Raw genomic sequence first — 115,343 nt, 5'->3', positions numbered from 1 at the left:
TTGAAAAATGACCCCTCCGTATTTCTACGGCGGGGTCTGATAAGATCGCTGGATACGAAGGCGGTTTATCATCAACCGTCCTTCAATATCCGTATTACTTTATCGGCCGTAAGGGCTTTCTAAAAAAACTCTTCCACCATACTCTGGCTCCAATGAAGCCTCCATTCAGAGAACCCTTGAATTACCAACATAATGGATCGTTCTTTGATCACTGGTTAATTCAGTAAACCCAGCAGATCAATTTCAGCCAGAGTAAGCACCCGGTCGTAAATCAGCAGTTCGTCCATTTTACTTTCGTCAGACAAGTGATTCCAGTTGGCAAACCTTGGCGCACCCGACATAATCGACAGCATATCACAACCTGTCCAGTCTACTCCGCTAAATGTATCTTCTTTCACCAATACTCCGTCAATGTACACTTTGGCTCCGGTAGCTGAAATCGTGAACACAAAATGAACCCATTCAGTAGTTGCCGGATTAACCCGTGCAGCAGCACCTCCGTCAAACCATTTATCAGATGTTCCGTTTCCTGCATTCAGCTTAAATTGCTGCAGTCCGCCTCCATTTTCCCTAAAGAATCGGAAACCGAACTTCCGACTGTTGTCGAAATTGGGGTTTTCCGGGCTCATCACCAGAACACCAGCTCTGTCAGTCGCCTGTGTAGCAGTAACATTCAGGAAAAAGCTTGCGCTAAATTCCGGGAACTGAAGTCCTGTGCCATCAAAAGTCAGGTACGAATCGGGCGCACCCACATAGCATCCGCCATCAACACCACCGGTACCCAGTGAAGGCGTACCAACAACCGTTGCTGCAACAGAACTCACTTCGTCCACATAGTTGCCATTGAAAGCCATGTGGAACACTGCTTCGTTCATCAAGTCCCTGATGGTATTGATTTTCTTGAAATTTATGGTTTGAGTGGTTGACTTTCCGGCCATATCCGTGGCCACAATCTCAAGAACGTGATCTCCCAGGCCCAATTCTTCCGCATAAGCACCAATAAACCTTCTGTAATCTTTAAATTGATCGTACGATCCAAGCAATGTGCCATTCAACTGAACACTAACCGATTTCAGTTCGATATCGTCCGCCACTTCGAATTGAATGCTCACTTCTGATACATCAGACGGTGCATTTACATCACCTGCCGGTGAAGTTACCGTAACCACAGGACCGGACTCATCCGTTCCCGGGTCAACTTTTGATATCTCGTCGATATAACTCTGTTCACATGCATTGAGCACGAATAAGCTCAACACAACTATTACTATTTTACTATATGTCTTCATTTTCAGTTCGTTTTATTGGATTCCGTCGGCTAATTGAGGCAACTCAGCAACCTGGTCGGCCGGGAAAGGCAGATAGGCTTTGTCCATCGTAAAGGTTTTCCCTTCGTGTGTCAGTTCAGCAGTATTTTTGGTTCTCACCATATCGTAATAGCGAATGCCCCACTCCATTGCCAGCTCTGCAAACTTCTCATCCAAAACAACTTCGGTGGTAACATTTGACAAACTTCCCATTCCGGCGCGGTTTCTTACCAGGTTAACCGCATCTGCTGCGCTCAACGATAAACTGCTGGTAGCTCCACGGGTTAAGGCCTCGGAGTACATCAACAACATTTCGGCATACCTGATCACAATAAAGTTCTTGTTACTGCCAAACTCCAGGCGCCCTTCAATAAGTTCGGTTGACGGTTGAATGTGTTTGCCACTGGCAAATTTCAAACGGGCATTGTTGTTGAAAATATCACCTTCCCGGTTTTTATTACTGATCCATGCCGGCAAGGTACCATGTTCGTTCTGAAGCTGGGTAATACCGTCGGGCGTGAAAACAACACTGGTTTCCAAACGCACGGTTTCACCTCTGTCGAGCATGAATTCGATGTACTTTTTGGTAGGCGCGTAAAATCCCCAACCATCTTTGGCACCGGTAACAACCGGAGTCCAGCCACCAATGCCAAACGGAGCAAACAAGAAAGAAAAACGCTCTCCTTCTCCCTGATTAAAATCGGAATACTGGAATTCCATGATGATCTCGTCATCCAGCTTGCCGGCCTTTTTAAAGAGGTGATAATAGTCGTTGGCCAATTCATATTCGCCCGAACCAATTATTTCAGACGTAGCATCTGCCACTCCCTGGTAGTTTTCCATTTCCTGGTAAGCCAATGCCATTAAAGCATAAGCAGTATAGCGCGTCATACCACCTTTAACATCGGTTCTTTTGTTCGGATTTACTGCCGGCAAATTGGGAATAACAGCATTCATTTCATCCACAATGTACTGCATTACGGCAGCTTTGTTACTTACCGGTGTATTTTGAATATTGTCCAATTCGTCAATTACAATACAGCCACCAAAAGTTCTGGCTACGTCTAAATACAGGTAAGCCCTGATCACACGACATTCTGCCAAATACTGATCTGTCAGCGCATCGTTGTTGGCTGCTGCTCTGTATTTTTCAATTTCAGTCATGGCTGAAAAAGTGTTTACAATATCATCGTAATGCCCCTTCCAGACAGAGTTCGGATTCCAGTGACTGGGCAGGTATTTGAATGCATCTTGCTCCTGCATGGCTACCTGGTCGCCGGCTGCATCAACATCATCGCCCCTGATACCAAGAGTAATTGGTTCTTCCCAGCCACGTGTGTACAATCCGTGGTACGCCCCTAACAAAGGCTTTATCATATCAGCACCAACGGTATAATCCACATCACTGGTAAACGCTTCGTCTTCAAACGGTTTGTCCAGATTATCCAAACAACTGGTTACCGAAATCATCACCAGCCCGCCCATTACAAAGGGCAAATAGTTTTTTATTATTTGTTTTAGTCTCATCGCTGTGGAATTTAAAATTTAAGATTAAGTCCCACTGTATAAACTGCGGGAACCGGGTAAAACTGACGGTCTATACCGTTCGGAACTTCCGGGTTAAAGCCATTGTACTTAAATATTGTCAAAGGCCTTTCGGCTGTGAAATAAACTCTTGCATCCGGCATTCCTTGTCCAAACAGTTCAGCTCCTTTAATATTATAAGCTACCTGAACGTTTTGGATGCGGAAGAAAGAACCGTCTTCTACCAGGAAGTCGCTGAAATTCTGGTTCCATCCGCGTCTCAATCCCGAAGCAGAAGGATATTTGTTCGATGTTCCTTCACCGTTCCACAAGCCTGTTGCAAGATCGGCATCAATGTTTGTATCGTTTGTCCAGATGATTTCACCTCTTTTTCTGTTGAGGATCTTATTTCCGCCCTGGCCCATGATGTTCATCGAGAAATCGAAATTTTTATACGACAATCCTACAAATCCACCATAAGTGAAGGTCGGAATGTAAGACCCGAGAAATACTTTGTCTTTATCGTCCAGCACCTCATCGTTGTTCTGGTTTTTAAATTTCAAATCGCCGGGAACAAGGTTATTGGCCACCGCAATCGGGTCAGCATCAATCTCGGCCTGGTTTTGGTACACACCTTCCACCTCGTAGCCATAGAAAGAAAGCAAGGGCTCACCCACCTGCGAGCGCTGACGAAACTCTGCACTACCACCATTTATGTAGGATTGTCCGTAAAGGTCGCGCACTTCGTTTTTCATGGTGGCAAAGTTTCCACCAATAGTATATTTAAGATCTTTGGAAATCTCTCCGTTCCACGTTAAAGCCATTTCAAAACCTGAATTCCGAATGGTACCAACATTTCGCAAAACACTTCCCGACTGCAATTTCAGACTTACAGGAATAGCTGCATTTTCGGTATCACGGATATAAAAGTCTGATTCGATACTCAAACGGTTGTTAAACAGCTCGGCATTAAATCCAATGTTTGTCCCCGTTACGGTTTCCCATCCCAGATAACCAAAGGTACTGGTAGTAACGGCGCCGTTTAACTGTGCATCGCCAATGGCAATGTAAACCGGGTTGGTTGTATTGGCTCCGTCCTGACGGGTAATCCTGTCGTTTCCAAGTTTACCCCAACCACCACGTAACTTGAGGTAGTTGATAAACCGTACGTCCTGGAAGAAATCTTCTTCCGACACTACCCAACCCAAGCCAAAGGCCGGGAAGGTTCCCCATTTTTCCTGGTACTTCGAAGTTCCTTCACGACGAAGCGTAAAATAAGCAATGTAGCGGTTATCGTAGTTGTAAGATGCCCTTCCGAAGAAAGAAAGACCATAAATTCTTTCAGCAGCATCGTCTACCTGTTTCGACGATTCGGACTGAGATTGCCCGATATACCACGAATTCTCGTTTAACGGAATATCCTGTGCTGAGCCCCCCAGGTAATCATGCCATTCATCGCGGTACGAAGTTCCGGCCATTACCGAGAAATTATGTTTTCCCAAGCTTTCGTTGTAAGTCAGCGTATTGTCAAGAAACTGGTTCACGTCAGTTGTTCTGGAAGAAGAAATACTGGAAAGACTTACGCTGGAGGAATTGGTGATGTAATACGGCAAGCCAACATTTCGGGCTTTGAGAAACATCATCGATACATTGTAGTTCGACTTAAACGACAATTTACCGGGGATCAGGTCAATCTGTGCGTAAATTCCTGAAAGCACTTTCCGGATATCCTGCCTGTTATTGTTATAAGCCAGACTCAAAAATGGATTTTGTGAGCCTCTGTAACCCAACAACTGAGCACTTGAATAATGGCTTGCATTCGACTGCCCCATTTCAAGCAAGCTTTCGTAATTCTGGTCGTCATAAACCGGCAGAATCGGAACGGCATGGTAGGCACTGAACCAGGCGGCATCGTTCCCAATGTAGCGGATTCCGTTGCTTAAGCTGAAATTCGTTCCTACTTTTAACCAGTCGTTTGCCTGATGATCAATCTTTGAACGAATATTCATTCTCTGGTAGGAATTTTCTGTCTCAAGCAAACCTTCCTGCTCAAAATAGTTAATACCCATCGAGTAACTCGTTTTATTATTCCCGCCAAACACCGTTAACGAATGGTTCTGCTGAATGGCATGAGATTTCATGATTTCGGCATACCAGTCAGTATTTACATCCGGTACATTCGGGTTAATCCGGCTTCTGCCGTAGCGTTGCATCGCATTGGCAACAAAACTTATGTCAGCCGGGTCTCCGGTTTGATTCACATAGTTAACAAATTGCTCGGCATTGGCCATCTTCATCACATTCTGCGGAACCTGAACACCAAAATACCCTTCGTAAGTAACGGTTGATTTAGAGTTTAAGGAACCTTGCTTGGTGGTGATAAGTACAACTCCGTTGGCTGCCCGAACACCATAGATGGCAGAAGCTGAAGCATCTTTTAAAACCGATAATGTTTCGATGTCTGAAGGATTCAGAAAATCAATGTTATCGAAATATATTCCATCTACTACGTATAACGGAGACGAATTACTGCTGCCGGGAAATGATCCGACACCCCTGATCCGAACCGTTGGTTCGCCACCGGGAGCTCCGGCACTTACAATTTGTACTCCGGCAACTTTCCCCTGCAAAGCCTGCATGGCCTGTCCTGCCGGTGTTTTTACCAGTTCGTCTGATTTAATGGTTGTAATGGACGATGTGAGGTCTTTTACTTTAAGCTCTCCATAACCAACTACAACCACTTCTTCCAGCCCGATAACATCCTCTTTCATCTCCAGGTTAATTACCGTGGATTGAGTGACAGCAAATTCCTGTGGAAGGAATCCGATAAAGCTGAATATTACTTTTGCTCCTGTAGAGACTTGTAACGTATAGTTACCATCGATATCGGTTACAGTACCATTGGTGGTTCCTTTTTCCAATACCGATACACCCGGTAGCGCTAATCCTGTATCATCAACAACCTTCCCCGAAATCGAAAGTTTTTCCTGGGCGAACAAGGTTGTAAACGAAAACAGAAGGATTAAAATGAATAATGGTTTTCGCATAACTATAAAATTTGAATTAGTTTGAACTCAAAAATATGGCAGATGGAATGCAATAACGGGTTTTTGGATACACTTTCCATACTCTTACAAAAGTGAAGCTAATTTTTCACCTCATCACTACCTCATCCTAATAAAACTACGCCGACATAAGCAACTATGTTACAATTATTTAATTTCTCGCCTCGCCTCTCATTTCGAAGAAATAAAAACGTATGATAAACAACACAAATTCCGACTTTGAGGGGAAATAAATATCTTTGACAACCAAATTATACGTAATATTACGCCCGGGTTAGGGACAACAACAGACAAAAAACATGTGCGGAACAGACTCTTTTTTCTCCTCAAACGACAAAAGCCTGAATGGGAGAAATACCGGCCTCTTTTCGGGAAAAAGATCCTTTGAAGCGCTTTACGTCGTTCTTTCATGTGCCGCATTCGTGTTTTTATCCGTGCATCCTTTAACAGTCCTGGGAGAACATGAAGGTGTTCTTTCGTTTGACCAATCAGTTTACGGCGGCGCACGCCAAAACTGGAGTGTCAGCACAGCCAGGAACGGACAAATATATTTTGCCAATCACACAGGGCTGCTAGCATTCGACGGAACTAACTGGGAACTAAACAGTTTACCCAACGAAACCATTCTGCGATCGGTTGAAGTTAGTCGTGACTCTATTATTTATACAGGTGGCTACGAAGAGTTAGGCTTCTGGAAAACTGACAAGTATGGAAAGTTGAACTATACATCATTGACACCAATTGCCGAAAAGTATTTCCTCGACAACATCGAGTTCTGGAACATTGCCGTTCAGGATAACTATGTCTATTTTCAGGCCTTCCCCCGGATTTTTTGTTACCATGCCGACTCCATCACCTCCATCGATTTTTCAGGCCATATTCATGTAATGAACAAGGTGAATGATAAGGTATTGGTGGCCATAAGAGACAAAGGGATTTTTGAGTTGAAAGACGGAAAATTCAATGCCTTTATTGAAGATGAGAGACTCAGGGATAAAAACATAAAATTCCTGCTTCCCTACAAACAGCATCAGATTCTGATTGGCACTGCCACTCATGGAATATTCCTGTGGGACGGACAAGCGCTCAGCACTTGGAATGCTCCATGGACCGATTATTTTATTCAGAGCGAATTAAACAGGGCTTGTGTTTTAAACGACAACAAAATTGCCATCGGAACATTGGTAGACGGGATTTCGGTATTTAGTGCGGATGGTGAACGTTTAATGCATGCCAACACACAAAACGGGCTACTCAGCAATACCATTCTCGGCGTGGAAACCGATGAGTGGAACAACATTTGGCTGGCGCTTGACGTTGGAATTGGGTTTCTGACCGAAAATGAAAACCAGGGTTTTGTAATTGAAAAACTACCCGGAACCGGCGCCATTTACTCTACTGCTATTTTCAATGACAAGCTATACCTGGGAACCAACCAGGGACTTTTTGTAAAGGATATTAATATTGACAGCCCCGATATCACACTGGTGCCAGAATCACAGGACCAAATATGGAACCTGAAAATATTTGACAACCAACTTTTGGTGGGGCACAACCAGGGAACTTATGTTTTGAACGGAGAAAAATGGGTTCAACTCTCGTCTGAATCGGGAGCCTTTAATTTTGTACAGGATCCCTTTCATCCGAACCTCCTGCTTCAATCGACCTACAACAGCCTTATCGTTTTCGAGAAAACAGAGAATGGCATAAAGTTTCGAAACCGGATCACAGGCTTTGTAGACTTAATCCGGTACATTGAATTTGACCATTTCGGAAACCTTTGGGCCAGCCACATGCACCGTGATATTTACAAGCTTACCATTGACGACGACAGGCGGACAATTCTTGGAATAAAAGAATACGGGAAAGATATCTTTAATAAAGATTTTGGAATCCACGTATTCCAGGTCGAAAACCGTGTGGTTTTTACCACGGGCGAACAGCTTTTTACCTACGACGACCTGAGCGATACCATACTTGCTTACGGATCGCTAAATACAGCGCTGGGCGACTATTCAAAAGCGCACCGGATTATAGAAGCTCCCAACCACCATTACTGGTTTATCAGCAAAGAGAAGATCGGCTTGTTCTATATTTTTCAGGACAGCGTAAAGCAAATCCGGGAATTTCCAACCTCGCTTTTTAACAACCCAATGCTGGTAGAAGGCTTTGAAAATCTTCTACCGCTTTCGGAATACGCGGCTATTTTGTGCCTGCAAAACGGAATCGCTTACCTGGATGCATCGGTTGCCAATCCAACCGAAAAACTTATTAAAAACTATGCCCCCACCATCCGGGAAATTCAGCTGAGTAACAACCGCGACAAAACCTTCTTACTGCCCCTGGATACCGCCGATGTAAAAATCAGGCACACTTTTAATAACGTGTCATTCAGGGTTTCATTTCCTTTGCTGAACGAACTTCCGGTATCGTATCAATACTACCTGCAAGGACTGCAACCGGAATGGTCGGAGAAAACCAACACTCCCGAGTTCAACTTTGAGAGATTACCCAAAGGAAGCTATGAACTGCTGGTAAAAGCAGTGGACCTTTGGGGTAACGAAAGTAAAACCTACTCGTTTTCGTTTGAAGTAAAACCACCCTTAACAGCTTCCCGCGGAGCCATCTTCGTCTACATTATTCTGATGATCTCTGCGCTTCTTATTTTCAGAAGTTGGGGAATCAGGCAAACGCGGAAGAAAGAACAGATGCAAAGCGAAGCCCGGGAAAAAGAGCTGATCAGGTTGCGAAATGAGAAACTGCGAAGCGAGGTACAACATAAAAGTAAAGAGCTGGCCAGTTCAACCATGTCCATTATTAAAAAGAACGAATTTCTGCTCGATCTTAAAAACATCATCAACCGGCAAAAAACAGAGCTGGGGTCGCGCTATCCGGATAAGTACTACAATTATTTGAACAATAAAATTGACGAGAATATTTCGAGCCAGGATGACTGGAAAATATTTGAAAACAATTTTGAGCGTGCCCACGAACAGTTTTTCAATAAAATGAAAGAGCAATATCCGGATCTGACAGCAAGCGACTTGCAGCTTTGTGCCTATTTACGCATGAATTTATCGTCGAAGGAAATCGCCCCCCTGCTGGGAATATCGGTTCGCGGGGTGGAAAACCACCGCTACCGCCTGCGTAAAAAAATGAACCTTGAGCACGACGTGAGTCTTACCGATACCATTTTGAGCATTTAGGAAATATCCCTGTTTTATTTGTCGAGCCAAAGCTTAAAATCGCGGACCCGTTCGCGGCTTACAATAATGTCTTCGTCGGGTTTGGGTTCAATCTCCAGTTTTAGCCGGCTGTTAAACCAGGTATGTATGTTTTTTATACTCTCAATGTTGATGATGTATTTTCGGTTTACCTGGAAAAACAAGTCGCTATCCAGCAAGGCAGAAAGCTGATCGATCGAAAAATTTACCGGGAAACGCGCATTACCGAAAGTAACGGCAAAAGTCAGTCCGTCGTCGTAAATCAACCAGGCTATTTCCTCACTCTTTACCGAGCGGTAACGGTCTCCCACTTTTACCAGGAAACGCTTTTTAACCCCGGGCCGCTCCGAAAAAAGAATCTTTTTCAACAGCTCGTTCTCAGGCACCAGAAACATTTCCCTGAACTGGTTAAACTTATCCAGGGCCGCCTTAATGTCTTCGTAATCGTAAGGTTTCAGCACATAATCGATGCTGTTTACCTGAAACGAGCGAAGCGCAAACTCGTTGTAAGCCGTGGTAAAAATTAGCGGCACATTTACTTTCACCTGCTCAAAAATATCGAAGCAGTTCCCGTCGTTTAGCAAAATATCCTGAAAAACGAGATCAGGAGCCGGGTTATTCCGGTACCACTCTACCCCGTCCTTCACAGAACTTATTATGTCGAGCACATTAATTTCGGGGTCATACTTTTTTAAGAGTTGCACCAAACGCCGCGCGGTATGGTTTTCGTCTTCAAATATTAAAACGTTCATAATCGGTAGTATTTAAAACCGGGATTCTGACGACAAATTCATCGGCCGTTGCTTCGGCTTCCACATTCTGACCACACAGCAGTTCGTATCTCCGCGACAGGTTCTTTAATCCTGTTTGGGTAGATGTTTCCTTGTCGCTACGTAGGTTTAGGTTGTTACTTACAATCATGTGATTTTCTTCTTTCCTAATCGAGATTTTTAAAGGATCGTCCGGATTGTATTTGTTGTGAACCACTGCATTTTCGACCAGCAACTGAAGGGTAACAGGAGGAATAAAAGTAGATTCAACAAACGATTTCTCAAGTTCCACATCCAGGAAAACCCCTTCTCCCAACCGGATTTTTATCAGAAAAAAATAGGCCTTTAAAAACTCCAGTTCTTCAGAAAGCTTTACCAGGTGAAACTCATTTTTCTCAATAATGTAGCGAAGGGTTTTCGACATTTTCACAATAAAATCAGCCGAAAGATCGGCATCCTCATAAACCAGTGAGGATAACACACTCAGGCTGTTAAACAAAAAGTGTGGTTCTATCTGTGCTTTCAGCGCTTTGTACTGTGCCAGAATGTTTTCTTTCTCCAGCTCTTTGGCCCGCAGCAATTGCTCCTGCAGGCGTTTCTGGGTTTGGAAATAGCCATCGAAACCCAATACAATCAGGTAAATACACAAAAGAGAAATCGTCAGCTCCGGGTTCAAAAACAAAACACTCTCCCACACTTTATGATTGTTGAACAATACAATGTCGCCCAACCGGTACAGATGGTTTAGCGAAAGCAGGAACACAAATCCAAAAACTGCATGCAAGAGTGTAAGCAGGGCTATTCTTTTCCTTTCGCTGCCCTGGTTACGAACCAGGTGCTGAAAAAAACAGTTGACCCGATCGGCGCAATACCACATAAGCAGGCCGTACACGATAAAAAACAGTGAAAACAACAGGCTTCTCAACGAGAGTTCAAAGGGTCCGTTCGGAAACGACAGATCGAAACTTTTAATCATCAGGTGAATCAAAAAGACCACCCACAACCGGAACCATATTTGCCTTCTTTTCATCGGAACTTTACAGGTAATTGTTTTTTTGGAACCACAAAATAGCTTTTTCCACCGACTCCTGAACCGGAAGTTCGCGAAACCCAAGTTCGTTTGCCGCTTTTTCAGAAGTAAAGTAATTCCCTAAACACAACATTCCGGCATTTACGCCGGTTAAACGTACCGGCAACTTAAGGTACTTCTCAAGTAAATCGCCTGCAAAACCGGCGCATTTAAGCAGCCACGAAGGAATGGGCACAAAAACAGATCGCTGTTGCGTCACTAACATCACTTTCTCAAAAAACTCAGGGTACGAAAGATTCTCGCCTGTTAACAAATAGCATTCTCCTGATCTTCCTTTCTCCAGGGCTGCGACTACTCCTTCGGCCGCCAGGGCTGCATCCACAAAGTTTTTGCCTCCCGGAGGATAAAAAACAAGCCGTTTGTTAATCACGTGCAAAAACACCTCGCCGCTGCTGGGCTTTACATCGTTTTCGCCAATCAGAAAAGTGGGGTTGACAATCACAGCATTAACTTTCTTTTGCCGCACACTTTCCAGCACCAGCTGCTGCGCAAGCAACTTACTGTAAGCATAGCCCGACTTTTTTAACCAGGGAATAAAAGGGGTGTTCTCGTTTCCAGGATGTTCTTTTGAACCATTTCCAAAACAGTTGGCAGTACTCACATAAACCATGCGTTGGATTCCAAATTTTTCGGCGGCCTCAACCAGGTACTTTGTACTATTGATGTTTGCCTCGCGGTAAGCTTCGAGCGATGACGGTGATTGGGTTGTACGCGCCGCGGCATGTATGATAAAATCACTTTGTTTTACGGCCTGCTCCACATCCTTTTTATCGGTAACATTCCCCTCAAACCAGTCCACACTCAGGCCTTCCAGGGCCTTGAGGTTGCTGCCTTTCCGAACCAGGACCAACACCCGATAACCCTTGCTGAGCAAACAACGCACCACATGGGCGCCCAACAATCCGTTGGCCCCGGTTACCAAAACCCGCGTATTTTTTTGTTCTTTCACCTAGGCTCTTTTCGCAGTTTGTGTGGTATTTCTGATTTCATTCTGAAGCGTTGACCGCATAATTTTCAAACGTAGCCAAACCGGCACTATTTTCAAAACCAGCCAGCTTAGTTTGTTCATAAATCCAGGAATGATCAGTTCATCATCCTTCAACAATTGCCGGATGCAAATGCGGGCCACCGTTGAAACGGGCAGCGCCGTGCTTCTTACCAGGCGGTTGTGACTTTCGATGCGGCTTGTTACCTCGGGATTTGTTCGCATTCCACCCGGATGGGCGACGCTAACCGTTATTCCTGTACCTTTTAACTCGGCCCCCAACCCGCGCGAAAAAGAATACACAAAAGCTTTTGACGCAGGATACACCGTTTTAAAAGGCATCGGTCCGAACGAAGCCATGCTGGCGATGTTGAGGATGTAAGCGCGCCCCTGCTTTTTCAGAACCGGCAACAACAACCGTGTCAGCAAAACCAGCGCACGCATATTCAGCAAAACAATGCGGTCGATGTACTCGGCCGTCGCTTCTAAAAAAGCTTTGGTTCCGCCTGTTCCGGCATTGTTGATCAACACGTCGATGGGATAGTAGCTGACCTGATCCACCAAACATTCCACCGCGCCGGATTCGGTCAGATCAAATTCAAACGTATTCACCCGAACTTGATACCTAAGCGAAAGATTAAGCCCCGTGCGGAATATATCCTCGCCGGGAAGCGCCACCAAAAGCAGGTTTTGCCCCAGGCGCGCACATTCTTCGGCGAGCTCTTTTCCCAAACCGGCACTTGCCCCGGTAATCAATGTGTACTTTTCTGTTTTCATTTCTGCTGTTTTCGGTTAAGGATGAAAAGCGACAGGTAATATCCGCCAACCATGGCAACTAAACCCGTAATTACTCCGCCCAGCAGCAACGATAGAAACACTTCGCGGCCCGCCGAAATAACTGTCCGGGCAAAGCTTAGATTGATTTTTTCGGGCATCGTAAATGACGATTCAAATCCCAAAATTTCTTTCCCCAGCCAGAAATTAAAAGCAAAAACAAAGGCTCCGGTAAACAAGTTGGTATTAAAAACTCCGGCAATGGCCGCCACTTTGTTCCAACGAAAACAGCTTGCCAGCCCTGCCGAAATAAACATTTGGAATCCAGGGAAAGGCAGCATTCCGATAAAAGAACCAAGGGCAAACCCACGCGCCACCTTTTCAGGCTCCTCCTGAAGGCTAAAAATTTTTCTTATCCCCCACTGATGTTTGTTCCTTTTCATTGCTTTTCTGCCAGTTGTTTTAATTCGGTACAAGACTCGATGAATAGTTTCTGAATAACCGGATCCTGCATAAACCGCGGAAACAGCGGCTTTGTATACGAGATCATTCGATAGTCAACCGAGGTAGCCTGGTCATTTAACGAGGAAAACGTCCACTCTCCCCAATAATTCTCCATACGTTCAATCCCTTCCTTTTCGGCGAAAAAAGCAGGTTCGGCCGAGATGGAAATCACGGTTTCCGAATCCACCCGGGAAACCAGGTGACGGGCCACCAGATCCTGCTGCTTAAAAGGCCACGGGTAATTCATCCGCGAATAAGTAACCCAGTTACTGTCGCTGAAAGTTTCAATTTTGCACTCTTTTACGCCAACCGCCCATGCGCCATAATTCTCGGCACACGAAAACAGCGGCAGGATTTTGGAAACCCCGGCATTGATCTGAAACAGGGCGCGCATTTCGCGAATTTTCATGGAGTCGGTGGTAAGCCATCGGTAATAAAGCGACACTCCCTCCGCTTTTCGGGCCAGTTCCCACGCTGATTTGTTCTTTTCGGCAGGTTCTTTTGCCTGCACAAATCCGTCGATCAGCAGCAAAAAACAAGCTGTTAAAAGAATAATTTTCCTCTTAAGCATTCTTTATTGTTTTCAGGTTTGTGGCAAAACTAACTCACCGGATATTTCCATTGAACCAAACAAATCTGAGTTGGCGGATTTTCCTGTTGGCTGTCGAAATACACCTGTGAACGGATGTATTGCCTCTTTTAAGGACAAAAGATTTTGCCGGGGGTGCGTTAAAGGACGTTAAAAGAATAAGTCCCTGAAATTAAATAGGCTAAATACTGATTGAAAGGTAACGATTTTAGATTTCAGAGGCTGGGAACACCAAGATGTGTTTGAAAACCTGTTAGTTGAAATTTCGTTGAATCCACCTGACCGCCAATCCGGTGTCAATGTCATTCATGCATTTGAAGTGTTTTTTCGGACATTTTTGATAGCCCAGTTTGGAACAGGGGCGGCATTCTAAATCCTTCACTTCAAGTTGCAGCGACGCATTGTTGGTTCGGTAGGGCACCATTCCGAACTCGGAAATCGTATTTCCCCAAAACGAAAGAATTTTCTTTTTGAAAGCAGCCGCGATGTGCATCAACCCGGTATCGTTCGACAAAACAATATTGGCATCGCGCACGAGTGAAGCCGACTGGTTGAGCGATATTTTTCCGGTATAATTCAGCACATTCCCGTTCGATTGCGCCAACACCTGCTCTCCGGCTTCCTTTTCGCACCGGCCACCCAAAAGAATTACAGGATAAGAAATGTTACGGCAGATTTCCACCACCTTTTCTACCGGGAGTTTTTTCGTGGAAAAGGTGCCTGCAATTACAAAAGCCACGTAGCCGTTTCTGAACATTTCAGGAAGTTCTTCGCGATTGAAAGCCTCTTCTTCCGGAATAAAATAATCCAGGCCTTCTCCATCGTCTTTTACATCAAAAACAGAAGTGGCGGCCAGGTAACGATCCACAATGTGGCGGTGCGGCAAGCGGTTGATTTTAAACTGCACCATCAGCCATTTCTGAAAATTGAGTTTATCAACCGAAAACGACGGTGCCTTTAAACTGCGTTTTATCCGGTTGCTTCTGAAATTCTGGTGAAGATCGATGATGTAATCAAAGTCTTCCTGTTCCAGCTGCGTAATCAGTTCGTTGATGTTCTCGTCCAGTAAATGGACCTTATCGATGTAGGGATTGGAAGTTACCAACCCGGCATGTTTTTGCTTGGTTACAAAATGAACTTCGGAATCGGGCACCTGTTGTTTAAGACCCCGCACAACCGGCGATGTCAAAACAATATCGCCAATGGAACTAAAACGTATAACCAGGAATTTTACCTTCATAAAAACAGCTTTGTCTTCCTTTCTTCCGAAGTGTTCAAATATATCTTAATCTGCCGGATTCTTTAGCATCACAAAATAAAAATCCCCGCAGAAAACTCTGCGGGGCCTATGTTTTGATGTATCTTTTTAAACCGATTCAACCAACACTATAATTTTATTTGCTTTGTTCTCGATTACACCTCCGCTCACTTCAAACATGTGCTCGGTGTTGTTTTCCTCCTGAATCCGGATGATTCCTTTCCCCAGCGTGGAAATAATCGGTGCGTGGTTCTTCAGAATCTCAAATGTTCCCTTACTTCCGGGAAGCTGGATCAGTTTCACTTCTCCTTCAAAAACTTTTTTGTCGGGTGTAATTATTTCAAGATACATGATCAGTCCTTTCCGAATTAATTTTCAGCCAACATTTTTTCACCTTTCGTAATGGCTTCTTCGATGGTTCCCACCAGGTTGAATGCCGCTTCCGGGTACTTATCCACTTCCCCGTTCATGATCATTCTAAAACCTTTAATGGTGTCTTCAATCGATACCAGTTTTCCTTCCAGCCCGGTAAATGCCGAAGCCACAAAGAAAGGCTGCGAAAGGAAACGCTGTACACGACGTGCCCGGTGTACCACCAGTTTGTCTTCTTCCGACAGTTCGTCCATACCCAGAATAGCGATAATATCCTGCAGCTCGGTATAACGTTGCAGCAGCATAATCACATCCTGCGCACAAGAATAATGCTCCTCACCAACAATATCGGGCGTAAGAATACGCGAGCTTGAATCCAGCGGGTCAACAGCCGGATAAATACCCAGCTCGGCAATTTTACGGCTAAGTACGGTGGTTGCATCCAGGTGGGCAAAGGTTGTTGCAGGTGCCGGGTCGGTCAAGTCATCGGCAGGCACATAAACCGCCTGAACCGAAGTGATCGATCCGTTTTTGGTCGAAGTGATTCGTTCCTGCATAACCCCCATTTCGGTGGCCAGCGTTGGTTGATAACCTACCGCCGAAGGCATACGGCCCAACAATGCCGAAACCTCTGAACCGGCTTGTGTAAAACGGAAAATATTGTCGACAAAGAACAGGATGTCGCGGCCACCGCCGGCAGAACCGTCACCATCGCGCAAACTTTCGGCAATGGTCAAACCCGAAAGGGCTACGCGTGCACGTGCACCCGGAGGTTCGTTCATCTGCCCAAACACCATCGCCAGTTTTGATTTCTTCAGCCGCTCGGGATCTACTTTCGACAAGTCCCAGCTTCCTTTTTCCATCGATTCTTTGAATTCATCGCCGTAGTCAACAATGTTGGCCTCAATCATTTCGCGCAGCAGGTCGTTCCCTTCACGGGTACGTTCTCCAACACCGGCGAATACCGACAAGCCCGAGTGTGCCAAAGCAATGTTATTGATAAGCTCCTGGATCAGTACGGTTTTTCCTACACCGGCACCGCCAAACAATCCGATTTTACCTCCTTTGGCATAGGGCTCAATCAGGTCGATTACCTTGATACCTGTATACAACACTTCGGTTTCGGTGGTAAGGTCTTCGTACTTGGGAGGTTCGTTGTGGATTTTCAATCCCTCTTTGGGCAATTGTTCCAAACCATCTACAGCGTCACCAACAACGTTTAGTAAACGTCCCAGGGCAATTTCGCCTTTGGGCATTTTGATCGGGCTACCCAATGTTCTCACATCGGTACCTCTTTTCAAACCATCGGTAGAATCCATCGAAATACAACGAATGGTATTCTCTCCAACGTGCTGCTGACATTCAACGATCAAACTTTCCTTGCCTTCGCGAAGAATCTCAAGTGCGTCGTAAATAGCGGGTAATTCACCGCCTTCTTTTTCGAAACTAACATCCACAACAGGACCAATGACCTGTACTATTTTCCCTGTATTTTGAGCCATATTGGATTTGATTTTAAAATCGGATCTAACTTATTGTCAAAAAAATTTTAAACGCTAACAAATTTAACATTGTTTTAGTTCTATCCAACGCATTTTTCTTTTTTAGAAAGTTCGCTTCCAGCCCTTAAAACACATCAATTCTTTCGGGTCAGCATATTCAGGGCAAATCCGCGTAAGGGTTGTTTTACAACATCTTCCAGTTCCATTTCATCCAGGATCGCAATGGCCCGGTTAAAATAAGCATCCACTTTCTGTTCAGCCATTTCTTTCACTCCGATGTGCCGGTAAATTTCAGTCACCGCCCCGATCTTTTCCTCCGGATTGAAATCCGTTTTTTTGATCCATTCCATCAGCGAAGCGTGTTGTTCCGGATTGGCATGTTCCAGTGCATTGATCAGCAAAAGTGTTTTTTTGTTCGACAGAATGTCGCCGCCAATTTTCTTACCGAAAGTTTGCTGGTCGCCAAAGGTATCAAGCAAATCGTCCTGCAGCTGAAAAGCCAGCCCCAGGTTAATTCCAAATTCGTACAGCTGATCTGCGGCCTTTTCGGGACTGTTGGCCAGAATGGCGCCCGATTTCAGGCTGCAAGCCAGCAATACAGCCGTTTTCAGCCGGATCATGTTCAGGTACTCTTCCTCTTTTACATCGAGCCGTTTTTCAAAGTCCATGTCAAACTGCTGTCCTTCGCAAACTTCGATGGCCGTATCGGTAAAAAGCTTCATCGCTTCAGGCAAACGCGGAGACCCGCTTTCGAGGAAGTATTTATAGGCTTTGAAGGCCATGGCATCGCCCGAAAGGATGGCGTGGTTTTCACTAAATTTTATGTGGACGGTAGGCCGGTTTCTGCGAACATCGGCCTTGTCCATAATATCGTCGTGAAGCAGGGTAAAATTGTGAAACACCTCGATTCCCAGTGCCGCCGGAACCGCCTTTTGAACGTCTTTGTCAAAAAGATTATAAGCTAGCAGCACCAGCACCGGACGCAGCCGTTTCCCGCCCATTTCGAGCGAATAATGAATGGGCGCATACAATTCAACCGGTGTTTTATCCAACAGTTGTTTGGAACGCAAAGCGACTGCTTCGCTCACTATTTTTTGTAAATCTTCTACAGAATACATCAGTTACCTAATTTAAGTTCGTCATCCGAAACGATTTCCAGTTCGTCCAGCTCAATGTCTTCTTCCTCGTCGTAAATATGCAGCAAAGGTTCTTTGAAAGCCTCGGTAGTGGTAAGCCTTTCAAGCCCGGTAAGCAACGATGGAAGCAATATCAGGTTGGAAGTAACGGCAACCAAAAGTGTCAGCGACACCAGGATACCCATTGCCTGCGTTCCGCCAAAATTTGAAATGCTAAAAATTCCAAAGCCAAAAAACAGCACCACCGAAGTATAAAGCATACTGACGCCGGTCTCTTTTAAAGCCATTTGTACCGATTTGCTGATGTCCCAGTTGGTAAGATTCAGTTCCTGCCGGTATTTGGCCAAAAAGTGAATGGTGTTATCCACCGAAATACCAAAGGCGATACTAAATACCAGGATGGTGGAAGCCTTGATCGGAATTCCCGTGAATCCCATCACCGCTGCCGTAAAAATAAGCGGAATCACGTTCGGAGTTAACGACATGATGACCATTCTCCAGGACGAAAACATAATGGCCATGAATGTTGAAATCAGCAAAATGGCCAGCCCCAGACTGCTAAAAAGATTTTTCAGTAAATATTGTGTGCCACGGAAAGCCGTGATGCTCGAGCCGGTGACGGTTACATCGTATTTATCGGCCGGAAAAACGGTGTCGATCTCCTGCATAAAATCCGTGTAAAGCTGCTCCATACGTTTGGTACCCACATCTTTTACCCGAATGCTGATGCGTGTTGACTGCCGCGTGCTGTCCATAAACGAATGCAGCATATTGGCGTTGTCTTCACCGGTTTGGGCATATTGTAAAATAAAGTTTTTTTCGCGGTTGTTCGGAATGCTGTAGTAACGCTCGTTTCCGTTGTAAAAAGCCTGCTTCGAGAATTTCAGCAGGTTTAGTAACGAAGTGGATGCCGACAACTCAGGGTATTCTGCCAGCCGGTTTTCCAACTCATCAATCTTATTAAAAGTGCTCAGCTGCATCACTCCCTGTGGCCGTTTGGTATCGACCATGATTTCGAGCGGCATCAGTCCGTTAAAGTTGTCTTCAAAAAACTTCAGATCGATATAAACAGGATCGTCCTTCGGAATATCATCCACCATGTAGCCCGAACTCTTGATCAGCGTGATACCCAAAATACCCAGCGATACGATCCCAATTGTAACCATGTAAACCACTCGGCGGTAATGTTGTGTTATATGAATCAGTCCTTCGATGATCCAATTCACCCGTTTGTTGTCGAGGTGTCCTACGTGGCGCGAAGAAGGCGGACCGATAAAGCTGAAAATGATCGGTATTAACAACAATGACAGGATGAAAAGCGCCAGAATATTCAAGGATGCGATGATCCCGAACTGGCGTAAAATATCACTTTTTACGATTATGAAAGTAGCAAATCCGGAAGCGGTTGTGAGGTTGGTCAGGAAAGTGGCATTTCCGATTTTAATGATCACCCGTTGCAGGGCTTTCACCTTGTTGCCGTGGCTTACAAACTCGTGGTGAAATTTGTTCAGCATGTAAATACTGTTCGGAATCCCGATCACAATCAGCAAAGGAGGAATCATTCCCGAAAGAAGTGTAATCTTATACCCGAAAAGCGACAACATCCCCATGGCCCAGATCACCCCGGTGATCACAATCAGTACCGGCACCAGCACGGCTTTTAGCGAACGGAAAAACAAAAACAAAACAACAACGCAAATGGCCAGCGCCAACACGCTGAACATGTACAGTTCGCCTCTGATTTTCACCGAATTCACCACCCGAATATAAGGCAGACCTGAGTAATGAAGCTGAACGTTTTCGTCCTGCTCAAAAGCACGGCAAACAGCCTGGATATTCCGGACAAGATCTTCGCGCTCTTTGGTGGCCATTTTATCCTTGTTGACCGTAATGGCCAGAATGTATGCCTTGGTTTCATCGTTGTAAACCAGCTTTCGGTAAAAAGGCAGTTCGTGAAATTTCTCTACGTATCCATCCAAATCTGCCTGCGTGGCAATGGAATCGGGAAAGGTTTTAACTACTTCAAATTTCTTTTCGTCGCGGTTGGCAACCAGGTTGTAGGTGTTGGTAACCGACAGGAGGTTTTCAACTCCTTCAATCCCCGAAAGCTCGGTGGAAAGTCTTTCCCAACGGTTAAAATGATCGAGACGAAAAAAGCTGGAATCCTGTATTCCAACAATGATCAGGTTCCCTTCTTCGCCAAAAACCTCTACAAACTTCTGATAATCTTTATATGCGGGATCCTTTTTGGGAAGCAACGAGGCGTACTCGTATGACATTTCCACCTTACGTGCGTGATACCCAAAAAAAACGGTTATTACCGCCAGGATAGAGAGTAGTAAAATTCTATTTCGAAGGATGACCCGGGATACCTTAATCCACATGCTTTCTGATCTAAATAACCCGACGAAAGTAGTACAAATTCTCCGATTTATAAAAAGCGGAGACCTGTGAACCCGCCAATTTAAAGTCTTTTTACAAAAGCTTATTTTTCGCTGGATGAAACCGCAATTACGTGTCGTGAAGTACGAAAAAACAGGTAACCTTCTGCTATGGCCGGAGTTGACATACAAACCTCGTGCAGTTTGTTTTTGCCCAGCAGCTCATATTCGGGCCCTGCTTTAACGCGGTAAACCACCCCATCGTTGTCAGCAATATACAGCACCCCGTCGGCAGCTACAGGCGAAGAAGTATAACTGTTTCCAGTCCCCACTTTTTCAGAGTAGATTTCCTCCCCGGTTAATGCATTGTAACAGCTTAGTCTTCCGTTCCAGCGCGCATTGTACAAATAGCCACCGTACAAAAGCATGGTACCCATGTAAGCGCCACCTCTTAGTTTAGCCCATTGCACATGGTCGCTTGCAATGCCTTTTTCGTTCAACATCATATCGCCCGAAGCTGTCTTTTTTACTGCCAGTATTGGCGACAATTTTCCGTGAGCGCTGTTAAAATAAACCAATTCGTCACCAACAACCGGAGTGGGAATCGGAATATCTCCGCCGCCAGCCATGCGCCACACTTGTTCCCCGGTCTCAAAATCATATCCGCCCCGGTGCTTGTATCCGTTTACGGCCACAATCTCCCGGTTTCCGTCAGAATAAACATTGGGTGTGCTCCAACCCGGAAATTCATCCCGGTCCTTTTTCCAGACCTCGTCACCGGTTTTTATATCGTAAGCGGCCACAAACGAGTTGGTATCCACATCACACTGAATGATCACCCGGTTTTTATGAATAAGCGGTGAACTCGAAAATTCCCATTCAGCATCAGGAACCAGAAAGAAGTTTGATTTCAGTACGCCAAAATCCTTTCTCCACTGCAGCTGCCCCTCCATGTTGTAACAAAACAAACCTTCTGACCCAAAAAAAGCAAGCACATATTCGCCGTTGGTGGCAGGTGTGCAATTGGCATGCGACGACATCGGGTGCCGCTTTTGTTCAGGAACTCCGGTGCAGGCAGTTTGTTCCCAGTTTACTTTCCCGGTTTCTTTGTCCAGGCAATAAACCTTCCACTCATGAACCGAAGAATCGGCTACTGAACCAATGGAGCCATAAATACCGGTTTTAATATCGCCGCCATCGTTTTCACTCACGGCAGTAGTCACAAAAATTTTATCCCCCCAAACAACCGGACACGAATGCCCCAGTCCAGGTATCTCTGTTTTCCAGGCAATGTTCTCGCCCGATTTAACATCCCATGTTTCAGGCAGGCTGGCCTCATCCAGCCAACCGGAAGCATAATTTCCCCGGTACATGTTCCACTGACGTTCAGAATCGGATTTTTGGGCCGGCGACAAAAACGAAAAGCCTGCCACCAGCAGGACAGAAATAAAGGTTGATTTTAACATGTATTGATTTTTGGTAGCACCAAAATACGCATTTTTTCGGTTTTTCAGTATTTGCCTTTATCCTCGTCGAGCATGGGGACAAAGCGGACCGGCAGTACACTTTTTTGCCGAATCTTGCCATTTTGCTTCTGAAGCAAGACCAGGTGCTGTACCTTTCCTTCGCCGACCGGGATGATCATTCTGCCGCCATCGGCCAGCTGATCCTGAAGCGGTTTGGGAATATGACTCGGAGCACAGGTAACGATAATGGCATCAAAAGGAGCTTTCTCCTCCCACCCCAGGTAACCATCGCCGATTCTAGAGGCAATGTTGCGATAGTGCAGTTTTTCAAACAGAGTGTAAGCTTTGTTTCCGAGCGATTCAAAAAGCTCTACCGTAAATACCGAATCGCAAAGCTGAGAAAGAATGGCAGCCTGGTAGCCCGAACCGGTTCCGATCTCCAAAACGCGGTCGGACCGCTTTAGCTGTAAAACATCGGTCATGTAAGCCACAATAAATGGTTGCGAAATGGTTTGCCCTTCTTCAATCGGCAGGGGCTGATCGCTGTATGCATAACGCTGGTATTCGGGCAATACAAACTCGTGGCGCGGCACTTTTCTGAAAGCATTTAAAATTCGGTTGTCAGTGATACCCCGGGCTTCCAATTGCGTTTCAATCATCTTATAACGCTCTCTACTATAGTTATTTTCCTGCCCCCAAACGGTCATTGTTAAGAAAATGGTAACGCATTGAATATAAATAACAGAAATCGTACACTTCATTTCCTGATGGCTCTTTGGAAGGATAAACGAATTTAATTTCAAAATGTTCCTGCACAATAAACTGTTATACAGCCTCCAACAGGGAGCAAAAACAAAACATTTCTACCAGAACAAGGACTGAACAATAACTTATTTTTATTTAAACTACCCAGAATCATGACTTTTTTCAGTATTCCAAATCAAATTTCACAACATCTTTATCCTACCATTTCGATAGGATTAATAGGAGGATTAACATTATGAAAAAAGTAAATTTTAAATACCTGATCTTTAGCATACTACTACTAAGCGTTCAGGCTATTTCAACGGCCAGCACTCCGTTTTATTTAGACAAAACAACGAGTAAGATCACCATTTTAGGTACCTCATCGGTACACGACTGGGAAATCAAGGTTTCGGATTTTAATTGCGACGCCGCGATTCAACTGGGCGAAAACAAGCAGGCATCTGTTTCGGATGTGCATGTGGTGTGCGAAGTAAAAAACATTGAAAGCGACAACCGGATTATGACCAACAAAACGTACAAAGCGCTTGACGGGGACAAACATCCGCAAATTCAATTCAAAGCAAGTGAAACAACCACCGTTTCGCCGGGCTCTGAGGCCAGCATCAAAGGAAAACTGACTATTGCCGGGCAAACCCGGGAAATTTCGCTGCCATTTACGCTGGTTGCCGAAAACGGCCAGATGGTCAAAATCGCCGGAAAAGTACCGCTAAAAATGAGCGATTTCAAGATTGAGCCGCCAACAGCCATGATGGGAGCCCTGAAAACCGGCGATGCCATTGAAATTGCCTACGAGATAATTCTGAAAACAAAATAAAAAGCCCGCTGAGCTTAATCAGTCATTACCAAGTAAAAACATCTAATTCAATTTAAAATGAAAAGATTTATTGTTTTAATCACCGCTGCATTTCTTAGCATAGTCTCTTTTGGTCAGCAGTTTGAGCAAGCCAAAATAGATCCGGTCACTTTCGATAAAGTGAAAGTTAAAGTTGGAGCCGACTTTGCCATTCAGTTGCAAATGTTGGATCACGAAGCTGACGTAGAGTTAATTGATCTGAAAAAAAACTTCAATCTGCCCACTGCGAACTTAAGTCTTACCACGGATTTAGCTCCCGGTATTCAGCTGTACATGAACACCTATTTATCTTCCCGCCACCACAACGAAGCGTGGGTAGAAGGTGGTTACCTGATTATCGACAACATGCCGTTTTTGCCGGCTGCCAATAACATTATGAAATACCTGACGATTAAAGCGGGTGTTATGATGCCGGATTACGGCGATGCCCACTATTTCCGCAGCAACAACGCAGCAGTACTCAACAACCCCTTTGTTGGCAACTGGGTTATGGATGCATTTACCACCAACCCCGGACTGGAAGTTATGTTCCGCAACAATGGTTTTCTGGCCCTTGTTGGTGCCAACAACGGACGTATGAACTACGGCCGTGGCGGCGACCTGGGAGAAGACCTTGTTTTTAACTGGAAACTGGGTTACGACAAAAACATCAACGAAGACCTTCGCGTAAGAGCCACTCTTTCGGGATACCATGTAGGAGAAGGGCACAGCGGATCATACTTGTGGGCCGGCGACCGTGCTGGCGCCCGCTACTACAACGTAATGCAAACAGCTGCTGCCGAAGCCGACAATTTCCGTTCAGGCCGTTGGGATCCCAACAGTGGTCAATCGGAAATGAACAGCTACATGGCCAACGTTTTTGTTCAGTTTCACGGATTGGAAGTATTCGGAATTTACGAAAACATGAAAGGTGTACGCAGAGATGTCGACCAGCATTTTACCCAAACAGCGGTACAGGCACTTTACCGCCTCGGAAGTTTCTATTTGGGAACCCGTTACAACCATGTTAGCGATAACGACGGGTCGGAAGTTAACCGCACCAACATTGGCGGCGGATGGTTTATGACCAACAATGTGTTGGTAAAACTCGACTACGTCAACCAAAAATACGATGGACCAGCTCATGGAGAGATTGATGGAGGAAAATTCAATGGAGTAGTTCTCGAAGCAGCTATTTCATTCTAATGAATTGATTTTAAGAAAAAAGATTGTCCGGCAAGATGCCGGGCAATCTTCAACACCTGATAAAATGCAAAAAAGGCTCACATTCAGTTCACGCTATTATTTTTTGCTTCTGCTCTGCGCACTGTTTTTTCAAACACCGGCGCGGGACAAAGGAAAATCAGGAAAGCTGGACGAATGCCAAAACTATGTATTGATCCAGGGTTCTTCAAACATCAATAGATTCGAATTTATCAACCTCAACCCCAACCTTTCTGACCCGCAAAATAATTCCCCTCAAAACAAACTGTCTCAGAATATCCGTATTCCGGTTCGCGACTTCTCGGGCCCCAACAAATTAATGCTCAACGATTTTTACAAAATGCTGAATGCCGATCAGTTTCCTTTCATAAAAATAAAGGTAGAGGCATATAACGCAGCAGAATTCGACGAGGAATCAGGGAGCACCCTGCTGGACACACGGATAACCATTGCGGGAAAAACGCGCGACTACATTATACCCTGCGAAGTTATTTATTGCGAACATGCAGGGACGATCTTAAAAGGCAACCTGGAAGTAGAGTTGTCAGCATTTGATATTGATCCGCCCAAAAAGATACTTGGAACCGTAAAAGTTGACAACGAGGTTTTCATTACTTTTGCATTTAGTTATCTTTAGAAAAATTTTCAACTAACCACTGTGAAATTCAGTACGAAAACCAGGTATGGCGTTCGTGCTATTCTTGAAATAGCCATGAGCGAATGCGAGAATGGTATTTACCAAAAAGAGATTGCTCAAAACCAGCAAATCTCTTATAAATACCTCGACCACATTATGACTTCTTTAAAAGTTGCCGGCCTGGTCACCAAGGCTTCGGGCCGGAAGAGCGGATATATTCTCACCCGCAAGCCTTCTGAAATTACCATTAACGACATACACAACGCCTTTGAACCTGGCATTTGCGTGGTCGATTGTCTTTCGAATCACCATACGTGTAAGCGCGAAGACACATGTGCCTCCAAGGGTTTTTGGGGCGAACTGAACAACCGCATCATCGATTACCTGAAAGCGACCACCCTCCAGGACTTACTCGACAAACAGGTAAAGCTCGATGATTTTGTTGCTTAATTTGCAGGCTTTTTACGCCTCAACGCCCTTTTTTCCATCCAATGATAAATAATGGGCAAAACCATCAGCGTTAACAAGGTAGATGTTACCAAACCTCCAATCACCACGGTTGCCAGCGGGCGTTGCACTTCCGATCCCGGACCAGTGTTAAAAGCCATCGGGATGAAACCAAGGCTCGCTACCAAAGCGGTCATCAGCACGGGTCGTAAACGGTCGGCCGAACCATCCACAATCAGCTGTTTCAGGTCTCCCTTCCGCTCTTTTCGCAATTCGTTAATATGATCGATCAACACAATCCCGTTGAGTACCGCCACCCCAAACAAGGCTACAAAACCAATACTTGCTGAAACGGAAAGATACATTCCGCGCACCCACAGCAGAAAAATTCCACCGGATAAAGCAAAAGGAAGGTTTAGCAAAATAAGAATGGCATATTTCATTTTACCAAAGTTGAGGTACAACAGGCCAATGATGATAAAAATCGAGAGCGGCACTACCAACAGCAAATGCCGCATTGCACGGCGCTGATTTTCAAATGTACCGCCATAATCGATAAAATATCCGGCAGGTATCTCGGCTTTCTCCCGAATCTGGGCTTCCAGACTGGCAACATAACTCCCCAGGTCAATGTCCTTGATATTGATGCCCACAATCAGGCGCCTCCAGCCGTTCTCGCGCTGTATCTCGCGCGGGCCTTCCTGCAAAACAATTTTGGCCACCCGCTTTAAAGGAACATAACCACCGTTTGACAAATGTACCGGCACATCCTGAATCTTATGCAGCTCGTCGCGCACATCTTCGGGATAACGAACAGCAATGCCAAACCTCCGTTGTCCCTCGTAAACCTGGCCCACTTCCTGGCCACCAATTCCAGCCTCGATCACCTGCTGCACATTGTCCACATTTAAACCAAACGAGGCAACTGCTTCGCGGTCAATTTCGATGGTGATATAAGGCTGTCCAACGGTTTGCTCCACGTAAAAATTATCTGTTCCTTTTAATTGAGGAAGCAGCGTGGAAATGTTTTCACCGATCTTGCTCAGCACATCCAGGTCTTCGCCGTAGATCTTCACCGCCAGGTCAGATTTTACACCGCTGGTCAGCTCATCAACCCGCATCGCAATAGGTTGTGTGAAATTGTAAACCAGCCCCGGCTCTGTTTGCAGGTATGGCTCAATTTCGGTAATAATATCTTCTTTGGTGAGGCCTTTTCGCCACTCGTCGGCAGGCTTCAATATCACCCACACATCCGTTTGATGAACCCCCATCCAGTCGTTGGCCAAATCAGAACGGCCTGTTTTCGGCACCACCGTTTGAATTTCGGGGATATTCTGAACCAGTTTTCCCGCCAGCCAGTTGGCATTTTCGATGGATTCATCCAAGGTTACCGAAGGCATTCTCACCTGCTCAATCAAAATGGAGCCTTCATCCAACTCGGGAATAAACTCGGTTCCCAAGCGGGTCATCAGAAATAACGAAGCCGCAAAGATGACACCTGCCACCGAAACCACAAACCACTTGCGGTCCATGTATTTGGTAAGCGAACTCGTGTACCTGGGCTTTAAGAAGTTGATCAGGTAATTTTTCCGCACTTTCACCCCTTTTCGAAAAACAATGGATGAAATGGCCGGCACAAAAATGAGCGCCAACAGCAATGATCCCAAAACCGCCGCAGCCACCGTAATCGCCATCGGACGAAACATAATGCCTTCCATTCCACTGAAAGTCATGATCGGAACATACACCATCAGAATGATCAGAACCCCAAAAAAGATGGGGCGCACCACTTGGTGTGCCGATTTCCGGATAATTTCATCCTTGTTTTTGCCTTTATCTTTTTGAAGGCCGTGAACGATGTTTTCCACCATTACAACCGAACCATCCACTACCATCCCGAAGTCGATTGCACCCAAACTCATCAGGTTAGCTGCCAGACCAAACTCGCGCATCCCGATGAACGCAAACAACATCGAAAACGGGATCACCATCGCCACGATCAAAGCTCCTGAAATTTCCCCAAGCAAAAGCAACAACACCACAATTACCAGGAAACCACCTTCTATCAGGTTGGTGGAGATGGTGGCCGTTGTCCGGCTGATCAGGTCCGACTGGTCGTAAAACTTTTCAATGCTTACTCCTTCCGGCAGGTTTTGGTTGATGTTGTCGATCTTATCTTCAATATCCGCAATCACGTTTCTTCCGTTTCCGCCGCGCAACATCATCACAATTCCGGTTACCACTTCCCCTTTTCCATCCTGCGTAACACCGCCTTGCCTGATCTGCGTACCAATTTCAACCGAAGCCACATCTTTGATAAAAACAGGTTTGTTATCGATATTGGTAACAACAATATTTTCCAGGTCAGCAACTTTGTTGATCTGCCCAACACCGCGAATGATAAACTGCTCGCCGTTGTGTTCGAGGTAATTCCCTCCCGAAACACTGTTGTTGGCCGAAATGGCCGTGATCACTTCCGAGATGCCGATGCCAAACATCCGTAAGCGCCCGGGCTGAACCACCACATTGTATTGTTTTACAAAGCCACCGAAAGAGTTGATCTCTGTAACGCCTTTTACCACTTTCAACTGCGGGGCAATCAACCAGTCCTGAATTTCGCGCAGTTCGGTCAGCGAATAGTTTTCGCCGCTTACCACGTATTGATAAATTTCCCCCAAAGCCGTGGTAATCGGCCCCAGCTGCGGGCTGGAAACATCGGGTGGAAGCTCGTCGCTGATCGACTGCAAACGCTGGCTTACCATCTGCCGGGCAAAATAAATATCTGTTTTTTCTTCAAACTCCACGGTTACAGCCGACAAACCAAACTGTGAAATGGAACGCACTTCTGCCACATCGGGCAAGCCGTTCATGGCGGTTTCAATCGGGTAACTCACCAGTTTCTCCACATCGTAAGGCGAATACCTGCCGGCCTTGGTAATGACCAGCACCTGCACCGGCGTCACATCCGGAAGCGAATTGATCGGCAACTGTATCAGCGAAAAATACCCCGCCACAGCCATCAGAATAACCAACGAAAGGGCTACAAACTTCTGCCGTACACTAAAAGTGATGATTTCTTTTAACATGATTTTTCCTTTCTTGATTATTCTTCAGCGATGATATCGAAACGGGAAAGAGCCTTGAGGCTGAATACATTCGAAATGGCCACTTCTTCGCCATTGCTAAGCCCGCTATCCACAAAAACATACTGGTCGCGAATTTCGGAAACACCAATAAAGCGCTTTTCATAAATGCCGTTTCCTTTTTTCACAAAAACCACCGGGTTATTCCCGTCGTATGTAAGCGATTGCACCGGAAGTGCTATGATTTCTTTTTTTGAAGAAGTAGCAATCGAGAGCCGTACATTTTCCCCCGGTTTGGGCCAGCCATCGCGTGCCGGAACCAGGATGTTGGCAATCACCGACCGGGTATCTTCATCCAGCCCCGGATTGACCGAAGAAACCGTCGCCGACAGAATGGTTTCTTCCTTTTCGCGTTTGGAAACAACTACCGAATCGCCGGTATTGATCAGCCTGGCATCGTCGGGAGACAGATAAGCGCGGATCAGCACATCCCGTGTATCCAGCACACGCGAAAGGTTTTCCAGCGCATTTACCGACTGTCCCAGTTCCACAAAGTTCTTCTCGATAATTCCATCGATGGGTGAATGAATTTTCAGCACCGGATCGATGTTTTCGCCGTCGGTGAAAGATTTTATTTCTTCCACCGAAACTCCTACGGCCCGTAACCTGGAGTAGGCTGCACGCGAACTGGCCGATGCGTGATCGTATTCAGCCGTTGCCCGCTCCAACTCACTCGCCGAAGAGATGGTTTCTTCCACCAACTGTTTAATTCTTTTCAAACGGCTGGTTTGGTAACGCTCTTCGGCAAAGGCTTGCAAATACTCCGACACCAGCGTTCCGAACTCAAGGCTTTGAATCTCAAACAACACTTCGCCCTTTTTCACCCAAGCTCCTTCAAACTTGTTCATTTTGCTGATTCGCCCGTTGATGGGCGTACTGATGATGCTACCGTGATTCGGTGCCGGAAACACCACTCCGGGCGCAGTTACCGTATAGTCAATAAAATTATTGGCTACTTTCTGCACCTGGATGCTTAACTCGTTTTGCTCCTTTTCACTTAACTGAATCAACTTTCCGGTTGATGCACCTTCGGGTTGCAAAGAAGGCGGGAGTTCGGTTTGTTCCTTTGTTTCTGACTGCCCCGGTTGCTTTTCCGATCCACAGGAAAACAGTATCGCGGCCAATCCCACTAGAACTGCTAAGGATAAAATATTCTTCATGTTATATGCTTTTACTTTCGGTTCGATAATTCATTAATACACTAATTCACGGTCAAGGTATTTTTCGAGTGTTACAAGCTGAAGGTAATAATCGCGCAAGGCAAGCAAGTACCTTTCTTCACTCATCAGATAGGTTTGCTGGGCATTCAGAAGATTAAGCAGATCTACTTCTCCCAGTTGGTAAGCTCTCAAAGAAAGACTGCGCAAATGCTCGGCTTTCTCTTTCATAGTAGTATTGTATCTTTTTATAATCGACTGGCTTACCGAGTAATTGTGCCAGGCATATTCAATCTGTTTTTTGGTGTTGAGCCTTATTTCCTGCTGTTTCCACCGAATCTCTTCCTGTTTGGCCTGTGCCATATTTATCTTTCCTTTCTGATCAAACGGATACCAGACCGGAATTTTCAAACCCACTTCAAATCCTTTAAAATCATAGCCAGTACCGTAATCCTGGGTATAAAGATTCAGGCGAATATCGGGCAGAATGTTGCTTTTGGCTTCCTTAATATAGAAGTCGGAAGCTTCCAGTTCGTGCTGCGACGCCAGAAAGGCAGGTTGGCTTTCCTGAACCGAAAGTGTCAGTATCTGGGAAACTTCAATATCGGTGGCACGCAGGGTATCCGAAAACTGAATGCTGTATTTCTGGTCTTCCACCGGCAAACCCATGGCATAAAACAAACCATAACGTGCCTGGTGCAACACCCACTCTGTTTGGTCCAAATCGTTTTTTGCCTGTTCGAGCCGCAGTTCGGCATTCGCCAGATCGATGCCATTGCCCATTCCCATCTCAAACCGGGTGTACACGGCCTTGTAAAGTTCCTCGGCCAGTTTTACCTGGTTTTGCCGCGACCGCTGAAGATACTGGGCATACAAAACCTCCACGTACTTGCTTTTTACTTCCGCTTTGATCTCGTTTTCCCGGGCTTTTACCAGCAAGGCAACCGCCTCCACTTCCTGCGACAGGCCTTTTAACCTGTACGACGTGGTGAGCGGAAAATCAAATTCCTGCGAAATCGTAATCCGCTGCTCATCAAAGGCATCTCCCGGGCCCGAGCTGATCCCTTCCTTAAAATAACTGATTTCGGGAGCAGAAACGCCTGTTTCTGTTCGCCACTGGTTCTCTTTTTGCCGCAACTGCGCACGCATTTGCTGCAACTCGGTGTTACGGTTGTAGGCCGACTCTACGGCTTGTTCTATCGTAATCAAACTTTCCTGTCCGGAGCTCTGAAAAAATAAAAAGGCGAACAGGATCATGAATAAATCCCGGATCTGCATGGTTAGAATTTTGTTTTCTGTAAAGTTATGTATAGTAAATGTAAATTGTAACTATTTGGTTATTAAAATATACACGATCAAAACGTATCTTATTTCAGCTTTTTTAGTGTGAAATTTCAGCATCCCTTTTTAATCTTGCCTTTAGCTTTGACACCCCAAAATCAAAATACTTGCGTTGGAAACAACCTTTTAAGAGTAAAAAGTATTTTTCAGTAAAGCTTTGAATTGAAATCTATCCGCGAGTCATTCCCCTGTTTCTTGACCCGTCAAAGCTTAAACAATAAGTTAACATTTAAAAAGAATCGCTCCGTACTTCTGAAAACTTATCTACTTTCGCATCGAAATATATAGATGTATCGATATTTGATATTTACAGAAAGTCATAAAGACCAAGGATAAAACAGGAATATGGAAAAGCTATTGATTATTGGAGGTGTTGCCGCCGGAGCAACTGCCGCAGCCAAAGCCCGCCGCTTATCACCCAATGCACAAATAACCATGCTGGAAGCAGGCCCTGATGTTTCGTTCGCCAATTGTGGCTTGCCCTACTACATTGCCGGCGATATCGACAGCCGCTCGAAGCTGATTCTGCAAAGCCCCGAAAGTTTTAACGAACAGTACCAGGTAGAGGTGCACGTTAATACACTGGTTGAAAGCATTGACAAGGACAAAAAACAGGTTCACATGTCCAACAGCCAAAACGGACAGAAAAGAACTTTTGAATATACCAAACTGATTCTGGCCCAAGGAGGACGCCCGATTCAACCCGATGTACCGGGAGCCGGTGCTGACCATGTCTTTAGTCTTTGGACACTGGAGGACATGGATAAAATTGACTATCACCTGAAAAACAACAATCCAAAAACAGCAGTAGTTGTGGGTGGCGGTTTTATCGGCCTCGAAATGGTGGAAGCGTTGGTAAAAAGAGGACTAAAAGTTCATGTGGTGGAAAAAATGCAGCATGTAATGCCATTGATGGAAGCCGAAACCGCCGGATTTCTGACCCGCGAACTGCTTGCCTTTGGTGTTGGTATTCATACTGAAACGGCGGTCATAAAAATAAACAGCAATTCAGTTGAACTGGACAATGGCAAAACGCTGGAAGCCGATATGGTACTACTTTCTGTTGGCGTTCGCCCCACTTTGCAACTGGCAAAAGACGCCGGACTTGAAATGGGTGAAGCCGGAGGTTTGCTGGTGAACGACCAATTGCAGACTTCCGCGCCCGATATTTTTGCCGCAGGCGATATGGTGGAAATCGAACACCGCGTGAACGGCAAAAAAGTACGCATCCCGCTGGCAGGGCCGGCTAACCGTCAGGGAAGAATTGCAGCAGAAAATGCACTGGGCGGAAATCACAGCTACAAGGGCTCGATCGGCACTTCGGTGGTTCGTGTTTTTGATGCGGTTGCAGGCAGCACCGGACTTTCACTTCAACAAGCCCGCGCGGCTGGAATTGATGCCGATGCGGTGGTGGTGCACAAAGAACACCATACCTCCTATTATCCCGGAGCAGAAACAGTGAGTGTAATGCTTGTATTCGATAAAAATACCGGAGTGGTACTGGGCGGACAAACGGCCGGCTACAAAGGCGCCGACAAACGTCTGGACGTGATTGCAACAGCCTGTGCGGGCAAACTTACCGTGAGCGATCTTGCAGACGTTGATTTTGCCTATTCTCCGCCAATCGGCACGGCCAACGATGCCATGAACATGGCGGCTTATGCAGCCGAAAACAAAATGTCGGGCTATGGGCCAAGTATACTGGTTTCGGAGCTTGATGCCTACCTCGAAACAAAAGAACGGCTGATCGTACTTGACATCCGCGATGTGTTTGCCCACCAAAAAAGCAAGATGAACGGCGCACATCATTTACCGCTCGAAATGTTGCAGCCCAATCTCGACAGAATTCCAAAAGATATTGCTATTCTGGTTTATGACGAGACCGGAAAAAAAGGCCATCAGGCAGTTCGCACACTTATTGGTGCAGGCTGTAAAGAAGTAATGAACATCTCGGGAGGACACACCTCTTTGCAACGTCATGCAGCAGCAGCCGGTTTCCGCAATATCAACATGCTTCCATTGCCAATCGAGAAAAAAAGCATTGGCGAAAAAGTAATGGAAGAAACCGAAACCAACAAAAATGTAAGTGCATCAGAACTCAAAAAACTGGTGATTGATGTGCGTACGCCGGGAGAATTCCGAAGCGGGGCCTTTCCCGATGCTGTTAATATTCCACTCGACGATATCATGACAGGAAAAGGCGAACTGGGAGAAAACATGGACCGCGAAATCATTGTTTACTGTGCCACAGGAGCCCGCTCGGCTTATGCCCAACAAGTGCTGATGAGCCGCGGATTTTCAAACGTCACCAACGGTGGCGGCATCTCAGCCATGATGTCAAGGTATTGATCCAATTAGCTTATACATATTCGCACAAGAGCCGGTTCGTCGTTTACAAACCGGCTCTTTGTATTTTAATCCATGCATTCAGCCAATCACCTGGCAAACAGGGCAATCACTTTCAAAAAACATCTAATAAGTCACACTTATTGAAACAGTTACCCGGAGAAAAAGTGATTCGTTATCGATTTCAGTCTGAGGTTGCGATGCAGCCGGCCTCGGCCGGTGAGCCGAAAAATCAGTGAGAGCGGCGTTAAAAATCGTCCTTGTTTGAGTGAGGAACGAGCGAGTTTGGACGATTTAGACGTTCGAACGCCAATTTTTCGTGCGAAGCGGGCGCAGCCTTGAACTTTTTTGCTTCGTTTTTTGGTTCAAGCCAAAAAATGAAGTGGGGTTGGGGGCAAAGCCCCTAAGTTCGTAGTATCGGAACATCATGTCTATGATTATTTTCCGACATTCTCAGGCAAGTACAAACCACGTGAAACAAGAATAAAAGTTCAACGCGATTTCCCTTACCTACCAAAAATATTTTCATCAATTTCATATCTGAATTGTTACTTTAGATGTTTGTTAGCGATTTGAGAAATGATTCTGCACATTAAAAACATGGTTTGTCCCCGCTGTATTGAAACAGTCAGGAGCGTATTGGAAGAACAAGGATTCAAGGTTTTGTCAATCAAACTGGGAGAAGTGGAAACCGACCCGGCGCCTTCTGAAATTCAAACATTGCAGCTTTCGGAAGCCTTAACATCAAAAGGCTTTGAACTCCTTCAGGATAAAAAAAGCCAGACCCTTGAGCAAATAAAAGCCGCCATTATTCAGTGGGTTCATTATTCGGAAGAACACCCGGTACAAAACCTGAATCTATCGGAATACCTTGTTCGGGAAATAGGTGCCGATTATTCATCGCTAAGCCATTTGTTTTCAGCTTCCGAAGAAGTCACCATCGAGAAATTTGCCATTTTGCAAAAAATTGAACGCGTAAAAGAACTACTCTCATACGGCGAACTTACCACCAGCGAAATCGCCTTTAAAACAGGCTACAGCAGTGCCGCGCATCTTTCAGCACAATTTAAAAAGGAGACCGGAATGACTCCCGGCGATTTTAAAAAACTCAAAGATAAAGACCGCCGTTCGCTTGACAGCATCGGATAAACGCCTCCCTTTCTCTCAAAATCCTGTAAACATTTTCCAAAATTGTATAAAAACAGGTCCATTCCGGCGCCTTATCTTTGCTAAGATTGGTGAGTATGAAACCCAAAAGAGCAATCATCTCATCGCTCAATGCCAAAAAATAAACATTTAAAGGGCACAACTGTTTTAGAAAAAGAATGCTGAAAAAGATCGTACATATTGTTTTTGCGACACTGCTCCTGCTCACCACAATGGGCTTGATGGTGTCGAAGCATTACTGTGGCGGTCACATGGTCTCAGTTTCGGTATTTCACCAGGCAGACTCCTGCTGCGGCGATTCCGGTTGCTGCAACGATGAGACCCGGTTTTTCCAGGTAAAAGACGATTTTTCAGCACCGGCTGTTTTCTCGGTACCGGTTACTGCTGAGTTTGACCTTTTCACCCAGTTGATCTGGCAAGCCGGAGTTCTGCTACCTTACGAAACAGAAGAAGAACATTCCTTTATCGGCCAAACTCCGCCACCGCTCACGGTGATGGAAAAGCTTGCTGAACAACAAGTATATCTTTTATGAAATTATTATGATAAACAACTAGGCATTGTCTCGACAAATGCCTGATTCTTTATTGTATTAATCTCATAGATAAAAGAATATGCTCAATAAAATCATTCGTTTTTTTCTTGAAAATAAACTGGTCACTATGCTGGTTTTAATCCTCTTTGTTAGCTGGGGGATTATCACTTCGCCTTTTGGCTGGGACACTAAAATCTTACCCAACGACCCGGTACCGGTCGATGCGATCCCCGATATTGGGGAAAACCAGCAAATTGTTTTTACAGAATGGGCTGGGCGCTCACCACAGGATATTGAAGACCAGGTCTCTTATCCGCTAACAACCTACCTTTTAGGTATTCCGGGCGTTAAGTCGATCCGAAGCTCGTCTATTTTCGGCTTCTCCAGTATTTACATCATTTTTGATGATGATATCGAATTTTACTGGTCGCGGTCACGTATATTGGAAAAGCTCAATTCATTGCCGTCCGGTTTATTGCCGGAAGGCGTTCAGCCCGCGCTTGGCCCCGATGCCACTGCACTTGGCCAGGTTTACTGGTACACCATCGAAGGGCGCGACAAAGAAGGTAATCCCACCGGAGGATGGGACCTGCACGAAATACGCACTGTACAGGATTTCTTTGTAAAATATGCGCTCAACGCTGCCGAAGGTGTTTCTGAAGTTGCTTCCATCGGCGGGTTTGTACAGGAATACCAGGTAGATGTAAATCCCGATGCACTGAAAGCATACAACATTCCACTGAGTAAGGTAATGCAGGCGGTTCTGAAATCGAACCGCGATGTGGGAGCCAAAACCATCGAGATCAACCAGGCAGAATACCTGGTTCGCGGATTGGGTTACATCAAAAACGTGGGCGACCTGGAAAAGGCCGTGGTGGCGGTTCAGGACAATGTTCCGGTTCGCGTAAAAGACATTGGAGTAGTAACTCTTGGCCCGGCCAACCGGCGTGGGGCGCTCGACAAAGACGGCGCCGAAGTGGTAGGTGGCGTAGTGGTGGCCCGCTACGGTGCCAATCCGCTGGAAGTCATCAACAATGTAAAAGCAAAAATGGCAGACATTGCACCCGGGTTGCCTTCAAAAGTATTACCCGACGGAGTGGAAAGCCAGCTTACCATTGTACCCTTTTATGACCGATCAGGCTTGATCTACGAAACCCTGGGAACGCTCGAAGAGGCACTCTCTCTCGAAGTCCTGATCGTCATCCTGGTGGTAATCATCATGGTATACAACCTGAGGGCATCGCTGCTTATTTCGAGCTTACTGCCAATCGCCGTTTTAATGGTGTTTATTGCCATGCGTTATTTTAACGTGGATGCCAACATTGTAGCACTTTCAGGTATCGCCATCGCCATCGGGACCATGGTCGATCTCGGGGTGATTCTTTCGGAGAACATAATCAAACACACCAAAGAAGCACCCCCCGGACAAAAGCTCATCACCACGATATACAACGGTTCTACAGAAGTAAGTTCCGCTATCCTGACAGCCGTTTCAACTACCATTGTCAGTTTTATCCCGGTATTTACCATGCAGGCTGCCGAAGGAAAACTATTTATACCGCTGGCCTTTACCAAAACCTTTGCACTGATTGCAGCATTGATTGTTTCGCTGTTTATTATGCCGGCACTGGCACACTGGTTTTTTGGCGCGCGCATCAACAGCAAAATCATCCGTAAATGGGTGAACATCATCCTCATCCCACTTGGCATCGTTCTGCTGATAACCGGACAAATTTGGGGAGGAATAATGATACTGGCATTTGCAATAGCCGGAACCGCCAAACAATTCAAGAAGGAACAAACAAGAGACAAAAAACAAGAGACTGAAAACAAGAGCCTGTCACATCGTATTCAAAAAGCCGGAAACTGGCTCCTGGAGTACATCGAAATCGTTATTGTACTCATCGGGGTTACCTGGCTGCTGGCAAGATACTGGCTGCCACTCGGACCAACCAAAAGCCTGGTGATGAATGTCGTGTTTGTGGCCATTCTGCTGACCATTATCCTGGGGGCTTTTTCATTGCTTGAATATTTCTACAAGAAAATACTGACCTGGTGTCTCGATCATAAAGTTGCATTTCTTTCCATCCCAACCTTCCTGATTATTATGGGAGTAACCACCTGGATGGGCTTTAGCAATCTTTTTGGATTTGCCGCCCGCGGTTTTGACAAGCTTGGATGGAACATCCGCACAACCAGTGTCTGGTCTACCTTAACCCATGAATTTCCGGGAATAGGGAAAGAATTTATGCCGTCACTGGATGAAGGAAGTTTCCTGCTGATGCCCACTTCAATGCCACATTCGGGCATTGCTTATAACAGGGAAGTTTTGGGTCAGCTCGACATGCTCATTTCCAATATCCCGGAAGTTGAACTCACCGTCGGTAAGCTCGGCCGCGTAGAATCGGCGCTTGACCCGGCTCCCATTTCCATGTATGAAAATGTGATCAACTACAAACCGGAATACATGCTCAATGAACGCGGCCACCGGGTACGTTTCAAAACCGACCATGAAGGGCGTTTCATTCTGACATCGGGAGACAAACTTTCGAACCAGGAAGCCCTGGAACAGGGTATTTCGCAAGAGCATCTAATTCCCGACGAACACGGAAATTATTTCCGCAACTGGCGTGAAAACATCCATTCTCCCGACGACATTTGGGACGAGATTGTACGTGTTTCCAAAATTCCGGGCGTTACGTCGGCTCCGAAACTACAGCCCATTGAAACTCGTTTGGTGATGTTGCAAACCGGGATGCGCGCCCCCATGGGAATTAAAGTGTACGGGCCCGATTTACAGACCATCGAAGACTTTGGGATAAAGTTGGAAGAGATCCTCAAAACCGTTCCTTCGGTAAAAGCACAAGCCGTTTTTGCCGACCGGATTGTGGGCAAACCTTATCTGCTGTTCAATATTGACCGGGATAAAATATCGCGCTACGGATTGAATGTGGAAGATGTGCAGCAAACAATAGAAACTGCTGTGGGTGGCATGAAAATCACATCCACGGTGGAAGGACGCGAACGTTTCCCGGTAAGGGTGCGCTATCCGCGCGAGCTGCGCGATGACCCGGAGGCGCTCGGAAAAATTCTGATGCAAACGCCTACCGGTGCGCAAATTCCGTTAAGCCAGCTGGTAAATTTCGAATACCAGCGCGGGCCGCAAGCCATCAAAAGCGAAGAGACCTTTCTGGTGGGCTATGTTCTTTTTGATAAAAGCGAAGGCTTTTCGGAAGTTACCGTGGTCAACGATGCCCAGAATGTGATTCAGGCAAAAATCGATTCCGGGGAACTCACCGTTCCGGCCGGTGTGAGCTACAAATTTTCAGGGAGTTACGAAAACCAGGTACGCGCCGAAAAACGGCTGTCGATTATCGTACCACTGGTGCTGGCCATCGTTTTCCTGATTCTCTATTTCCAGTTCAAATCGGTCACTACTTCGCTGATGATATTCACCGGAATTGCCATGGCGTTTAGCGGTGGGTTTATGATGCTTTGGCTCTACGGACAGGAATGGTTTGTTAATTTCTCCATTCTCGGAACCAACATGCGTGAATTGTTTCAGATGCACACGATCAACCTGAGTGTGGCAGTATGGGTGGGATTCATCGCCTTGTTTGGAATTGCCACCGACGACGGCGTATTGATGGGAACTTACCTCGACCAAGGTTTTGCCCGAAACCGCCCCAACACCTGGAAAGGAATCAGGGCAGCGGTGGTGGAGGCCGGCCAACGAAGGGTTAAACCCGCGGTAATGACTTCGGCCACTACAATTATTGCCTTGCTGCCGATTTTAACTTCCACCGGACGCGGTGCCGACATTATGATTCCGATGGCGATTCCGGCCTTCGGAGGGATGATTTTTGCCGCCATCACCTATTTCATTGTACCGGTGCTGTACAGCTATCGCGAAGAGCGAAAACTTAAAAAGAGTCAGTCATGAAGAAGATAATCATACTAATAGTCCTGTTTATTTCAGCCTTTAGCGCTGTGCAGGCTCAAACACTGGACAGCTACCTTGAAATGGCGGCTGTCAATAACCCCGGGCTGCAAGCCAAATACAAGGACTTTGAAGCCGCCCTGCAAAAAGTTCCGCAGGTAAGTTCGTTACCCGACCCCACCTTTTCGTTTGGCTATTTTTTATCGCCGGTGGAAACACGCGTGGGACCGCAACGGGCCAAGTTCTCGCTCAGCCAGATGTTTCCGTGGTTTGGTACGCTTGAAGCAAAAGCCGATGCGGCTTCGCTGATGGCCGACGCAAAATACCAGTCATTCCTGGATGCCCGCAACCAATTGTTCTACGAAGTGGCTGCAGCTTATTACCCTTTGTATGAGCTGAACCGCTTAAAAGAAATTGAGCAGGAAAACATCGGCATCCTTGAGTCGTATAAAATCATTGCCAACACCAAGTTCAAAAATGGTCTTTCGCCAATGACCGACGTGTTGCGGGTGGACATTATGCTGAAAGATGCCCAAACCAATCTTTCGATCCTGGAAATGAAAGAAAAACCATTGCTGGCAGCTTTTAACAAACTGCTCAACCGGGAACAAGATGAAGCGGTGATACTTAGCGGTTCGCTGCCAATTGAAACAGTTCCCGTAAATTTCAGAAAGGATTCGTTGCTGACTGAAAATCCGATGCTAAAGGCTTTAAATGCCAAAGTGCAGGCCAGCGAAGCTTCTGAAACAGCCGCCCGGCTGGATGGACTACCCAAAATCGGCGTCGGGCTCGATTATGCCGTTCTTGGCAAAAGAACCGATATGGACATGGCTGATAATGGCAAAAACGTAGTGATGCCAATGGTTTCGGTAAGTATTCCGATTTTCAGGAAAAAGTACAAGGCAGCCCAAAAAGAAGCACAGTTGATGCAGGAAAATTATTCGCTTCAGAAAGAGGAAACCGTGCTTTCACTCTCTTCTGCTTACGAAATGATCTGGTTCCAAATTCAGCAGCAGCAGGAACTCCTTGAATTGTACGACAAGCAGATCAGCCAAACCGATCAAACACTGAATCTTTTGTTTAGTGCCTACGGAAATTCGGGGAAAGATTTTGAAGAAGTGCTGCGCATGCAACAACAACTGCTGCAATACGAGAAAATGAAAGCCTTGGCGGAAACACAACAACAAACCGCGCTGGCAAAACTAAATTACATCACGGCAAAAACATATTAACGATGAACACAAATAAAAAAACAATCGTCATCATTCTGGCCACGCTGGCAACAGGCTTGCTGCTGGGCTGGTTGATATTTGGAGGCTCAGAAGCCAAAACCACCGACGAGCACCATCATGAACACAGCCACGAAGAGGCTGCCGGAGAAACCACCTGGACTTGTTCCATGCACCCGCAGATCAGGCAAAACGAACCCGGCGACTGCCCTTTGTGCGGTATGGATTTGATTCCGCTGGAGGAAGAACAAAACGGAGAAATTGACCCGGCAGCAATTAGCATGTCGCCAACAGCCATGCAACTCGCCAGGGTGCAAACAGCCGTGGTTGGATCAGCCGACCCCGTCAAAATTGTACGGCTCGACGGCAAGGTTCAGGCCGATGAACGCCTGGTGTTTTCGCAATCGTCACACATTCCGGGCAGGATAGAAGAACTGATGGTGAATTTTACCGGCGACTATGTAAAAAAAGGACAGGTGATCGCCTCGGTGTATTCGCCCGAGCTGGTTACCGCACAGGAAGAGCTGCTCGAAGCTCAGAAAATAAAAGCATCGCAACCCCAGCTTTTTGAAGCTGCCAAAGAAAAACTCAGCAACTGGAAGCTAAGTGCTCAACAAATTGAAGAGGTTCTGGCTTCAGGAGAAACCCGGGAAACCTTTGATGTAAGGGCCGATGTTTCGGGCTATGTAACACAGAAAAAAGTAAATACCGGCGATTACATCCAAAAAGGTCAAGCCATTTATGAAATTGCCGATCTTTCAAAAGCATGGATACTTTTTGACGTGTACGAATCGGACATGCCGTGGATAAAAAAAGGCGACAAAGTAACTTTTACGGTTGAATCGCTTCCGGGCGAAAGTTTCGAGGGCACCATCGATTTCCTCGACCCGGTTATCAATCCTTTAACCCGCGTGGCAAAAGCACGGGTTGTAAAATCCAACCCAGGGTTAAAACTGAAACCCGAAATGTTTGTATCCGGAAAAGTGGAAGCCCAGCTGCCCAAAACCGACGCAGTGGTTGTTCCGAAAACAGCACTGATGTGGACCGGCAAGCGTTCGCTGGTGTATGTAAAATCGGAAACGGATCAAGGCGTATATTTCACCATGCGCGAGGTAGAACTTGGCCCTGCCCTGGGAGAAAGTTATGTAGTTGAAAACGGACTGCAGCCAGGTGAAGAAATAGCCGTCAACGGTACCTTCAGTATTGATGCGGCAGCCCAGCTTGCCGGAAAACACAGCATGATGAATCCTGAAGGTGGCGCTTCGTCAGGCGGACACAACCACGGAGGAATGAATATGAACGAAGATCAACACACGGAAATAAAACGGGTTGAATCCGATCCGAAGTTCGTAAACCAGCTTTCCGCAGTGTTGCATGCATACCTGAAAATGAACAATGCATTTGTTGAATCCGATGCAGGAAAAGTAAGTTCGGAGGCTCAAAAAGTGGAAGAGGCCCTGAATTCGGTTGACATGAAACTACTGAAAGGCGATGCACACATGGCCTGGATGAATCAGCTCAAAACGCTGAGCAGCTCCGTAAAAAACATTCGTTCGGGAAGCGATATCGACAAGCAACGACTGGCGCTTTCAGACTTCAACAATGCCTTTTACCTCAGCCTGAAAATGTTCGGACTGAGCCACGACACTGTTTATTACCAGTATTGCCCTATGGCGCTCGATGACAAAGGCGCTTACTGGATTAGCGAAACGGAGGAAATCCGAAATCCGTATTTCGGAGATATGATGCTGAGTTGCGGGGAAAACAAAGACACGCTTCAGTAAGTACTAAAAACCGGAGGGGCCCTGACCTCTTCCGGATGATTTCAACAACTAAAAGGAAACGTCATGGAAGATTACATTCAAAACATCCAACTAAGGGTTGACGAACTCCCGGACCATGACTTGCTCAACGCTTGTTTAACTTCTCTTAAAAAAGAAGAAGGCATTCAGAACGTACTGTTTGATAAGCAAACAATCACTGTTTACTTTAATCCATACAGGATTAGCGAAGAAGAAATAATCAGTGAACTGAATACTGCCGGTATTAAAACATCCCTTTCCGAAAAGAGAATAAAAGGATTCAGGGGATGGCTAAAAAACATGGCAGCACAAAACAAGAAAAGTTTTGGCGGCCATAAATTGGATTGTTGCGATTTGAATCAAAAGAAACATGTTGAATGAAAAAGGAAGCGCTTGAGAGCAATTGAACGCACAATGAGCTTTTGATACAAAAATTACGGAAACCTTTTATAAAATAATGTAACAGCTGAATATCAGTGATTTTGTAAGTTACAACAAGAAAAAAGAGATGGAAAAAGTTCCCCGGCATTTTAACTCCGGGAACTCTGAAACAAAAGAAGAAAGGAGTAAACCATGTATTTGAAAATTCTGATCGTGACAATTATCCTGGTAGCCATTATGACTTTGGCACTGGGTGTGAAATTGCTGTTTAACAAAGACGCTTCTTTTACCGGCCATGCCTGCTCCTTTGATGAAAGCAAGCTCGATCAAGACGGATCTTGTGCCGGTTGCGGAATTCAGGACATCACCAACTGTCCGGAAAAAGAAAGCTAAATAAAAATAGAACGAAGGTCAAAGCAGGGAGTTGGTTGCAGGACAGAAACTCTGGCCTTACGGAACATTAAATCATACAAATCATGAAACTAATAAAAGCTTACATACGACACCGAAAAACGGAAGAGGTGTACAACGCGCTGAAAAAGGAAGGATTCTTCAGCATGACGCTTGTAAGATGCGAGGGCACAGGCCGCTACTCAGACCACGAGAAAGAACACATCAACGACCAGTACCCGTTTACCGATGCTTACCGGGTAATAAAACTGGAGATACTGGTGGCCGACGAACATGTTGCCCCCGTGATTCAGCTTATTCGTCAGAACGGAAGAACCGGATACCGGGGCGATGGCATGATCATCGTTTCTCCGGTCGACGAAGTATTCAAAGTTCGTACCGATGAAAACGGCATTTTGGCGGTTTAATGAAAAACGAAAATTTCATGAAGATCAACATCAAAAATATGGTTTGCAACCGCTGTATTATGGTGGTTTCGCAGATTTTTAAAGACGCCGGCATCCCGACTGAAAACGTACAACTGGGGACCGTGACACTAAAAAATGACCTTCAACCGGAAGTGCTGGAAAAGATTAATGCCCGGCTAAAAACAGTGGGTTTCGAGATCATTAACGATGCCAAAAGCCGCTTGATTGAAAAGATAAAGGCCATTTCCATCGACTACGTGTACCAGCGCAACGAAGAAAACAAGTTGAATTTCTCGGATTACCTGGTTGCCCAACTCAACCTCGACTATCCGTACCTCAGTTCATTGTTTTCGTCGGTAGAAGGCACCACCATCGAAAAGCACCTTATTCACCTGAAAATTGAGCGGGTGAAAGAGCTGCTGGTATACGACGAAAAAACGCTGAGCGAAATCGCCTGGGAAATGGGCTACAGCAGTGTGGCACATCTATCGGGGCAGTTCAAAAAAGTGACGGGTTTTACGCCTTCTTACTTTAAAAAACTGGGCGAGCAAAAACGCACATCGCTCAACGATGTATAAGTTCAAAATCATGTAAATCAATCTAAAAAAAGTGTAACGTTTTCTCACTCAGCAGCCTCTACCTTTACTATACAATTTAAAAGCAACAGATCATGAAAAATGTAAAGGAAATATTCGCAACCAGAAAAAGAAAAATGCATGTAGCACCTTCTGTGAGTGCACATCAACAAGGGCAACACGGTAACACCCAAAGTGGAACTCTTTACCAATGCCCCATGAAATGCGAAGGAGAAAAAAAGTACAAAGAACCCGGAGTTTGCCCGGTTTGCAACATGCACCTGGCACCCGCGGAAACAATTAATTAAAAGTTTGAAAGGAGGCTTGTTATGTACGCAATGAATGGAATGGGCTGGGGAATGGGATTCGGCTGGATCCTTGGAATGGCTGTCCTGATTGTTTTAATCTGGGCTGTTACCAAGGGAATTAATGCCGGACAAAACACCCCTCCAACAGAAAACAAATCGGCACTTGACATTTTGAAAGAGCGTTATGCCCGGGGTGAGATAGACAAAGAAGAGTTTGATGAAAAAATGCACCTTATCTCCTAATTCTTCGGAAACAAACGAAAGCAAAGTACTATGGATACAGTTGAAAAATATGTTTGCCCCATGCACTGCGAGGGAGACAAAACCTATAAGCAGCCAGGCGATTGCCCGGTATGCAACATGCACCTTGTTCCGCAGGAAAAGGAAGGAGCGGAAAAACAGGGGCAGCAACCGGGTTGTTGTTCGCACGGTCATGCTCATCACCACGATACACATCAGCATAAAAAAACGACATCGTCAAAAGGCAAAGGACAGTACTACTGCCCCATGCATTGCGAAGGCGATAAAATGTACCACGAACCCGGAAGTTGCCCGGTGTGTGGCATGGATCTGAAAAGAGTTGAAAGCCGGAAAACAGGTATCCGTAAAGAAACAATTTATACCTGCCCCATGCACCCTGAGGTAGAACAAGACCATCCCGGAGACTGCCCCAAATGCGGGATGAACCTGGTTCCCCGGAAGGTAGAAATGTTAAGCGACGAGGAAAAAGCCTATAAAAAAATGGCCCGCAAATTTTGGCTGGCTGTGGGCTTTAGTCTGCCCGTTTTTATAATTGCCATGTCAACCATGCTTCCTTTTTTGCGTTTACACGACCTGGCATCCACAAAAGTCTGGAACTGGATAGAATTTATCCTGGCCACTCCGGTTGTTTTTTACGCTGGCTGGGACTTTTTTAAACGTGGATGGAGCTCTATTCGGCTGCGCAACCCAAATATGTGGACCCTTATATCCATCGGTGTGGGAGCCGCCTACCTTTTTAGTGTACTGGCCCTGCTAATTCCGGGAATTTTCCCGGCTCAGTTTAAAGATGCCAACGGAAATGTACACGTATATTTTGAAGCAGCCGCCGTTATTTTAACGCTGGTGTTGCTCGGACAGGTTCTTGAGTTGCGGGCCCACAGCAAAACCAATTCGGCCATAAAAGCACTGCTTGGCCTCGCTCCTCCGGTTGCCCGCGTAATCCGCAATGGAGAAGAGCTTGAAATTCCTTTGGAAGAAGTAATGGTGGGCGATATGCTGAAAGTGAAACCGGGCGAAAAAGTGCCGGTCGACGGAACGATAACCCAGGGAAACGCCGTAATCGACGAAAGCATGATTACCGGAGAACCCATTCCGGCCGACAAATCGGAGGGCAGCAAAGTAACCGGCGGAACCATTAACGGAAAAACCGCCTTTGAAATGAAAGCGGAAAAAGTGGGAGCCGATACCTTGCTGTCGCAAATTGTGGAATTGGTAAACGAAGCCGGCCGTTCGAGAGCCCCCATTCAGAAACTCGCCGACGTGGTAGCCAAATATTTTGTCCAGATTGTAGCTGGCGTGGCAATTGCCACCTTCGCCGTGTGGGCGATTTGGGGACCCGAACCTGCCTATGTGTATGCCTTTGTGAATGCCATTGCGGTGCTGATTGTTGCATGTCCCTGTGCATTGGGACTCGCCACGCCTATGTCGATCATGGTGGGCTCCGGAAGGATGGCTCAATCCGGGGTGCTGGTAAAAGATGCGCGTGCCATCGAAGAAATGAACAAAGTAGACGTGCTGATCGTCGATAAAACCGGAACCATCACTGAGGGAAAACCTTCATTACGAAATTACCGGTCGGTTGGAAAGATGAGCGACGAAGAGGTACTTCGGCTGGCAGCCTCCATTGACGCCAACAGCGAACACCCCCTTGCTGACGCCATTGTGAAAGGCGCCAAAGAAAAGAACATTCAACCCGATAAACTCGAAGATTTTGAATCGCTTACCGGGAAAGGAGTACAGGCGATTTTCAAAAAGCAAAAGGTTGGGCTGGGAAACCATCGCCTGCTTGATGACTTTGGCGCATCTCCGGACAAAGCGGTAAAAAAGGTAGCAGAGAACTGGCAATCGACCGGGCAAACAGTAATGTATCTGTTGGTGGAAAACAAAGTTGAAGGCTTGATTAGCGTGGCCGACTCCATCAAAAAATCGTCAGCCAAAGCCATTCATTCCTTACAAAAAGCGGGAGTTAAAGTGTACATGCTCACCGGCGACAACCAGTACACCGCAAAAGCAGTTGCCGAAGAATTGCATCTGGACGGTTTTGAAGCCGATTGCCTGCCCGAAGACAAATACAAAAAAGTAAAAGAGTTTCAGGAACAGGGACACATAGTGGCCATGGCGGGCGACGGAATAAACGATGCCCCGGCACTTACCCAGGCCAACATTGGCATTGCCATGGGCACAGGTACCGACATTGCCATGCAAAGCGCCGAGATAACACTTGTTAAAGGCGATTTAAACGGTATTCTGAGGGCCCGCGAGCTTAGTCATAAGGTAATGCAGAATATAAAACAAAATCTGTTTTTTGCCTTTGTTTACAATGCTTTGGGCGTGCCAATCGCCGCCGGAATATTATTTCCTTTTTTCGGGCTTTTACTCAGCCCCATGATAGCCGCAGCAGCCATGAGCTTTAGCTCTGTTTCTGTGATTTCAAATGCCTTGCGATTGCGAAAAAGATAAATAGTAAAATACATTTTAAACAATTGAGTAATAACCATTAAAATTTCAAAAAATGAAAACAAAAGTTTTAAGTTTAGTAACCCTGTTTATGATGGGTGCGGGTGCCGTTTTTGCCGGAAATAAAACGGAAAAAATCAAAGTGTACGGGAATTGCGGGATGTGCGAAAAACGCATCGAGAAAGCGGCCAGTGCGGTTGAAGGAGTGTCAAAAGCCGATTGGAACAAAGAAACCAAAATACTGGAGGTTACTTTTGACGATAAAAAGACCAACACCGACAACATTGAAAAAGCCATAGCAAAGGTTGGCCACGATACTCCGCACTACAAAGCACCGGACGAAGTTTACGAGAATCTTCACGGATGCTGCCAGTACGAACGAAAAAGCGAGAAAAAGGACAAAGCCGGAAAAGAAGACCACAAGCATTAAAAAAGGTCCCGGCACATTGCCAATTTTACGCCAAAAGGTTATCATTTTGATACATCACTTCAAAATGATAACCTTTGTTTCTTTCTTCCCAATCCTCAACTCCCTGCTATTCAATCTCAAAAAAAAATGCCGTTTAGTGGCACCTCCTTTGCCTCTTTAAGAAGCATGGCAATCTATCTACATGCAGAGTGAGAAGAAGCCAGTAAGTATCAATTATTAATTAAAAATTTTAAAGCTATGAGAGCAAAAGTTTTGAGTTTAGCCGTTTTGTTTATGTTGAGTGTAGGTACCGTTTTTGCAGGCGAGAAAACAGAAAAGGTAAAAGTAAAAGGAGGTGATTGCGAAGAATGTAAAACCCACATCGAAACCACTACAAAGGCAGTGGAAGGAGTTGTTTCAGCCGACTGGGATGTAGAAACCAAAGAACTGACAGTTGCCTTCGACGATGAAAAAACCACACTTGAAAACATCGAAAAGGCCATCGCAAAAGCCGGAAATGATACGCCCAATTTTAAAGCTACCGACGAAGCTTATGGCCAATTGCCTGAGTGCTGCCGGTACGACAGAGAGAAATAGAGTCAAAAGGCTTAGAGATCATTGCAAGGGTGCATCGACTAAATTCGATGTACCCTTTTTGCGGGTAGTTATTGCGAAAATCTCAGGCAAAAAGGAACGGATACAAAAGCTGCATCCGTTCCTTTATACTTGTAAAGTGAATCACCTCCTATTTCACAAACCTGGAATTGTTGAGGAAGTCGAAACATTCTTTAACCCCGTCAAACTGCGTTTTGTCGCCCTGACGCAGGCCTTCCAGTTCCACATAAAAGGCTTCCAGACCGTTTTCGTAGGCCTTGGTAAAAATGTTCTCAAAATTCATCATCCCCGATTGTCCCAAAACTTTCCGGTCTTTAATATGAAGGACAGGGAACCTGTTCGGATACTTGGCAAAATATTCCAAAGGATCGTTCCGTCCCATAACCGTCCAGTAAACATCCATTTCAAAGAAAACCAGCGATGGATCGGTGCCATCCAGCATCAAATCGTAAATAACATCGCCTTGTTTTGGGTTATCACCCGCTTTTGAAATGCGTTCAAACTCTCCGCTGTGGTTGTGGTATCCCCATTTAATTCCGGCAGCTTTTGCAATTTCTCCGGCGCTGTTAAATACTTCGCAAACAAGCGCTGCATCGTCGTGCGATTCAACCGTCGGCATTCCGGGTTGTACCAGTGTTTTCACACCCAGCGTCACATGGTCTTCAACGGTTTGTTTCCAGAAATCGGCAATCTCGCCTACGTTTTCCCTGGAATATTTCCGAACAGGCGGATTAACATGCGAACTGTTAATTTTCAGCCCGGCGTCTTCGGCAAGTTTCCGGTATTCAGCCAGCGAATAATCACCCATCTGACGGTTTCTGTAACCCGCCAGTTCAATGCTACTGTAGCCAATTTTGGCTATTTTCTTCAGCCCGTTCGGAACGTCTTCGGTCAGTTCCTTACCCAGCGAATAAATCTGTAATCCGATTTGTTTTTTAGGTGCCGGGCTGCTTATCAACGACGCTGCTGACGCCGGATTAATGACTCCGCTAACCACTCCGCCGGCAGTCAGCAATCCCAGACTTTTTAAAAAATCTCTTTTCTTCATAGGTTTTAAAGTTGGTATTTTACAAATTATAAGGTTTACTGAAATCGTAAGTGCCGAAGATACAAAAAGTTCCTTTTCACCATTTCGCCCATTTAATAAACCATCATCCGCCTTAAACATTTATAGTGGTTAAACACGGGCTGACAACTCTTTATTCATTTTTATCGCTCACTGAACATAACTTGTTTTTTCCAAAACCGTATAAGCACAAAATCAATACAATTAAAACCAATAGCTTGACTGATGAAACCATTATTCTCTCTACTACTCGCGCTTGTTTTAACTGCATTTTGTACAACAGCGCAAACCTGGAATGCCGAATGGGAAAAAGTATCCGGTAACCCAAAACAAGACTATTTTGCAGATGTAACTGAAATCCCTTTAGGTGGTTTCGCGGTACTGGGGGCGGTTGGCGGCAATACCTCAAAACTGAGTCTCTTGTTTTACAGCGAAGCAGGTGATCTCATCTGGAGCCGAATCTATGAATCGGATGAAAGTGAACTTCCCGGGAAAATAGTAAGTACCGGAGAAGACAAACTGATCATTCTGGCCCAAAAAAATCAGAACAACCAATCGCAGGTTCTTATTCTGAAAACCGACAAGAGTGGAAATGAAATAACACGAACTACCTTGAACGGAATGTACTACAAAGGTGCCGACCTCGCGGTGATCAACGAAGATGAATGGGTAGTGGCAGGCGCCAAAGGCACCGACGCCGACAACGCACAACTGTGGCTGGCCAAATTAAATGCAAGCGGTGAAATAAAGTGGGAAAGAACCTTTAATCAAACATCAAACGGTTGTTTTTCAACGATAAAACAACTGCCTGACGGTGGTTTTGTGTTGGGAGGCCAAGTGGCCGGGAAGTCAAAAAACGATTGCGATATGATCGTGATCCGGACCGACAGCGAAGGAAATGCCACCTGGACAAGCCGCATGGAAGCCCCCAAAAGCAAAGAATGGACAGAATGTGTTTGCTGCTCCCCCGACAGTTGTTTTATGCTGGTTGGCTGGGGCGGCAATTGCTTGAACGACATCAACGACGAATACCCGATTTTTGACTTCGACCTCATCCTGAAAAAAGTGGACTGCAACGGCAAAGTAAAATGGTCAAAGAATTTCGACGCCGAAGGTTCGGAAGGAGGAAATGCCATTGCCATTCGCCCCGATGGCCATTTTGTTGTTGCAGGAACCAAAGTCACATCATTTACGGGAACCATTGGCCCCTGGCTGATGGAAATAGATGGAAACGGCCAGGTACTGAACGAACTTTTACTCGACATGAAGTACGCCAGGGCCTGCAAAATACTCAATACCAAAGATGGCGGATTTGTCGTAATCGGTCCCGGGATGAACGAAAACCTCACCCCGAGAAGCGATGGATGGATCGCCAAGTTTTCAGCCATGTAACAAGGCTGGTTTCAATCAGGCATTTTCTTCCCAGAACTGATCAATGGCTGATTGGGCCTCGGAAAGCGAAGTGTATTGCACCAGCTTAATTCCGGAACAACCGGCAACCATCGCCGACAGATTTTTTCCGGCATCCGGGCGAAAAAGGCACAACACTTTTTTGCCCACTGCCACTGCGCGCCCTATTTCGTAACCAACGCCCATCGAAACGGCCGTCACTTCGGCCACCAACACATCCGACTGCAACAGCCACTCCACGTCCCGGTCATGGATATACCGGTCGGTAGGGCCATCATCTCCGGCGCTGGTTAGCGCTGGATCTCCCACATGTTCGGTCAGCACTTCCCCGTAATTTTTCAGGTGTTCAATGATCTGCAAATACAAGGCGGCATCTTCGCGGCCTCCCCGGATCGATCCGGCAAAATAGATTTTCATTTCAAAATTGATTTTAGTATTGAGTAACTGGTACGGAGATTTTAATTCTCGCTTTGCGATTTTTCCGTGGTATTGTTTTCAAGCTGAATCCGGGTTCTCGGCAGGCTTTCAGGGTATTTCTTCTGAAGAAATTCAATCAGTTTCTCGCGGATGAACACCCTCAAATCCCAGGCTGTTGACGAGTCTTTTGCACTCATCAGTGCGCGAATCTCCACCCCGTTTGTTTTGGCATCGGTTACCTGCAACACATTTACTTTTTTATTCCACAGCGGGCTTGATTCCAGCAAACGGGTCAATTCATTCCGAAGCGCCTCAAACGATACCTGGTAATCGGTATAAATAAAAACCGTTCCCAAAATTTCGGCAGAGGTACGTGTCCAGTTCTGAAAGGGCTTTTCAAAGAAATAGGTGGAAGGAACAATCAGCCGCCGCTGGTCCCAAATGTGCACCACCACATAGGTCAGGGTGATCTCCTCAATCCTTCCCCACTCTCCTTCTATCACCACCACATCGTCGAGCCGGATGGGTTGCGTAATGGCAATCTGAAGACCGGCCAGCACAGCGCCAATCAGCTTTTGCGCGGCAAAACCAATAATAATACCGGCCACGCCCGCCGAAGCAAAAAGACTTATTCCCAAACGCTTCACCTCATCAAACAACATCAAAATACTCCCAATGGCAATGATCACCACCAGTGCAATAATGATACTCTCCATGATATTGAACTGCGTGTGAAATTTTCTCGATCGCAGGTTGTCTGTTTTCGAGGTATCGTACTTTTCCAGAAACGCGCGCTTGCTGGTTCTAAGAAAAACGATTATCAGCCAGGCAACGCTGACGATCATTAAAATAGAACCGGTTTTATCAAAAAAACGGAACCATTGATCATCCACCAATTCATATTTTTCAAGAAAGTATTTTACAAATACCGCCGAGGTAAACAACAAAAAGGGGACGATGAATTTTTTCAGTTTTTGCATGGCAAGATGATTTTGATTTGTCTTCAGCAACAGAAATAAACATCCTGTTATTCTTCCGTAAATTAATAAATTCGAGGGAATCAGTTGAATTGGCCGCTTATTTCCTAACAGCTAAACTTCGAAATGGTTGCAAGCAAAAAGGAGGCCTCCCGACCTCCTTCTCTTATCTGATTCAAAAAATTAGTTCCTGGTAATTACCGTTCCCGGGGCAAAGTAGCCCGCGTAAGCGGTTTCAGAATGAAGGGCATCCACGGCTTTTTTGATGCCGTCGTCGTCGTTAATAGCCGCACGAATGGCCCCTTTCTGATAGTAGTAGCGCGAAACAATCTCGTCTTCGAGCAACTCGCTTATTTCTTTCCTGAACTCTTTCAGGTCTTTATCCAGATTGGGCTCCAGTTTTGCTTTCAGCGCTTCAAATTCTGCCTCTGCCAAACCGTAGTACTTTTCCCTTTTGGCCGTTTCCATCAGCGTTTTAAATTCTTCCTGCGATTCCGAATCGTATTTAAAATCACTGTTTTCCACATAATCTACAAACTGATTGTAAATTTCGTCGTTGATCACAAAATCTTCGGGTTGAGGGATCGACGCATTCTCGTTCGAATATTTCGTAGCAAAATCAAACACCTTGAAACGGGTAACCAGTTCAATGGCCAGTGTACTTAGCTGGTCGCCTTCAATTTTCAGATCGGGTACCACACCTCCGCCATCAAAAACCTTGCGGCCGTGCTTGGTGCTGAATTCGGTAATCAGCGAATCAGGAATGTGGCCCACACTCCCATCTTCGTTCCGGTGCGAATAATCGAGCGCCTGGATACAACGCCCGCTCGGAATATAGTATTTTGCAGTGGTCACTTTCAGTTTCGTGTTGTAACTTAGGTCGCGGGTGGTTTGCACCAGGCCTTTTCCAAAAGTGCGGGTACCTACCACAATACCACGGTCGAGGTCCTGGATGGCGCCGGCTACAATTTCGGATGCGGAAGCCGATCCCCGGTTAACCAATACTGCAATTTTAATGGTTGTATCAAGCGGCGCAGAAGTCGCGCTATAGGTTTTGTCCCACTGTTTTACCTTTCCGCGGGTGCTAACAATTTCCTCGCCCTTGGGCACAAAAAAGTTAACAATGTTCACCGCTTCCATCAGCAAGCCTCCGGGGTTTCCGCGAAGATCGAGCACCAAAGCATCGGGATTGTTCTTTTTCAGCTCAAGAAAAGCTTTCTGAACATCTTTGCTGCAATCGGCGGTAAACTGCGTAAGCCGAATATAGCCGGTACGATTATCCAGCATTCCGTAATAAGGCACTGCGTTAATCGATATTTTCTCGCGTACCACGTCAACCGTAAAAGGCTTTTTATCTCCAGGGCGCTGCAACTTGATTGTCACCGGCTGATTGGCCGGGCCTTTCAATAAATTACTTACGTCTTCGGTATTCATTTCCTTGGTCTCTTTTCCCGAGACTTCAAGAATAATGTCACCGGCTTTTAACCCTGATTTTTGCGCCGGAAAACCTTCGTAAGGCTCCGAGATAACAATTTTACCGTTCTGCTGTCCGATTAAAGCCCCAATTCCGGCGTATTCCCCGGTAGTCATAAACCGAAAATCCTCGATCTGGTCTTCCGAAATATAGTTGGTATAAGGATCCAGCGACATCAACATGTCGTCGATACTGGTTTTTACCAGTTTATCGGGGTCGATATCATCCACATAAAACATGTTCAGTTCCCTGAAAAGGGTATGGTAGATATCCAGGTTCTTGGCAATTTCAAAATTTTTCTCGTCGCGGGTGAAGCCCAAAACCATGGCACCCATCACCACGACCAGCAACACTCCTATCCAAATTTTCTTCTTCATTTTTTCCTTCCTTTCTGAAATAATTTGAGTTACAACTCAACAATGACCGTCAAAAGTAACAATTCTTACCTCAAATAAGTTAACCAAATCCGATTTCCATTACGTTAATTTATATTAAAACCTTGTGGTGCCATCCCGCTTTCACTCCTACAACAAACACTGTCAGCCAGCAGATTAGTCAACTCTCCGAAATAATTTCGCCAAAAATTTTATCGCCGGAATTAAACCGGAAAAGTAAAAACATGTCCAAAGGGTTGAATTCAATCATTTAAAATAAAAGCTATGAAAATCAGATTCTTAACATTGACACTGATCACGGTACTGGCCGTATCGTCAATGGCAATTGCACAACAAAAGCCGGAAGGCAAAAGAGGTGAACGTGCACAGCGCGAAGCATTGATGCCGCGCCACGAACGCATGGCCGAACGCGTGAACCATTTTTTCACCGAAGAGCAACAGGAACAGGTGAAAGCCATTCGTTTGGAAACAGCCAAACAGGTAAAACCGCTTCGCAACGAACTGGGCGAACTGGAAGCCCGTCAGCAAACATTAACCACAGCCGACAAAGCTGATTTAAATGCCATTTACAGCAACATCGACAAAATGACGGGGGTAAAAGCCGAGATTCAGAAAATTATGGCCAAACAACATCAGCAAATCCGCTCGCTGCTTACCGAAGAGCAGTTGCTAAAGTTTGATGCCATGAAAGGCCGGATGATGGAAAAACGCGGCAAAGGCTTCGGAGACCGGAAAGCCCCCCGCCAGCATGCAGGGTAAAACATCCGGAAAATACAAACAGGAAAGGTTGACTTGTCAGGTCAGCCTTTTTTGTTGAAAGCCAATCTATAACTTCAAATTTTATTGGTACCCATCCCCTTATCCTTCCCAGCAAGCAAGCAAGCAAGCAAGGAAGCCTGCCTGCAGTAGGCAGGGATGACTAGCCGTAGCTTAAATGCAAATTAAAATCAATACTTCGCAAGCCTCCATCGTTTTGGTAGCTAATCGTCTTTCCCTTCCTGGAAGCTACCCTTTATACACAAATATGAATTTTAAAAAAGCTAGAAAATAAGGAATAGCCAATAAAAAGGTGTCAAGAACTGAATAAGTTAAGCCAAAAATTTTCTGATTTCTTATTCTTTTTATTCCATGTTTCTTATTAAAAATCATTCGTATTTTCTTCAAATCCAGGGAAAAGATATGTATAGAGGATAGTCAGGAAGAGAGAGACAGGAGTGAGGGTAAATCAGCCCAAAAATTATTAATTTTCATATACTACTATTAACTTCCGTGGGTGATTGGCCTCGATTGTGGTTGTTTTGTTTTCACCAGCTGAAAACCGCCGTTCAAAAAGTTTTACCGACAAAATTCCTATGTTCAACGATTTAATTCCCTGCTCCGAAAGTGTTTCACCTAACTTTAAGGAAAATAAGCCAAACAAAAACAGCAAAATTATGAAGCAAAAAATCTTAATCCTGAGCCTCTTCATCCTCACTGTCTCCATGCACTCGTGTATGCTGTCTCCTTCTGTCAAAGGAGATGGAAATGTTACTGAAGAAGAACGTAAGACAGACGATTTTGACGGAATCAAAGCCGGCAGAGGAATGAACGTTTACATAACACAGGGTGATGACTTTCGCGTAATGGTAAAGGCCGATGAAAACCTGCATGAATTTATTGAAACACAAGTGGACAACGGTGTTTTGCTTGTTAGCAGCAAGGCCAACATCCGGAAGTCCAAATCAAAAGCAGTTTATGTCACCCTGCCCGATTTGGAAACGGTTAAAGCAAGTGCCGGGAGCAATGTGTTTACCGAGTCGGGTATCCGCGCTAACGAGCTGGACGTAAAAGCATCGGCAGGCAGCAATATTAATCTCGAAGTAAAAGCCGCCAAAATAATTGTTTCGGCCAGCGCCGGATCGAACATCTGGCTAAAGGGAGCTACCGATAAACTGCATGCGACGGCCAGTGCGGGATCGAACATCAAAGCCGGAGACCTGAAAACCGACAAGGCCGAAATTAAAGTAAGCAGCGGGTCAAACATCTGGACTTTGGTTGACCAGAGCTTCAGCGGAAAAGCCAGCAGCGGCGGAAATATTTTCTATGCGGGCAATCCTTCTCAAACAGAGATAAGCAAATCATCGGGCGGAAATGTCATAAAAAATTAAGTAAAGTGTAACTTTCCTTTTAACCCGGCGTCATTACCTAAACAAAAAGCAAAACAAACAATTCGAATATGAAAACATTAACAAGCATGCTACTCCTGATTATGATCGCTTTTACAGGAGTGGGAACAGTATTGGCCAGCGACGAAACTCAAAACCGAAATGTCAGGGATTTCAATGCCATTAAAGTATCAACAGGAATAGACCTTTACCTGTCGATGGGAAATGAAGAATCGGTAAAAATTGTTGCCGAGAATGACATTATTGACAACATCAAAACCGAAGTAAAAAACGGTGTGTTGCACATTTACATGAAACAAAACAACAGCTGGTTTAACTGGAGTGGCAATAAAACACGCAAAGCCTATGTAAGTGTAAAAGAGCTGGTTGCCCTGGATGCTTCTTCAGGATCGGACGTGGAAACAGAGAATACACTGGAGGGTGATCAACTGGAAGTAAAAGCCAGCAGCGGAAGCGATGTAAAACTGGCTTTGCATGTGAAGAATTTCTCGATCGATACCAGCAGTGGTTCCGATGCACGACTCAGCGGAAAAGTAAAATACCTGACCGCCGAAGCCAGCAGCGGAAGCGACATCGATGCCAGCGACCTGGAATCGGTGGTTTGCCATGCCAAAGCCAGCAGTGGTTCCGACATTAGCCTAACCGTCACCGAAGAAATTCATGCCAAAGCCAGTAGCGGTGCCGATATTGTTTACTACGGAAAACCTGCAACAAAAGACATTGATGAATCGAGCGGCGGCGACGTTCGCCAACGATAATCAAAAGAATAACGATACTGAAAGGCGGAATACCCGCCTTTTTTTGTGACTTCATCCGTCGTTTTGAAGATAATAACTTATTTTGCGCTTGCATTTTAACTGGTATGTACAAAGCGCTTAAACGAATCTTTTTTGTTGTCACCCTTCTTCTTTCCGGATCAATCACTTTGTGGTCGCAGGAAGGGAATGCACTTCAGTTTATCCGGAGTGTCAGCCAGTCGGGCAACACCAACCCCGCCTATCAAAACGAAGACGAGCGAATCGTGATTGGTTTGCCTTTTCTGTCGGGCTTAACCCTTGACTGGAAAGCCAATTTCGCCCCCGACTATATTTTTGCCAAGCGCTTTTCATACAGCTTCGACCGTTTTTTCAACGAACTGGGAGAACCCGGCGATGCTTTCCCAACGGCCACGGTCCCTGTTTTTTACATCAGCAAACGGCAAGGATTGCAAAACTTCAGCTTTTCTGTTTCCGAAAAAACCGTTGCTACCTCTAACTTCGACCACCACATCCTGCACTTTATAGACCAGGGACTACTTCCCTATTACAACAGCGAAAAAGAAGTCTTTGGGCCACTGTCGTTCAAAGCCTTTCAATACCGCGAAGTGGCTTTTGGATATTCCAGCCAAATATGGGACGGGCTCACCATCGGCATTCGACCCAAGCTTCTGTTTGCCCGTTTCTATTACGATGTTTCGGACCTGAATGTGGAAGTGGAAACCGATACCGAACAGCAACAACTGTTGGTTACTCCGCGGGGAACTTACACCCTTGCCGGCCCGATTGACGTAACCTACAAGGAAGAAGAACAGGCTACTTTAATCCGTCCCAATCCACAGCCGGGCGATTATTTTTTCAATTTTCACAACCTAAGCCCGGCCATTGACCTGGGACTTACTTACCGCATCAACAAAAAAACCGAAGTGGCAGTTTCGCTGCTCGACCTTGGATACCTGGGTTTTAAACACCGTGCTTATGATGTTGAGTTTATTGGCCCGCTTCGTTATGCTCAGGAAGAATTGTACCAATCAAACAATCCTGATTCACCGATCAATTACAAGGAACCCAAACTGGCCCTACAGGATTTTTCCGACAGAACGCCCTACATAGTTAGCGGGGAACCGGTAACAAAACGAGTCATACAAAAGCTTCCGCTAAAAATGATTGCCGGGATAAAAACGCGACTAAGCAAAACCTCGGAGGCAGGTGTTTCCAACCAACTCACGAGTTACCCCGACAGATCTTACAATTACCTCACAGCCTTTTACCATACCGGGCTGGGCGAACGCTGGAACCTGGCGGGAACTGTCAGTCTTTACAAAACAAAAAAAATACTACCTGGAATCGGTGCCAGTTACACGGGTCGCCGAGCCCAATATTTCCTGAGCACAAATAATATTACCGGACTTGTAAAACCCTCCTCCGCAAAAAGCTTAAATTTGTCTTTTGGAGTGAATTTTTTATTTTCCACCTTTCAAAATTAGAAGAACATGACCTTATTCATACCGTTGTTCCTGGTGAACTTCCTGCGCACTTTATTCATTATTGCATTGATTTACTTTGCGATCCGCTTTGTGTCGCGCTACATTCTGCCTATGTTGATTGACAAAGGCGTTAAAAATATGCAGCAAAAAATGCAGGAGCAGCAACGCAGCCAGCAACGGCAGCGCCGCAACGAAGGAGAAGTTACCATTGAAGGAAACCCCAACCAACAGAAAAGAAACAACGGCAGCGAAGGCGAATATGTTGATTTTGAAGAAGTGGACTAACAGACCCATCAGCATCGGGTAAATGATTCAGTAAAAAAATTTTCTGCACACTGTAGTTTCTCCCATATCACACACAGGAAGATTTGTAAAATGGAATATTCCTTCATTCCAAATATTTATTCAGCGTTTATTGTTATTGTTAGCTTAGTTTAGTTATATTCAATGCATTAAACTAACAAAACAAACTTGAACGCATTAGTTGAGAATAGCGAACATTGGCAATCGTTGTGGGAACGTTTTATAGATGGAGATAAGAAAGCCTTTGCTCTTATTTACGAGGACAACATTGACGGCCTTTTTCAATACGGCAGCAAATTACATCCCGACGAATCCTCGGTAAAAGATGCCATCCAGGAAGTTTTTTATGATTTCTATATTAAGAGAAAGTCCATTCAAAAGTCTCACAGCATAAAATTCTACCTTCTGCTGGCCTTGAAAAGAAACCTAATCCGCAAACTCCAGGCAGAAAGGAAACAGCAGGTCAACAACGAAGAAGATGATTTTTACTCGGAACCCGAAACCAACCCGGAATACCAGACTATCAAGAAAGAATCGGAGAAAGAACTGGAAGAGAAAATCAAAAATGCCCTGTTAAAATTACCCGCCAAGCAAAAAGAAGCCGTTTACCTTCGTTTCGACGAAACCCTTCCGTACGAAGAAATTGCAAAAATTCTTGACATCTCTGTTGAGTCTGCCAGAACCCTTGTATACCGCGCCATTAAAACCATTAAGAAGATATTGAAAACACAGGGTTCCATTGTGTTGCTGACTTTTTTCAAAAAAAAGCAATAAAAAATGTCTATGTAATACGCTTTCCGGTCCTTTAGTATGTACTCATTAAAAAATACGAGTGAAAAGGATTAGCCAATACATTGACGACGAAAGTTTTATCCAGTGGATTTTCGCCCCAACGGAAGAATTGGAGAAACGATGGACAGATTATTACGAGCGGGCCAATAAGCGCGAACGAAAAAACATCGATGAAGCCAAAAGCGTTTTACTTCAGTTTAAATCAAAGCGAAAAGAAATAACAGAGAAGGAGAAGCTTGACTTATTTTCGGCTGTGCTGCACAAAATCGAGCGTCGTGAAAAATCCCGCGTCCTGCATCTATTCCACTCTCATGTGGTGAGGTATGCTGCAATTGCCATTGTTTTTTTCGCACTTGGTGCGATTCTGTTTTACCAACGCGATAATCAACCTGACGATTTACTGTTTGCTGAGGAACTAAACGAAACCGTTTCTGAAGGCGACGCAAAACTGATACGCTATACCGGCGAAAGCATTGACCTTGAAAAAGACAAATCGACCGTTGCCTACTCCAACGACGGGCTTTTGGTTGTAAACCAGGACACGATTAAAAGTGTCCCAACATCCAAAGCACCTCAACAGGAAGCACTCAACCAGCTGATTATTCCGTATGGTAAAAACTCGGAGATTCTGTTGGCCGATGGCACCAAAGTGTACCTCAACGCCGGAACAAGGCTGGTTTACCCCGAGCAATTTACCGGCTCCAAACGACAGGTTTTTTTAAGCGGTGAAGCTTTTTTCGAAGTCAGTCACGACCCGGAGCACCCGTTCATCGTTAAAACCAGCGACCTCTCGGTGGAAGTACTGGGAACACATTTTAATGTGTCGGCTTATCCGTCCGACAACATTATTGAAACCGTGCTGACCGAAGGAAAGGTTGTTCTTCAAAAAAATAAATCGGGCTTATTCGAAAAGAAAACAGAGCTTGTCCCCAACCAGCTGGCAAGCTTCGACAAACGTACCAGCGAATCCACCCTCCGGTTTGTTGATGTGGAAAACTATGTGTCGTGGAAAGACCAGATCCTGAAATTTGAAAGTTCAGATTTATTTCATGTGCTAAGCAAAGTAGAGCGGTATTACAACATACGTTTCAGCTACAGCGATTTGCCCTTGAAAGACATCCTCATCTCCGGAAAACTGGAATTACAGGAAAGTCAGGACGAGCTTATTGCCCGCATCTCCCGAACGGCTTCGGTTGATATTGTAAAAACAGAAGGGAACCGGTATGAGATAAGAAACAAAGAATGATAAAAAAGAAGGAGGAATACATATGACATAAACAAGACTGGCAGGTGTTGCACCACCTACCAGTCTAAATTTAAGTGTGTTAAATATTACAAATACTCATTTAACAAATCAAATTTATGAAAAAAAAGCGAACTATTGAGTTCTCCGGAAACAGGGAACTTAAACTGAAATTTAGAAAAATGAAACTAACAGTGATTTTGCTATTTCTGGGACTAGTCACCTTCGGGAATAGTTTCTCACAGGCAAGACTAAGCTTTCATCTCAACAATGCTGACATTCGGGAAACCATCAGCATGATTGAAGCCCAATCAAACTGCGTGTTTTTGTACAAAGACGACATTTTTGATTTCTCGCAAAAGATTTCGGTTTACTTTTCTGACACAAAAGTTGAAGACGTTATCAAAGCCTTCTGCGAACTCACCGAAGTGGATTATGAAATCCTGGACAGACAAGTGCTTTTGAAAGCAAGAGAAGTAGAACCTGGTGCTGCTCCCGATCCTATCGAGCAGCCACAACAAAAAGAGATAAGAGGAAAGATAACGGATGCCGACGGAAATCCGCTGCCCGGAGCCTCCGTTGTAGTGAAAGGCACTACCATCGGTACCACTTCCGATCCTGACGGGAACTATTCGCTTCCCGGCATTCCGGAAGACGGCACATTGGTTTTTTCGTTTGTAGGAATGAAAAGCCAGGAAGTAGCCATTACCGGACAAACAACGATAAACATCGCCCTCGAATCTGACTTAATGGATGTGGAAGAAGTAGTGGTAACTGCACTGGGAATAAAAAAACAAAGAAAAGCTTTGGGATATGCAGTGCAGGATGTTAGCGGCGATGCCCTCACCGAAGCGCGCGATGCAAACGTGGCCAATGCCCTGGCGGGTAAAATTGCAGGTGTTCAAATCAGGCAGAACGGTACCGGGGTTGGAGGTTCAACCAGAATCGTGATCCGCGGGAATAATTCGATTGCCGGAAACAACCAGCCTTTGATTGTGGTGGATGGTATTCCGATCGATAATTTTGCCAGCTCACCAGCCGACTACTGGGGAAACAGTTCCATCGACAAAGGATCCGGTTTGGGAGACATTTCTCCCGATGATATTGAAAGCATTTCCATCCTGAAAGGCGGAGCGGCAGCAGCCTTATACGGCAGCCGCGCAGGAAACGGGGTTGTACTCGTAACTACCAAAAGCGGTAGCAGCTCCAGAGGACTTGGCATTTCATTCAGTTCCAATTTTACCTTTGAAAACCCGATGCAGGTTCCCTCCTTCCAAAACGAATACGGACAAGGAGTTAACGGCGTTTTCGACAATAACCAGGTAGGTAGCTGGGGCCCGAAAATGGATGGGAAGACAGTTGAAATGGCTTTGGGCAGTTTTCCTTATGCGGCCCGTCAAAACGATTTATACAAAGACTTTCTGCAAACAGGTACCAGCTGGACAAACAGCGTTGAACTGTCAAAAGCCAATGAAAACCTGACCTACCGTTTTTCGGTAACCCGGCTCGATAACAAAGCCGTTGTTCCGAACAGCGGAATGGACCGCACCACTGTAAATTTCAGCGCCACAGCAAAATTGGCAGAATGGATCACAGCAGAGTCAAAAATTAACTACATCAACCAAAACACCAAAAACCGTATCTCGCTGGCACGCGACCCCAACAACATTTTCATGGACAACCTCTACCGTCCGCGAAGTGTTTCATTTTCTGACTACGAAGCCTACCGCGCCACCGATTGGAAACGGGCCGATGGAAAACCGGCAGCCTATGTGCTCGATCACAACGCTTCGCCAGACAACGTTTTCTGGATGACAGAAAAAAACCGCAACAGCGATAAACGCGACCGTTACATCGGGATGATCGCCCTGAATCTTTCGCTTACCGATTGGCTAAAATTAAAATTGCGAACAGGGATGGATAACTATTCCTTCTTTTACGACCTGACTCGCGCAACCGGCAATCCATATTGGGAAGTAGAAGGTTCGTACCGCACCACACAACAAACGTTCAAGGAAATCAACTCGGACTGGCTTTTAACAGCCGACAAAAGCTTTGGAGATCTTGGGCTGAGCGCCACCGTGGGTGGTAACGTAATGAAACGCGAAGCTACAGAAGATGTAAACTGGTCGGGTGCCCTCGAAATTCCCGATTTCTACACTATCTCGGCAGGCCGCGAACACCAGGCCTTTTACTCCACCTCAGAAAAGCAAATAAACTCGCTGTACGGAACAGCATCGCTTTCGTACCTGAATGCTCTTTATCTTGACCTGAGTTTACGCGGCGACTGGTCCTCTACCCTGCCATCGGATAAAAACAATTACTGGTACCCTTCCGTCAGTGGAAGTTGGGTATTTTCTGAAACCCTCGGACAACAGGGAATAGACCTGAAACCTATCTCGTTTGGGAAACTGCGTGCTTCGTGGGCAGAAGTGGGAAATGACACCGATCCGTACATGCTTGCCAACACTTTTGGACTTGATTACAACATCAAAGACGGTTTGATGGAAGTGACCCGTCAGAACTGGCGCGCCAACCCCAACCTGAGAAACGAAACCGTTCGTTCAATAGAAGCCGGTTTTGAATTACGGGCCTGGCAAAACCGAGTAGGCATTGATGTTTCGTACTATAAAAAGAATGCTTTCAATCAAATCCTGAGAATTGCCATTCCGCCGGCAACGGGTTACAGTTACGACCTGGTGAACGCCGGAAATATCCAAAACCAGGGATGGGAGCTGGCTTTAAACGCCACACTGGTGAAGGCACGTGGTTTCGAGTGGAATACGCTGATTAACTGGTCAACCAATAAAAACAAGATCATCAGCCTCACCAAAACAACCAAGAGGCAAATTCTTAGTGAAGGAACCGGTCTTCCGTTCCAGATTGTAGCGGAAGAAGGCGGCTCCTATGGCGACATTTACGGTACAGCTTATGAGCGCGACAACCAGGGGAATATTGTTATCGGAGCCAGTGGGGTTCCTGTTCAGGCGGCTGAGTTGAAAAACTTAGGGAACACTCAGCCCAAAGGCATGCTAAGCTGGTCGAACACTTTAACTCTCAACAACCTGTCGCTGGGTTGGTTGGTAGACATGTCATACGGAGCCAAAGTATTTATGGGATCCATTCAAACCGGAACCAACCACGGCACCCTGGCCATGACTTCGGATTACCGCGAAGGAAACCTGGTGGTGGACGGAGTCAAGCAAGACGGAACTCCCAACGATGTAGAAATCAATGCAGAGCAATACTGGAAAGGCATTAGCGGCATAAACGAAGCTTTTATTTACGATGCTGCCAACGTTCGTTTGCGCGAATTAAGTTTCTCCTACTCTGTTCCGCAGAGATTACTTGCGAGAACTCCGTTTACCTCTCTGAAAGCGGGTGTAGTTGCACGTAACTTATTTATGATTTACAGTACCACCGAAGGTTTTGACCCGGAGGCCGGTTTCAGTAATGCCAACAGTGTTATGGGGGTTGAATTTAACTCGATGCCAACCATGCGCAGTATTGGGTTCAATATCAATGTTTCGTTTTAATTAACCTAACCTGTAAAACTTTGAAAAATGAAGACAAGATTTAAAATACTATTCATAGCAAGCTTATTATTGACCGGGGCCTTTTCAGCGTGTGACGACCTGGTCTCCAATGTCAACCCCAACCAGCCAGACAGTAGTGTCAATTATAACTTCTCTGAATCATCGCTGGGCTCAGTTTTCCGCACAACAATTCCGGCCATTGAAGGAGATGACGAGCAGCGGGTAAAATCACTCATGGTCGATTTTTACGCCCAAATGCTGGACGGCGGTAGTTTTTCCACCCGTTACTACATCATGAACGATGACTGGAATTCCCGCATGTTTCGCCGGGTGCAAAACAGCATTGCCAACATCAACCTGGTGCTTCGTGCGCAGGAAGAGCAGGGAGATGCTTTCAACCACGCAAAAGCCGTAGCAAAAATCTGGCGCGTATGGTGTGCTTCTGTCGGAGTCGATTGGTTCGGCCCCATCCCTCTTCCGGGCTATTCCGGCGAAGTAGTGGAAAATCCGCCCTATATTTCTCCGGAGGCTGCTTATGCTGAATTCTTTGCTGAATTGGAAGAAGCCAATGCCTTGTTGTCTGCCGCCAGTGATAATCCTATTTTCAGCAACCAGAACTACGATATCATTTTTGACAATGATGTAGAGAAATGGCGCCGCTTTGGTAACTCTCTGCACCTTCGTTTGGCCTTGCGTTTATCCGAAGTGGATGCGACTACCTGCAAAGCCGAGGCACAGAAAGCAATCAATGCCGGAGTAATGGAAAGCCCGGCCGACAATGCCTTACTGCCGCCAAAAGCCGATGGTTCGTGGGGACAAAACTACAACTATACCATGTTCCAGATTACCTGGGGAGGCCCGCTGAACATGAGCTCTTCAATGGAGAAACTGTTGTCGGGTATCGGAGGTATCGACTTCCCTGCTTCAGTAACCAACGACCGAAGCGGGAAAGCCCTTTCGGCTAACCACCCCGCAATGGTCGACCCACGCGGAACCCAAATGTTTGACCCCGCCTTTGAAAATGGCGACTGGCGTGGAATGCCCGATGGCATGGACATTACCAAGCATCCCGAGTTAGATCCAACAAAATACAGGTCGGTAGTTTTTGCGGAAATGGGTTTTCTGAAAAACAACGGGGCAGTCAGAACTGCTCGCCCTTATGATTTATTTCTGTATGAAGAGGTTTGTTTTTTGAAAGCAGAAGCGGCCTTCCGTGGTTTTGTTTCGGGGCTGGATGCAAAAACAGAATATGAAAAAGGGGTGAATGCTTCTTTTGCTACCTGGGGCGTTGCGGATAAAGCCGATGCCTATCTTTCATCTACCGAAAAAAATATAGCCGGAACAAGTGCCCGTTTCGACGATACTTCCGGTGCAGGAAACACTGCGTTGGAAAAAATTATTACCCAGAAATACATTGCCTTGTTCCCCGACATGTCGCAGGAAGCCTGGAACGACAAGCGCCGCTTGAACCTTCCCCGCACCGACGTCGCGCTCGACAGAAATGAACTGATATGGCCCAGCCACAGCACGGATATAAAAGACGTGACCAATTACATCAAGCGTGTTGAATATCCCGAGAGTGAAAAAACCCTGAACGAGGTTGAATACAACAAAGCATTAACCTTGCTCGGCGGCACCGACCAGGTGAGTACAAAAATCTGGTGGGATTTGGGTAAAAACTATTGTACTTCGGCCAATTAAATGGCAATCATAATCTGAGAGTTTAGTAACTCTGTTTTTAAGTGAAGGCGGTCTGCATACAGACCGCCTTTCTTTTCTATCCGGCCGGTAGCTTCACTGCCGATTCCTGCTGGTTTTCAAAGCTTCAGAGCAATTTACCCCTCAAAACTTCCCTTCCCGAACTTTGAACCCTCAACTCTTCTCGATCCAAATCAAAAAAATCGTGTACATTTGTGCTTCAATTCAGAATTTTAACAAAAAATGGCACAAGAAGATATTTTCAAGAAACTGGTTGCACACTGCAAAGAATACGGATATGTATTTCAATCGAGCGAAATTTATGACGGGCTGGGAGCAGTGTACGATTACGGACAATACGGCGTTGAGTTAAAAAACAACATCAAAAAATACTGGTGGGACAGCATGGTGCTTTTGCACGAAAACGTAGTAGGAATCGATTCCGCTATTTTTATGCACCCTACCATTTGGAAAGCTTCGGGCCACGTGGATGCTTTTAACGATCCGCTGATCGACAACAAAGACTCGAAAAAACGTTACCGTGCCGATGTGCTGATTGAAGAACAGCTGGCAAAAATCGAAGAAAAAATAAACAAGGAAGTGGCCAAAGCTGCCAAGCGTTTTGGCGATGCTTTTGACGAACAACAATTCCGCGAAACCAACCAGCGCGTGCTGGATAACCAGGCAAAATGGAATGCATTGCACAACCGTTTTGCGCAGGCACTGAACGACAGCAACCTCGAAGAACTTCGCCAGATTATTGTCGACGAAGAAATCGCTTGTCCTATTTCAGGAACCCGTAACTGGACCGATGTACGCCAGTTTAACCTGATGTTTGCCACCGAAATGGGATCGACTGCCGACGGCGCGCTGAAGGTTTACCTGCGCCCGGAAACCGCTCAGGGAATTTTTGTGAATTACCTGAACGTGCAGAAAACCGGCCGTATGAAAATCCCCTTCGGGATTGCACAGATCGGAAAAGCTTTCCGCAACGAAATTGTAGCGCGTCAGTTTATTTTCCGTATGCGCGAATTCGAACAAATGGAAATGCAGTTCTTTGTTCGTCCGGGCAGCGAACTCGACTGGTTTGAAAAATGGAAGGAAACACGGATAAAGTGGCACCGCGCCCTTGGTTTTGGCGATGAAAACTACCGTTTCCACGAACATGAAAAGCTGGCCCACTACGCCAATGCTGCGGTTGATGTGGAATACAAATTCCCCTTTGGTTTTAAAGAAGTGGAAGGTATTCACTCACGTACTGACTTTGACCTTTCGCAACACGAAAAATTCTCGGGCAAGAAGATTCGCTACTTCGATCCTGAATTGAACGAATCCTACGTTCCGTATGTAGTGGAAACATCGATTGGCCTGGACCGCATGTTCCTTCAGGTAATTTCAGCTTCGTACTGCGAAGAACAGCTGGAGAAAGACTCACGCGTGGTACTGAAAATCCCTGCTGCCCTGGCTCCGGTAAAACTGGCCGTTCTGCCGCTGGTAAAAAAAGACGGAATGCCTGAAAAAGCGCGCGAAATCATCGACAGCCTGAAGTTCGACTTCAACTGTCAGTACGACGAGAAAGACTCGATCGGGAAACGCTACCGCCGCCAGGATGCCATTGGAACACCGTTCTGTGTAACTGTTGACCACCAGTCGCTGGAAGACAACACCGTTACCATCCGTTACCGTGACACCATGGAACAGGAACGCGTTGCCATCGCCGACCTTGGAAAGATCATTGGCGAACAGGTAAGTATGAAGAATTTGTTTGGGAAGATAAATTAGGCTCTGCTTGTTAAGACGAAAGTTCACGCAAAAATCGGATTTTGTTTTTAATAGCACTTCCTTTCTTTTCTACGGCCAATTATGTTTCCCTGAGTATTAAAGAAAAAATTAAAGAAGCCTCATGTAATGATGATGTATTCGATAATAATAGCGGTGTATAATCGCACCGGAGAAGTTAAGGAGCTTTTGGAAAGTGCAGAGAAGCTTGATTTTGACAGAGAAAGATTTGAGTTCCTTTTTGTGGATGATGGGTCAAAAGATGGGTTCCAGAATTATATTGAGAACTATCGGTCAAAGACAGGCATACAAATAAGAATCATTTATCAAGAAAACAAAGGCCCGGGAGAAGCGAGAAATAATGGGATGAGAAATGCTTCCGGGCAATACTTTATCTTTGTTGATTCAGACTGTATGTTTCCGTCCCATTGGCTTTGTACGATCGATAGAGAAATAAAACAACACGGTTACGAAGCTTTTGGTGGTCCTGATACTTGTCATGAATCATTCAGCCCTTTATTGAAAGCCATTACCTATTCCATGACATCAAAACTTGGTACAGGTGGTACACGGGGACAGAAAAAAAGTATTGGGAAATTCTATCCCCGCAGCTTTAATATGGGAATCCATCGGAAGGTATTTGAAAATATTGGAGGAATGAACCAACTTCGCCACGGGCAGGATATGGACTTCTCTCAGCGAATTTATGATGCGGGTTATAAAGTTGGTTTGATTTCGGATGCTTTTGTTTACCACAAGCGCCGTACCAGCCTTTCGAAGTTTTACCGGCAAATCTTTAATTGGGGAGTAGCTCGAATTAATTTATCATTGGCTCATCCATCCCTGTTAAAACCAATTCATCTAATTCCGGCAATGGTTGTCCTTGGCTTGATTCTACTTGTTTTTTTTACGATGATTTTTCCCAAATGGGGCGGATACCTCTGGGCAACAACGGGAATTGTGTATTTCCTGGTAAACCTGACTGCCTTTTTTCAATCATTTTTTCAATATAAAAACATTAAGGCTGCCATACTGTCACCGGTTACATTAAATATACAAGTATTTGCATATGGTTTGGGACTGATCAAAGCTCTTTGGCAAACAAAAATACTGGGAAGAAAAGAAGCAGAAGGATTCGTAAAAAACTATTACAGTAAAAAGAAACTGGAAAGCCGATAAAATTGCACCTTTTAAAAGAGTTATCAAATAGATGAAAGTATTAATAATTTTTGGGACAAGACCAGAAGCCATAAAAATGGCTCCATTGGTAAAGGAATTTGAGAAGCATTCTGACTACTTTCAGACAAAAGTTTGCGTTACTGCACAGCACAGAGAGATGTTAGATCAGGTTTTGGATATTTTTGATATTAAGCCCGACTATGATTTAGATATTATGAAACAAGGGCAGGACCTATTTGATATAAGTGCCCGGGTGCTGTTGGGCATAAGAAATATCTTACAAGATTTTACTCCTGATATTGTCTTTGTACACGGCGATACTTCCACTTCTACATTTGCCGCACTTGCCGCCTTTTATCAGCAAATTCCGGTAGCTCATATTGAAGCAGGACTCAGAACAAACAATATATACTCTCCGTGGCCTGAGGAAATGAACCGCCAAATGACAGGAAGAATTGCAAGCTATCATTTCTGCCCTACCGTTTTCGCAAAAAACAATCTCCTAAAAGAAAATATTTCCGATAGAAATATTGTTGTTACGGGCAATACGGTAATTGATGCTTTGTTTTTAGTTCTGGATAAAATAAAAAATGACAGAAATAAAGAAATATCGATAGAACGTGCTATCAGGGACAAAGGATACAGTATCAGTGAAAGGAAATTTTTACTTGTAACCGGACACAGGCGGGAGAATTTCGGGCATGGCTTTATCAATATCTGCGAGGCTCTGAAAGAAATTGCCCTTTCTAATCCTGATATAGATATTGTTTACCCGATGCACCTAAACCCGAATGTCAGAAAGCCTGTAACCGAAATATTAAATAATGTGGGTAATGTGTTTCTTATAGAACCCTTAGAGTACCTGGCATTTGTTTACCTAATGTCGAAATCATATTTTGTAATAACTGACTCGGGAGGCATTCAGGAAGAGGCTCCAAGCTTGGGAAAACCAGTACTCGTAATGAGGGATACAACAGAAAGACCTGAAGCGGTAGAGGCTGGAACAGTAATATTAGTAGGAACAGATAAAGAAAAAATAGTACTGGAAGCGGAAAGACTATTAAAGGATTCCGGGCATTTTGAGAGAATGAGCGAGCTGCATAATCCCTACGGAGATGGCAAAGCAACAGAAAAAATTATAGAATACCTAAAAGCAATATAGAGATGAAGGTCTGTTTTATAGGACTAGGATACATAGGACTACCAACAGCAGTAGTTTCTGCGTCTAAAGGGCTAACAGTAATTGGTGTTGACATAAATGAAGATATAGTCAATACGGTAAACGAGGGGAAGATACATATTGTTGAGCCAGGGTTAGGCGAACTGACCAGATCTGTAGTAGAATCAGGCAACCTGACAGCCTCCTTAAAACCGGAATTAAGTGATGTATACTTGGTTGTGGTTCCCACTCCATTTAAAGGAAATCATGAACCCGATATTTCCTATGTAGAAGCAGCGACCGTAAGTATTATCAATTTATTGAAAGAGGGAGATACATACATCATTGAATCTACATCGCCAATTGGAACTACAGAAAAAATGGCCGAACTGATCTTTTCGTTACGTCCAGAACTTCATAACAAAATCAATATTGCCTACTGCCCCGAAAGAGTATTACCCGGTAATGTGATCTTTGAACTGGAAAATAATGACAGGGTAATAGGTGGAATTGATGATAAATCTACAGATGCAGCAATAGAGTTCTACACAAAGTTCGTTCGTGGAAAATTGCATCGCACAAATGCAAGAACAGCAGAAATGGTTAAGCTGACTGAGAATTCGAGCCGGGACGTTCAAATCGCTTTTGCAAACGAACTTTCGATAATATGCAATAAAGCTGGAATTAACGTTTGGGAATTAATCGAATTGGCAAACAAACACCCACGAGTAAATATCTTATGGCCCGGATGTGGCGTAGGAGGACATTGCATTGCAGTCGATCCTTATTTTATTACTTCTGATTTTCCTGAAGAATCAAAAATAATAGCAAAAGCCCGCGAAATAAATAACTACAAAACTCTATGGTGTGTGGAACAAACTAAAAATGCTATACTTAAGTATGAACTGGAGAATGGCAGAAAACCATCCATTGCACTTATGGGACTTGCATTTAAACCCAATATCGATGACTTAAGGGAATCTCCGGCAAAATATATTGTTGAGCTGTTACTGCAGGAATTGACTGAAAGAGATGTGTTTATTGCAGAACCAAATATTTCAACTCACAATAGGTTTAAGCTGACTTCCTATGAAGAAGCGTACAAAAATGCCGACATTGTAGTTTTTCTTGTGGCTCACAAAGAGTTTAATGCTATAAAACAGGCAAATGATAAAGTTCTCCTTGATTTTTGCGGAGTTCTTAAAAATTGAATCTAAGTGAAAAAAGTTCTGATTGTCACCTACTATTGGCCTCCCTCCGGAGGTCCGGGAGTGCAAAGGGTACTCCGGTTTGCTAAGTACTTGCCACAATTCGGTTGGCAGCCTATAGTTTTGACAGTTAAGAATGGAGATTATCCGGCAGTCGACAATAGTTTAGGAAACGAGATTCCTAAAGAAGTAAAGGTTTATAAGACCCTGACAATTGAACCTTTTACAATTTACAAATGGCTTACCGGGAAAAAGAAAAATGCAAAAATAGACACCTATATTCTAACGAATAAGAAGAAAAGCTTTTTCGAAAGATTTGCTCATTTTATCCGGATGAATATTTTTATTCCGGATGCAAGGATTGGGTGGATGAGCTTCGCCGTAAAAGCAGGGATGAAAATAATAAAAGAAGAAAATATTGATGTTATATATTCCTGTTCTCCTCCACATTCGCTTCAACTTATTGCTAATAAGCTGGCTAAAAAATCAAAATTGAAATGGGTCGCTGATTTTCGTGATCCATGGATGGAATTTGTCACCTACCAAACTATGAATCCCAATTCATATCCATTCAGACGGAATATTAAGCTACAGCATAAGGTTTTTAATAACACGGATAGGATTATTACCACCTGCGATGGATTTACCCGGTTAATCAACGAGAAGTATCAGATACCCAAAGAAAAAATACAAACCATAACCAATGGTTTTGATGCAGAGTTTATCGATAAAGTAGCTCCTTCTGAAAATAAAAAAATAACATTGATCCATACAGGAACTTTACCCAAGGAGAGAATCCCATATTCTCTTCTAAAAGTCCTGCAATCGGAAAGTTACAAAAACATCGAATTAAAATTTATCGGTAATATCTCTGATGAAGTCAAGAAGGAGATCTCAAAGTTTAACTTACAAAATATTGTTGTTTATAATCCATACATTCCATACCAGGAGGTTATTGCTGAAATAAAATCCAGTACAGCATGCATTCTGCCAATTGACAATGTTCCTAACAACGATTTATTTATTGCAGGAAAGCTTTTTGATTATCTTGGATGCGGCATCCCGGTGCTTGGCCTTGGCAAAAAAGGATGTAGTGTAGATAATATTTTAAGAGAAACTGGTTCCGGAGTATTGTTTGACTATGATGATGTTGAAGGAATTAAGGATTTTATCGAGCAACGATTGAAGGAAAAGGTTCTGTCCGGGCAAAATAAGAATGTAAAGAATTACGAGAGAAAAGAATTAAGCAGAAGATTAGCAGAAATTTTTGACGGATTATCATGAAAATCAAAAAGATCATATTCTTTTTAAAACGACTTCGTACTGACCTAAAAGAGAACAAAGAGATAGAACTCAATTTAGATTACTCAAATGATTTAAACTACTACTACATAAAGTTTAAAGAAGAACTGGTAAACAGTAGAGGAGGGAACAAGGCATTTCAGTTTGACGATCATGGAGTTCCCCAGGTTCATTCTTATATTGACGTACAAGATCGGGCCGGCTATTACTACTACCCGATCACCATAGGACAATATGCCCTGGCTGTTTTCCATTCGTATCTGAATACGCATGACGAGCAAAAAAAAGCACATTTCCTGAGAATTGCAGAATGGTTTTATGAAAACAAAACCGAGGATGATAAAGTCGGTGTATATTGGTTAACGGAAACCCCAAAACCAGAATACCGTATTACAAAACCATGGAAATCGGCATTCAGTCAAAGCAGAGGACTTTCTGTTTTATTGAGAGCTTGGCAACTAACCGGAAACATAAAATATTTGGAAGTTTGCAAAAAAGCCCTGGTCCCGTTTACTTACAGCGTTTCTGAAGGAGGAGTGGCAGTTGACTTGAACACTGCACCTTTTTACGAGGAATATATTGCCGAAAAACCTACGCGTGTACTAGATGGCCATATGTTCTCTCTTTTCGGAGTGTATGACGCGGTTAGGGCGATAACTCTGGATGTGGATGCAGATGGGCATAATTTAGCTCTCCAAATATTTAATGCCGGAATAGATGGGCTAGTTAAACGTTTACCCGAATATGATTTGGGATTTTGGATGAAATTTAATCTTTGCGACCTGGAGTTTTATCCTTCCAACGACCCCTGTACTGTCGGATATTTAAGGTTGGTTACAGCTCAATTGCAGATTCTAAAAAGCATTTCAGGGAATAAAATAATAGGGGAATACGTTTCAAAGTTAAGAAGCTATGACCGCTCTTTTAATGTTGTAAGAATGTATAAGCTAAAATTTACAGCACTCAGAAAAATGAACAGGCTGTAAGAAAGGAATTTCTTATGTGTGGTATTGCAGGAATAATAGAAGAAGGAAAAAACAACCGGGAATTAATGTCCCAAATGCTTGATGCAATTGCACACCGTGGCCCTGATGATAAATCGCTGTTTGCACACGGCGATTGTATATTGGGACATCGCCGGCTTTCTATTATTGACCTAAGTACCGGAAACCAGCCTATTTTTAATGAAGACAAGACTATTGCGGTTGTTTACAATGGTGAAATATATAATTTTAAAGAAGTTCGGAAAGAGCTGGAGGGTAAAGGTCACCACTTCTCTACCAATTCCGACACCGAAATATTAGTCCATCTCTATGAAGAGCACGGGCCCAACTTTGTTGATAAGTTAAACGGCATTTTTGCGTTTGCTATTTATGATTTGAGCGAAAAGGTACTCATGTTGGGACGTGACCATTTCGGGGTAAAGCCGTTGCATTATTACCATAAAGACGGTGTATTCCTGTTCGGATCGGAACAAAAATCCATTATTCTACATCCCAAATATAATATTGCAGTTAATTACAAGGCTCTGCACTACCATCTAAATCTGCGCTATACACAAAGTAACGAAACACTTTTTGCGGGCATTAAGCGCTTGCCTCCTGCTCACTATGCAGTATTTAAGAATAATAGCCTGGAGGTAAGACCATATTGGAAGCTTACTCCTGAAACAAATCATACTATTTCGGAAAACGAAGCGATCGAAAGTGTTAATTTTCACATTAAACAAGCTGTAAAACGTCAATTGATCAGTGATGTCCCTATCGGAGTTTATCTCTCGGGAGGACTTGATTCTTCTACGATTGTCCAGAAGATGCACGAAATAGGTGTCTCTCAAATCAACACCTATACGCTTGGTTTTAACGAACCGACTGACGAATTTCCTGATGCAGAACGAATAGCCAAAGCATTTAATACTAACCATCACACACACAGTTTGTCCATGAATCCTCTCGGAGATTTGGATAAAGTAATATGGCATGCAGAGGAACCCAAAATAAATTTATTACAAGGCTATAAAATGTCGGAATTTGTCAGAAGCCAAAACATAAAAGTGGTTCTTGGCGGATTGGGCGGTGACGAACTTTTTGCCGGATACGACATTCATAAGTTTATCTATCCATTTAATACGTGGCATCAAAATATGCCGCGATGGATGCAGAAACTGGCCCGAATTAAGTCGGATATTTTATTCAAACTCCAGAATTCAAGTAGAACTTTGCGTTTTGATGAATATCGCCGAGGAGTTCAGATGCTTTTATCCATTGGTCAAATAGAACGTTTTTATCTGATTATTCGCAATGTTTGGGACTTCGACGAAGGCTTTTATAAAGAAATTTATGCCCCTGAATATTGTGATGTGGTGTTGAAAGAGCGTTGGCAGGTGGTTCATGAATTTAAACCTTTCTTCGATGCACTCGAGAAAGGGACTAATGCGGTTGATACAGTTCTGTTGACAGAATTTCAAACCAAGATGGTCAATGACTATCTGTTGACGAATGACCGCATGTCAATGGCTAATTCGGTAGAAGAACGGGTACCCTTTCTGGATAAAGATTTGGTAGAGTTCGGTTTTTCGTTGCCAGTACAAATGAAGATTAATCATGGTACAACAAAAGCTATCTTTAGAAAAGCAATGGAGGATAAACTACCACCCAAAATTATAACCAAGAAAAAATGGGGGTTTACGGTGAATTCTTATTTACAGTTCAAAAAAGACCTTAAAGCCGAGATTGAGAAAGAGCTTACACCAGAGTTTATCCGCCAACAAAGCATTTTCAACTACAGTTATATTCGACGCATTTTAGATTATCCTGCCCATCCTAAATTACGTTGGCATTACAACTATCTTTGGGTAGTATTAGGCTATGCTAAATGGGAAAAGATGTTTTTAAAGAACAATCCTTCCCACAAAGACTAAACCGCTTTTTTTCCTTTATTTCGTTTCCAATATTTATAACCTTCAAATGCAACACCACCAATAAGTAGTAACGTGAGAAGATAGGAAGTCACTAATGATATTTTCGTTCCGGTGTAATACGAAGTAGGCTCAAACTTAAATTCAACAGTATGAGCACCTGCCGGAATAATCATTGCCCGTAACACATAGTTCACTCTGAAATGATCAGCTTTTTCCCCATCAATATATGCCTGCCAACCATTGGGAGCATAAAATATTTCCGAAAAAACAGCCATTTGTTCACTCTCTGTATGACTTTTGTACTCCAAATGGTTCGGATGATACTTTTCCAAAGAAATAGTCGCAGTAGAGTCTTCTGCGAATACCTTAGAATCAACAAAATGTACAAACCTTTTATCAACAACTACCTCTTCCTTCGCATCAATTGTCTGAAGCTTTGTAATTTCATCCAATGCACCATCTGAAGTGATATATCTATGAGCAAACCATGCATTACCATAAGTATTAGGATTTTTTACCGGCTGGGCATTTTCGTCAAGAATGAAATATTTAGTATTCAACATATTTATAACGTTATTACTAAATAAGCTCTCCTGCATTTCTGCATTTGATTTACTTGCAGCAACTTTTCTCATAAATGGGGAAAGACAATACTCAATCAAATCCTGATAACGGCTTAATTTGGCGGCAGAATATCCTCCAATCGATTTATGATACGCGGAAGTTAGAGCGTCATTAAAAGTATCTCCAAATTTTAAGACTCTATAATTCGGATCTTTATCTTTTAATATGTCAATGTCTGCCTGAGTTTCTTGTATCAACTTATCTGTTGATTTTTGATTCACAAAGGTGTCATAACTGAGTGACTTGAGATCAAATGGCACCATATCTATAAAAATGATGCCCAGCAAACCCATAATTGCATAACTTCCTTTCAACTTATCTATTACTACCAGTAAAAATAAGCCAAGCGTTACCCCTCCAAAAATTAATCCTCGGAACGCATCGCTACGTATTGCTTCTGCGCGAGTATCCTGCAGTGCAGTCATCAAGAATTCGGGCCATCCTTTAAATATCATTGCATCTCTGGGCGAAGCAGTATTGCCCAGAATTGTGGGAAATGCAGCTATAATCAAAAACAAACCACCAACAACAATTGCGGTGTTCCTAAGTGCCGTTGTTAGTTGTTTCTTTGGAAGCTCCTTCGTTAAGAGTTTTGATAATCCGATAAAACCAAGTAACATCATTGCCAGTGACTGCACGAACACAATGTTCTTAACATCCCTGAACTTGTCATACAACGGAATGTATTCAATAAAGAAACTTTGAATACTATAGAATAATCCAGAATATTCTCCATAGCTATTTTTCCCGATGGTAAGTATCCAGGTCACACAAACGACCGATGCCAACCAATATTTTACATGGCCTTTCACTAAAAATAAACCCAGAATAAACAATACAAAAACAACAACACCATAATAAAACGGTGCCGCAGAGGCGGTTTGGTGTCCCCAGTAAAAATATTGCCCATCTTTGTTAAACGATTTGGCAACAGCCTCATTCCCGCTACTTTTCAATGCTTTGTATAATGCAGACTGTTCTGACAGCGGTTTATAAAGTCCTTTGGCCTGAGGCAAGAATCCGGAAAAAGACTCTCCTAAATCGTAAGAGTAGGCAAGAATATATTCGTTACTAAGTCCTTCTTTTGATGCTTCGGAAGCAGAGGCCTGTGTATTTTGAGAAGTTATTTCTCTTCCTCCCCTCATGGTATGCGTCCCGTATTCATATTCAGTCCATAATTTTCCAGTATTGGTGCTAACTGCAACGACAGCTCCAAAGAGCAATAATCCTGTGCCTTTGGCAAACTCTTTCAGTTGTCTTTGTTTAAACATAATTACCCCTTCTGCAATATAGTATCCCAAAGCGATAAATAGTAAATAATATGTCATTTGAATATGACCTGCTACAATTTGCCATACCACAGAAAATGTAAACAATAAAGTTCCCCAAAAGTACTTTCGATGTCTCAAAACCAGTATCATACCAATTAAAACATAGGCATACAGGCTGACAACCATGGCTTTTGCATTATGCCCATGAGCCATTAATATATAATGAAAAGAAGCCAGGTTATAAGCAAATGCCCCCACAATGCTTAGCCAGGGGTTGATCCCAAGCACTACTAAGAATAAAAAGACTCCCACAAGCCCGACAAAAATATAGGCATACCGGGTGTTGAATATATTTCTGCTAATCCGCGTAATGTTAATTGTCTTGTTTTTCCAGTCTGGAGCAGCTACCATATAGGTAGGCATACCTGAAAATAACGAATTAGTCCATATAATTGGATTGTATCTCTCCCCACTTTCTTCATGATATTTTGAAACTTCTCGACCAGACCCAATAGAACTCACCCCATCGGAACTATAGATAATTTTCCCGGAAATGGAAGGGGCAAAATATATAACGGTAAAAATTGCAAACAAAAATAAGGCAACAAGATAAGGCAAGTACTTTTTCAATTTCATATTAATGAAAGTTTATGTGGTACACAAAAGTAGCACATTTTAGTGTTGGTTAAAATTTTTTTAAATTCGCCGCAACAACCAATTATCAATATGCAACAAGCAATCGTAAAAAAGGGGAAAGTTATCAATGAAACCATTCCCGCTCCTTTGACTAGAAATGGTGGTATTTTAATAAAAGTCGTTAATAGCTGTATCTCTGCAGGAACAGAGATGTCAAACATTGACGTTACCAAAAAATCGTTGATACAATTGGCCTTAGATCAACCTGAATTAGTAAAGCAAGGCTTGGGAATGATCCAGCAGTATGGTATAAAGAAAACCATGCAACGTATTAAAGGGCAAAAAGAAGGAGGAAAACCGATTGGGTATTCTGCAAGTGGTGTTGTAATTGGGTTAGGCCAAGGAGTATCAGGTTTTAAAATTGGCGATAAGGTCGCTGCCGCAGGGGCAGGAATAGCGAATCACGCCGAATTTATTGATGTCCCTCAGAATCTTGTCATGAAAATGCCCGATGGCTTAGATTTTAAAGAAGCCTCAACTGTTACTCTGGGAGGCATTGCGATGCAAGGGGTAAGACGTGCCGATTTGCGCTTTGGAGAAACAGCAGTTGTAGTTGGAGCCGGAATTTTAGGTTTACTATCGGTGCAGATGCTGAAAGTGTCAGGGGTGAGGGTAATTGCTGTTGATATTGATAACAAGCGATTATCGATTGCTAAAGAATTAGGAGCAGAGCTTACCATAAACCCGGCACAAGAAGATCAGGTAAAATTAATAACAAACCACACAGATGGTTACGGTGCAGATGCGGTTCTTTTTACCGCAGCCACTGCTAGTTCCGGACCATTATCAGATGCTTTTAAGTCCTGTAAAAGAAAGGGAAGAGTAGTATTGGTAGGCGTATCCGGGATGGAAATAAAAAGAGGAGACATGTATGCTAAAGAACTTGATTTCCTGATTTCCACATCTTATGGGCCTGGCAGGTATGATAATAATTACGAAGAAAAAGGATTGGATTACCCTTTTAGTTATGTAAGGTGGACTGAAAACCGAAATATGACAGAGTATTTGCGGTTACTCGGTTCTGGCGAAATAACACTGGATAGAATTATCGAGAAAACTTTTCCAATCGAAAATGTAGAAGAAGCCTACAATACATACCACGACAAAGAGAACAAGCCGCTAATGGTTATTCTTGAATATGGAGAACCATCTGACGAATTAGCAGCCCTCTTACATCATCCTAGGAAAGTCATTGTTAACAATAAAAAGGTTGATCACGATAAAATAAATGTCGCATTAATAGGTGCCGGTTCTTTTGCCACTGGAATGCATTTACCAAATCTTAACGATTTGTCGGATAAATATAACCTCTATGCGGTTGTAAACAGAACCGGACATAAAGCAAAAGCGCTTGGAACTCAGTTTGGGGCGAATGTTGTAACAAGCAATGTCGAAGACATAATAAACGATAAGAATGTTGATTTAGCATTAATTTGTACTCGTCATGATAGCCACGCAGAACTTGCATTGAAGTTTTTGGAAGCAGGAAAGCACGTTTTTGTGGAAAAACCCTTATCAACTACTCAGCAAGGTTTAGATAAAATCAAGGAGTTTTACGCCAACGAAACCAAAGATAAACCAGTCCTAATGCCAGGGTTTAACCGCAGGTTTAGTAAATACGCAAACGAAATAAAAAAGCATACCGATAAGCGAATAAACCCATTGTTTATTCAATACCGGATGAATGCTGGGTACATTCCATTGGATCATTGGGTACATGAAGATGGAGGAAGGATTGTTGGAGAAGCTTGTCATATTATAGATTTGATGACCTATTTTACGGGTTCTGAAGTTGAAAGTATCAGTTACGAAAAACTCAATCCTAAGACAGGTTATTTTAGCAGCTCCGACAATGTTGCCATAGTCCTTAAATACAAAGACGGTTCAGTTTGCAATATTCACTACTTTGCAAATGGAAGTAAACAACTGCCCAAAGAACAAATGGAGGTGCATTTCGACGAAAAATCCATTTTAATGACCGACTATAAAAAACTGGAAGGATTTGGAATCAAAGTAGAAAATATCACAAGCACAGCTAGTCAAAAAGGACAGAAAGAGGAATTAATAGCTTTATATAAAAGCCTAAAGGAGGGTGGAGCCTGGCCCATTGAATTTTGGGATATGATACAGACAACTGAAATCAGTTTTGCAGTTGTATAAGAGAGTCTAAAATCTTTTGGGTATGTTTTTCCCAGGTGTAATTTTCAATTACTTTTTTTCGGGCGTTTCTTCCCAGAGTATCTCTTAATAAGGAATCTTCAAGCAGATGAGATATTCCTTCCGCAAGCGCAGGAACATCTCCCGGCTTAGTAAGAATCGCATCTTTTTGATGTTCCAGAATTTCGCCCTGTTGTTCTATATCCGATGAAACAATGGCTTTTCCCATTGCCATATATTCAAAAAGCTTTGTAGGAGAACCAAAGAATCGGGAGCCATCAGGATTGGGTTTTGTTGGTGCGCACAAAATATCACAACAGGAAAGATATTTTGGCCCTTCATTCTGAGGGACAAGTCCGGTAACAATAACATTATCGCTGATGTTTTCTTCTTCGATTCTGTTTTTAACCTGAAACATCAGTTTGCCGTCTCCAATTAACATGAGTTTGGTCGTATTTCTGTAATCAGGATTTCTCTTTAAAAGAAGAATATAGGCTTCCAATAAGTTTTCCACCCCATGCCAAACACCAAAAGTACCAATGAAACCAATTATAGTCTTATTTTCGAGACTATGCTTTTTAATAAGCTCATCCCCCGTAATATTTGGATTATACTTTTCAGGATCAACACCGTTGGGATTAACCAGAATTTTAGTCTTTTCAACTCCCAATTCGATAAGCTCTTCTTTCAATGGCTTACTTACAACAACTATTAAATTTGCACAATTTGCCTCGGTTTTTATAATTTCCCAAAAAAGTGCTTCATATTTTATTGTTTTACTATTCGACCACATTTTTCTGGAATTAATACTAGACCCATTGTACTCCATTATATATGGAATATTCCATTTTTCAGCTAATTGACTACCCGAAAAATTCCCTAAACCAAAGCGCTGATATATAAACTTAGGCCTTTCCTCGCCGATACACGAAACAATGTCAGAACAGACCTTTTGGTTAAAATTCAAAATTAAATCGAACTCAGAATTCCAAAATTTATTATTTGGTAAAACAATATTTGTTTTAACCTCATCACTTACCTCAGGGATATAATCGGTCGAGAAGAAAACAGGAGGTAATCCTTTCTTCAGCAGAGCATTAATAACCCCAGACATATGTCCTATTGAACCTCCTGACTTTATTCCTAGAAATAATTCCTGTCTTATATAAATGGGCGATATTCCCCCTTCTGTTCTGGTTTCTGGATTAAAATGAGATATTTTCTTTAGTCTTCGTTTTACTACAAGCCTCATAAAAGGCGCCCTTAGCAGATCATAAATCCAAATCCATCCCTGTTTGAAGATAAAGAATATCGTTATTTGTCTTGTATCCTTATTATCAAAGAAATAAGACTTACGTGACGAAAGGAAAAAAGCAATGAGGCTTTTGTAAAATATATATTGAATAAACATCAAAGTCGGTTCCTCAATACCAACTTCATCATACTTCCGGAACATCTTGAATATAGTCTTATTCTTTATAAATAGGTATATGTCTTCCAGTTTAAAGGAATCCGTATCAGAACAAGAATATTTAATGCAGTCGGAACTAATTACTAATTTCTTCTTTTTCATTCAATTTATATTTCTTTAATCTTCTCAGCGTTTTTGTTGATGAAAACATAGTGGAGAAGGGTATTAGACACATATATAAAAATCCTCGCGTAAAAAACCACTTAATAAATGGAAAAACTTCCTTCCATCCGTTCTTTCTAATTCGCGGGAAAAATCCTCCAACAATATTATTCCTGAAAAATTCAGGGGCAGTATGGAATTTAAAAATTACATCTTGTTTCCAAAATGGCTTTCGTTTATATTTTAGGTACTCGTTGTTTATAGTGTCAATAAAATTCAATACAGTCGGTTTTGGTGAATAATTGTCATCGATATAACAGGGCATCATATGGTATGATAACGAATCACCTTTTATCAAGACGGTGAGCAACCCTGAATACAAATTCAGGAAAGAAGGCTTTATGTCGAACTGAAATGAATTAAAATTGCCCAAAGAATAGGCAATTATTTTATCATTATCTATTCTCTCTATAGGATTTAACGTGTGAGAATGATGTCCAACAATTATCTTAAACCCCCTGCTAAGCCAGTCTTCTGCTAGTTTTATTTGATATGGTGCAGGTAATATTAGATGCTCTTTCCCCCAATGAACAGCAACAATATTAATTGCATCTATGACATAGTTGAGATTTACTTTTTTATATTCTTTTTGCCAATCTCCGGTAAGGTTGAAATTATTGACATTAAGTTTTTTCCCCTTTAAATAAATTACTTTTGAATTATTGTATTCACAAAACATAAACCCTTTGCGATTCAAACAAGCTATTGTGTCATTATAACCTTCTTCAAAGTAGTCGTATATATGGTTATTACTTAAGCAAAATAAAACTTTGTCCTTAAATTCTTCAAGCCACACAAGGTTCTTCTCTTCGGTTTTAAATAACACCGATTTTCGTTTTGATGGAATAAATGCTTTGTTTGATATTATGGTTTCAAGATTTACAATCAGTAAGTCAAGCTCATTAAACTCGTGAATGAAATAACTAAATGGATTTTTCTTTCCCCTTGTTTTTAAGATAACATCTCCAACAAAACCTATTTTTGCATTAAATTCCATATCCGAGCGTTTAAATATATTTAGCCATATCCAGGTGTTGATCAAGAAACCTTAATTTACCCTGAGAGGTTAGAGGAATTTCTTTCACTTGTTTTACAGTAACATCAAGTCTGTTGTTTGTAGCTCTCGTAGTTTTAGCAATTAGTTCTTCAGCATCTTTCCCCGAAAAGTTATTATTTGGAATAACAACAAGTGTAATCTTTCCCATTTCTTCTTGTACTACCTGAAGTTGTCTTATATTACCAAATGCATGAAAATGCTGTGCAAAAATTAATGCGGTAAGGGTAATTTTGTTGCCTTCTTTGTCGATGATAATATCCTGTTTTCGGCCTTCAATCTTATTTAGTAATTGATAATTTCGTCCACATTTTTCACAATGACCACTCCCAACTTCAGCATAATCCATTGTTCTGTAACGAATCAAAGGAGTAGTGTAATTCCAAAAGCTTGTTCCAACAATTTCCCCTGTCTCCCCTTCTTGCGCATAAGTATTATCCTCTTTGAGTATTTCAGTATATCCATATTGAGGGAAAATATGAAAACGGTGGTCATATTCACAGTTCCCGGCTAATACAACTTTTTCTGTCGCACCATACCAATGAGAAATCGGCGCATCGAAAACCTGTTTTATAATTTCCTTCTGAAATTCATACAATGGTTCAGACCCTAACATTATTGAATCAAATTGATGATTGATTTGTAGGTTATTGTCGCTCATTATTTTAGCCATTTGGCTAATTGCCGATGGATAAGCCTGAAAAATTCCAGGATGATATTTTTCAATAATTTGTATGTATTCTTTTACATTTTTAAGATCTATCTCGTATGAAGATAACAGAATCCCCTCAATAGGGTCAAATTCAACGGGCTTTAATGTTTTCTTCCCTCTCAAAATAACACTAAGGGGATTTTTATCTTTTTGATGTTTTCTCTTCCAAATATCATCAATGAAAGCTCGCTCTATGTATTTGTTTCTCTCCTGAACATAAAACCCAAATGGGATTCCTGTTGATCCTCCGGTGGTTTGATATTGCATGAAAAGCTGCTTTTTTGTAAAAACAGCTATGTTTTCTCTCAGAAACTCTTTCGAAACTGTTGGAAATTTCTCTATATCGGATAGTTGCTTTAACGCTGAAGGATCAACTCCATGTGATTGCCACAGTTCCCGGTATCCAGGTATATTGTTCCAGGCAAAAACAACAATGTCTTTCAATCGATACAATTGCCATTCCTCTATTTCTTCCTTTGAAAGAAACTCAGTTTTATTTATTAAGCTTTGTGTCTTGAGATACCAAACTCCTCCAGGTCGTAATATTCTTGGAGTTAACTTATATAAATGCTTAATTACTTTGTTTTCTCTATAAGACATTGTTCAATAATTTTCCATACCCGTTAGAATACTCTTTAACTTTTCCTGTATTATCCAGGAACGCTCTATTGCAAGAACTTTCAATGACAACTCTATTCTCTTCGATAGTAAATCTTCGTTGTTTTATAATGTCCTTCATTTTGACTTGTAAGCAAATGCTATTCACGTCTAATCCTACTATGTCTATCTTGGGGTATCTGTTTTTTCTTGACAAATTATGAATTAATCCTTGCTTCCTGCTTTCCACAATTATTGAATGATGGGCTTTTGAGCTTTTAAAGGCCTTATATATGTCAGGCAAAGGAGTATACAAATACGAACCAGGATCTACAACTATATCTTTCCCATCAATAGTAAGCTCAAACGAAAGCTTATCATCGTGAAAATGAGCAAACGGTTGATTCGAAGAATTTGTTACTCCCAATATTGAAAGATAAACTCTGGTTGATTTAAAAATGTAAACCCCAAAATCGGAATATGCAATGAATTGCAGCTTGTCGGTTAATTTATCACGGCTATTGAGACTTGCTGTATATACCCATTCGCTTTTGTATTCTAAATTTTCTGTACTAGCAGAAAGAGAGCTCACAATACTATTCGTACCAGAAATGCGAAATTTTTCTCCATTGCTTAAACTTTGTACAAGACTCTTCTCCAACCATAAATCATTTGAACGATCAAAGTCGGAATCATCAAACAAGCCTGACATCGCTGCCAGTAATGAAGAATGATTTAATGCGTTTTCATCCCAAAAGTCCTCATCTTCTTCAGCATAATTGCTTATCAGTTCATTGTAGCCATTTAAGTTGGCATACTTTTTCTCGACTTCCTTATTTGGAACAAACTTCCCAACAGGACTAAGTTTCAAGAACCTGCCACTATCGTTATCTCCTATTTGCGGTACTTCATTCGTCGGTTTTGTAATATCAAAAACAAAACGCCCGGCTTGGTATAAGCGTTTAACAAACCAGTCAGGAAGTATTTTCCCAGATTCTGAATTCCATTCCTGGAATTTCCTGGCTTTTAATACCGGATTTTTCGTCCAACGCTTATGGTCGTATTTTGCCAGGGCCTTCTTTCTGTTTTCAGGTAAGCTTACGATAAGTGCTGTGGCATACAGCATCATCTCAGTGCTTATTCGGTGATAAGCCGTTGAACTCTCAAAATTAGTCCCATCGTCGGAAAATTGCTGTTTCATACGGGCAATGACTTCCTGCAAAGAAAAAGCCAGCCAGGTATCGGTCTCTTCCGAGCCTGGCAAGTAGGCTGATATATACAGCAAACCAACCACATTAGAAAGAAAGTGATTGGAGGGGATAAAAGCATACTCGATATTGTTTACAATGTGCTTTCCGTGTTCATACATTGATTGAACAAAGAGCGCCCCAAAGGCATCATCTAAAATATTTTCATCGTCTACTTGTTTTAAAATATCATAGGCGATTAAAAGGTTGGAGGCTCTAACGGCAACATCCATAGTACAATTCCAGCACACTCCCATTTGTGGTGGATTGGTTGCCGAAAAATCAAGAAACTGATTTCTAAACTCCCGTATAATTTTACTCCGGACTTCTTTATTTTTGAAGATAGAAAAAGCCGCAAGTTGTGCTAAATGTTGCATCCGGGACAGTTCCCAAGGCACTTTTACATCCACCCCCTTTTTATTGACAACCTTCCTGCAGTCTTTGTACCAGATGTTATTGCCATACCTGGCCCCCGACTTAAAATCTTTCTGCCAGTCAATCGGTTCATAGCCTTCATCCGTCAAGGCCCAAATTCTTTTTGATTCTTCAAGGTGCGCCGGTGCTAAAATTTTAGACAGCCAATTCCCTGCCTTATCAAAGTCTTCGATTTTTATGTTTTCATTGTACTTGATGCCCTCCACTCCCAACGGTTGTGAACAGTATGTGTGCTTTACCCATCCACTTCCCAATAAGTCGTAACGATGACGGAGGTACATTTTAATATGATAATCAACAACCGATTCTTCAATACTGTGCTGAATATCTATCACACTCAAAAAAGTGTTCAAAGACTGATGTTGTGAATAACAGCGTGTATCTCCCTTTAGTGCTTTACGTCTCAATGAAGGGCTTTTAATCTTAAATACAATGATCCTGAATACTTTCCCCCAAAAGGTTAGATTCAGCTTATTATGGAGCAATATTTTTAGAATTTCTGACACTATCGTAAATCTATCTTTTTGATTTTGCCATATCCATTTGACATAAACCCAAACTGAGGATATGTAAAATGCTTGTTACATTTATCGTTAACAATAATTGCTTCATTCGATATAGAAATATCTCTCAGATGTTTCACATCACCATATTCAATGTAGAGAACAATCTTCGAAACATCGCAATGTATGACCTTAACCTGATAATCTGCTCTTGCCAGAAAGGTCGATTCTCTTTTGAGACTTTCAACCCCTGTATCTATAGTATGGTGAGCTGATGCTTTTGCAAAAAGCATTCTCTTTTCGGGCAATGCAGTATAAATATAAGTTCCAGGATCGCTATAAATATCCGTATTATTTATAGATAATTCCACCGATAATTTGTCGCTGTGAGCATGCCCCCAGTTGCAATAATAATTTTGATGATGACCATAAAAAACCGAAAAAAACAATTCCGGAGATTTAATAATAATCAGCCCAAAATAGGAATAAGTATAAAGTTTTGCCCCTTCCAGAATTGGACGATCCGTGTACTCTCCAACCTTGGTTATTAGTTGATCCTCAAACGGTAATTCCGGAATAACAAAATTCGTATCAATTTTTAATCTATAATACTCCGGATTATACTTTAACATGTAATTACGAGAGAGCTTTTTGACAAAACCAGCCTCTACACTATGAACGACTGAATCATATAATCCGGAAAATGCATTCAATAAACCGGAGTGATTAAGTGCATTTTCGTCCCAAAACAGATCATTTTCAGACATCAAACTATTATAGCCTTCCAGATTTAAGTAAATATCGCCGGCTTCTTTATTGCTCATAAAATTACCCACAGGAAATAACTTGAAGAACTGCCCACTATCATTGTCTCCTATCTGTACTACATCTCCCGAAGGTTTGGAAATGTTTTTAGTGAAATGTCTGGTGTTGGAGAGTTTCTGCAAATACCAATCGGGGAAATATAATTTGTTGTCCTCGATCTTGTAATATTGTATTTTATCTCGGTATAGGAACGGAACCTTTCTGCTATTTTTTTTAAAGTGTTTTAAAACCGCCACCTTTTCATCTGGCAGTCCAAGTAACAAAGCGGTAGCATAAACGATCATTTCGCTACTTAACCGATGATAGCAGGTACTCGCTTCAAAGTTTGCTCCATCCTCATAAAATTGCTTTTGGTACTGTTTTATAATTTCGTTTGTACAAAACACCAACCACGTATTAGTTTCTTTTGTGTTCTCTAAATAAGCAGCAATAAACAACAACCCCGTTATATTTGCCAGGTAGTGGTTTGATGTCATATCTACCTGCCACTCCAGGTTATGAAATATATGCCGGCCATGTTCGTACATAGAATTGGCAAACACTGTTTGAATTTCTTTATCAAATACATTCCCGTCATCTTTCTGACAAAACAGATCATAAGAAATCAAGAGATTGGCTGCTCTTATGGCTACATCCATTGTACACTTCCAGTTTACCCCCATACGAGGCGGATTGGTAGCAATAAAGTCCAAAACCTGGTTCCGAAATTCTTTAACGATTGCATTTCTATTTTTGCCGGTTGAATGTAGTGCCAAATATGGAAAGTGTTGCATCCGCGACAACTCCCATGGCACCTTTATGTCTACACCTGGTTTTTCTCCAACAATCCCTTTTCTTACGTCGTTATACCAATCTTTACTACTCCAACGAAATCCACTTTTAAAATCTTTTTGCCAATCAATGGGTATATAGTCGTTATCATCGATTAGCTTCCATATTTTTTGAGCATTTTTGAGGTGCGATTTCCGAACGATCACCTCCAACCACAGGCCTTCGTTGTCAAACTCTTTAATTGGCACATTCATCTCGTAACGATGCCCTTCAACTCCTAAAGATCGGGAATCATAACTGTTAGTTACCCATCCGCTTCCGAGTAAATTGAACCGATGAGATAAGCACATATTTTCAAAATATTGTAAACGGGTGTCATTTAACTCTTTGAATCCGCCAACATTTATTATTGAATTAAGTTGTAAATATGAATTTGATTGGGTGTTGAAATACAAGTCCCGAAATCTGAATACAGGGGAAACGTTTCTTCTAATTTTTGAATAAAGAAGAATTAAAAGTTCAGGAAAGGAACTGCCTCTTATTTTTTTAATATAGAATGAAATGGATTTCACTGTTAATGTCCTGTTTTGAAATAACAACTCTAAACACTCGCGTACAAGAATCATTATTAGGTAAACATTTATCTGCCAATAAAAACTATATTCGAAAGTAACTTACAAAAACTAATCTATATTTAAAAGAAGAACATATTTCACTTTGTTTTTAACTACTCCCCGTCCTCCAAAAAAGTCATTCTTTAAAGATAATATCGACTTATTTCCCAGCCAGTTATAAAAAGGCCGTTTTTCGCTACTTCTCAGAAAACCTGTTTCCGCTTTTATTGTCTAATAATTTAGCTGTTACGCGTTGTAAATGATCATTTAACCTTTTAATATTCTCCAGCTTTATAGTACTTTTCTAAATCATTCATACCTTAAAGAATATTTATACCTATAATTTCCTTTAACTAATCTCTTTTTGATTTTCTGAAAATCACGATTATTATAAAGCTTCAATAGGATAAGCAAGCAATGTTGTTTCGGCATGACAATGATTATTGTATATTTTGCTGTTTAATTTCCTGATAAGAAAAACATAATTGTCTAAATGCTTTTCAAGAAAAGGTTTAGCTTCAAAAAATTCGATAGGATTGTGATAAATTGCTAACGACAAAACAGGTCTGAATTTTTTTATCGAAGCTATTCCCAACGTTAAACAGTCCATTAATGCACCTTCAATATCGGCTTTTATAAAGCGTGGCTTTATCTGATACTCCTTAATTATCTCATCCAAAGATTTAGATTCAACAGGAACAGTCTCCTTGTCTTTGATGATTTCCTTTTTTAAGGAAAGACCTCCTGAAGAGAAATTGGGGATGTGAAGGTTTTTGTCTGAAGAAATAGCATAATTTAAAATCTCGTATTTTCCCTTTGGAATATTATTCTCTGATAAATTCAAAATGTACTTTTCAATTGAACTTAATGACATTTCGACAGAATATATCTTTCTGTAATGAAATGAATTAAGAGCAATTGCAGAGTCTCCGACATAAGCACCTAAATCAATAAAATCTTCATTCTCTATATAACTTCTAACGCCTTCGGGCAAAAGAGTTAGACCATGATAATAATAAAAGATTGACTCCTCGATATATTTATGCTCAAGCACCAATTCTCTAGTTTTCATGCGACCAATAGACACTTCTTTCTTCTCCTCTTCAAGAAGGCCTCCAATAACATTCTTCTTACTTGGACTTACTTTTACATTATATCTTTTATCAGGATAGTTTAATACTCTTTCCGAAATGATATCTACCGTCTTCTGAGAATAGTCATCTAAATTAACCTTTAGGTCTACCATGACCTGTTCCAAATTTTTCTCAGATACATATTTCTTAAAGCTATAACCAAGGTCATCAACAACATAAATCGAACGATTAAAGTAATTGTTGAGTCTTTCTAAAGGAAAATAAACAAATGGGAATAGCTTTTTACAAAACTGACCGATTGGAGTCATAATATTCTATTTAATATATAATTTAAGAAACCGTGTTATTAAAGAAAACAAATGACGTTTCCAAATGACGTAATTTGCAAATTTAGTGATATTAGTAAGCGAAGATGATTTTGAGTCTTGAGATAAACCAAAACCAGAAAGATCTTTTTTACTTAAAACGGGAAAGCCAGTATAGAAGTCGTTATAAACATTTTTACCATGACAAACAACTAACCATAAAGGTTTGTCAAAAATGAATGAAGCCTTTTTTCTTTTTAATAGATTGTTCCAATTGATTTTTGTCTCCCGATATCGACCATGAGGCTTATGAAAGACACCTTTGATCTTACCATTATTAATCTTTTCGACAATTGAAATAAATGGCCCATTTGGCCAATACGAGTGAGCTAACTCATGATTATCATAGTTATATTTATAACCAGAGGCCATTGAAATAATATTTTCTTGATGATTAAACATGCTATTAATTGTACGAATTGCTTGTTTCTCTAAACAATCATCATTGTCCAAGCGCGTAGTTATTATCCATTCTTTGTGCTCAGAAAGGCGATAAATATCTTCAATATACTGTTCGTGAAATCCTTTTACCCCTTTTGCATAAAGAATATGAACATTATTAGCTCGCTTTATTTTTTCAATGCTTTCAGTAAAAACAGATGGTGTTTCAACATCAAAATATATCAACCATTTAAATTCGGCTGACTCCTGTTGCAAAACCGATGGTAGTGTATACTCGTTAAATATCCCGAATCGTTCTTGTGTCCATTCAATCCAATCCTTTTCATTAAATCTTATGTTCGGCTTTGACAATTGATTATTTGAATTAAGAAAGACAAATTCGTTAGGAAACTTACTTAACTCCTCTATACTATCTAATTTTAAATTGAACCTGGTAATTAAAAAGTGTTCGAACATTATCCTTTTATTTTTTACATACTAACATCATCACAACAGAGATTCGCTAAAATTCACTTTCTGATCTAAAAATCTTATTTTCCCATTTTCTGAAGGCTTTATGGAGTCTACTATTTTTATTTTCACACTTAATCCTCCTGTTGCCGCTGTTTTGATTTTTGACAGCAACTCTTCAGAGTCCTTCTCATTATAATCTTTTGTTGGAACAACAAGAACACTTATCACTCCCTTCTCCCTTTGCTTAATCTGCATTTGTTTTATCCTGCCAAAACAAATAAAATGCTGAGCAAAAATAAGTGCCGTTAAGGTTATCTTATTCCCTTGCACATCAATCACAAAGTCCTGTTCCCTGCCTTCAATTTTATTAAATAGTTGATAGTTCCTTCCGCATTCAAAACATTTGTTTGCCCCCAGCTCTGCATAGTCCATCGTTCTGTAACGAATAAAGGGAGTTGCAAAGTTCCAAAAACTTGTCCCGACTATTTCGCCGGTTTCACCCTCTTTTACACGATTCCCGTTTTTATCTACCACTTCGGTTATTCCATATTGCGGATAAACATGAAATTTTTCAGAATGCTCACAATTGGCAGCAAGCACGGCTTTTTCACTATGCCCGTACCAATGGGCTATTGGAGCATTGAAAACCCGTTGAATCAGCTCTTTTTGAAAATCAAACAGAGGTTCTGACCCTAACATTATTGCTTCAAAATGATGTTGCATACTGAGATGATTATCCTCCATTAGTTTTGCAACCTGGTACAACGATGATGGATAAGCTTTTAAATAACGGTATTTATACTTATCTATCAAAGCAGTATATTCTTTTACAGTGCTCTCATTTATGTTGTACGAGGATAAGTTGATACCTTTAGGATTGCTTTCATATATGTTCTTTAGAGCCTTTCCTCTAAGAGTGAATGACTTTTCATCAATATTAAAGTCAGGATGTACTCTTTTATAGATATCGTAAATAAAAGCATTTTCAATATGTGTGTTTTCAAGTTTTTCATAAAACCCCATCGGAATACCTGTTGACCCCCCTGTCGACACATATTGAACATTCCATTTTTTAGGAACAGAAAACTTTTTATAGTTATCTCTGATTAACTCTTTTGTAACAAAGGGGATCTTTTGAATATCATCAATTGATTTCAATTTATCAGGAGAGAAATTGGCCGTTTCCCACAATTCACGATACCCATTAATTTTCCACGCAAAATTTATTATCTGCTGTAAACGTTGAAACTGCATTTGCTGAATAGTAGACTTATCAGCATACTCAAACTCTTGAATAAAGGCAGTCGTTCTTTTTAAGGTTTTGTAACCGTGCCTGAAACGATAGGGTAATTGATAATATTTTTCTTTTAATGCTTTTAACATATATCCTCTGAAATATTCTTATCTGTCAGCCAAAAAACATCAAGACAAGCCACGAACAATCAACTTTTTAGCAAACGGTTAAAGTTATCTTTTATCAATTCGGGCTTGCTCCAATTTCTGAAAATCTTTTTAATGTTGTCAATTTCCACTTTCTCATAAAAATTGAAAAAGTATAAAACAAATGGAAATCCCAAAAATAAAACTGACTTTACAACAAGGCGTACAAACACTGGCACCGAAGAAATATATAATCCAATACCAACAAAGGTTAGCGCAACGATTGCCAATGTGAATATTTTTCGCCATTCATAAGGTATGAAATATTCTTTTTGCGATTTATTAAGCACTGTAAAAAACAAAAAAGCTTGGGAGAGAAGAGTGGCTAAAGTAGCTCCGTAAATATCCAATAGAGGAATGAGAACAAGGTTTAACCCAATATTTAAAAAACTAGTTACTAATATCAAGACACCTAGAACTCCTGTTTTTTTCTTAATCATCAACCCGATTATGATAAAATCTTCCATTGAAGAGAATAACAGAGCAAACGAAATTATTGCAACCAAATTATTTGCTTCCCAATAAATAGGAGAACCGGTAAAAAGTTTTAGGAATTCCAATGCAAAAAGAGATAAGCCTAGTAGTCCAACGACAAAGACAAAAGCCAAATATGTCAGGTTTTTTGAATAAAATCGATGGTTGTCCGGTTCATTCATTTTTTTCATCCTTAAAGGAAGCAAAGCTGTTGCCACCGAAGTATAAACGACCATCCTCAAAGTGTTGGCAATTCGATATCCCAAGGAATAAATTCCTGTTTTCTCAAGCCCTTCCATCGAATTTAACATATACCTGTCAGCGGTCGATAAAATAACAGCCGAAGCTGATGCAAGCATAAGTGGATAGCCATAATTAAGCATCTCCCTGATAATTCCTTTCTCGAACCTAAAAGAACTGTTCCGTATAAAATATGGGAATAACATCAGGAGGATTATTCCTTCCCCAATCATATATGCTTCCCAAATAGCATCTAACCCTCTTTTTTTGACGATAATTCCCCATAATATCAAACCTAGATTAACCGATATCCGAACAATGGTTAAAATCGAATAAAAGACAGACTTCGATTGCAAGCGAGTTAAGGTAAATATTTGGTTATTTACAACTTGAATCCCTGCTGTAATGAAGGTTAATTTTAATAAATATGAGTATTGAGTGGTTGAAAATATCAAAAAGGAAAAGTCTGATACAAAATAGAGTAATGCTAAGATTACAGGAGTTATAATTAGAACAAGAAAAGCTACGGAAGTAAAAAATATGCTTTGTTGCCTGTCTGAATATTTGCTATCCCAATACCAACGAGACAGGCTATTAGCCATAGCCATCGTCAAAACACTTGTAAGAAGCTGTAAAGTAACCTCCAAAACTGCCAAAGCGCCATAATCATCGTGCGATAGATAGTTGGCATTTGTATAAAGAGGAATTAGAATCAAGCCTATCAGCTTTGTCCCGATATTCCCGATGGCATACACCGCCGTATGTTTTGTGGTCTGTTTTATATCTTTTAACATGGTCTGAAAATAATCCCACAGTCACTCAACCTGATGAGAAAGCTCGTCAAAATTAATCTTTCTCTTGAAACAATGCAGAATTAAGTCTGGATTAAAAGGAACATTCGAGGACATCAGCAACAATATGCACTGACCGTAAAAACCGGAATTGGCAAGATAAGCTGAACCATTTCCTCATCAACCTAAAAACAAAAGATTAGACTTGCATGTCAACAAACAATCTACTCCCCTTTCTCAAAAGAAGGCGAGGCCATCTATTCTTTTCTAATCTCTTCCGTCAGCTCAACACTCTCCCTCGCACATTCCACCCCAAAGCCATTACCGGCCAATATCTGGCGATACGTTTCGGTGTGTAAATCGGTAAATCCGCCGCTGAATTCTATTTCGGTGCCGTTCACCGCAATGGAGCGCCAGGTTCGCTGACCTTTTATAGTTGCAGCCTCCGGAAGATCAGCTGCGTCGATGCTCAGGAACCAGTTTACGCTTGCTTTTTCAAGAGTGAGCGTACCTGAAGCTTTTGCCGGTTCATAAAATTTTACCTCATTCTTTTTTACACTCCCAAATATCCAGCTTAGCATATCGAAAAAATGAATCCCAATATTGGCTGCAACACCTCCCGATTTGGCAGGATCGCCTTTCCAGCTTTTGGCATACCACTTACCGCGCGATGTGATGTAGGTTAAATTCACAGAATAGTTGTCGGATGGATTGCTGTCAACCTCTTTTTTTAGTTGTAAGATGGCTGGATGATAACGAAGCTGCAAAACGGTGCAAACCTTCTTTCCGGTTTTCGCTTCCAACGTTTTGATTTTATCGAGATCGGCAGCCTGAATCACAAGCGGCTTTTCACAAATAACATTACACCCGTTTTTCAGCGCGAGTTCAATGTGTTTAAAATGCAAAAAGTTGGGAGAACAAATACTTACAAAATCAACCGGATTGTTTTCTTTTTGGCATTTAGCAAAGAACGCTTCCAGTTCATCTTCCGAGGTAAAAAACTCGGCTTCGGGAAAATAACTGTCCATACGTCCCATCACATCAAAGGGATCCATGGCCGCTACTACTTCGTTTCCGGTCTCTTTTATCGCCCTGATGTGACGTTCTGCCACAAAGCCAGCTGCTCCTATTATTGCAAATCGTTTCATTGTATTATTTCTTCTCTGCATAGCTCTGTGACTTCTCGGTGAACTCCGTGGTTAATCTTTTTTACCACAGAGCAAACAAAGTAGAACACGGAGAGTCACAGAGATTTTTCATCCTTTCAAAGTTTATACACTTTATCGGAAGCCTGTTTAATTAAGTTTCTCAAATCGACTATCAGCTTCGAATGCTCTTCAATAAATGCGGCATCGAAAGCGGAATGATTGGTTGAAACCACTACACAATCAGCCTCTCCCAAGGTTTCTGCAATCAGAGCTTCAGAACCAAGAATATTTCCCCCTCCGATGTTGATTTCAGCAATATAAGGATCGTGATAACTTACCTCTCCGCCTTTTTTAATAACCTCCTCCATGATTTTTAATGCCGGCGACTCGCGCTCGTCTGAAACATCGGGCTTGTAAGCCACTCCTAGAAAGAGGATTTTACTGCCGTTAATGGATTTTTTTTGCCTGTTTAGTGCCGAAGTAATTTTCAAAGTCATCCGGTGTGCCATCAAAAGATCGATGTGCCCGGCCGTGTGAATCATCGACAATTCAAAGTTGAATTTCCGGGCAATACTTTCCAGGTAAAACGGATCGAGCGGAATACAATGGCCACCTATTCCCGGTCCCGGGTAAAAAGCCTGAAACCCGAACGGTTTGGTCTTGGCAGCTTCAATCACTTCCCAGATGTTGATATCCATTTTCCCGGCCAGCAAAGCCAGTTCATTTACCAGACTAATATTCACCAGGCGATAGGTGTTTTCGAGTATTTTCACCATTTCGGCTACACGTGGCGAACTCACGGCATGAACCTCATCAACCGCCAGCGTATAAATAGCTTCACCTATTTCAAGCCCCTCTTTACTCAGACTTCCCAACACTTTTGGGGTATTCTTTGTATTAAAGTCCTTGTTGCCGGGGTCAACTCTTTCAGGCGAATAAGCCAGCCAGAAATCAGCACCTTCCGTTAATCCGGATTCTTTCTCCAGGATCGGCAAAACAAAATCTTCCGTAGTTGTCGGATACGTGGTACTTTCCAGGCTGATAAATGTTCCGGGAGTCAGGTACTTTCCAATTTCCTCACAGGAATAACGTATAAAAGACATATCAGGTTTCCGGAGTTCGTCGAGCGGAGTCGGCACGCAAATAAAAATGGCATCACAACTTTTAAGCAACGAAAAATCAGTGGTCGGAATCAGCTTCTTTTCCAGCAACAATGTGCCTGCCAGTTGGTCATCGACATCTGAAATATAGTTTTTCCCGGCATTCAACTTTGCAACTCGCTCTTCGGATGTATCAAAGCCAATAACATTCACTCCACCATTGGCAAAATTAACCGCTAATGGAAGACCGACATATCCAAGGCCAATCACCCCGACTGTAATCTGCCTGTTTTCGATCTTCCGAAGTATTATATCTTTTTTATTCATTCTCAACTAATTTGAGCTGATCATTCACCAATTTGTATTTCTCTCCGGTTTCGGAACATATCAGATCTTCACCTAAAACCATCCCGGCCCGGCTCACCCAAGCGGTTTGTCTGGCCGGAACTCCGGTCATTAAAGCAAAAGCCCTGACATCTTTTGTAACAACAGCTCCCGCACCAATCATACAGTATTCGCCAAGCGTAACTCCGCAAATAATGGTAGCATTGGCGCCGATAGTAGCTCCGCACTTCACGAGGGTCTTTTTGAATTCATTTTTACGTTCGATGACGCTACGCGGATTAATTACGTTGGTAAAAACCATTGATGGCCCCAGAAAAACATCGTCCTCGCAAAACACTCCTTCGTACACCGAAACGTTGTTTTGCACTTTTACGTTGTTTCCCAACTTTACCTTGTTGCCCACAAAAACATTCTGCCCCAGCACACAATTGGCGCCTATCTCAGCACCACCCATCACATGCGAGAAGTGCCAAATCTTTGTGCCCGAACCAATTTTAGCTCCTTCGTCGACTACAGCTGTTTCGTGTGCGTAATAATTCTTATTCATTTTATTCTCCTCTTTGCCACTTTACGACTTTGCGAAAAAAATTACCACGCAAAGACGCAAGGACGCTAAGCAATTTCTATAACCTGTTCACAATACGTGTTAGTCCATCTTTTATTAACCTCTCATTGAAATTAATAAGCAAACCCAATTTCAACCCGGTAATTCTAAGATAAGTTAGTAATTGTTTGGGATGAACGGGGGCAATTACTTCCACTGATTTTAGTTCAATAATTACCTTGTTTTCAACAATAAGGTCTGCTCTAAAACCGATTTCCATTTTTTTATCCTCCCAGGTTAATGGAATAGCTTTTTGTCTTTCAACATTCAGCCCCAGGGAAGTCAATTCATAAAACAAAATTTCTTCATAAACCGATTCCAGCAATCCGGGCCCCAGTTTTACATGAATATCATAACATGTATTAACTATAATTTTTGCAATCTCGTTTTCAGTCATTCCTTTTCAGCTTAAGTTTGACTTTGCGGCTTTGCGGCTTAGCGAGAAACCATAAAACTCTTTTACACTTCGAACGATATATTCCAGCTGCCCCATTTCCAATTCTGTGTGCATCGGCAGCGACAACACGGTTTTACCCATCTTTTCACTTACCGGAAAATCGCCATTCCTATAATCCAAAAAACGGTAAGCTTCCTGCAAATGTAAGGGCTTCGGATAATACACCATCGTTGGAATTCCTTTATTATTCAGAAATTCCTGCAGATCATCTCTCCGATCTGCTTGAAGGGTATATTGATGAAATGTGTGCGTACTGTAATTGGCCGGAACAGGAGTTTTCAATCCGTCAATTCCTGCTAAGTGTTCATCGTAATAAGCTGCTGCTTTTTGCCGGGCCACCAGGTGCTTTTCCAGGTATTTCAGCTTTACCTCCAAAATGGCTGCCTGAATACTGTCGAGCCGCGAATTTACCCCTATTCGTTCATACTCATACTTTGCTTTCATTCCGTGATTGGCAATGGAACGAATCACCGTAGCCAGTTGCTCGTCGTTGGCATAAACAGCACCGCCATCGCCAAAAGCTCCCAGATTTTTTGAAGGGAAAAATGAGTTACACCCAACATTTCCAACTGTGCCGGTCTTTTGTCGGGCTCCGTTACTAAAAACAGATTCGGTTCCCAATGCCTGACACGCATCTTCAATCACCCACAAACCATACTTCTCTGAAAGGCGAAGAATTTCTTCCATATTGGCACATTGCCCAAACAAATGAACGGGCAGAATCGCCTTTGTCTTTGCAGAGATCGCATTTTCAATCTGCGAAACATCGATATTGAATGTATCAGGATCAACATCGATAAAAACAGGTTTCAGGCCCATTAAAACAGCCGTTTCAACGGTTGCTACAAACGTAAAAGGCGAAGTAATCACCTCATCACCGGGCTTCAGCCCCAAAGCCATAAATGCTATTTGCAAAGCATCGGTTCCGTTTCCACAGGCAATTACATTCGTCCCGAGATAAGCTCCCAGCTTTTCCTCAAATTCAGCCACCTTTTTGCTTTTCACAAATTGTGCAGAGCGAATCACGTCCTGAATTGCCTCGTCAATCTCATCTTTCATGGTGAGATATTGCCCGTAAAGATCTGAAAAGTGGATGGTTTGCATATCCGGTCTGAATTCTTTCAATAAAACTTTAAAAATATAAAATTAGTGTGCTTCGGCTTTGTTTCAGCAATTATTTTGCATTTTGCACAGAGAACAGCATTACAGAATGAACAACAAACGTCTCCCACCCTCCTTTTTCCGGCAAGAAGTAACCGATGTAGCGCCACGACTGTTGGGGAAGATACTCGTCCGTCGGTTTGCTGACGGCAGCGTTCTGCGTTTGGCAATTACCGAAGTGGAAGCTTATCGGGGGATGGAAGATCGGGCCTGCCACGCCAGCAAAGGAAGGACGACCCGTACCGAGGTGATGTTTCACAACGGAGGCCTTGTGTATGTTTACCTGATCTATGGCATGTACTGGATGCTGAATTTTGTAAGCGGAGCGGAGAATGAACCGACCGCTGTTCTCATCCGTGGACTGGAGGGCATTTCCGGCCCCGGAAGAGTGGGACGCGCCCTGCAACTCGATAAATCGTTTTACGGAGAAGACCTCTCCACATCGGAGCGAATCTGGATTGAAGACGCGGGGCAACAACCTAAATACACTGCCACTCCCCGTATTGGCATCAACTACGCCGGAGAACCCTGGATCAGCATGCCCTGGCGGTTTGTTGTAGAGAAATAACCAATGTAGATTCGATGTCGCTTAGTTAACGATAACAGACTTCGACTTCGCTCAGTCTGACAGTCACTCTGAGCGGAGTCGAAGGAGTGTATTTTCATTTTGTTTCACTTCTCCCTTAAGTAAACGACATTGAATATAGAATGATCAATCTTCAACAAAATACCCGTTGAATATTCTGCATTGAATATTGGAGATTTAAAAGAGTCAACAGAAGAATAACCAATCCTGAATAATCAATATTCAATCTCCAAACAGCCACCCGATGGGGCTTTTGAATCACACATTGTTTATTCGAAATTTTCCGGTATTTATTTCTGCCCCACAATAAAGCGGTTGTACAGCCAAAGAAATACAACGGCAGCCACTGCAATTCCCGAGAACACCATCCAAATGTTGGAAGGATGATAATTCTGCCACAAGTAATGCGTTAACTCCGTTTGACTCATGTTCATTTTTTCGGCCGCCTGACTGAAAAAGTCGTTTTTGGTAAACGTTTCGCTATACTCTGCCGGAAACTGAAGTCCGCGTTTTGCCACTTCTTTGTGCAAAAGAAAATACTTGTCGGAAATGCCTTCGTAGAAATCACCCGACAGCCAGCCAGCTATTTTATGGGCTGCAGCAATCGGTAAAAAGGAAGTTCCCATGTAAAGTGCTTTCTGATCAGCAGGAGCAATCTTACCCACATATTCCGTAAATTTTGGTGAGCTTCCCATTTCGCCCAAGGCAAAAATCAGTACACCCAACAAGATCAGCCACCCGCTTTGCGTCGAAAACATCAGCCCCAAACCGCCGGAAAGAACCAGTATTCCGCCCATCATGGCCGCCAAGGGCCGAAAGCGCATTACAAAGGCTGAAACCATCAATTGAAACACAATGATAAAGAAAGAGTCCATGCTGGTCATCGAAACTGCATTGATGGAACCGTTCTCCCCGATCGTCTCGGCCAGCCATGGCCACACATTGTGTAGCCCGTTGTAAACCTGGGTGGTGTCGATCCATTGGTCAATAAAAATCCCAAACGAATAATACAGCTGGTTAAAAGCGGTCCAGAAAAGGATCATAATAATCAGAAACAATACGTATTTCCAGTTCTGAAGTGTCAACCAAATGTTCTTAAACGCCAGAACAATATTCCGAAGCAAGGAAGAATCGTCTTTTTCGCGCCCCGGTTCTTTGAATAGGAACAAAGTCAATAGCACATTTACGCCCATTGCAGCAATCGACATGTAAAAAACATACTCCCAGCTCAATTTCAACAATGCCCCGGCGATAAACGGCCCAATAAAACCGCCGATGTTGATCATCATGTAAAAGATCCCAAACCCGATGGAGGCTGTTTCTTCGTTGGTGGTTTTGGCAACCATGGCAGAAATAATGGGCTTAAAAAATGCACCGCCCACACAAATCCAAATAAAAGCAAAGTAAACCAGCTCGTAACTGTTAAAAATATTGATCATGTAAAATCCGGAGATATAAATGGCAAATGCCAGAAGCAGAATGCGTTTGTATCCCAGTTTATCAGCAATTGAACCGGTTATTACCGGTAAAAAATACAACAACGCAGACCCGGTGCCCATTATCGCTCCTTTTTGTCCGTTTGTAAATCCCAATGCACCGGTATCGGTTGACCCAACCAGGAAAATCGGAAAAGCCAGGTAAAAGCCATACCAGGCCCATCTTTCGAAAAGCTCGATGGTGTTGGAGGTCCAGAAACTACGGTTGTACTTTTTAATTACAGCGATAAATCCCATGATCTAATTTTTTTGAAGGCGGGAAGGTAATAAAAATCGACCATTCTGAAACCCCGCCAAGAGGTACGAAACGGTCTCTCATTACAAAGACCTGTGCCTTTGCAAAATAAAATCAGGGAAATACGATACGAACCGGAATGCTAAAATTCGTACCCCAGAAAGAACGACACAAAAATGATGATCATAATAACCAGGAAAAGCAACACAAAAAAGCCAATTACTCCAATGCGGAATCCTTTTGTCTGCTTTTCGTGTCTGGCGGTTTGCGACAGGCCTTCAATCGATTTTACCAGCCGTTGCGGAGCTTTGTCATTCTTCACAATGTAATCGGCAGCTCCTACTTTCATAATCTGAACAGCCACTTCCAAATCGTTTTGCCCGCTCAAAAATATGAAGTCAACATTGGGGTGCTCTTTTTTTACCTTCACCATCAGTTCCAAACCCGTCATGCTTACCGACAGGTAATCGAGAACAATCAGATCGGGTTTCAGATGCAGATCTTTCATACAATCTTCACCTTTCTGATAGACCTTCACGTTTGTGTATTTTTTTGACTGCAAATACCCAACAATCAAGTCTTTATAAACAACACTATTCTCAATGATGAAAATCAATGGATTTTTTGTTTTTTGCATAACTTTGGAATTGATGACTTAGCAACAGGTTTAAAAATAATACTTTTTTCAAAGAAAACAATCGCTACAAACTGCCGATCTAAATTAACGTAATTATTTCGAATATCGTTGGTTAGCCTTGCAATTTGTTCGCTTTAAACGATAGAAAAACAAGCGCTTCCTGCCTCGGCTTCCGGTCTTTGAGCCACACGTTCCAACCACCGGGCCCCAACAAATATCTTGTATTTATTATCATAATATCCCATTAATTCAACGCTGAAAAAAGCTAAAAAAGTAGTTTTGCAAACAGATAATCCCGTAAGTTTGTTTGATGTATAGAGCAACTTTAAAAGGATAAACAGAAATAAGTCACCTTGCATTGGAAATACATAGGTTTGAAGACAGAAGGAAAGTAGCTGTAATTCCACTGCAGGGTTTTAACCATTAACCTGAAAATAAAATCACATATGTTACTGGCAATTGATATCGGAAATACCAACATCGTTTTTGGAGTTTACGAAAACAAAACCTGGGTCAACCACTGGCGGATACAAACAGATCCGCTAAAAACAGCTGATGAGTACGAAGTAATTTTTCGTTCGTTGCTCACCGGTGGCGAAATTGGCAAAAACGATGTCAGGTCGATTATTCTAAGCAGTGTGGTTCCTTCGCTTGTCCGGCCTTTTGAACAGATGCTGTACGGAATTTTTGAATTGGCCCGTATCGAAACCGTAAACCCTTCCATTTACGGGAAGCTGCCTGTAAAAATCCTGAATCCCTTTGAAATAGGCACCGACCTGGTAGCCAATGCGGTGGCATCCTATCATAAATACGGCCCGCTTACTATGGTTATCGACTTTGGAACGGCGCTGACCTTTACAACCATTGGTGCCGACAAAACCATAAAAGGAGTAGCCATTGCCCCCGGGTTACAAACAGCTGTCAGCGCTCTTGCCGGGAAAACCGCGCAACTGCCGCAGATACATCTCACTCCGCCTCCTTCGGTTTTAGGCGAAAACACAATTCATGCAATACAGGCGGGTGTGGTTTTTGGCTTCACCGGCCTGGTTGATTCGATTGTGAACCGAACTGAACAAGAACTTAATGAAAGCTTAACTGTTGTGGCAACCGGAGGATTGAGCTCGGTGATAGCTCCACTTACCTCCCGGATCAAAACCATTGAACCGATGCTTACACTTGACGGGCTGGTGCTGATTTCTGAACTGATAGCGACACCTTAAATGGCCTGCATAGTATATACTAAGCTCATTGTTTCTTACGTTTAAAAATACTTTATTTACAACCGTTGATTCGTGCTGATCGTGACAGTCGTGAACAAACGGTAGGTAACTAAATGTTATCTTTGCAATTATTTTTAGTTGATGGAGAGTGTAAAGGGGAACCTTCTGGAAAAAATAAACAGCCCGGCTGATCTGAAAAAGCTTTCGAAAAGCGAGCTAAAGAATGTGTGCAAAGAATTGCGCGATTATATTATTGATGTGGTGTCCACCAATCCGGGGCACTTTGGTGCAAGTCTGGGCGTAGTTGAGCTTACCGTTGCCTTACACTATGTGTACAACACTCCTTACGACCAATTGATTTGGGACGTAGGACATCAGGCTTACGGGCACAAAATCCTAACAGGACGCCGGGATAATTTCGACACCAACCGCAAGTACAAAGGACTGAGCGGGTTTCCGAAACGCAGTGAAAGCCCTTACGATGCTTTTGGCGTGGGACACTCGTCCACCTCCATTTCGGCAGCTTTGGGTATGGCAATTGCCTCCAGAATCAAGAACGAAAACGACCGAAAAGTAGTTGCAGTAATCGGGGATGGTGCCATGACCGGAGGAATGGCTTTTGAAGCACTCAACAACGCCGGCGGCGAAAATGCCGATCTGCTGGTGATTCTGAACGACAATAACATGGCCATCGACCCAAGTGTGGGAGGCCTCAACAAATACCTGCTGAATATTTCCAAATCGGATACCTACAACCGTTTTAAACACGACGTGTGGGAAGGATTAGGAAAACTGGACGGCATCGGACGCAAGACCCGGGCATTTATTCAAAAAAACCAGCATGCACTCAAAAACATGCTGCTAAAGGAAAACAACCTGTTTGAAGCCTTTAACTTCCGCTATTTCGGACCGGTTGACGGACACGACGTTCAATACCTGACAGAGGTACTGGAAGATTTGCGCGAAATCCCGGGCCCAAAATTATTACACTTAATTACGCAAAAAGGAAAGGGATTTCCCTTTGCCGAAAAGGACCAGATAAAATGGCATGCCCCCGGTATTTTTGATAAAGAAACCGGAGAGATTCACCGTTGCAACTGTGAGGCCGAAATGGCTCCCAAATTCCAGAATGTATTTGGGGAAACACTGGTTGAGCTGGCCGAACAAAATGAAAAGATTGTTGGAATAACACCGGCCATGCCCACCGGCTGCTCCATGAACCAGATGATCAAACAAATGCCTCACCGGGCTTTTGATGTGGGAATAGCAGAACAGCACGCCGTCACTTTTTCGGCCGGACTGGCTGCACAAGGCATGGTTCCGTTCTGCAATATCTACTCTACTTTTATGCAACGCGCTTACGACCAGGTAATACACGATGTGGCCATTCAAAAGCTGCATGTTATTTTCTGTCTCGACCGTGGCGGGCTCGTAGGAGAAGACGGGCCTACACATCACGGGGTTTTCGACATTGCCTACATGCGCACGGTTCCCAACATGATTGTTTCGGCTCCCATGGACGAAGTGGATTTACGCAACCTGATGTACACGGCTCAACTCGACGAAAATGCACAACCATTTTCGATTCGCTACCCGAGAGGCTGCGGCATTAAACCCGATTGGAAGCAAGCTTTCGAAAAAATAGAAATCGGAAAAGGACGGAAAATTTCTGACGGAAACGATGTGGCCATTCTTACCATTGGAAAATCCGGGATTTTTGCTTTGGATGCGGTGAAAAGCCTGGCCAGTGAAAACATTTCAGCCGCACATTACGACCTTCGTTTTGTAAAACCTTTAGATGAAGAATTGCTGACCGAGGTTTTTACAAAATTCGATAAAGTTGTTACGGTTGAAGACGGGGCCATTCAGGGAGGATTTGGATCAGCCATATTGGAATTTATGGCGGCAAAAGGTTATTCAGCCAGGATCAAACTGCTCGGAATTCCCGACCACTTTATTGAACACGGCACCACAGAAGATCTTTACAAAGAGTGTGGTATCGACACCAATGGCATTAAGAAGGGAGTACTGGACATTTTGGGAAAATAAAACGGGCTTTCCGGCTCATCCTTATTTATCAAACAAAAGCAATTCAGTATAATATTTTTATCTTTAAGTCGTTTGCTACAGAGTACTAAAACCACTTACATTGGATATTTATCTGAAAAGACGGCGGGGAAAAATTTTATTGCTTATTGCAGCAATAACCATTGGTGTTGCATCGCTGCTTTATACAAACTGGCTAACCAAAAAAATGGCCCTGCAAGAACGAAACAAAGTAGAACTTTGGGCCGAAGCTACACGTCAAATTATCAGCTTCAAAAACTCCAACACCGAATACATCAACTTCCTTCTTGAAGTAATACAGCAAAATACCACCATTCCGATTATTGTACTAGATGCCGACGGCTCGATTAATTCCGATGCCAATATTCATTACAACGAAGCCCGAAAAAAAGAGGTTCTGCAGAAAGAACTTAAAAAGATGAAGGAACGAGTGGAACCCATTCACATTGATTTGGGTGAAAATGAACACCAACTCCTTTACTACCGCGAATCAAGCATCCTTCGAAATCTTCGTCTGTACCCTATCATTCAGCTGATTGTGATTATGGTTTTTATTGTGGTGGCCTATTTTGCTTTTCTGGCTACCAACCGCGCCGAACAAAACCAAGTGTGGGTAGGCATGTCGAAAGAAACGGCACACCAACTCGGCACTCCCATCTCTTCCCTGATGGCCTGGATTGAATTGCTCAAACTAAAAGACGTAGACGAAGACCTTGTAAAAGAACTCGAACGCGACACTTCAAGACTGGAACGCATTACGGAACGCTTTTCAAAAATTGGCTCCAAACCGGAATTATTACGTATCAATGTGGTTGAAGTAATAAATTCGGCATTAAGCTACCTGAAAACAAGGTCCTCGAGCAAAGTTAAGTTTATTGCCAGCTACGATGAAAGCGCTTTCATTGAAGTACCTTTAAACGCCGCCCTTTTTTCATGGGTAATCGAAAACCTGTGTAAAAATGCCATTGATGCAATGGTTAACGAAGGAAGCATTACAGTTGCCATTACGGAAAAAGAAAAGAACGTAACAATTGATATTACCGACTCGGGTTGCGGGGTTCCGAAGTCCAATCACAAAACTATTTTTCAACCGGGTTTTTCCACCAAAAAACGAGGCTGGGGCCTTGGTTTGTCACTTGCCAAAAGAATCGTTGAAATCTACCACAGCGGCAAGATATTCATCAAGTGGTCAGAGGTTGGCAAGGGTACAACTTTCAGGATTATACTAAATAAATAGGAGTCCCTCTAATTAACCGAGACTACTTTTAAACTTCGTTCAAACAATAATAATTCCTCTTCCTTGCTATTAGATTGATTTTTAAAATATTTCAATGTTTTCTTTAGCTGTTAATAAAAAATTTATACTTTTGCATCCACTTTTTTGGGATCGTGGGCTGGAAAACAAAATATAATATTGAGTTTAAAGGTCTTAAAGAAGGCCTTCACGATTACGAATTTGAAGCCGACAGAAGGTTCTTTGAGCATTTTGACGAAGGGTTGGTTGAAACCGGCGAGGTTCAGATCAAGGTTCAACTGGAAAAAAGAAGTTCTTTTTTAAAATTGAATTTCGATTTCTCGGGTTGGGTAGAACTTATCTGCGACCGATGTCTGGAGCCTTACCAGCAAGACATTGAACTCGCTACCGATATCTTTGTTAAATTTGGCGAAGAAAATGAGTTTGATGAAGGCGACAATGTGATTTGGGTTTTGCCCGAAGAGCACGTAATCAACCTTACTCAGGTAATGTATGAATACATAGTATTGAGCATTCCGATGAAACATGTTCATCCGAATCCGTCAGCTGACGGAGGAGAAAACAGTTGTGATCCGGAGATGCTCAAAAAATTAAAAACATATTTACTGCACGAAACGGAGGAAGAACAGGATGAAAAAGAGATAGATCCCCGTTGGGCAGCATTAAGAAATTTGAAAAATAACAATTAAAAACTTATAAAAATGGCACATCCAAAGCATAAAACATCCAAAGCGAGAAGGGACAAAAGACGTACTCACTACAAAGCTGTTGCTCCTACTCTGGCTACTTGTTCAAACTGCGGAACTACCGTAAAATATCACACCGTTTGCCCGGAATGTGGTTACTACAGAGGAAAACAGGTTATTGAAAAAGAAATAGCTGTATAAGACAAACGCATGGCTCAATAAGCCATTTGATCTTATAGTGAAGGGATTCCATCTCCGTCGTTTCGGGGATGGAATTTTTTTGTACCCCTAATTCCCAAATACAGACTTTTCGAACATGCTTATGAATTGTTCGCCCTTCATGTCAAAAAAACCGGGCTGGAAGTACACATACAAACGCAATTCTTTGTTGGAATTTTCTTTTGCTCCTATATTCATCCCCGATTTTCAGAAACGCAAAACAAGAAAAAATTAGATTTAGTAAAAGATGGCTAGAGTTAGAGCAGCAATTACGGGTGTGGGAGCCTATTTACCTGAATACAGGTTGACAAATGACGAACTCAGTAAGATGGTGGACACCACTGACGAGTGGATCATGCAGAGAATCGGGATCAAGGAAAGACGTATTCTCAAAGAAGAAGGAAAGGGCACCAGCGACCTGGGAACAAGAGCTGTTCAGGATTTGCTCAAAAAAACCGGCACCAGTCCCGATGAGGTGGACATGCTTATTTGTGCCACCATTACTCCCGACATGGTTCTTCCGGCAACTGCCAATATAATTGCCCACAAAGCCGACATTCACAACGCCTGGAGTTTCGACCTGAACGCCGCCTGTTCGGGCTTTATTTTTGCCTTGTCTACAGCAACCCAGTTCATCGAATCAGGGCGCTACAAAAAAGTGGTGATTGTGGCAGCCGAAAAAATGTCGTCCATCATCAACTACGAGGATCGCACTACCTGTCCGCTTTTTGGCGATGGCGCAGCAGCTGTTCTGATTGAACCCACCACCGAAGACCTGGGTGTTGTCGACTACATCAACCGCGTTGACGGACTGGGGCGCTACCATTTACACATAAAAGCCGGAGGTTCGTTAAAACCCGCTTCTGTTGAAACCGTTCAAAACAAAGAGCACTACCTGTACCAGGAAGGACAAGCGGTTTTTAAAGCGGCTGTCTCGAGCATGGCTGATGTGGCTGCTGAAATCATGGAGAAAAACAATCTCACGGCACAAGATATTGCCTGGCTGGTTCCGCACCAGGCCAACATGCGCATTATTGAAGCCACGGCCAGGCGGATGAAAATCGCCAAAGACAAGGTGATGATCAACATTCAGCATTACGGGAACACCACGGCAGCGACCATTCCCCTGTGTCTTTTTGATTACGAAAAACAACTCAAAAAAGGCGACAACGTGGTACTGGCAGCTTTTGGCGCCGGTTTTACCTGGGGCAGTTGCTACCTGAAATGGGCTTACGATCCCCAATAACCCGAGGATCGCAGTTTCTCTCCTCCGCATTTAAACATTTTTGAAGCTGGTTTGTAATTTCAGTTTGTTCCGTTTTTCATGCGTTTTATTTATTGGTACAAGCTTTATTTTATTGTATCTTCAAACGCGCATTTATTTTGGGAAAATCAGAACAAAACAGTTACACGAACGGCATGGCAAAACAAACTACACGATTTAACGGAGAAGACACATCGCAACTCATTAACATCCTGAGTGATGGAACAAAAATAAAAGGCGATATTATTTCCAATGGCGACATTCGCATTGATGGAGAAATGGTTGGCAACCTGGCGGCAAAAGGCAAAGTGGTAATTGGCGAGCACGGCAAAATAGAAGGCCAGGTTCAGGCAAACAACATCGAAGTATCCGGTTTTATCAAAGGAAAAGTTATTGCCAAAGAATTGCTGAACATGAAGTCTTCGGCAAAAATTGAAGGCGACATCAGCGCCGGAAAACTATCGGTTGAACCGGGCGCTGTTTTCACCGGCACGTGTAGCATGGGAACTGCAAAACCGGCATATGAGCCCGAAGCAGCCAAATAACTCAAAGAACAAATTTGACAATTTTGTCCGCTACTCCAGTCTTGGTTTCGAAATGATGGCCATCATCGGAGGATTTACCTTTTTGGGTTATAAAATCGACCAGTGGATGGAAAACGAATTCAAAGGATTTACACTCGTTCTGGCCATTTTCTCGGTAATTGTTGCCATCGTTTACGGAACACGGAATCTATTGAAAAAGAAATAAAAAGGCTTGAAGCCTGTAGCTAAAAACATGAAAAGTTTTATAACCAAACTTACCGCATTGACCCTCGCCATTGCCCTGATCGGCTGGCTGGTTTTTTCTTTGTTCTTGCCCGAATATTACCTTCCGGTCTTCCCTTTTCTGCTTGGGTTCTTTTTTGTGGTAACACTTGCCATTCACGCCTACCAACTTAAAATCGCAAAAAAAGACATCGGGAAGTTTGCGCGCAGCAACATGCTTATCACCTTTTTTAAGTTAATGACCTATTCCGTTTTAGCCGTCATTTACATCGCACTCGATCGCGAAAATGCCATTCAGTTTGTAGTGGGTCTGATGTTTTTATACCTGGTTTATTCATTTTTTGAAGTAAAAGAAGTCTCCAAAATAAACCGCTTAACCCGAAAATAATTTTGCCTTAAGCCAACAACTCCCTTCAAGCAATCCCTCTCATAAAAAGGTTCTTAAACATTATTAATTCTTTTTTGAAATTCAGGAATTTCGACCCATGGTCAGAATTTTCTGTTAAATTTGTAGACGAACATTTAAATCGCTCAAAAAATTTTGTTGTTACATAGAACAAATCCCTTGTCTGTTGGTTTGTTTCTGTGTCGATAAACAGATTGAATAAAGAAGATAATTGAATAAACCATGCTTAAACTTTCCAAAAGTTACGTCATAACTGTGGCATTTTTGTTATTCAGTTTTAGTGCTTTATTTGCACAACACACCAACGAGGAAGAACATGCCCAGGCATCGGAAAGTCATGCTGCCACTTCGCACCAGGAAGCTTTTAGTGCCGGCGATTTCGTGATCGACCACGTTTCTGACTCTTACGACTGGCACATCACTTCATGGGGCGAGACCCATATCAGCATTCCCTTGCCCATTATTCTTTACAGCAAACACCCGGAATTGCACGATGGAAAAGCATTTCATGTGTTTATGTCTTCGAAATTTCATCACGGGCACGACGCCTACAAAGGCTTTAAAATTTCGCAAAGCGAAGAATTCAAAGGCAAAATTGTTGAACTGGATGCCAACGGCCACGAAATCGGGAAACCGATTGATGTATCCATAACCAAAGCCATTGCCGGTGTTTTGGCTTCGGTGGTTATCCTGTTCTGGTTATTGTTTTCGATGGCCCGCTCGGCCAAAAGAAACAAAGGCAGAGCACCCCGCGGAGTGCAGAACCTGCTGGAGCCGATCATTCTTTTTATTCGCGACGAAGTGGCAAAACCCGCCATCGGGGAACACAAATACGAAAAGTTCATGCCCTTCCTGTTAACCTTGTTTTTCTTTATTCTGATCAACAACTTTATGGGGCTTATCCCCATTGTACCATTTGGAGCCAACGTAACCGGAAATATAAGTGTAACCATGGTTTTGGCCTTGTTTACCTTTTTTGTTACCACCATCAACGGAAACAAACATTACTGGAAAGAAATTTACAATCCCGATGTTCCGTGGTGGTTAAAATTCCCGATACCATTGATGCCGATTGTTGAACTTTCAGGCGTTATTACCAAGCCGTTTGTACTGATGGTGCGACTCTTTGCCAACATGATGGCCGGTCACCTCATTGTAATGGTGTTCATCAGCCTGATTTTTGTTTTCGGCAGTTTGTTTGGCCCCGCAGTTGGCTTGGGAGCAAGCCCGGTATCCATCGTTTTCTCGGTGTTTATCCTTTTGCTCGATGTGTTGGTATCGTTTATACAAGCTTATGTTTTTACGCTGTTGTCGGCACTCTATTTCGGAATGGCGACTTCAGATCATCATTAATATTAATACTTAAAGTAAAAAGCTATGTTATCAGCTATTTTAACAGTATTGCTACAAGCGGCCGCTGGTGCTGCGGTGGGTAAAATGGGCGCAGCAATTGGCGCCGGTTTGGCAGCCATTGGAGCGGGTATGGGTATCGGTAAAATCGGTGCCAGTGCCATGGAAGCCATTGCCCGTCAACCCGAAGCAAGCGGTGACATTCGGTCAAACATGATTGTATCGGCAGCTTTGATTGAAGGAGTTGCCTTCTTTGCCGTTATTGTTTGTATCCTGATCGTTTTTGTATAGCAAAAAACTTTGGCAGCCATCCCGGGGATTGCCCGGGATGCTGTTGCCACAATGAACGAGTAAGTTGTATTAAAGCATAAAAGTGGTTGTTTGACTGAGATAACGCTCCCTCAATCCCGCTCTTTCAAAGTGAGCGAAGATTCGTCGGCAGACGAATCAGGGTGAGTAAACTTTCGGGCAACAACACACGAAGTAGAATAGAGACTCTTAAAAAGAAGAAACTATGGGATTAGTAATGCCGAATCCGGGTACTATTATCTGGATGATCATCATCTTCGCGATTGTACTTTTTCTCCTGAAAAAGTTCGCCTGGAAACCGATTCTGAACGCCTTAAAAGAACGTGAACAATCGATTGCCAATGCCCTGAACTCGGCCGAAGAAGCCAAAAAAGAAGTAGCAGGATTAAAAGCTGACAACGAAAAGATTATTGCCGAAGCCCGTCGCGAAAAAGATGCCATTCTAAAAGAGGCCAAAGAGTTAAAAGATAAAATTGTGGCGGAGGCGAAAGAAAAAGCCGCCCAGGAAGCACAAAAAACCATCGACGAAGCCCGTCAGCAAATCGATGCTGAAAAAACGGCTGCCATCAATACCATCAAAAAGCAGGTAGCCGAACTTTCGGTGATGATCGCAGAAAAAGTGATCCGTAAAGAACTGGCCGAAAAAGGAGAACAGGAAAAAATGGTAGATGGTCTTATCGACGATATCAAGCTGAATTAAGGTTATGGATCAAAGTGCAATAAACGTTCGTTACGCCAAGGCATTCTTTTCCACGGCCAAAGAAAAAAAGCTGCTTGATACGCTCAAGGCTGATATTCTTTCGGTTTTGGAGGTGTGCCGTTCGGTACCTGATTTTGTGCTGTTGCTGGAAAGTCCGGTTGTAAAGACTTCCAAAAAAGCAGCACTGATCAAACAGATTTTTGAAGGCAAGGTCAATCCCTTAACCCTGAATTTCCTGCTGCTGATTGTGGAAAATAAACGCGAAGTTTTTATTCCCGGTATCTGCAGAAATTTTCTCGATCTATCCAAAAAAGATCAGAACATACGGTCGGCAGTGCTTACTACCGCTTCGGAAGTAAATGCGGCCACCCTTCAAAAAATACAGGAATTGCTCGAAAAAGAGTTGAATGCCACCATTGAGCTGAGCACACAGGTAAATCCGGAAATACTGGGAGGCCTGGTTTTGCGCCTCGACGACAAACAGTACGATGCCAGCGTAGCTTCACAACTCCGGAAGATCAAGCAAAACCTTTTGGAAACTGAATTATAAAACGTAGTCAACAAAGAAAAACAAGATAGAACATGGCGAATATAAAACCTGCTGAAGTATCTGAAATTCTAAAGCAACAATTAGAAGGATTTAAATCGGCTGCCGAATTGGAAGAAGTGGGCACCGTTTTACAGGTAAGCGATGGAATTGCCCGTATTTATGGTTTGTCGAATGTAGAAGCGAATGAGATGATCGAATTTGACAGTGGTGTGAAAGGGATCATCCTCAACCTTGAAGAAGACAACGTGGGAGCCGTTCTTTTGGGGCCTACCGAACTAATCAAGGAAGGCGACACCGTAAAACGTTTGCGCCGCATTGCATCCATCCAGGTAGGCGAAAATTTGCTGGGCCGCGTTATCAATACCATCGGCGAAGCCATCGACGGCAAGGGAGCCATTCAGGGCGAACTTTTTGAAATGCCGCTCGAACGCAAAGCGCCGGGGGTTATTTACCGCCAGCCGGTAAAACAACCACTTCAGACAGGACTGAAAGCCATCGACGCCATGATCCCGATCGGACGTGGCCAGCGTGAGTTGATCATTGGCGACCGCCAAACCGGTAAAACCGCTGTGGCCATCGACACCATCATCAACCAACGCGAGAATTTTGAAAAAGGCAAGCCGGTTTACTGTATCTATGTGGCCATCGGGCAAAAAGGCTCAACGGTTGCCAACATTGCAGCTACCTTGACCAAAGCCGGCGCCATGGATTACACCGTAATTGTTGCTGCTACAGCTGCCGATCCGGCCGCTTTGCAGTTTTATGCACCTTATGCCGGGGCTGCCATTGGTGAATATTTCCGCGATACCGGCCGCGATGCATTGATCATTTACGACGACCTTTCAAAACAGGCCGTTTCGTACCGCGAAGTATCCTTGCTGCTTCGTCGTCCTCCGGGCCGCGAAGCCTATCCGGGTGATGTATTTTACCTGCACTCCCGTCTTTTGGAGCGTGCCGCAAAAATCATCGAATCGGATGATATTGCGAAAAACATGAACGACCTGCCCGATTGTTTGAAAGACAAAGTAAAAGGAGGCGGTTCGCTTACTGCCCTTCCGATTATCGAAACACAGGCCGGTGACGTTTCGGCGTATATCCCGACCAACGTTATTTCGATCACCGACGGACAGATCTTCCTGGAATCGAACCTGTTTAACTCGGGTATCCGCCCCGCGATTAACGTAGGTATCTCGGTATCTCGTGTGGGAGGTAATGCACAGATCAAAGCCATGAAGAAAATTGCAGGTACGCTGAAACTTGACCAGGCTCAGTTCCGCGAACTCGAAGCCTTTTCGAAGTTTGGTTCCGACCTCGATGCTGCCACCAAACGCGTGCTCGACAAAGGACGCAAGAACGTGGAAATCCTGAAACAGGGACAGTATTCGCCGATGAAGATCGAACACCAGGTAGCGATTATCTACTGCGGAACAAAAGAATTGCTTCGCCAGGTTCCGGTGGAAAAAGTAAAAGCTTTTGAAGTTGATTTCCTGGACGCCATGGAAATGTCGCACCGGGCAACGCTGGATGAATTAAAAGCCGGTAACATCAATGCTGAAATCGAAGAAGTGATTCGGAAAGTAGCAGCTGAAACGGCAGAGAAATACAAACAATAAGGACTGATTTATTGAGGGATTGAGGGGCTGAATTCAGTCCTTCTCCAAATCAATCATTCAATCAATACAATATGGCTGGATTAAAAGAAATACGTACCCGGATAGCATCGGTAAAAACCACGCGGCAGGTGACAAGTGCCATGAAAATGGTTTCGGCGGCCAAGCTCAAGAAAGCGCAGGATGCCATTATGCAGATCAGGCCTTACGCCGAAAAGCTGCACGAGATTCTGACCTCGCTGAGCGCCAGCCTCGAAAACGTGGAAGGTTCGGTTTATACCCAGCCCAGGCACCCCGAAAAGGTGCTGATCATTCTGGTGTCTTCCAACCGTGGATTGTGCGGTGGTTTTAATACCAATATTGCCAAAAAAGCCATCGAACTGGCCAACTCCAGCTACCTCAACCAGCTGAATATGGGCAAAATCGATTTTATGTGTATCGGAAAAATCGGGCAGCGCAACTTAAAGCACCGGGGTTACAGTGTGGTGGCCGATGAGAACGACCTCTACAACGAACTTACATTCGAAAATGTATCCAGGATTGCCGAAGAGGTGATGAAAGCTTTTGAGGAAAAGAAATACGACCGGGTAGAACTGGTTTACAACCAATTCCGGAATGCCGCGGTTCAGATACAGGCAACCGAGCAATTTCTTCCGGTAGAAATGCCCGAAGAAACAGGCGACTCAGCCAATTACGACTTTATTTACGAGCCTTCGAAAGAATACATTATTCAGGAACTGATACCCAGATCCCTGAAAATTCAATTCTACAAGGCTTTGCTGGATTCTCACGCAGCCGAGCACGGTGCGCGTATGACGGCTATGCACCAGGCCACCGATAACGCCACTACCCTGCTGGGCGATCTTACCTTGCAATACAACAAAGCCCGCCAGGCAGCCATTACCGGCGAAATTCTGGAGATTGTGGGGGGTGCCGAAGCTTTAAAAGGATAACTATTGAATACTGTAAACAAGAAGAGCCTGTATAAAAAGTTCTTTTGTGTTAGATTGAACTTACGATCTGTAAGTAGCCACCAGGGTTTTCACCCCTAAATCCCCTATTGGGACTTTAAGCCTCGCCGTTTAGGGGAGGTTTGTCTTGTCCTAAAATAGGTTTACACAAAAAGTAAATTTATGTCAGGATTTATAGTTTATGATGAAAGCTTCAAGCG

At 43.3% G+C, this 115,343-nt stretch carries 95 protein-coding genes; 54 read left to right on the top strand and 41 right to left on the bottom strand.

The window, feature by feature from the left end:
- Positions 1–215: 215 nt before the first annotated feature.
- The 3 genes from D1614_RS03250 to D1614_RS03240 are packed head-to-tail and all read right to left on the bottom strand — an operon-like array spanning position 216 to position 5,878.
- Entirely contained in the window at positions 216–1,289 is a 1,074-nt protein-coding gene (locus D1614_RS03250; RefSeq protein WP_119436460.1) for a LamG domain-containing protein, read from the bottom strand.
- A gap of 12 nt (positions 1,290–1,301) precedes the next feature.
- Entirely contained in the window at positions 1,302–2,834 is a 1,533-nt protein-coding gene (locus tag D1614_RS03245) for a RagB/SusD family nutrient uptake outer membrane protein (RefSeq protein ID WP_119436459.1), read from the bottom strand.
- Between the two features lie 11 nt (positions 2,835–2,845).
- A complete protein-coding gene (locus tag D1614_RS03240; RefSeq protein ID WP_119436458.1) occupies positions 2,846–5,878 on the bottom strand; it encodes a SusC/RagA family TonB-linked outer membrane protein in 3,033 nt (1,010 codons plus the stop codon).
- 317 nt (positions 5,879–6,195) lie between these two features.
- Between D1614_RS03240 and D1614_RS03235 the strand changes: the two genes are divergently transcribed.
- Positions 6,196–9,102 (top strand): helix-turn-helix and ligand-binding sensor domain-containing protein, encoded by a 2,907-nt coding sequence (locus D1614_RS03235; protein ID WP_119436457.1) that lies wholly within the window; start codon positions 6,196–6,198, stop codon positions 9,100–9,102.
- 14 nt (positions 9,103–9,116) lie between these two features.
- Here D1614_RS03235 and D1614_RS03230 read toward each other — a convergent pair whose 3' ends face one another.
- From D1614_RS03230 to D1614_RS03170, 13 genes are all read right to left on the bottom strand, one after another.
- Positions 9,117–9,872: a LytR/AlgR family response regulator transcription factor gene (locus D1614_RS03230; RefSeq protein ID WP_119436456.1), complete on the bottom strand. Its 756-nt coding sequence runs from the start codon at positions 9,870–9,872 to the stop codon at positions 9,117–9,119.
- Positions 9,853–10,920 (bottom strand): sensor histidine kinase, encoded by a 1,068-nt coding sequence (locus D1614_RS03225; RefSeq protein WP_119436455.1) that lies wholly within the window; start codon positions 10,918–10,920, stop codon positions 9,853–9,855. Before D1614_RS03225 ends, D1614_RS03230 begins: the two co-directional genes overlap by 20 nt.
- A gap of 7 nt (positions 10,921–10,927) precedes the next feature.
- Positions 10,928–11,929: an NAD-dependent epimerase/dehydratase family protein gene (locus tag D1614_RS03220; RefSeq protein ID WP_119436454.1), complete on the bottom strand. Its 1,002-nt coding sequence runs from the start codon at positions 11,927–11,929 to the stop codon at positions 10,928–10,930.
- Positions 11,930–12,742 carry an SDR family NAD(P)-dependent oxidoreductase gene (locus D1614_RS03215; protein WP_119436453.1) on the bottom strand — a complete coding sequence of 271 codons (813 nt, stop codon included), beginning with the start codon at positions 12,740–12,742 and terminating at the stop codon, positions 11,930–11,932.
- A complete protein-coding gene (locus tag D1614_RS03210; RefSeq protein ID WP_119436452.1) occupies positions 12,739–13,182 on the bottom strand; it encodes a DUF2062 domain-containing protein in 444 nt (147 codons plus the stop codon). Before D1614_RS03210 ends, D1614_RS03215 begins: the two co-directional genes overlap by 4 nt.
- Positions 13,179–13,814 (bottom strand): SRPBCC family protein, encoded by a 636-nt coding sequence (locus D1614_RS03205; RefSeq protein ID WP_119436451.1) that lies wholly within the window; start codon positions 13,812–13,814, stop codon positions 13,179–13,181. The genes D1614_RS03210 and D1614_RS03205 overlap by 4 nt, the downstream gene beginning before the upstream one ends.
- A gap of 271 nt (positions 13,815–14,085) precedes the next feature.
- Positions 14,086–15,072 (bottom strand): glycosyltransferase family 9 protein, encoded by a 987-nt coding sequence (locus D1614_RS03200; protein WP_119436450.1) that lies wholly within the window; start codon positions 15,070–15,072, stop codon positions 14,086–14,088.
- Positions 15,073–15,198: 126 nt separating this feature from the next.
- On the bottom strand, positions 15,199–15,441 hold the full coding sequence (atpC, locus tag D1614_RS03195; protein WP_119436449.1) for an ATP synthase F1 subunit epsilon: 243 nt from the start codon (positions 15,439–15,441) through the stop codon (positions 15,199–15,201).
- Positions 15,442–15,458: 17 nt separating this feature from the next.
- Complete coding sequence (atpD, locus tag D1614_RS03190) at positions 15,459–16,964, bottom strand: F0F1 ATP synthase subunit beta (RefSeq protein ID WP_119436448.1); 1,506 nt, start codon at positions 16,962–16,964, stop codon at positions 15,459–15,461.
- 134 nt (positions 16,965–17,098) lie between these two features.
- Positions 17,099–18,082 (bottom strand): polyprenyl synthetase family protein, encoded by a 984-nt coding sequence (locus D1614_RS03185; protein ID WP_119436447.1) that lies wholly within the window; start codon positions 18,080–18,082, stop codon positions 17,099–17,101.
- The gene (locus D1614_RS03180) at positions 18,082–20,484 is read right to left on the bottom strand and encodes an efflux RND transporter permease subunit (protein ID WP_119436446.1); all 2,403 of its coding nucleotides are present in this window, start codon (positions 20,482–20,484) and stop codon (positions 18,082–18,084) included. The genes D1614_RS03185 and D1614_RS03180 overlap by 1 nt, the downstream gene beginning before the upstream one ends.
- Before the next feature lie 101 nt (positions 20,485–20,585).
- On the bottom strand, positions 20,586–21,947 hold the full coding sequence (locus D1614_RS03175) for an outer membrane protein assembly factor BamB family protein (protein ID WP_119436445.1): 1,362 nt from the start codon (positions 21,945–21,947) through the stop codon (positions 20,586–20,588).
- A 44-nt stretch (positions 21,948–21,991) separates the two neighbouring features.
- On the bottom strand, positions 21,992–22,708 hold the full coding sequence (locus D1614_RS03170; RefSeq protein ID WP_119436905.1) for a protein-L-isoaspartate(D-aspartate) O-methyltransferase: 717 nt from the start codon (positions 22,706–22,708) through the stop codon (positions 21,992–21,994).
- A 239-nt stretch (positions 22,709–22,947) separates the two neighbouring features.
- Here D1614_RS03170 and D1614_RS03165 point away from each other — a divergent pair, with 239 nt between their 5' ends.
- From D1614_RS03165 to D1614_RS03150, 4 genes are all read left to right on the top strand, one after another.
- Positions 22,948–23,529 carry a YceI family protein gene (locus D1614_RS03165; protein WP_119436444.1) on the top strand — a complete coding sequence of 194 codons (582 nt, stop codon included), beginning with the start codon at positions 22,948–22,950 and terminating at the stop codon, positions 23,527–23,529.
- 57 nt (positions 23,530–23,586) lie between these two features.
- Positions 23,587–24,753 carry a hypothetical protein gene (locus D1614_RS03160; protein ID WP_119436443.1) on the top strand — a complete coding sequence of 389 codons (1,167 nt, stop codon included), beginning with the start codon at positions 23,587–23,589 and terminating at the stop codon, positions 24,751–24,753.
- A 64-nt stretch (positions 24,754–24,817) separates the two neighbouring features.
- The gene (locus tag D1614_RS03155; protein ID WP_147383991.1) at positions 24,818–25,408 is read left to right on the top strand and encodes a YceI family protein; all 591 of its coding nucleotides are present in this window, start codon (positions 24,818–24,820) and stop codon (positions 25,406–25,408) included.
- Positions 25,409–25,429: 21 nt separating this feature from the next.
- A complete protein-coding gene (locus tag D1614_RS03150; protein ID WP_119436441.1) occupies positions 25,430–25,858 on the top strand; it encodes an RrF2 family transcriptional regulator in 429 nt (142 codons plus the stop codon).
- Here D1614_RS03150 and D1614_RS03145 read toward each other — a convergent pair.
- The 3 genes from D1614_RS03145 to D1614_RS03135 are packed head-to-tail and all read right to left on the bottom strand — an operon-like array spanning position 25,855 to position 31,433.
- Positions 25,855–28,941: an efflux RND transporter permease subunit gene (locus tag D1614_RS03145; RefSeq protein ID WP_119436440.1), complete on the bottom strand. Its 3,087-nt coding sequence runs from the start codon at positions 28,939–28,941 to the stop codon at positions 25,855–25,857. The two genes, D1614_RS03150 and D1614_RS03145, sit on opposite strands and share 4 nt — an antisense overlap.
- A gap of 17 nt (positions 28,942–28,958) precedes the next feature.
- Positions 28,959–30,158, bottom strand: coding sequence for an efflux RND transporter periplasmic adaptor subunit (locus tag D1614_RS03140; RefSeq protein ID WP_119436439.1), 1,200 nt, complete (start codon positions 30,156–30,158; stop codon positions 28,959–28,961).
- Between the two features lie 33 nt (positions 30,159–30,191).
- Positions 30,192–31,433, bottom strand: coding sequence for a TolC family protein (locus D1614_RS03135; protein WP_119436438.1), 1,242 nt, complete (start codon positions 31,431–31,433; stop codon positions 30,192–30,194).
- Positions 31,434–31,841: 408 nt separating this feature from the next.
- On the opposite strand from D1614_RS03135, the gene D1614_RS03130 reads away from it, so the two are divergent.
- From D1614_RS03130 to D1614_RS03060, 15 genes are all read left to right on the top strand, one after another.
- Positions 31,842–33,845 (top strand): FAD-dependent oxidoreductase, encoded by a 2,004-nt coding sequence (locus D1614_RS03130; protein ID WP_119436437.1) that lies wholly within the window; start codon positions 31,842–31,844, stop codon positions 33,843–33,845.
- A 576-nt stretch (positions 33,846–34,421) separates the two neighbouring features.
- Entirely contained in the window at positions 34,422–34,991 is a 570-nt protein-coding gene (locus D1614_RS03125) for a helix-turn-helix domain-containing protein (protein WP_119436436.1), read from the top strand.
- Positions 34,992–35,167: 176 nt separating this feature from the next.
- The gene (locus D1614_RS03120) at positions 35,168–35,542 is read left to right on the top strand and encodes an HYC_CC_PP family protein (protein ID WP_119436435.1); all 375 of its coding nucleotides are present in this window, start codon (positions 35,168–35,170) and stop codon (positions 35,540–35,542) included.
- Positions 35,543–35,621: 79 nt separating this feature from the next.
- Positions 35,622–39,485 (top strand): efflux RND transporter permease subunit, encoded by a 3,864-nt coding sequence (locus D1614_RS03115; RefSeq protein ID WP_119436434.1) that lies wholly within the window; start codon positions 35,622–35,624, stop codon positions 39,483–39,485.
- The gene (locus D1614_RS03110) at positions 39,482–40,714 is read left to right on the top strand and encodes a TolC family protein (protein ID WP_119436433.1); all 1,233 of its coding nucleotides are present in this window, start codon (positions 39,482–39,484) and stop codon (positions 40,712–40,714) included. Before D1614_RS03115 ends, D1614_RS03110 begins: the two co-directional genes overlap by 4 nt.
- Before the next feature lie 2 nt (positions 40,715–40,716).
- Positions 40,717–42,495 (top strand): efflux RND transporter periplasmic adaptor subunit, encoded by a 1,779-nt coding sequence (locus tag D1614_RS03105; RefSeq protein ID WP_119436432.1) that lies wholly within the window; start codon positions 40,717–40,719, stop codon positions 42,493–42,495.
- A gap of 63 nt (positions 42,496–42,558) precedes the next feature.
- On the top strand, positions 42,559–42,894 hold the full coding sequence (locus D1614_RS03100; RefSeq protein ID WP_119436431.1) for an LDCC motif putative metal-binding protein: 336 nt from the start codon (positions 42,559–42,561) through the stop codon (positions 42,892–42,894).
- A 192-nt stretch (positions 42,895–43,086) separates the two neighbouring features.
- Positions 43,087–43,287 (top strand): hypothetical protein, encoded by a 201-nt coding sequence (locus tag D1614_RS03095; protein ID WP_119436430.1) that lies wholly within the window; start codon positions 43,087–43,089, stop codon positions 43,285–43,287.
- Between the two features lie 83 nt (positions 43,288–43,370).
- Complete coding sequence (locus D1614_RS03090) at positions 43,371–43,712, top strand: P-II family nitrogen regulator (protein WP_119436429.1); 342 nt, start codon at positions 43,371–43,373, stop codon at positions 43,710–43,712.
- 17 nt (positions 43,713–43,729) lie between these two features.
- Positions 43,730–44,290 carry a helix-turn-helix domain-containing protein gene (locus D1614_RS03085; RefSeq protein ID WP_119436904.1) on the top strand — a complete coding sequence of 187 codons (561 nt, stop codon included), beginning with the start codon at positions 43,730–43,732 and terminating at the stop codon, positions 44,288–44,290.
- A gap of 92 nt (positions 44,291–44,382) precedes the next feature.
- A complete protein-coding gene (locus D1614_RS03080) occupies positions 44,383–44,595 on the top strand; it encodes a heavy metal-binding domain-containing protein (protein ID WP_119436428.1) in 213 nt (70 codons plus the stop codon).
- 21 nt (positions 44,596–44,616) lie between these two features.
- Positions 44,617–44,838, top strand: coding sequence for an SHOCT domain-containing protein (locus D1614_RS03075; protein WP_206609918.1), 222 nt, complete (start codon positions 44,617–44,619; stop codon positions 44,836–44,838).
- 30 nt (positions 44,839–44,868) lie between these two features.
- Complete coding sequence (locus D1614_RS03070; RefSeq protein ID WP_119436426.1) at positions 44,869–47,316, top strand: copper-transporting P-type ATPase; 2,448 nt, start codon at positions 44,869–44,871, stop codon at positions 47,314–47,316.
- 52 nt (positions 47,317–47,368) lie between these two features.
- Positions 47,369–47,743 carry a heavy-metal-associated domain-containing protein gene (locus D1614_RS03065; RefSeq protein ID WP_119436425.1) on the top strand — a complete coding sequence of 125 codons (375 nt, stop codon included), beginning with the start codon at positions 47,369–47,371 and terminating at the stop codon, positions 47,741–47,743.
- Positions 47,744–47,980: 237 nt separating this feature from the next.
- The gene (locus D1614_RS03060) at positions 47,981–48,319 is read left to right on the top strand and encodes a heavy-metal-associated domain-containing protein (RefSeq protein ID WP_119436424.1); all 339 of its coding nucleotides are present in this window, start codon (positions 47,981–47,983) and stop codon (positions 48,317–48,319) included.
- Between the two features lie 148 nt (positions 48,320–48,467).
- Here D1614_RS03060 and D1614_RS03055 read toward each other — a convergent pair whose 3' ends face one another.
- On the bottom strand, positions 48,468–49,385 hold the full coding sequence (locus D1614_RS03055; RefSeq protein WP_119436423.1) for a sugar phosphate isomerase/epimerase family protein: 918 nt from the start codon (positions 49,383–49,385) through the stop codon (positions 48,468–48,470).
- A gap of 243 nt (positions 49,386–49,628) precedes the next feature.
- Here D1614_RS03055 and D1614_RS03050 point away from each other — a divergent pair, with 243 nt between their 5' ends.
- On the top strand, positions 49,629–50,795 hold the full coding sequence (locus D1614_RS03050) for a hypothetical protein (RefSeq protein WP_119436422.1): 1,167 nt from the start codon (positions 49,629–49,631) through the stop codon (positions 50,793–50,795).
- Positions 50,796–50,810: 15 nt separating this feature from the next.
- Here the strand turns inward: D1614_RS03050 and D1614_RS03045 are convergent, their stop codons facing one another.
- The 3 genes from D1614_RS03045 to D1614_RS03035 form a co-directional block, all read right to left on the bottom strand.
- A complete protein-coding gene (locus D1614_RS03045; protein WP_119436421.1) occupies positions 50,811–51,230 on the bottom strand; it encodes a nucleoside 2-deoxyribosyltransferase in 420 nt (139 codons plus the stop codon).
- Between the two features lie 41 nt (positions 51,231–51,271).
- Positions 51,272–52,210 carry a mechanosensitive ion channel family protein gene (locus tag D1614_RS03040; protein WP_119436420.1) on the bottom strand — a complete coding sequence of 313 codons (939 nt, stop codon included), beginning with the start codon at positions 52,208–52,210 and terminating at the stop codon, positions 51,272–51,274.
- Positions 52,211–52,390: 180 nt separating this feature from the next.
- Positions 52,391–54,058, bottom strand: a complete 1,668-nt coding sequence (locus D1614_RS03035; RefSeq protein WP_119436419.1) for a S41 family peptidase — start codon at positions 54,056–54,058, stop codon at positions 52,391–52,393.
- Positions 54,059–54,340: 282 nt separating this feature from the next.
- Here D1614_RS03035 and D1614_RS03030 point away from each other — a divergent pair, with 282 nt between their 5' ends.
- From D1614_RS03030 to asnB, 16 genes are all read left to right on the top strand, one after another.
- Positions 54,341–54,835, top strand: coding sequence for a Spy/CpxP family protein refolding chaperone (locus D1614_RS03030; protein WP_119436418.1), 495 nt, complete (start codon positions 54,341–54,343; stop codon positions 54,833–54,835).
- 674 nt (positions 54,836–55,509) lie between these two features.
- On the top strand, positions 55,510–56,223 hold the full coding sequence (locus tag D1614_RS03025) for a head GIN domain-containing protein (RefSeq protein WP_162304391.1): 714 nt from the start codon (positions 55,510–55,512) through the stop codon (positions 56,221–56,223).
- A gap of 68 nt (positions 56,224–56,291) precedes the next feature.
- Positions 56,292–56,999, top strand: a complete 708-nt coding sequence (locus D1614_RS03020; RefSeq protein ID WP_119436416.1) for a head GIN domain-containing protein — start codon at positions 56,292–56,294, stop codon at positions 56,997–56,999.
- A 104-nt stretch (positions 57,000–57,103) separates the two neighbouring features.
- Positions 57,104–58,483: a DUF5723 family protein gene (locus D1614_RS03015; protein ID WP_119436415.1), complete on the top strand. Its 1,380-nt coding sequence runs from the start codon at positions 57,104–57,106 to the stop codon at positions 58,481–58,483.
- Positions 58,484–58,489: 6 nt separating this feature from the next.
- Positions 58,490–58,768: a DUF4834 family protein gene (locus tag D1614_RS03010; protein WP_119436414.1), complete on the top strand. Its 279-nt coding sequence runs from the start codon at positions 58,490–58,492 to the stop codon at positions 58,766–58,768.
- Between the two features lie 186 nt (positions 58,769–58,954).
- Positions 58,955–59,560: an RNA polymerase sigma factor gene (locus D1614_RS03005; protein ID WP_119436413.1), complete on the top strand. Its 606-nt coding sequence runs from the start codon at positions 58,955–58,957 to the stop codon at positions 59,558–59,560.
- A 58-nt stretch (positions 59,561–59,618) separates the two neighbouring features.
- A complete protein-coding gene (locus D1614_RS03000; protein ID WP_119436412.1) occupies positions 59,619–60,824 on the top strand; it encodes a FecR family protein in 1,206 nt (401 codons plus the stop codon).
- Positions 60,825–61,003: 179 nt separating this feature from the next.
- Positions 61,004–64,357, top strand: coding sequence for a SusC/RagA family TonB-linked outer membrane protein (locus tag D1614_RS02995; protein WP_206609917.1), 3,354 nt, complete (start codon positions 61,004–61,006; stop codon positions 64,355–64,357).
- Positions 64,358–64,384: 27 nt separating this feature from the next.
- Positions 64,385–66,058, top strand: coding sequence for a SusD/RagB family nutrient-binding outer membrane lipoprotein (locus D1614_RS02990; RefSeq protein ID WP_119436411.1), 1,674 nt, complete (start codon positions 64,385–64,387; stop codon positions 66,056–66,058).
- A 240-nt stretch (positions 66,059–66,298) separates the two neighbouring features.
- On the top strand, positions 66,299–67,837 hold the full coding sequence (locus tag D1614_RS02985) for a glycine--tRNA ligase (RefSeq protein ID WP_119436410.1): 1,539 nt from the start codon (positions 66,299–66,301) through the stop codon (positions 67,835–67,837).
- A 126-nt stretch (positions 67,838–67,963) separates the two neighbouring features.
- Positions 67,964–69,013, top strand: coding sequence for a glycosyltransferase (locus D1614_RS02980; RefSeq protein WP_119436409.1), 1,050 nt, complete (start codon positions 67,964–67,966; stop codon positions 69,011–69,013).
- Positions 69,014–69,044: 31 nt separating this feature from the next.
- On the top strand, positions 69,045–70,175 hold the full coding sequence (wecB, locus tag D1614_RS02975; protein ID WP_119436408.1) for a non-hydrolyzing UDP-N-acetylglucosamine 2-epimerase: 1,131 nt from the start codon (positions 69,045–69,047) through the stop codon (positions 70,173–70,175).
- Positions 70,176–70,177: 2 nt separating this feature from the next.
- Positions 70,178–71,383, top strand: coding sequence for a UDP-N-acetyl-D-mannosamine dehydrogenase (wecC, locus tag D1614_RS02970; RefSeq protein ID WP_119436407.1), 1,206 nt, complete (start codon positions 70,178–70,180; stop codon positions 71,381–71,383).
- Between the two features lie 6 nt (positions 71,384–71,389).
- Positions 71,390–72,664 (top strand): glycosyltransferase family 4 protein, encoded by a 1,275-nt coding sequence (locus D1614_RS02965; RefSeq protein ID WP_119436406.1) that lies wholly within the window; start codon positions 71,390–71,392, stop codon positions 72,662–72,664.
- Positions 72,661–73,668: a D-glucuronyl C5-epimerase family protein gene (locus D1614_RS02960; RefSeq protein WP_119436405.1), complete on the top strand. Its 1,008-nt coding sequence runs from the start codon at positions 72,661–72,663 to the stop codon at positions 73,666–73,668. Before D1614_RS02965 ends, D1614_RS02960 begins: the two co-directional genes overlap by 4 nt.
- 14 nt (positions 73,669–73,682) lie before the next feature.
- The gene (gene asnB, locus D1614_RS02955; RefSeq protein ID WP_119436404.1) at positions 73,683–75,602 is read left to right on the top strand and encodes an asparagine synthase (glutamine-hydrolyzing); all 1,920 of its coding nucleotides are present in this window, start codon (positions 73,683–73,685) and stop codon (positions 75,600–75,602) included.
- Here asnB and D1614_RS02950 read toward each other — a convergent pair.
- Positions 75,599–78,133, bottom strand: coding sequence for a YfhO family protein (locus D1614_RS02950; RefSeq protein WP_119436403.1), 2,535 nt, complete (start codon positions 78,131–78,133; stop codon positions 75,599–75,601). The genes asnB and D1614_RS02950 overlap by 4 nt on opposite strands.
- A 90-nt stretch (positions 78,134–78,223) precedes the next feature.
- On the opposite strand from D1614_RS02950, the gene D1614_RS02945 reads away from it, so the two are divergent.
- Entirely contained in the window at positions 78,224–80,353 is a 2,130-nt protein-coding gene (locus D1614_RS02945; protein WP_119436402.1) for a bi-domain-containing oxidoreductase, read from the top strand.
- Here D1614_RS02945 and D1614_RS02940 read toward each other — a convergent pair.
- From D1614_RS02940 to D1614_RS02875, 14 genes are all read right to left on the bottom strand, one after another.
- Positions 80,334–81,923, bottom strand: coding sequence for a glycosyltransferase family 4 protein (locus D1614_RS02940; RefSeq protein WP_119436401.1), 1,590 nt, complete (start codon positions 81,921–81,923; stop codon positions 80,334–80,336). The two genes, D1614_RS02945 and D1614_RS02940, sit on opposite strands and share 20 nt — an antisense overlap.
- Positions 81,898–82,980 (bottom strand): CapA family protein, encoded by a 1,083-nt coding sequence (locus D1614_RS02935; RefSeq protein WP_119436400.1) that lies wholly within the window; start codon positions 82,978–82,980, stop codon positions 81,898–81,900. Before D1614_RS02935 ends, D1614_RS02940 begins: the two co-directional genes overlap by 26 nt.
- 10 nt (positions 82,981–82,990) lie before the next feature.
- Positions 82,991–84,349, bottom strand: a complete 1,359-nt coding sequence (locus tag D1614_RS02930) for a phenylacetate--CoA ligase family protein (RefSeq protein WP_119436399.1) — start codon at positions 84,347–84,349, stop codon at positions 82,991–82,993.
- Positions 84,339–86,435 carry a heparinase II/III family protein gene (locus D1614_RS02925; RefSeq protein ID WP_147383987.1) on the bottom strand — a complete coding sequence of 699 codons (2,097 nt, stop codon included), beginning with the start codon at positions 86,433–86,435 and terminating at the stop codon, positions 84,339–84,341. Before D1614_RS02925 ends, D1614_RS02930 begins: the two co-directional genes overlap by 11 nt.
- A gap of 98 nt (positions 86,436–86,533) precedes the next feature.
- Positions 86,534–88,699 (bottom strand): heparinase II/III family protein, encoded by a 2,166-nt coding sequence (locus tag D1614_RS02920; RefSeq protein WP_162304390.1) that lies wholly within the window; start codon positions 88,697–88,699, stop codon positions 86,534–86,536.
- Between the two features lie 430 nt (positions 88,700–89,129).
- Positions 89,130–90,143, bottom strand: a complete 1,014-nt coding sequence (locus D1614_RS02915) for an FkbM family methyltransferase (RefSeq protein ID WP_119436396.1) — start codon at positions 90,141–90,143, stop codon at positions 89,130–89,132.
- Positions 90,144–90,149: 6 nt separating this feature from the next.
- Positions 90,150–91,058 carry a glycosyltransferase gene (locus D1614_RS02910; protein ID WP_119436395.1) on the bottom strand — a complete coding sequence of 303 codons (909 nt, stop codon included), beginning with the start codon at positions 91,056–91,058 and terminating at the stop codon, positions 90,150–90,152.
- 30 nt (positions 91,059–91,088) lie between these two features.
- Complete coding sequence (locus D1614_RS02905) at positions 91,089–92,438, bottom strand: phenylacetate--CoA ligase family protein (RefSeq protein WP_119436394.1); 1,350 nt, start codon at positions 92,436–92,438, stop codon at positions 91,089–91,091.
- 59 nt (positions 92,439–92,497) lie between these two features.
- Positions 92,498–94,003, bottom strand: a complete 1,506-nt coding sequence (locus D1614_RS02900) for a lipopolysaccharide biosynthesis protein (protein WP_119436393.1) — start codon at positions 94,001–94,003, stop codon at positions 92,498–92,500.
- 254 nt (positions 94,004–94,257) lie between these two features.
- Positions 94,258–95,148: a Gfo/Idh/MocA family oxidoreductase gene (locus D1614_RS02895; protein WP_119436902.1), complete on the bottom strand. Its 891-nt coding sequence runs from the start codon at positions 95,146–95,148 to the stop codon at positions 94,258–94,260.
- Between the two features lie 116 nt (positions 95,149–95,264).
- Positions 95,265–96,575, bottom strand: a complete 1,311-nt coding sequence (locus D1614_RS02890) for a nucleotide sugar dehydrogenase (protein WP_119436392.1) — start codon at positions 96,573–96,575, stop codon at positions 95,265–95,267.
- Positions 96,568–97,140, bottom strand: a complete 573-nt coding sequence (locus D1614_RS02885) for an acyltransferase (protein WP_119436391.1) — start codon at positions 97,138–97,140, stop codon at positions 96,568–96,570. Before D1614_RS02885 ends, D1614_RS02890 begins: the two co-directional genes overlap by 8 nt.
- A gap of 76 nt (positions 97,141–97,216) precedes the next feature.
- Complete coding sequence (locus D1614_RS02880; RefSeq protein WP_119436390.1) at positions 97,217–97,594, bottom strand: GxxExxY protein; 378 nt, start codon at positions 97,592–97,594, stop codon at positions 97,217–97,219.
- Positions 97,595–97,600: 6 nt separating this feature from the next.
- Positions 97,601–98,779, bottom strand: a complete 1,179-nt coding sequence (locus D1614_RS02875) for a DegT/DnrJ/EryC1/StrS family aminotransferase (RefSeq protein ID WP_241558072.1) — start codon at positions 98,777–98,779, stop codon at positions 97,601–97,603.
- An 85-nt stretch (positions 98,780–98,864) separates the two neighbouring features.
- On the opposite strand from D1614_RS02875, the gene D1614_RS02870 reads away from it, so the two are divergent.
- Positions 98,865–99,383, top strand: a complete 519-nt coding sequence (locus tag D1614_RS02870) for a DNA-3-methyladenine glycosylase (RefSeq protein ID WP_119436388.1) — start codon at positions 98,865–98,867, stop codon at positions 99,381–99,383.
- A gap of 308 nt (positions 99,384–99,691) precedes the next feature.
- Here D1614_RS02870 and D1614_RS02865 read toward each other — a convergent pair whose 3' ends face one another.
- From D1614_RS02865 to D1614_RS02855, 3 genes are all read right to left on the bottom strand, one after another.
- The gene (locus D1614_RS02865) at positions 99,692–101,134 is read right to left on the bottom strand and encodes an MFS transporter (RefSeq protein ID WP_119436387.1); all 1,443 of its coding nucleotides are present in this window, start codon (positions 101,132–101,134) and stop codon (positions 99,692–99,694) included.
- Between the two features lie 140 nt (positions 101,135–101,274).
- Complete coding sequence (locus tag D1614_RS02860; RefSeq protein ID WP_119436386.1) at positions 101,275–101,769, bottom strand: response regulator; 495 nt, start codon at positions 101,767–101,769, stop codon at positions 101,275–101,277.
- A 134-nt stretch (positions 101,770–101,903) separates the two neighbouring features.
- The gene (locus D1614_RS02855; protein WP_147383985.1) at positions 101,904–102,176 is read right to left on the bottom strand and encodes a hypothetical protein; all 273 of its coding nucleotides are present in this window, start codon (positions 102,174–102,176) and stop codon (positions 101,904–101,906) included.
- A 39-nt stretch (positions 102,177–102,215) separates the two neighbouring features.
- Between D1614_RS02855 and D1614_RS02850 the strand changes: the two genes are divergently transcribed.
- The 15 genes from D1614_RS02850 (at position 102,216) to atpG (ending at position 115,125) form a co-directional block, all read left to right on the top strand.
- Positions 102,216–102,989, top strand: a complete 774-nt coding sequence (locus D1614_RS02850; protein WP_119436384.1) for a type III pantothenate kinase — start codon at positions 102,216–102,218, stop codon at positions 102,987–102,989.
- A gap of 141 nt (positions 102,990–103,130) precedes the next feature.
- On the top strand, positions 103,131–105,038 hold the full coding sequence (dxs, locus tag D1614_RS02845; RefSeq protein WP_119436383.1) for a 1-deoxy-D-xylulose-5-phosphate synthase: 1,908 nt from the start codon (positions 103,131–103,133) through the stop codon (positions 105,036–105,038).
- Positions 105,039–105,138: 100 nt separating this feature from the next.
- Positions 105,139–106,293 carry a sensor histidine kinase gene (locus D1614_RS02840; protein WP_119436382.1) on the top strand — a complete coding sequence of 385 codons (1,155 nt, stop codon included), beginning with the start codon at positions 105,139–105,141 and terminating at the stop codon, positions 106,291–106,293.
- Between the two features lie 152 nt (positions 106,294–106,445).
- Complete coding sequence (locus D1614_RS02835; protein WP_162304389.1) at positions 106,446–107,000, top strand: YceD family protein; 555 nt, start codon at positions 106,446–106,448, stop codon at positions 106,998–107,000.
- Positions 107,001–107,012: 12 nt separating this feature from the next.
- On the top strand, positions 107,013–107,198 hold the full coding sequence (rpmF, locus tag D1614_RS02830; RefSeq protein ID WP_119436380.1) for a 50S ribosomal protein L32: 186 nt from the start codon (positions 107,013–107,015) through the stop codon (positions 107,196–107,198).
- A 265-nt stretch (positions 107,199–107,463) separates the two neighbouring features.
- Complete coding sequence (locus D1614_RS02825; RefSeq protein WP_119436379.1) at positions 107,464–108,462, top strand: beta-ketoacyl-ACP synthase III; 999 nt, start codon at positions 107,464–107,466, stop codon at positions 108,460–108,462.
- 137 nt (positions 108,463–108,599) lie between these two features.
- Positions 108,600–109,025, top strand: coding sequence for a bactofilin family protein (locus D1614_RS02820; protein ID WP_241558071.1), 426 nt, complete (start codon positions 108,600–108,602; stop codon positions 109,023–109,025).
- Entirely contained in the window at positions 109,003–109,230 is a 228-nt protein-coding gene (locus D1614_RS02815) for an AtpZ/AtpI family protein (RefSeq protein ID WP_119436378.1), read from the top strand. The genes D1614_RS02820 and D1614_RS02815 overlap by 23 nt, the downstream gene beginning before the upstream one ends.
- 27 nt (positions 109,231–109,257) lie before the next feature.
- Positions 109,258–109,635, top strand: a complete 378-nt coding sequence (locus D1614_RS02810) for a hypothetical protein (protein ID WP_147383983.1) — start codon at positions 109,258–109,260, stop codon at positions 109,633–109,635.
- Positions 109,636–109,908: 273 nt separating this feature from the next.
- Positions 109,909–111,006, top strand: coding sequence for a F0F1 ATP synthase subunit A (gene atpB / locus D1614_RS02805; protein WP_206609916.1), 1,098 nt, complete (start codon positions 109,909–109,911; stop codon positions 111,004–111,006).
- 24 nt (positions 111,007–111,030) lie between these two features.
- Complete coding sequence (atpE, locus tag D1614_RS02800; RefSeq protein WP_119436375.1) at positions 111,031–111,294, top strand: ATP synthase F0 subunit C; 264 nt, start codon at positions 111,031–111,033, stop codon at positions 111,292–111,294.
- 223 nt (positions 111,295–111,517) lie between these two features.
- The gene (locus D1614_RS02795) at positions 111,518–112,012 is read left to right on the top strand and encodes a F0F1 ATP synthase subunit B (RefSeq protein WP_119436374.1); all 495 of its coding nucleotides are present in this window, start codon (positions 111,518–111,520) and stop codon (positions 112,010–112,012) included.
- 4 nt (positions 112,013–112,016) lie between these two features.
- Positions 112,017–112,562: an ATP synthase F1 subunit delta gene (atpH, locus tag D1614_RS02790; RefSeq protein WP_119436373.1), complete on the top strand. Its 546-nt coding sequence runs from the start codon at positions 112,017–112,019 to the stop codon at positions 112,560–112,562.
- A gap of 32 nt (positions 112,563–112,594) precedes the next feature.
- Positions 112,595–114,175, top strand: coding sequence for a F0F1 ATP synthase subunit alpha (atpA, locus tag D1614_RS02785; RefSeq protein WP_119436372.1), 1,581 nt, complete (start codon positions 112,595–112,597; stop codon positions 114,173–114,175).
- 71 nt (positions 114,176–114,246) lie between these two features.
- Entirely contained in the window at positions 114,247–115,125 is an 879-nt protein-coding gene (gene atpG / locus D1614_RS02780; protein WP_119436371.1) for an ATP synthase F1 subunit gamma, read from the top strand.
- The last annotated feature ends 218 nt before the right edge of the window (positions 115,126–115,343 follow it).

The sequence above is a fragment of the Maribellus luteus genome (assembly GCF_003576475.1).
GTDB classification, from domain to species: Bacteria; Bacteroidota; Bacteroidia; order Bacteroidales; family Prolixibacteraceae; genus Draconibacterium; species Draconibacterium luteum.
Note: the sequence above shows the minus strand (reverse complement) of the source record. Positions and strands in the feature narration are given on the sequence as shown.

Bases quoted from the DNA above. Each gene is read 5' to 3' on its own strand.
- D1614_RS03250 (WP_119436460.1), bottom strand. From the start codon at position 1,289: ATGAAGACATATAGTAAAATAGTAATAGTTGTGTTGAGCTTATTCGTG.
- D1614_RS03245 (WP_119436459.1), bottom strand. From the start codon at position 2,834: ATGAGACTAAAACAAATAATAAAAAACTATTTGCCCTTTGTAATGGGC.
- D1614_RS03240 (WP_119436458.1), bottom strand. From the start codon at position 5,878: ATGCGAAAACCATTATTCATTTTAATCCTTCTGTTTTCGTTTACAACC.
- D1614_RS03235 (WP_119436457.1), top strand. From the start codon at position 6,196: ATGTGCGGAACAGACTCTTTTTTCTCCTCAAACGACAAAAGCCTGAAT.
- D1614_RS03230 (WP_119436456.1), bottom strand. From the start codon at position 9,872: ATGAACGTTTTAATATTTGAAGACGAAAACCATACCGCGCGGCGTTTG.
- D1614_RS03225 (WP_119436455.1), bottom strand. From the start codon at position 10,920: ATGAAAAGAAGGCAAATATGGTTCCGGTTGTGGGTGGTCTTTTTGATT.
- D1614_RS03215 (WP_119436453.1), bottom strand. From the start codon at position 12,742: ATGAAAACAGAAAAGTACACATTGATTACCGGGGCAAGTGCCGGTTTG.
- D1614_RS03210 (WP_119436452.1), bottom strand. From the start codon at position 13,182: ATGAAAAGGAACAAACATCAGTGGGGGATAAGAAAAATTTTTAGCCTT.
- D1614_RS03205 (WP_119436451.1), bottom strand. From the start codon at position 13,814: ATGCTTAAGAGGAAAATTATTCTTTTAACAGCTTGTTTTTTGCTGCTG.
- D1614_RS03200 (WP_119436450.1), bottom strand. From the start codon at position 15,072: ATGAAGGTAAAATTCCTGGTTATACGTTTTAGTTCCATTGGCGATATT.
- atpC (WP_119436449.1), bottom strand. From the start codon at position 15,441: ATGTATCTTGAAATAATTACACCCGACAAAAAAGTTTTTGAAGGAGAA.
- atpD (WP_119436448.1), bottom strand. From the start codon at position 16,964: ATGGCTCAAAATACAGGGAAAATAGTACAGGTCATTGGTCCTGTTGTG.
- D1614_RS03185 (WP_119436447.1), bottom strand. From the start codon at position 18,082: ATGTATTCTGTAGAAGATTTACAAAAAATAGTGAGCGAAGCAGTCGCT.
- D1614_RS03180 (WP_119436446.1), bottom strand. From the start codon at position 20,484: ATGTGGATTAAGGTATCCCGGGTCATCCTTCGAAATAGAATTTTACTA.
- D1614_RS03175 (WP_119436445.1), bottom strand. From the start codon at position 21,947: ATGTTAAAATCAACCTTTATTTCTGTCCTGCTGGTGGCAGGCTTTTCG.
- D1614_RS03170 (WP_119436905.1), bottom strand. From the start codon at position 22,708: ATGAAGTGTACGATTTCTGTTATTTATATTCAATGCGTTACCATTTTC.
- D1614_RS03165 (WP_119436444.1), top strand. From the start codon at position 22,948: ATGAAAAAAGTAAATTTTAAATACCTGATCTTTAGCATACTACTACTA.
- D1614_RS03160 (WP_119436443.1), top strand. From the start codon at position 23,587: ATGAAAAGATTTATTGTTTTAATCACCGCTGCATTTCTTAGCATAGTC.
- D1614_RS03155 (WP_147383991.1), top strand. From the start codon at position 24,818: ATGCAAAAAAGGCTCACATTCAGTTCACGCTATTATTTTTTGCTTCTG.
- D1614_RS03145 (WP_119436440.1), bottom strand. From the start codon at position 28,941: ATGTTAAAAGAAATCATCACTTTTAGTGTACGGCAGAAGTTTGTAGCC.
- D1614_RS03140 (WP_119436439.1), bottom strand. From the start codon at position 30,158: ATGAAGAATATTTTATCCTTAGCAGTTCTAGTGGGATTGGCCGCGATA.
- D1614_RS03135 (WP_119436438.1), bottom strand. From the start codon at position 31,433: ATGCAGATCCGGGATTTATTCATGATCCTGTTCGCCTTTTTATTTTTT.
- D1614_RS03130 (WP_119436437.1), top strand. From the start codon at position 31,842: ATGGAAAAGCTATTGATTATTGGAGGTGTTGCCGCCGGAGCAACTGCC.
- D1614_RS03125 (WP_119436436.1), top strand. From the start codon at position 34,422: ATGATTCTGCACATTAAAAACATGGTTTGTCCCCGCTGTATTGAAACA.
- D1614_RS03120 (WP_119436435.1), top strand. From the start codon at position 35,168: ATGCTGAAAAAGATCGTACATATTGTTTTTGCGACACTGCTCCTGCTC.
- D1614_RS03115 (WP_119436434.1), top strand. From the start codon at position 35,622: ATGCTCAATAAAATCATTCGTTTTTTTCTTGAAAATAAACTGGTCACT.
- D1614_RS03110 (WP_119436433.1), top strand. From the start codon at position 39,482: ATGAAGAAGATAATCATACTAATAGTCCTGTTTATTTCAGCCTTTAGC.
- D1614_RS03105 (WP_119436432.1), top strand. From the start codon at position 40,717: ATGAACACAAATAAAAAAACAATCGTCATCATTCTGGCCACGCTGGCA.
- D1614_RS03100 (WP_119436431.1), top strand. From the start codon at position 42,559: ATGGAAGATTACATTCAAAACATCCAACTAAGGGTTGACGAACTCCCG.
- D1614_RS03095 (WP_119436430.1), top strand. From the start codon at position 43,087: ATGTATTTGAAAATTCTGATCGTGACAATTATCCTGGTAGCCATTATG.
- D1614_RS03090 (WP_119436429.1), top strand. From the start codon at position 43,371: ATGAAACTAATAAAAGCTTACATACGACACCGAAAAACGGAAGAGGTG.
- D1614_RS03085 (WP_119436904.1), top strand. From the start codon at position 43,730: ATGAAGATCAACATCAAAAATATGGTTTGCAACCGCTGTATTATGGTG.
- D1614_RS03080 (WP_119436428.1), top strand. From the start codon at position 44,383: ATGAAAAATGTAAAGGAAATATTCGCAACCAGAAAAAGAAAAATGCAT.
- D1614_RS03075 (WP_206609918.1), top strand. From the start codon at position 44,617: ATGTACGCAATGAATGGAATGGGCTGGGGAATGGGATTCGGCTGGATC.
- D1614_RS03070 (WP_119436426.1), top strand. From the start codon at position 44,869: ATGGATACAGTTGAAAAATATGTTTGCCCCATGCACTGCGAGGGAGAC.
- D1614_RS03065 (WP_119436425.1), top strand. From the start codon at position 47,369: ATGAAAACAAAAGTTTTAAGTTTAGTAACCCTGTTTATGATGGGTGCG.
- D1614_RS03060 (WP_119436424.1), top strand. From the start codon at position 47,981: ATGAGAGCAAAAGTTTTGAGTTTAGCCGTTTTGTTTATGTTGAGTGTA.
- D1614_RS03055 (WP_119436423.1), bottom strand. From the start codon at position 49,385: ATGAAGAAAAGAGATTTTTTAAAAAGTCTGGGATTGCTGACTGCCGGC.
- D1614_RS03050 (WP_119436422.1), top strand. From the start codon at position 49,629: ATGAAACCATTATTCTCTCTACTACTCGCGCTTGTTTTAACTGCATTT.
- D1614_RS03045 (WP_119436421.1), bottom strand. From the start codon at position 51,230: ATGAAAATCTATTTTGCCGGATCGATCCGGGGAGGCCGCGAAGATGCC.
- D1614_RS03040 (WP_119436420.1), bottom strand. From the start codon at position 52,210: ATGCAAAAACTGAAAAAATTCATCGTCCCCTTTTTGTTGTTTACCTCG.
- D1614_RS03035 (WP_119436419.1), bottom strand. From the start codon at position 54,058: ATGAAGAAGAAAATTTGGATAGGAGTGTTGCTGGTCGTGGTGATGGGT.
- D1614_RS03030 (WP_119436418.1), top strand. From the start codon at position 54,341: ATGAAAATCAGATTCTTAACATTGACACTGATCACGGTACTGGCCGTA.
- D1614_RS03025 (WP_162304391.1), top strand. From the start codon at position 55,510: ATGAAGCAAAAAATCTTAATCCTGAGCCTCTTCATCCTCACTGTCTCC.
- D1614_RS03020 (WP_119436416.1), top strand. From the start codon at position 56,292: ATGAAAACATTAACAAGCATGCTACTCCTGATTATGATCGCTTTTACA.
- D1614_RS03015 (WP_119436415.1), top strand. From the start codon at position 57,104: ATGTACAAAGCGCTTAAACGAATCTTTTTTGTTGTCACCCTTCTTCTT.
- D1614_RS03010 (WP_119436414.1), top strand. From the start codon at position 58,490: ATGACCTTATTCATACCGTTGTTCCTGGTGAACTTCCTGCGCACTTTA.
- D1614_RS02995 (WP_206609917.1), top strand. From the start codon at position 61,004: ATGAAACTAACAGTGATTTTGCTATTTCTGGGACTAGTCACCTTCGGG.
- D1614_RS02990 (WP_119436411.1), top strand. From the start codon at position 64,385: ATGAAGACAAGATTTAAAATACTATTCATAGCAAGCTTATTATTGACC.
- D1614_RS02985 (WP_119436410.1), top strand. From the start codon at position 66,299: ATGGCACAAGAAGATATTTTCAAGAAACTGGTTGCACACTGCAAAGAA.
- D1614_RS02980 (WP_119436409.1), top strand. From the start codon at position 67,964: ATGATGATGTATTCGATAATAATAGCGGTGTATAATCGCACCGGAGAA.
- wecB (WP_119436408.1), top strand. From the start codon at position 69,045: ATGAAAGTATTAATAATTTTTGGGACAAGACCAGAAGCCATAAAAATG.
- wecC (WP_119436407.1), top strand. From the start codon at position 70,178: ATGAAGGTCTGTTTTATAGGACTAGGATACATAGGACTACCAACAGCA.
- D1614_RS02960 (WP_119436405.1), top strand. From the start codon at position 72,661: ATGAAAATCAAAAAGATCATATTCTTTTTAAAACGACTTCGTACTGAC.
- asnB (WP_119436404.1), top strand. From the start codon at position 73,683: ATGTGTGGTATTGCAGGAATAATAGAAGAAGGAAAAAACAACCGGGAA.
- D1614_RS02950 (WP_119436403.1), bottom strand. From the start codon at position 78,133: ATGAAATTGAAAAAGTACTTGCCTTATCTTGTTGCCTTATTTTTGTTT.
- D1614_RS02945 (WP_119436402.1), top strand. From the start codon at position 78,224: ATGCAACAAGCAATCGTAAAAAAGGGGAAAGTTATCAATGAAACCATT.
- D1614_RS02940 (WP_119436401.1), bottom strand. From the start codon at position 81,923: ATGAAAAAGAAGAAATTAGTAATTAGTTCCGACTGCATTAAATATTCT.
- D1614_RS02935 (WP_119436400.1), bottom strand. From the start codon at position 82,980: ATGGAATTTAATGCAAAAATAGGTTTTGTTGGAGATGTTATCTTAAAA.
- D1614_RS02930 (WP_119436399.1), bottom strand. From the start codon at position 84,349: ATGTCTTATAGAGAAAACAAAGTAATTAAGCATTTATATAAGTTAACT.
- D1614_RS02915 (WP_119436396.1), bottom strand. From the start codon at position 90,143: ATGACTCCAATCGGTCAGTTTTGTAAAAAGCTATTCCCATTTGTTTAT.
- D1614_RS02910 (WP_119436395.1), bottom strand. From the start codon at position 91,058: ATGTTCGAACACTTTTTAATTACCAGGTTCAATTTAAAATTAGATAGT.
- D1614_RS02905 (WP_119436394.1), bottom strand. From the start codon at position 92,438: ATGTTAAAAGCATTAAAAGAAAAATATTATCAATTACCCTATCGTTTC.
- D1614_RS02900 (WP_119436393.1), bottom strand. From the start codon at position 94,003: ATGTTAAAAGATATAAAACAGACCACAAAACATACGGCGGTGTATGCC.
- D1614_RS02895 (WP_119436902.1), bottom strand. From the start codon at position 95,148: ATGAAACGATTTGCAATAATAGGAGCAGCTGGCTTTGTGGCAGAACGT.
- D1614_RS02890 (WP_119436392.1), bottom strand. From the start codon at position 96,575: ATGAATAAAAAAGATATAATACTTCGGAAGATCGAAAACAGGCAGATT.
- D1614_RS02885 (WP_119436391.1), bottom strand. From the start codon at position 97,140: ATGAATAAGAATTATTACGCACACGAAACAGCTGTAGTCGACGAAGGA.
- D1614_RS02880 (WP_119436390.1), bottom strand. From the start codon at position 97,594: ATGACTGAAAACGAGATTGCAAAAATTATAGTTAATACATGTTATGAT.
- D1614_RS02870 (WP_119436388.1), top strand. From the start codon at position 98,865: ATGAACAACAAACGTCTCCCACCCTCCTTTTTCCGGCAAGAAGTAACC.
- D1614_RS02865 (WP_119436387.1), bottom strand. From the start codon at position 101,134: ATGGGATTTATCGCTGTAATTAAAAAGTACAACCGTAGTTTCTGGACC.
- D1614_RS02860 (WP_119436386.1), bottom strand. From the start codon at position 101,769: ATGCAAAAAACAAAAAATCCATTGATTTTCATCATTGAGAATAGTGTT.
- D1614_RS02850 (WP_119436384.1), top strand. From the start codon at position 102,216: ATGTTACTGGCAATTGATATCGGAAATACCAACATCGTTTTTGGAGTT.
- dxs (WP_119436383.1), top strand. From the start codon at position 103,131: ATGGAGAGTGTAAAGGGGAACCTTCTGGAAAAAATAAACAGCCCGGCT.
- rpmF (WP_119436380.1), top strand. From the start codon at position 107,013: ATGGCACATCCAAAGCATAAAACATCCAAAGCGAGAAGGGACAAAAGA.
- D1614_RS02825 (WP_119436379.1), top strand. From the start codon at position 107,464: ATGGCTAGAGTTAGAGCAGCAATTACGGGTGTGGGAGCCTATTTACCT.
- D1614_RS02815 (WP_119436378.1), top strand. From the start codon at position 109,003: ATGAGCCCGAAGCAGCCAAATAACTCAAAGAACAAATTTGACAATTTT.
- D1614_RS02810 (WP_147383983.1), top strand. From the start codon at position 109,258: ATGAAAAGTTTTATAACCAAACTTACCGCATTGACCCTCGCCATTGCC.
- atpE (WP_119436375.1), top strand. From the start codon at position 111,031: ATGTTATCAGCTATTTTAACAGTATTGCTACAAGCGGCCGCTGGTGCT.
- D1614_RS02795 (WP_119436374.1), top strand. From the start codon at position 111,518: ATGGGATTAGTAATGCCGAATCCGGGTACTATTATCTGGATGATCATC.
- atpH (WP_119436373.1), top strand. From the start codon at position 112,017: ATGGATCAAAGTGCAATAAACGTTCGTTACGCCAAGGCATTCTTTTCC.
- atpA (WP_119436372.1), top strand. From the start codon at position 112,595: ATGGCGAATATAAAACCTGCTGAAGTATCTGAAATTCTAAAGCAACAA.
- atpG (WP_119436371.1), top strand. From the start codon at position 114,247: ATGGCTGGATTAAAAGAAATACGTACCCGGATAGCATCGGTAAAAACC.